General features: G+C 67.9%; 101 protein-coding genes and 2 tRNA genes (1 of these 103 cut by a window edge). 66 read left to right on the top strand and 37 right to left on the bottom strand.

Going from position 1 to position 111533, the window contains the following annotated elements:
- The 10 genes from aceA to DACI_RS23190 form a co-directional block, all read left to right on the top strand.
- A protein-coding gene (aceA, locus tag DACI_RS23235; RefSeq protein WP_013801675.1) for an isocitrate lyase crosses the window boundary here: on the top strand, nucleotides 1-444 show its end. The gene continues 888 nt to the left of window position 1, outside the view; the window shows 444 of its 1332 coding nt (coding positions 889-1332); its start codon lies off the left edge, out of view; its stop codon occupies nucleotides 442-444.
- Nucleotides 445-752: 308 nt separating this feature from the next.
- Nucleotides 753-2684 (top strand): threonine--tRNA ligase, encoded by a 1932-nt coding sequence (gene thrS, locus DACI_RS23230; protein WP_012206415.1) that lies wholly within the window; start codon nucleotides 753-755, stop codon nucleotides 2682-2684.
- Between the two features lie 80 nt (nucleotides 2685-2764).
- The gene (gene infC, locus DACI_RS23225) at nucleotides 2765-3382 is read left to right on the top strand and encodes a translation initiation factor IF-3 (RefSeq protein WP_012206414.1); all 618 of its coding nucleotides are present in this window, start codon (nucleotides 2765-2767) and stop codon (nucleotides 3380-3382) included.
- Nucleotides 3383-3585: 203 nt separating this feature from the next.
- Nucleotides 3586-3789 carry a 50S ribosomal protein L35 gene (gene rpmI, locus DACI_RS23220; RefSeq protein ID WP_012206413.1) on the top strand — a complete coding sequence of 68 codons (204 nt, stop codon included), beginning with the start codon at nucleotides 3586-3588 and terminating at the stop codon, nucleotides 3787-3789.
- 26 nt (nucleotides 3790-3815) lie between these two features.
- On the top strand, nucleotides 3816-4175 hold the full coding sequence (gene rplT / locus DACI_RS23215; protein ID WP_012206412.1) for a 50S ribosomal protein L20: 360 nt from the start codon (nucleotides 3816-3818) through the stop codon (nucleotides 4173-4175).
- A 110-nt stretch (nucleotides 4176-4285) separates the two neighbouring features.
- Nucleotides 4286-5338 (top strand): phenylalanine--tRNA ligase subunit alpha, encoded by a 1053-nt coding sequence (pheS, locus tag DACI_RS23210; protein ID WP_012206411.1) that lies wholly within the window; start codon nucleotides 4286-4288, stop codon nucleotides 5336-5338.
- 75 nt (nucleotides 5339-5413) lie between these two features.
- On the top strand, nucleotides 5414-7861 hold the full coding sequence (gene pheT, locus DACI_RS23205; protein ID WP_012206410.1) for a phenylalanine--tRNA ligase subunit beta: 2448 nt from the start codon (nucleotides 5414-5416) through the stop codon (nucleotides 7859-7861).
- 33 nt (nucleotides 7862-7894) lie between these two features.
- Nucleotides 7895-8227: an integration host factor subunit alpha gene (locus DACI_RS23200; RefSeq protein WP_012206409.1), complete on the top strand. Its 333-nt coding sequence runs from the start codon at nucleotides 7895-7897 to the stop codon at nucleotides 8225-8227.
- Between the two features lie 188 nt (nucleotides 8228-8415).
- The gene (locus DACI_RS23195) at nucleotides 8416-8826 is read left to right on the top strand and encodes a MerR family transcriptional regulator (protein WP_012206408.1); all 411 of its coding nucleotides are present in this window, start codon (nucleotides 8416-8418) and stop codon (nucleotides 8824-8826) included.
- 30 nt (nucleotides 8827-8856) lie between these two features.
- Nucleotides 8857-8933, top strand: a tRNA-Pro gene (locus DACI_RS23190).
- A 110-nt stretch (nucleotides 8934-9043) separates the two neighbouring features.
- On the opposite strand, the gene DACI_RS23185 is transcribed toward DACI_RS23190, so the two are convergent.
- Nucleotides 9044-10042 (bottom strand): LysR substrate-binding domain-containing protein, encoded by a 999-nt coding sequence (locus tag DACI_RS23185; RefSeq protein WP_012206407.1) that lies wholly within the window; start codon nucleotides 10040-10042, stop codon nucleotides 9044-9046.
- Nucleotides 10043-10095: 53 nt separating this feature from the next.
- Between DACI_RS23185 and ydiJ the strand changes: the two genes are divergently transcribed.
- The 4 genes from ydiJ to DACI_RS23165 all read left to right on the top strand — a co-directional run bounded on the left by ydiJ (nucleotide 10096) and on the right by DACI_RS23165 (nucleotide 14881).
- On the top strand, nucleotides 10096-13149 hold the full coding sequence (gene ydiJ, locus DACI_RS23180; protein WP_012206406.1) for a D-2-hydroxyglutarate dehydrogenase YdiJ: 3054 nt from the start codon (nucleotides 10096-10098) through the stop codon (nucleotides 13147-13149).
- Nucleotides 13150-13256: 107 nt separating this feature from the next.
- Nucleotides 13257-13333, top strand: a tRNA-Pro gene (locus DACI_RS23175).
- Between the two features lie 244 nt (nucleotides 13334-13577).
- Entirely contained in the window at nucleotides 13578-13928 is a 351-nt protein-coding gene (locus DACI_RS23170; RefSeq protein ID WP_012206405.1) for a single-stranded DNA-binding protein, read from the top strand.
- 134 nt (nucleotides 13929-14062) lie between these two features.
- Nucleotides 14063-14881: a MetQ/NlpA family ABC transporter substrate-binding protein gene (locus DACI_RS23165; RefSeq protein ID WP_012206404.1), complete on the top strand. Its 819-nt coding sequence runs from the start codon at nucleotides 14063-14065 to the stop codon at nucleotides 14879-14881.
- Between the two features lie 184 nt (nucleotides 14882-15065).
- On the opposite strand, the gene DACI_RS23160 is transcribed toward DACI_RS23165, so the two are convergent.
- From DACI_RS23160 to DACI_RS23135, 6 genes are all read right to left on the bottom strand, one after another.
- Complete coding sequence (locus DACI_RS23160; protein ID WP_012206403.1) at nucleotides 15066-15791, bottom strand: nitroreductase; 726 nt, start codon at nucleotides 15789-15791, stop codon at nucleotides 15066-15068.
- A gap of 4 nt (nucleotides 15792-15795) precedes the next feature.
- Nucleotides 15796-16995: a thiolase family protein gene (locus tag DACI_RS23155; protein WP_012206402.1), complete on the bottom strand. Its 1200-nt coding sequence runs from the start codon at nucleotides 16993-16995 to the stop codon at nucleotides 15796-15798.
- Nucleotides 16992-18512 (bottom strand): AMP-binding protein, encoded by a 1521-nt coding sequence (locus tag DACI_RS23150; protein ID WP_012206401.1) that lies wholly within the window; start codon nucleotides 18510-18512, stop codon nucleotides 16992-16994. Before DACI_RS23150 ends, DACI_RS23155 begins: the two co-directional genes overlap by 4 nt.
- Complete coding sequence (locus tag DACI_RS23145; protein WP_012206400.1) at nucleotides 18505-19098, bottom strand: biotin transporter BioY; 594 nt, start codon at nucleotides 19096-19098, stop codon at nucleotides 18505-18507. The genes DACI_RS23150 and DACI_RS23145 overlap by 8 nt, the downstream gene beginning before the upstream one ends.
- A gap of 70 nt (nucleotides 19099-19168) precedes the next feature.
- The gene (locus DACI_RS23140; RefSeq protein WP_012206399.1) at nucleotides 19169-19762 is read right to left on the bottom strand and encodes an energy-coupling factor transporter transmembrane component T family protein; all 594 of its coding nucleotides are present in this window, start codon (nucleotides 19760-19762) and stop codon (nucleotides 19169-19171) included.
- Between the two features lie 17 nt (nucleotides 19763-19779).
- The gene (locus DACI_RS23135) at nucleotides 19780-20520 is read right to left on the bottom strand and encodes an energy-coupling factor ABC transporter ATP-binding protein (protein WP_043782343.1); all 741 of its coding nucleotides are present in this window, start codon (nucleotides 20518-20520) and stop codon (nucleotides 19780-19782) included.
- 386 nt (nucleotides 20521-20906) lie between these two features.
- Between DACI_RS23135 and DACI_RS23130 the strand changes: the two genes are divergently transcribed.
- The 4 genes from DACI_RS23130 (at nucleotide 20907) to DACI_RS23115 (ending at nucleotide 24058) form a co-directional block, all read left to right on the top strand.
- Entirely contained in the window at nucleotides 20907-21788 is an 882-nt protein-coding gene (locus tag DACI_RS23130) for a methionine ABC transporter ATP-binding protein (protein WP_012206397.1), read from the top strand.
- 67 nt (nucleotides 21789-21855) lie between these two features.
- Nucleotides 21856-22521, top strand: coding sequence for a methionine ABC transporter permease (locus DACI_RS23125; protein WP_012206396.1), 666 nt, complete (start codon nucleotides 21856-21858; stop codon nucleotides 22519-22521).
- Between the two features lie 62 nt (nucleotides 22522-22583).
- Nucleotides 22584-23414, top strand: a complete 831-nt coding sequence (locus DACI_RS23120) for a MetQ/NlpA family ABC transporter substrate-binding protein (RefSeq protein ID WP_012206395.1) — start codon at nucleotides 22584-22586, stop codon at nucleotides 23412-23414.
- 95 nt (nucleotides 23415-23509) lie between these two features.
- The gene (locus tag DACI_RS23115) at nucleotides 23510-24058 is read left to right on the top strand and encodes an NADPH-dependent FMN reductase (protein ID WP_012206394.1); all 549 of its coding nucleotides are present in this window, start codon (nucleotides 23510-23512) and stop codon (nucleotides 24056-24058) included.
- Nucleotides 24059-24159: 101 nt separating this feature from the next.
- On the opposite strand, the gene DACI_RS23110 is transcribed toward DACI_RS23115, so the two are convergent.
- Nucleotides 24160-24648, bottom strand: a complete 489-nt coding sequence (locus tag DACI_RS23110) for a hypothetical protein (RefSeq protein WP_012206393.1) — start codon at nucleotides 24646-24648, stop codon at nucleotides 24160-24162.
- Nucleotides 24649-24983: 335 nt separating this feature from the next.
- The gene (locus DACI_RS23105) at nucleotides 24984-25622 is read right to left on the bottom strand and encodes an FMN-dependent NADH-azoreductase (RefSeq protein ID WP_012206392.1); all 639 of its coding nucleotides are present in this window, start codon (nucleotides 25620-25622) and stop codon (nucleotides 24984-24986) included.
- Between the two features lie 176 nt (nucleotides 25623-25798).
- Between DACI_RS23105 and DACI_RS23100 the strand changes: the two genes are divergently transcribed.
- The 7 genes from DACI_RS23100 (at nucleotide 25799) to DACI_RS23070 (ending at nucleotide 32414) form a co-directional block, all read left to right on the top strand.
- Entirely contained in the window at nucleotides 25799-26728 is a 930-nt protein-coding gene (locus tag DACI_RS23100; RefSeq protein WP_012206391.1) for a LysR family transcriptional regulator, read from the top strand.
- Between the two features lie 115 nt (nucleotides 26729-26843).
- Nucleotides 26844-27494 (top strand): RBBP9/YdeN family alpha/beta hydrolase, encoded by a 651-nt coding sequence (locus DACI_RS23095; RefSeq protein ID WP_012206390.1) that lies wholly within the window; start codon nucleotides 26844-26846, stop codon nucleotides 27492-27494.
- A 158-nt stretch (nucleotides 27495-27652) separates the two neighbouring features.
- A complete protein-coding gene (locus tag DACI_RS23090) occupies nucleotides 27653-28654 on the top strand; it encodes a sulfate ABC transporter substrate-binding protein (RefSeq protein WP_013801695.1) in 1002 nt (333 codons plus the stop codon).
- A 75-nt stretch (nucleotides 28655-28729) separates the two neighbouring features.
- Nucleotides 28730-29635: a sulfate ABC transporter permease subunit CysT gene (gene cysT / locus DACI_RS23085; protein WP_013801696.1), complete on the top strand. Its 906-nt coding sequence runs from the start codon at nucleotides 28730-28732 to the stop codon at nucleotides 29633-29635.
- Between the two features lies 1 nt (nucleotide 29636).
- Entirely contained in the window at nucleotides 29637-30644 is a 1008-nt protein-coding gene (gene cysW, locus DACI_RS23080) for a sulfate ABC transporter permease subunit CysW (protein WP_012206387.1), read from the top strand.
- A 37-nt stretch (nucleotides 30645-30681) separates the two neighbouring features.
- Entirely contained in the window at nucleotides 30682-31809 is a 1128-nt protein-coding gene (locus tag DACI_RS23075; RefSeq protein WP_012206386.1) for a sulfate/molybdate ABC transporter ATP-binding protein, read from the top strand.
- A 98-nt stretch (nucleotides 31810-31907) separates the two neighbouring features.
- Nucleotides 31908-32414: a disulfide bond formation protein B gene (locus DACI_RS23070; RefSeq protein WP_012206385.1), complete on the top strand. Its 507-nt coding sequence runs from the start codon at nucleotides 31908-31910 to the stop codon at nucleotides 32412-32414.
- Nucleotides 32415-32417: 3 nt separating this feature from the next.
- Here DACI_RS23070 and dhaL read toward each other — a convergent pair whose 3' ends face one another.
- The gene (gene dhaL / locus DACI_RS23065) at nucleotides 32418-34214 is read right to left on the bottom strand and encodes a dihydroxyacetone kinase subunit DhaL (RefSeq protein WP_012206384.1); all 1797 of its coding nucleotides are present in this window, start codon (nucleotides 34212-34214) and stop codon (nucleotides 32418-32420) included.
- A gap of 293 nt (nucleotides 34215-34507) precedes the next feature.
- Here dhaL and rpiB point away from each other — a divergent pair, with 293 nt between their 5' ends.
- The 7 genes from rpiB (at nucleotide 34508) to DACI_RS23030 (ending at nucleotide 41573) form a co-directional block, all read left to right on the top strand.
- Nucleotides 34508-34981 (top strand): ribose 5-phosphate isomerase B, encoded by a 474-nt coding sequence (gene rpiB / locus DACI_RS23060; protein WP_012206383.1) that lies wholly within the window; start codon nucleotides 34508-34510, stop codon nucleotides 34979-34981.
- Nucleotides 34982-34983: 2 nt separating this feature from the next.
- Nucleotides 34984-36486 (top strand): sugar ABC transporter ATP-binding protein, encoded by a 1503-nt coding sequence (locus DACI_RS23055; RefSeq protein WP_012206382.1) that lies wholly within the window; start codon nucleotides 34984-34986, stop codon nucleotides 36484-36486.
- A gap of 63 nt (nucleotides 36487-36549) precedes the next feature.
- Nucleotides 36550-37611, top strand: a complete 1062-nt coding sequence (locus DACI_RS23050; protein WP_012206381.1) for a substrate-binding domain-containing protein — start codon at nucleotides 36550-36552, stop codon at nucleotides 37609-37611.
- On the top strand, nucleotides 37608-38372 hold the full coding sequence (locus DACI_RS23045; protein ID WP_012206380.1) for a GolD/DthD family dehydrogenase: 765 nt from the start codon (nucleotides 37608-37610) through the stop codon (nucleotides 38370-38372). Before DACI_RS23050 ends, DACI_RS23045 begins: the two co-directional genes overlap by 4 nt.
- Nucleotides 38373-38420: 48 nt before the next feature.
- The gene (locus DACI_RS23040) at nucleotides 38421-39401 is read left to right on the top strand and encodes an ABC transporter permease (RefSeq protein ID WP_012206379.1); all 981 of its coding nucleotides are present in this window, start codon (nucleotides 38421-38423) and stop codon (nucleotides 39399-39401) included.
- A 48-nt stretch (nucleotides 39402-39449) separates the two neighbouring features.
- Nucleotides 39450-40571, top strand: a complete 1122-nt coding sequence (locus DACI_RS23035) for an erythritol/L-threitol dehydrogenase (protein ID WP_012206378.1) — start codon at nucleotides 39450-39452, stop codon at nucleotides 40569-40571.
- A gap of 45 nt (nucleotides 40572-40616) precedes the next feature.
- Nucleotides 40617-41573 (top strand): sugar-binding transcriptional regulator, encoded by a 957-nt coding sequence (locus tag DACI_RS23030; RefSeq protein ID WP_012206377.1) that lies wholly within the window; start codon nucleotides 40617-40619, stop codon nucleotides 41571-41573.
- Nucleotides 41574-41608: 35 nt separating this feature from the next.
- On the opposite strand, the gene DACI_RS23025 is transcribed toward DACI_RS23030, so the two are convergent.
- The 3 genes from DACI_RS23025 to DACI_RS23015 form a co-directional block, all read right to left on the bottom strand.
- Nucleotides 41609-42256 (bottom strand): LysE family translocator, encoded by a 648-nt coding sequence (locus DACI_RS23025; protein ID WP_012206376.1) that lies wholly within the window; start codon nucleotides 42254-42256, stop codon nucleotides 41609-41611.
- 106 nt (nucleotides 42257-42362) lie between these two features.
- A complete protein-coding gene (locus DACI_RS23020; RefSeq protein ID WP_012206375.1) occupies nucleotides 42363-43028 on the bottom strand; it encodes a glutathione S-transferase in 666 nt (221 codons plus the stop codon).
- A gap of 93 nt (nucleotides 43029-43121) precedes the next feature.
- Nucleotides 43122-43979, bottom strand: coding sequence for a LysR family transcriptional regulator (locus DACI_RS23015; protein WP_012206374.1), 858 nt, complete (start codon nucleotides 43977-43979; stop codon nucleotides 43122-43124).
- A 109-nt stretch (nucleotides 43980-44088) separates the two neighbouring features.
- Here DACI_RS23015 and bla point away from each other — a divergent pair, with 109 nt between their 5' ends.
- Nucleotides 44089-45000 (top strand): class A beta-lactamase, encoded by a 912-nt coding sequence (gene bla, locus DACI_RS23010; protein ID WP_012206373.1) that lies wholly within the window; start codon nucleotides 44089-44091, stop codon nucleotides 44998-45000.
- A gap of 170 nt (nucleotides 45001-45170) precedes the next feature.
- Here the strand turns inward: bla and argA are convergent, their stop codons facing one another.
- On the bottom strand, nucleotides 45171-46517 hold the full coding sequence (gene argA, locus DACI_RS23005) for an amino-acid N-acetyltransferase (protein WP_012206372.1): 1347 nt from the start codon (nucleotides 46515-46517) through the stop codon (nucleotides 45171-45173).
- Between the two features lie 283 nt (nucleotides 46518-46800).
- Between argA and DACI_RS23000 the strand changes: the two genes are divergently transcribed.
- Genes DACI_RS23000 through DACI_RS22985 form a run of 4 tightly spaced genes read left to right on the top strand, consistent with a single transcriptional unit; the run spans nucleotide 46801 to nucleotide 51661 of the window.
- Nucleotides 46801-48252 carry a TolC family protein gene (locus DACI_RS23000; protein WP_012206371.1) on the top strand — a complete coding sequence of 484 codons (1452 nt, stop codon included), beginning with the start codon at nucleotides 46801-46803 and terminating at the stop codon, nucleotides 48250-48252.
- On the top strand, nucleotides 48249-49298 hold the full coding sequence (locus DACI_RS22995; protein WP_012206370.1) for an HlyD family secretion protein: 1050 nt from the start codon (nucleotides 48249-48251) through the stop codon (nucleotides 49296-49298). The genes DACI_RS23000 and DACI_RS22995 overlap by 4 nt, the downstream gene beginning before the upstream one ends.
- A gap of 13 nt (nucleotides 49299-49311) precedes the next feature.
- Nucleotides 49312-50526, top strand: coding sequence for an ABC transporter permease (locus DACI_RS22990; RefSeq protein ID WP_043782338.1), 1215 nt, complete (start codon nucleotides 49312-49314; stop codon nucleotides 50524-50526).
- 1 nt (nucleotide 50527) lies between these two features.
- A complete protein-coding gene (locus tag DACI_RS22985; protein WP_012206368.1) occupies nucleotides 50528-51661 on the top strand; it encodes an ABC transporter permease in 1134 nt (377 codons plus the stop codon).
- Nucleotides 51662-51673: 12 nt separating this feature from the next.
- On the opposite strand, the gene DACI_RS22980 is transcribed toward DACI_RS22985, so the two are convergent.
- Both DACI_RS22980 and DACI_RS22975 read right to left on the bottom strand, forming a co-directional pair.
- On the bottom strand, nucleotides 51674-52879 hold the full coding sequence (locus DACI_RS22980) for an MFS transporter (RefSeq protein ID WP_012206367.1): 1206 nt from the start codon (nucleotides 52877-52879) through the stop codon (nucleotides 51674-51676).
- Nucleotides 52880-52930: 51 nt separating this feature from the next.
- A complete protein-coding gene (locus DACI_RS22975) occupies nucleotides 52931-53929 on the bottom strand; it encodes a LysR family transcriptional regulator (protein WP_012206366.1) in 999 nt (332 codons plus the stop codon).
- A gap of 70 nt (nucleotides 53930-53999) precedes the next feature.
- Between DACI_RS22975 and DACI_RS22970 the strand changes: the two genes are divergently transcribed.
- On the top strand, nucleotides 54000-54890 hold the full coding sequence (locus DACI_RS22970; protein ID WP_012206365.1) for an amidohydrolase family protein: 891 nt from the start codon (nucleotides 54000-54002) through the stop codon (nucleotides 54888-54890).
- Nucleotides 54891-54916: 26 nt separating this feature from the next.
- The gene (locus DACI_RS22965; RefSeq protein WP_012206364.1) at nucleotides 54917-55912 is read left to right on the top strand and encodes a tripartite tricarboxylate transporter substrate binding protein; all 996 of its coding nucleotides are present in this window, start codon (nucleotides 54917-54919) and stop codon (nucleotides 55910-55912) included.
- A gap of 15 nt (nucleotides 55913-55927) precedes the next feature.
- Here the strand turns inward: DACI_RS22965 and DACI_RS22960 are convergent, their stop codons facing one another.
- Together DACI_RS22960 and DACI_RS22955 are read right to left on the bottom strand one after the other, a co-directional pair.
- Nucleotides 55928-57559, bottom strand: coding sequence for a gamma-glutamyltransferase family protein (locus DACI_RS22960; protein ID WP_012206363.1), 1632 nt, complete (start codon nucleotides 57557-57559; stop codon nucleotides 55928-55930).
- Between the two features lie 13 nt (nucleotides 57560-57572).
- Nucleotides 57573-58562, bottom strand: a complete 990-nt coding sequence (locus tag DACI_RS22955) for a Bug family tripartite tricarboxylate transporter substrate binding protein (protein ID WP_012206362.1) — start codon at nucleotides 58560-58562, stop codon at nucleotides 57573-57575.
- A 132-nt stretch (nucleotides 58563-58694) separates the two neighbouring features.
- Here DACI_RS22955 and DACI_RS22950 point away from each other — a divergent pair, with 132 nt between their 5' ends.
- Nucleotides 58695-59579, top strand: coding sequence for a LysR family transcriptional regulator (locus DACI_RS22950; RefSeq protein WP_012206361.1), 885 nt, complete (start codon nucleotides 58695-58697; stop codon nucleotides 59577-59579).
- A 50-nt stretch (nucleotides 59580-59629) separates the two neighbouring features.
- Here the strand turns inward: DACI_RS22950 and DACI_RS22945 are convergent, their stop codons facing one another.
- Nucleotides 59630-60013, bottom strand: a complete 384-nt coding sequence (locus tag DACI_RS22945) for a tautomerase family protein (RefSeq protein ID WP_012206360.1) — start codon at nucleotides 60011-60013, stop codon at nucleotides 59630-59632.
- 130 nt (nucleotides 60014-60143) lie between these two features.
- On the opposite strand from DACI_RS22945, the gene DACI_RS22940 reads away from it, so the two are divergent.
- From DACI_RS22940 to DACI_RS22930, 3 genes are all read left to right on the top strand, one after another.
- Nucleotides 60144-61001, top strand: coding sequence for a LysR family transcriptional regulator (locus tag DACI_RS22940; protein ID WP_012206359.1), 858 nt, complete (start codon nucleotides 60144-60146; stop codon nucleotides 60999-61001).
- Nucleotides 61002-61412: 411 nt separating this feature from the next.
- On the top strand, nucleotides 61413-62267 hold the full coding sequence (locus DACI_RS22935) for an RNA ligase family protein (protein ID WP_012206358.1): 855 nt from the start codon (nucleotides 61413-61415) through the stop codon (nucleotides 62265-62267).
- Nucleotides 62268-62302: 35 nt separating this feature from the next.
- Entirely contained in the window at nucleotides 62303-63448 is a 1146-nt protein-coding gene (locus tag DACI_RS22930; RefSeq protein ID WP_012206357.1) for an AAA family ATPase, read from the top strand.
- A 30-nt stretch (nucleotides 63449-63478) separates the two neighbouring features.
- On the opposite strand, the gene DACI_RS22925 is transcribed toward DACI_RS22930, so the two are convergent.
- Nucleotides 63479-64462: a Bug family tripartite tricarboxylate transporter substrate binding protein gene (locus tag DACI_RS22925; RefSeq protein WP_012206356.1), complete on the bottom strand. Its 984-nt coding sequence runs from the start codon at nucleotides 64460-64462 to the stop codon at nucleotides 63479-63481.
- 55 nt (nucleotides 64463-64517) lie between these two features.
- Nucleotides 64518-65531, bottom strand: a complete 1014-nt coding sequence (locus DACI_RS22920) for a Bug family tripartite tricarboxylate transporter substrate binding protein (RefSeq protein ID WP_012206355.1) — start codon at nucleotides 65529-65531, stop codon at nucleotides 64518-64520.
- Between the two features lie 97 nt (nucleotides 65532-65628).
- Here DACI_RS22920 and DACI_RS22915 point away from each other — a divergent pair, with 97 nt between their 5' ends.
- Genes DACI_RS22915 through DACI_RS22900 form a run of 4 tightly spaced genes read left to right on the top strand, consistent with a single transcriptional unit; the run spans nucleotide 65629 to nucleotide 71116 of the window.
- Nucleotides 65629-68244 (top strand): aconitate hydratase AcnA, encoded by a 2616-nt coding sequence (locus tag DACI_RS22915; protein ID WP_012206354.1) that lies wholly within the window; start codon nucleotides 65629-65631, stop codon nucleotides 68242-68244.
- A 25-nt stretch (nucleotides 68245-68269) separates the two neighbouring features.
- A complete protein-coding gene (locus tag DACI_RS22910; protein WP_012206353.1) occupies nucleotides 68270-69247 on the top strand; it encodes a GntR family transcriptional regulator in 978 nt (325 codons plus the stop codon).
- 19 nt (nucleotides 69248-69266) lie between these two features.
- Entirely contained in the window at nucleotides 69267-70010 is a 744-nt protein-coding gene (locus tag DACI_RS22905; protein WP_012206352.1) for an ABC transporter substrate-binding protein, read from the top strand.
- Nucleotides 70007-71116, top strand: a complete 1110-nt coding sequence (locus DACI_RS22900) for a lactonase family protein (protein WP_012206351.1) — start codon at nucleotides 70007-70009, stop codon at nucleotides 71114-71116. The genes DACI_RS22905 and DACI_RS22900 overlap by 4 nt, the downstream gene beginning before the upstream one ends.
- A gap of 27 nt (nucleotides 71117-71143) precedes the next feature.
- Here the strand turns inward: DACI_RS22900 and DACI_RS22895 are convergent, their stop codons facing one another.
- On the bottom strand, nucleotides 71144-72310 hold the full coding sequence (locus DACI_RS22895; protein ID WP_012206350.1) for a metallophosphoesterase: 1167 nt from the start codon (nucleotides 72308-72310) through the stop codon (nucleotides 71144-71146).
- 210 nt (nucleotides 72311-72520) lie between these two features.
- On the opposite strand from DACI_RS22895, the gene hrpA reads away from it, so the two are divergent.
- From hrpA to DACI_RS22875, 4 genes are all read left to right on the top strand, one after another.
- Nucleotides 72521-76600, top strand: a complete 4080-nt coding sequence (gene hrpA / locus DACI_RS22890; protein WP_043782328.1) for an ATP-dependent RNA helicase HrpA — start codon at nucleotides 72521-72523, stop codon at nucleotides 76598-76600.
- Nucleotides 76601-76866: 266 nt separating this feature from the next.
- Nucleotides 76867-77517, top strand: a complete 651-nt coding sequence (locus DACI_RS22885; RefSeq protein ID WP_043782327.1) for a cysteine hydrolase family protein — start codon at nucleotides 76867-76869, stop codon at nucleotides 77515-77517.
- A gap of 61 nt (nucleotides 77518-77578) precedes the next feature.
- Nucleotides 77579-78481 (top strand): LysR family transcriptional regulator, encoded by a 903-nt coding sequence (locus DACI_RS22880; RefSeq protein WP_012206347.1) that lies wholly within the window; start codon nucleotides 77579-77581, stop codon nucleotides 78479-78481.
- Between the two features lie 2 nt (nucleotides 78482-78483).
- Nucleotides 78484-78987, top strand: a complete 504-nt coding sequence (locus tag DACI_RS22875; RefSeq protein WP_012206346.1) for a hypothetical protein — start codon at nucleotides 78484-78486, stop codon at nucleotides 78985-78987.
- A gap of 1 nt (nucleotide 78988) precedes the next feature.
- Here the strand turns inward: DACI_RS22875 and DACI_RS22870 are convergent, their stop codons facing one another.
- Nucleotides 78989-79537, bottom strand: a complete 549-nt coding sequence (locus tag DACI_RS22870) for a pyridoxamine 5'-phosphate oxidase family protein (protein ID WP_043783630.1) — start codon at nucleotides 79535-79537, stop codon at nucleotides 78989-78991.
- Nucleotides 79538-79742: 205 nt separating this feature from the next.
- Between DACI_RS22870 and DACI_RS22865 the strand changes: the two genes are divergently transcribed.
- The 3 genes from DACI_RS22865 to DACI_RS22855 all read left to right on the top strand — a co-directional run bounded on the left by DACI_RS22865 (nucleotide 79743) and on the right by DACI_RS22855 (nucleotide 82755).
- Entirely contained in the window at nucleotides 79743-81437 is a 1695-nt protein-coding gene (locus DACI_RS22865) for a long-chain fatty acid--CoA ligase (RefSeq protein ID WP_012206344.1), read from the top strand.
- Nucleotides 81438-81608: 171 nt separating this feature from the next.
- Nucleotides 81609-82409: a class D beta-lactamase gene (gene blaOXA, locus DACI_RS22860; protein ID WP_012206343.1), complete on the top strand. Its 801-nt coding sequence runs from the start codon at nucleotides 81609-81611 to the stop codon at nucleotides 82407-82409.
- A gap of 127 nt (nucleotides 82410-82536) precedes the next feature.
- Nucleotides 82537-82755, top strand: a complete 219-nt coding sequence (locus tag DACI_RS22855; RefSeq protein WP_012206342.1) for a hypothetical protein — start codon at nucleotides 82537-82539, stop codon at nucleotides 82753-82755.
- A gap of 15 nt (nucleotides 82756-82770) precedes the next feature.
- Here the strand turns inward: DACI_RS22855 and DACI_RS22850 are convergent, their stop codons facing one another.
- The 5 genes from DACI_RS22850 to DACI_RS22830 form a co-directional block, all read right to left on the bottom strand.
- A complete protein-coding gene (locus DACI_RS22850) occupies nucleotides 82771-83670 on the bottom strand; it encodes an NAD(P)/FAD-dependent oxidoreductase (protein WP_012206341.1) in 900 nt (299 codons plus the stop codon).
- Nucleotides 83657-84142 carry an Rrf2 family transcriptional regulator gene (locus DACI_RS22845; RefSeq protein WP_012206340.1) on the bottom strand — a complete coding sequence of 162 codons (486 nt, stop codon included), beginning with the start codon at nucleotides 84140-84142 and terminating at the stop codon, nucleotides 83657-83659. The genes DACI_RS22850 and DACI_RS22845 overlap by 14 nt, the downstream gene beginning before the upstream one ends.
- Nucleotides 84143-84208: 66 nt before the next feature.
- A complete protein-coding gene (locus DACI_RS22840) occupies nucleotides 84209-85201 on the bottom strand; it encodes a tripartite tricarboxylate transporter substrate-binding protein (RefSeq protein ID WP_012206339.1) in 993 nt (330 codons plus the stop codon).
- A 49-nt stretch (nucleotides 85202-85250) separates the two neighbouring features.
- A complete protein-coding gene (locus DACI_RS22835; RefSeq protein WP_012206338.1) occupies nucleotides 85251-86399 on the bottom strand; it encodes a porin in 1149 nt (382 codons plus the stop codon).
- Nucleotides 86400-86581: 182 nt separating this feature from the next.
- Nucleotides 86582-88291 carry a tannase/feruloyl esterase family alpha/beta hydrolase gene (locus DACI_RS22830; protein WP_012206337.1) on the bottom strand — a complete coding sequence of 570 codons (1710 nt, stop codon included), beginning with the start codon at nucleotides 88289-88291 and terminating at the stop codon, nucleotides 86582-86584.
- 195 nt (nucleotides 88292-88486) lie between these two features.
- On the opposite strand from DACI_RS22830, the gene DACI_RS22825 reads away from it, so the two are divergent.
- Nucleotides 88487-89374 carry a 4-hydroxyphenyl-beta-ketoacyl-CoA hydrolase gene (locus tag DACI_RS22825; protein WP_012206336.1) on the top strand — a complete coding sequence of 296 codons (888 nt, stop codon included), beginning with the start codon at nucleotides 88487-88489 and terminating at the stop codon, nucleotides 89372-89374.
- A 6-nt stretch (nucleotides 89375-89380) separates the two neighbouring features.
- On the opposite strand, the gene DACI_RS22820 is transcribed toward DACI_RS22825, so the two are convergent.
- Together DACI_RS22820 and DACI_RS22815 are read right to left on the bottom strand one after the other, a co-directional pair.
- The gene (locus tag DACI_RS22820; RefSeq protein WP_012206335.1) at nucleotides 89381-89881 is read right to left on the bottom strand and encodes a MarR family winged helix-turn-helix transcriptional regulator; all 501 of its coding nucleotides are present in this window, start codon (nucleotides 89879-89881) and stop codon (nucleotides 89381-89383) included.
- 81 nt (nucleotides 89882-89962) lie between these two features.
- Complete coding sequence (locus DACI_RS22815) at nucleotides 89963-90250, bottom strand: TFIIB-type zinc ribbon-containing protein (RefSeq protein ID WP_012206334.1); 288 nt, start codon at nucleotides 90248-90250, stop codon at nucleotides 89963-89965.
- Between the two features lie 366 nt (nucleotides 90251-90616).
- Here DACI_RS22815 and DACI_RS22810 point away from each other — a divergent pair, with 366 nt between their 5' ends.
- From DACI_RS22810 to DACI_RS22765, 10 genes are all read left to right on the top strand, one after another.
- Nucleotides 90617-92446, top strand: a complete 1830-nt coding sequence (locus tag DACI_RS22810; RefSeq protein WP_012206333.1) for a CocE/NonD family hydrolase — start codon at nucleotides 90617-90619, stop codon at nucleotides 92444-92446.
- A gap of 51 nt (nucleotides 92447-92497) precedes the next feature.
- Complete coding sequence (locus DACI_RS22805; protein ID WP_043782324.1) at nucleotides 92498-93124, top strand: TetR/AcrR family transcriptional regulator; 627 nt, start codon at nucleotides 92498-92500, stop codon at nucleotides 93122-93124.
- On the top strand, nucleotides 93121-94170 hold the full coding sequence (locus DACI_RS22800) for a DUF418 domain-containing protein (protein ID WP_043782322.1): 1050 nt from the start codon (nucleotides 93121-93123) through the stop codon (nucleotides 94168-94170). The genes DACI_RS22805 and DACI_RS22800 overlap by 4 nt, the downstream gene beginning before the upstream one ends.
- Before the next feature lie 100 nt (nucleotides 94171-94270).
- Nucleotides 94271-96019 (top strand): YncE family protein, encoded by a 1749-nt coding sequence (locus DACI_RS22795; RefSeq protein WP_012206330.1) that lies wholly within the window; start codon nucleotides 94271-94273, stop codon nucleotides 96017-96019.
- Between the two features lie 187 nt (nucleotides 96020-96206).
- Nucleotides 96207-97325 (top strand): LuxE/PaaK family acyltransferase, encoded by a 1119-nt coding sequence (locus DACI_RS22790; RefSeq protein WP_012206329.1) that lies wholly within the window; start codon nucleotides 96207-96209, stop codon nucleotides 97323-97325.
- Nucleotides 97322-98818 carry an acyl-CoA reductase gene (locus DACI_RS22785; protein WP_012206328.1) on the top strand — a complete coding sequence of 499 codons (1497 nt, stop codon included), beginning with the start codon at nucleotides 97322-97324 and terminating at the stop codon, nucleotides 98816-98818. The genes DACI_RS22790 and DACI_RS22785 overlap by 4 nt, the downstream gene beginning before the upstream one ends.
- Nucleotides 98819-98853: 35 nt before the next feature.
- Nucleotides 98854-99630: an ABC transporter ATP-binding protein gene (locus DACI_RS22780; RefSeq protein ID WP_043783628.1), complete on the top strand. Its 777-nt coding sequence runs from the start codon at nucleotides 98854-98856 to the stop codon at nucleotides 99628-99630.
- Nucleotides 99627-100388: an ABC transporter permease gene (locus DACI_RS22775; RefSeq protein ID WP_012206326.1), complete on the top strand. Its 762-nt coding sequence runs from the start codon at nucleotides 99627-99629 to the stop codon at nucleotides 100386-100388. Before DACI_RS22780 ends, DACI_RS22775 begins: the two co-directional genes overlap by 4 nt.
- Before the next feature lie 38 nt (nucleotides 100389-100426).
- Nucleotides 100427-101437, top strand: coding sequence for an ABC transporter substrate-binding protein (locus DACI_RS22770; protein WP_012206325.1), 1011 nt, complete (start codon nucleotides 100427-100429; stop codon nucleotides 101435-101437).
- Nucleotide 101438: 1 nt separating this feature from the next.
- Nucleotides 101439-102236 carry an SDR family oxidoreductase gene (locus DACI_RS22765; RefSeq protein WP_012206324.1) on the top strand — a complete coding sequence of 266 codons (798 nt, stop codon included), beginning with the start codon at nucleotides 101439-101441 and terminating at the stop codon, nucleotides 102234-102236.
- Between the two features lie 7 nt (nucleotides 102237-102243).
- On the opposite strand, the gene DACI_RS22760 is transcribed toward DACI_RS22765, so the two are convergent.
- The 6 genes from DACI_RS22760 to DACI_RS22735 all read right to left on the bottom strand — a co-directional run bounded on the left by DACI_RS22760 (nucleotide 102244) and on the right by DACI_RS22735 (nucleotide 110005).
- Entirely contained in the window at nucleotides 102244-104043 is a 1800-nt protein-coding gene (locus DACI_RS22760; RefSeq protein WP_012206323.1) for a methyl-accepting chemotaxis protein, read from the bottom strand.
- 69 nt (nucleotides 104044-104112) lie between these two features.
- Nucleotides 104113-105519 carry a helix-turn-helix domain-containing protein gene (locus tag DACI_RS22755; RefSeq protein ID WP_225970987.1) on the bottom strand — a complete coding sequence of 469 codons (1407 nt, stop codon included), beginning with the start codon at nucleotides 105517-105519 and terminating at the stop codon, nucleotides 104113-104115.
- 387 nt (nucleotides 105520-105906) lie between these two features.
- A complete protein-coding gene (locus DACI_RS22750) occupies nucleotides 105907-106986 on the bottom strand; it encodes a porin (protein WP_012206321.1) in 1080 nt (359 codons plus the stop codon).
- 112 nt (nucleotides 106987-107098) lie between these two features.
- A complete protein-coding gene (locus tag DACI_RS22745) occupies nucleotides 107099-108115 on the bottom strand; it encodes a Bug family tripartite tricarboxylate transporter substrate binding protein (protein ID WP_012206320.1) in 1017 nt (338 codons plus the stop codon).
- Nucleotides 108116-108152: 37 nt separating this feature from the next.
- Nucleotides 108153-108953: a hypothetical protein gene (locus tag DACI_RS22740; RefSeq protein WP_012206319.1), complete on the bottom strand. Its 801-nt coding sequence runs from the start codon at nucleotides 108951-108953 to the stop codon at nucleotides 108153-108155.
- On the bottom strand, nucleotides 108950-110005 hold the full coding sequence (locus DACI_RS22735) for a zinc-dependent alcohol dehydrogenase (protein ID WP_012206318.1): 1056 nt from the start codon (nucleotides 110003-110005) through the stop codon (nucleotides 108950-108952). The genes DACI_RS22740 and DACI_RS22735 overlap by 4 nt, the downstream gene beginning before the upstream one ends.
- 129 nt (nucleotides 110006-110134) lie before the next feature.
- On the opposite strand from DACI_RS22735, the gene DACI_RS22730 reads away from it, so the two are divergent.
- Entirely contained in the window at nucleotides 110135-111055 is a 921-nt protein-coding gene (locus DACI_RS22730; RefSeq protein WP_012206317.1) for a LysR substrate-binding domain-containing protein, read from the top strand.
- A 36-nt stretch (nucleotides 111056-111091) separates the two neighbouring features.
- On the opposite strand, the gene DACI_RS32245 is transcribed toward DACI_RS22730, so the two are convergent.
- Nucleotides 111092-111412: a hypothetical protein gene (locus tag DACI_RS32245; RefSeq protein WP_157059698.1), complete on the bottom strand. Its 321-nt coding sequence runs from the start codon at nucleotides 111410-111412 to the stop codon at nucleotides 111092-111094.
- Nucleotides 111413-111533: the final 121 nt, after the last annotated feature.

Genomic DNA, 111533 nt, shown 5'->3' with positions numbered 1-111533 from the left:
GAAACCGGCGTGCCCGACATCGGCTTTGCCCGCGAGTTCGCCCAGGCCGTGCATGCCGCCTGCCCAGGCAAGCTGCTGAGCTACAACTGCTCGCCTTCGTTCAACTGGAAGAAGAACCTCAACGACAGCCAGATCGCCTCCTTCCAGGAAGACCTGTCTGCTCTGGGCTACAAGTTCCAGTTCATCACGCTGGCCGGCATTCACATCAACTGGTTCAACACGTTCAAGTTTGCCCACGCCTACGCCAACGGCGAAGGCATGAAGCACTACGTGAACATGGTGCAGGAGCCCGAATTCGCAGCCCGCGAACAAGGCTACACCTTCGTGTCGCACCAGCAGGAAGTGGGTGCAGGCTACTTCGACGACGTGACCACGGTGATCCAGGGCGGCTCGTCCAGCGTCAAGGCACTGACCGGCTCCACGGAAGAGGAGCAATTCCACTGAAGCGCGGCTTCGGTGAGTGCAACTTCAGGTAGATAGGGGTGAGAAAGCGTCCGGGGCCTTGTGCTTCGGGCGCTTTTTCTTTGCTGGGGTTAAAATGGCTGAAGTTTTCAATTGACAACAACTGACAAGGGCGAGAAAGGCATCATGGTTATGACACCGCGAACTACATCGGAGATGTACACCGGCCGCTAGCGGCTGGCGGTTCGCGCCTGCACGAGATTCACTCGACCCCAAGAAAGCGCGGACCTGGCTCCGCGCTTTTTGCTTTTGGGGGATGCGCGCCCCCTGAGAAATATTTTAGGAATCCCATGATCCACATTACGCTTCCCGATGGTTCGCAACGTGAGTACCCCGGCCCGGTCACCGTGGCTGAAGTGGCTGCATCGATAGGTACGGGCCTTGCCAAGGCTGCGCTGGCTGGCAAGGTTGGCACGGGCGACGACGCCAAGGTGGTGGACACCAGCTTTGTGATCAACAAGGACATGCCCCTGTCCATCGTGACGGCCAAGGATGCAGATGGCCTGGACGTGATCCGCCATTCGACGGCCCACTTGCTGGCCTATGCCGTCAAGGATCTGTTTCCTGACGCCCAGGTCACCATCGGTCCCGTGATCGAGAACGGCTTCTACTACGACTTCTCGTACAAGCGCCCCTTCACGCCCGAGGACCTGGTCGCCATCGAAAAGCGCATGGCCGAACTGGCCGCCAAGGACGAGCCCGTGGTGCGCCGCGTGCTGCCGCGCGACGAGGCCGTTGCGTACTTCAAGGGCATCGGCGAGAACTACAAGGCCGAGATCATCGCCAGCATCCCCTCCAATGAGGATGTGAGCCTGTACCGCGAAGGCAGCTTCGAGGATCTGTGCCGCGGCCCGCACGTGCCCAGCACCGGCAAGCTCAAGTTCTTCAAGCTGATGAAGGTGGCTGGCGCCTACTGGCGTGGCGACCATCGCAACGAGATGCTGCAGCGCGTGTACGGCACGGCCTGGGCATCTAAGGACGACCTGCAGCAGTACCTGCACATGCTGGAGGAGGCTGAGAAGCGCGACCACCGCAAGCTGGGCCGCGAACTGGACCTGTTCCACATCGACGAGCATTCGCCGGGCACCGTGTTCTGGCACCCGAAGGGCTGGTCCCTGTGGCAAGAGGTCGAGCAGTACATGCGCCGCGTGTACCGCGACAACGGCTACCAGGAGGTCAAGGGTCCGCAGATCCTGGACAAGACCCTGTGGGAGAAGACCGGCCACTGGGACAAGTACCGCGAGAACATGTTCACGACCGAGTCGGAAAAGCGCGACTATGCGCTCAAGCCGATGAACTGCCCCGGCCACATCCTGATCTTCAAGCAGGGCATCAAGAGCTACCGCGACCTGCCGCTGCGCTACGGCGAATTCGGCCAGTGCCACCGCAACGAGCCCACGGGCGGCCTGCACGGCATCATGCGCGTGCGCGGCTTCACGCAGGATGATGGCCACGTCTTCTGTACCGAAGACCAGATCCAGCCCGAAGTGCTGGCCTTCACCACGCTGCTGCAAAAGGTCTACGCGGACTTCGGCTTCAGCGACATCATCTACAAGGTCGCCACGCGCCCCGAAGCGCGCATCGGCTCCGATGAAAGCTGGGACAAGGCAGAAGCTGCGCTGATCAACAGCCTGGAGGCTTCGGGCTGCGAGTACGTGATCTCGCCCGGCGATGGCGCTTTCTACGGCCCCAAGATCGAGTACACGCTCAAGGACGCCATCGGCCGCCAGTGGCAGTGCGGAACCATCCAGGTGGATTTCTCCATGCCCGAGCGCCTGGATGCGGAGTACGTGGGCGAGGATGGCGACCGCCATCGCCCCGTGATGCTGCACCGTGCCATCGTTGGCAGCCTGGAGCGTTTCATCGGCATTCTCATCGAGCAGCACGCTGGCGCCATGCCGACCTGGCTGGCTCCCGTGCAGGCCGCTGTTCTCAATATCACCGACGCGCAGGCGGACTATGTGCGGGAAGTCGCACAAAAGCTGCAAAAAGCATTTCCGAATCAAGGCCTTAGGGTGGCGACAGATCTGCGCAACGAAAAGATTACGTATAAAATACGGGAGCATTCGTTGCAAAAGCTGCCTTACATCCTTGTTGCTGGCGACAAGGAGAAGGCCGCTGGTGCAGTGGCAGTGCGCGCACGGGGCAACAAGGACCTCGGTGTGATGTCGGTCGATGCGTTCATTGAACTCGTGGCCAAGGACATCGCGGCGAAGGCCTGATGGAGCATCTCCAAAGGCGGTAGCCGCTTGCGTGTACTGCACACAAGCGGCTACGCTGTTGTAGCAACTTAAATCCAAGGGTGAGAACCATAGCTACTGAATTTCGTGATCGGCGCCACCGTGAAGAGCGCAAGCATCGTCTCAACCGTGAAATCATGGCGCCTGAAGTGCGTCTGTCCGGCCCGGAGAACGAGCCGCTGGGCATCGTGCCTCTGCAGGAAGCGCTGCGCATGGCGGGCGAGCTGGACGTGGACCTGGTGGAAATTGCCGCCACTGCCACTCCACCTGTCTGCCGGTTGATGGACTATGGCAAGTTCAAGTACCTTGAACAGAAGAAGGCTGCCGAAGCCAAGGCCAAGCAGACCGTCATTGAAATCAAGGAAGTGAAATTCCGCCCTGGTACCGACGACGGCGACTACAACATCAAGCTGCGCAACATCCGCCGTTTCCTGGCCGATGGTGACAAGTGCAAGATCACGCTGCGGTTCCGCGGCCGTGAAATCACGCACCAGCAGATTGGTCTGGATCTGCTGAACCGTCTGCGTGACGATCTGGCGGATTCCATCCAGGTGGAGCAGTTCCCCAAGCTGGAAGGCCGCCAGATGGTGATGATGATCGCCCCTGCGCGCAAGAAGCCCACAGCTGGCGGCAAGCCGGCAGAAGTTTCTGCTGCACCTGCGGTGGCTGATAAGGCATAATCGCGGTTTCGCCCTTCGTTGAAGGGCGACAGAATTTGCAGGCCTTGCGCGAGTCGATTGCGCGGGGCGTGCGATGCAAGGGACATGGTTTCCATGTCCCTTGTTCTTGCCGGCCTCCGGGCTGGCACAGAAGTGTCTCGGGGCCAGCAAGTGCGCGCAGTGTTGCGAGCCGCCTCACGAGCACAAACAACAGGAGCATTCAAATGCCCAAAATGAAGACCAAGAGCAGCGCGAAGAAGCGTTTTCGCGTTCGTCCCGGTGGCACCGTCAAGCGCGGTCAAGCCTTCAAGCGTCACATCTTGACCAAGAAGACCACCAAGAACAAGCGTCACCTGCGTGGTGCAGTGTCTGTGCATGAGACCAACATGGGCTCTATCGCACAAATGCTGCCGATGGCTGGCCTGTAATTCACTGACGAACAAGGAGAAAACACATGCCTCGCGTCAAACGTGGTGTAACGGCCCGCGCCCGTCACAAAAAAGTTCTGGCCCTTTCCAAGGGTTTCCGCGGCCGCCGCGGCAATGTCTTCCGCATCGCCAAGCAGGCGGTGATGAAGGCTGGGCAATATGCCTACCGTGACCGCCGTGCCAAGAAGCGCGTGTTCCGCCGTCTGTGGATCGCCCGTATCAACGCCGCTGCACGTGAACTGGGCCTGACCTACAGCCAGTTCGCCAACGGCCTGAAGAAGGCAGCCATCGAGATCGACCGCAAGATGCTGGCCGATATCGCGGTGCACGACAAGGCTGCGTTTAGCAGCATCGTTGATCAAGTCAAGGCCAAGCTGGCTGCTTGAGATAACGGTCTGCGGCCATCCTCGTGATGGTCTGCAGCGCAAACAGCAAGGGCTAGGGCTTGAAAAGGCTGCTAGCCCTTGTTTCTTTTCACAGTCGATAAAGAGTCGATATGAACGAGTTGGATTCTCTGGTCGAGAGCGCGCAGCAGCTGTTCGCGCAGGCACAAACCCCCGCTGATCTGGAAAACGCCAAGGCGCAGTTTCTGGGCAAGTCGGGCAAGGTGACCGAGCTCATGAAGGGCATGGCGCAGCTTTCCGTCGAAGAGAAGAAGTCGCGCGGAGCCGCCATCAATGTGGCCAAGCAAGGCATCGAGGCCGCGCTGACCGCGCGCCGCAAGGCCCTGGCCGATGCCGAACTGCAGGCCCACCTGAAGGCCGAGGTGCTGGATGTGACCTTGCCGGGCCGCCGCCGTGGCCAGGGTGGCCTGCACCCCGTGTCGCTGACGCTGGAGCGCATCGAGGGCATCTTCGGCTCCATGGGCTTCGATGTGGCCGAGGGCCCCGAGATCGAGTCCGACTGGTTCAACTTCACGGCGCTGAACACGCCGGAAGACCATCCCGCCCGTTCCATGCACGACACCTTCTACGTGGAAGGCGGCACGGAGCAGGCCCCCAATCTGCTGCGCACGCACACCAGCCCCATGCAGGTGCGCCACGCTGTGCAGCACGTCAAGAAATACCGTGAGCGGCTCGACGCCGGCCAGGGCATGCCCGAGATCCGCGTGATCGCGCCGGGCCGCACCTACCGCGTGGACAGCGATGCCACGCACTCGCCCATGTTCCACCAGTGCGAAGGCCTGTGGATCGGTGAGAACGTCAGCTTCAAGGACCTGAAGGTGGTCTTCACCGACTTCTGCAAGACCTTCTTCGAGAGCGACGACCTGGTGCTGCGCTTCCGTCCCAGCTTCTTCCCCTTCACCGAGCCCAGCGCCGAGATCGACATCCAGTTCCAGAGCGGCCCCTTGGCCGGCCGCTGGCTGGAAGTGGCCGGCTCCGGCCAGGTGCACCCCAACGTGGTGCGCAACATGGGGCTGGACCCCGAAAAGTACATCGGCTTTGCCTTTGGCATGGGGCCTGACCGCCTGACCATGCTGCGCTATGGCGTCAACGATCTGCGACTGTTTTTTGACGGCGATATCCGCTTCCTGTCGCAATTCCGTTGATCCGGCTGCAAGCCTTCGCCAAAGAGTCCGCCAGCGCCACGGCGCGCGGACTGAACCAACGCCAAAGAGTCTGATATGCAATTTCCCGAATCCTGGCTGCGCGAGTTCTGCAATCCGCCGCTGACCACCCAAGAACTGGCCGACACCCTGACCATGGCCGGCCTGGAGGTGGAGGAGCTGGAGCCCGTGGCGCCGCCGTTCACCAAGATCGTCGTCGGTGAGATCAAGGCTGCCGAGCAGCATCCCAATGCCGATCGCCTGCGCGTGTGCCAGGTCGATGTGGGCGGACCCGAGCTGCTGACCATCGTCTGCGGCGCGCCCAATGCGCGCGTGGGCATCCGCGTGCCCTGCGCCACGGTGGGCGCCGAGCTGCCGCCCGGTGAAGATGGCAAGCCTTTCCTGATCAAGATCGGCAAGCTGCGCGGTGTGGAGAGCTTCGGCATGCTGTGCTCGGCACGCGAGCTCAAGCTGTCCGAGGACCATGGCGGCCTGATGGAGCTGCCGCTGGACGCGCCCCTGGGCCAGAACATCCGCGAGTACCTGAACCTGGATGACACGCTGCTCACGCTCAAGCTCACGCCCAATCTGGCGCATTGCCTGAGCGTCTACGGCGTGGCGCGCGAAGTGGCTGCGCTGACCGGCGCGCCGCTCAAGCCCCAGTCGTTCACGCCTGCCGCCGTGGGCGTGCAGGACAGGCTGGCCGTGAAGATCGAGGCGCCCGACCTGTGCGGCCGCTTCTCGGGCCGCGTGGTGCGCAATGTCAACACCCAGGCGAAGACGCCGCAGTGGATGGTCGATCGCCTGGCGCGCTGCGGCCAGCGCAGCGTGGCGCCGCTGGTGGACATCTCCAACTATGTGATGTTCGAGCTGGGCCGTCCTTCGCACATCTTCGACCTGGACAAGATCCACGGCGGCCTGCAGGTGCGCTGGGGCAAGGAAGGCGAGCAGCTCAAGCTGCTCAACGGCAACACCGTCACCGTGGATGGCCAGGTGGGCGTGATCGCCGATGAGCGCGAAGTCGAGTCGCTGGCCGGCATCATGGGCGGCGACGCCACGGCCGTGTCCGACGACACGCGTCACATCTACATCGAGGCCGCATTCTGGTGGCCCAAGTCGATTGCCGGCCGTTCGCGCCGCTACAACTTCTCCACCGATGCGGGCCACCGCTTCGAGCGGGGTGTCGATCCCGAACTGACGGTCGAGCACATCGAGCGCATCACCGAGCTGGTGCTGCAGATCTGCGGCACGCCCGAGACCGTCTGCGGCCCCATCGACGACCAGCAGGCCAACATGCCCCAGCCCAAGCCCGTCACGCTGCGCGTGGCGCGTGCGGCCAAGGTCATCGGCATGCCGCTCACGCAGCAGCAGTGCCACGATGCGCTGGCCGGCCTGGGCCTGCCGGTGGAGCAGGGCGATGGCGTGCTCACCGTCACGCCGCCCAGCTTCCGCTTCGACATCAACATCGAGGAAGACCTGATCGAGGAAGTGGCGCGCATGGTGGGTTACGAGAACCTGCCCACGACCAAGCCGCTGGCGCCCATTGCTCCCAAGCTGCGCGCCGAAAACCGCCGCAGCCAGTTCGCCGTGCGCCGCGCGCTGGCCGATCTGGGCTACCAGGAAACCATCAACTTCAGCTTTGTGGAAGCCGCATGGGAGAAGGATCTGGCCGGCAACGCCAATCCCATCCAGCTGCTCAACCCCATCGCAAGCCAGCTCAGCGTGATGCGCTCCAGCCTCATCGGCTCGCTCATGCAGGTGCTCAAGTTCAATGCCGACCGCAAGGCCGAGCGCGTGCGCGTGTTCGAGCTGGGCCGTGTCTTCCTCAAGGATGACAGCGTTGTTGACAGCGACACCACGGTCAAGGGCTTCTACCAGCCCATGCGCGTGGCGGGCCTGGCCTGGGGTGCTGGAGAGCAGCTGCAATGGGGCCGCGCCGAAGCCAAGGTGGACTTCTACGACGTCAAGGGCGATGTCGAGGCGCTGCTGGCGCCGCGCAAGCCCGTGTTCGAGCCGGCCGAGCATCCGGCCATGCACCCAGGCCGCTGCGCGCGCGTGCTGCTCGATGGCCAGTCCATCGGCTTCATCGGCGAGCTGCATCCCCAGTGGCGCCAGCAATGGGATCTGGCCCAGGCGCCCGTGCTGTTCGAGCTGGAGCTCGATGCCGTGCTGGCGCGCGAGGTGCCGGTGTTCAAGCCCGTGGCCAAGCACCAGGCCGTGGAGCGCGACATTGCCGTGGTCGTGAACGAAAAGGCCACGCATGCCCAGCTGATGCAGGCAGTGGAAGCTGCCCAGACCGGCGGCCTGCTGCGCTCTGTCGTGCTGTTCGATGTGTTCCGTCCCAAGGCGCTCAAGGCCGGCGAGACAGCGGCACCGGGCGCGCTGGCGCAGGACGAAAAGAGCCTGGCCGTGCGCCTGACTCTGGGCAATGACGACAGCTCGCTGACCGATGTGCAGATCGAGAAGGCCGTGCAGGCCGTGCTCGAGCAGCTGCAGCAACGCCTGGGCGCGCGCCTGCGCGCCTGATGGAAGGCCCATGCCGTGAAAGGAGATCCCGTGATGGAACTGACGGTGGAAAGTCTTGATTCGCCCGCGCTGACCAAGGCGCAGCTGGCGGACCTGCTGTTCGACGAGATCGGCCTGAACAAGCGCGAATCCAAGGAAATGGTGGATGCGTTCTTCGAGCTGATCTCGCAAAGCCTGGTGACGGGCGAGGATGTGAAGCTGTCGGGCTTCGGCAACTTCCAGATCCGCACCAAGGCGCCGCGTCCGGGGCGCAACCCGCGCACTGGCGAGGCCATTCCGATCGAGGCACGCCGCGTCGTGACCTTCCATGCGAGCAGCAAGCTCAAGGAGCAGATCCAGGAAGGCACGACGGGTTCCGCGTCCTGAAGGGTCGTCCCCGGGGCCCGGCTTGCCGTGGCCCAGCTGTCGTCAGCCTGTCTGCCTTGCGGTGGATGGGCTGTTTTTACGACAGGGTGCTGGCCTGCAAGCGAGCTGTGCAGTAGGCTCGGCCTTCTTCCCGGATCGGCGTCCGCGCACCAGCGGCATTGCACATCCTGACCTCATCCACATTTGCCATGGCTTCACTTCTGCCCCAGATTCCCGCCAAGCGCTACTTCACCATCGGTGAGGTAGCGGATCTGTGCGACGTCAAGCCGCATGTGCTGCGCTATTGGGAGCAGGAGTTCACGCAGCTGCGTCCCATGAAGCGGCGCGGCAACCGCCGCTACTACCAGCACCACGAAGTGCTGATGATCCGGCGCATCCGTGAGCTGCTCTACGAGCAGGGCTTCACCATCAACGGCGCGCGCAACCGCCTGCGCGAAGCCTCGGGGTCTGCCGTGGTTCCCGCGCTGCAGGCCGGTGCCGTGGTGTCGGCGCCGGCTGCCGCGCCGCTGCTCGGCGGCGATGCCGCGGCCAGCGTTCCGCTGGAGCCGGAGGCTGTGCGCGAGGAGCTTTTGCAGATTCGTGCGCTGCTTTCTATTTGAGAGCAAAAAGCTGTATATAATTGAATTCTTCGGCGTGTAGCGCAGCCTGGTAGCGCACTTGCATGGGGTGCAAGGGGTCGCGAGTTCGAATCCCGCCACGCCGACCATAAATGAATACGGACCACAGCTTCTGGCTGTGGTCCGTTTTTCTTTGTGCCATCGCCAACCGCTACCAACCGCTACCAACCGCTGAAGGGGAGCGGCCGTTGCGCAGGAATCAACCCTGGGCGCAGGTTGCAAGCAGCCATTGCCGGAAGGCTGCCAGCGCCGGCAGTGTCGCGTTCCTCTCGGGATAGACCAGGTAGTAGCTGCGCTGGCTGGGGATGGCGTCTCCCACCACGTGCAGCTCACCGCGCGCCATCTCCTCTTCCACCAGCACCCGTGGCACCAGGCCCACGCCCATGCCTGCCAGCACGGCCTGTATCAGGTGCGAGGTCAGCTCGAAGCTCGGCCCTATCCGCATCTGCCGGTGATCGAGCCGATAGTGCGTGAACCACTCGCTCCAGGCCTGCCGGTTGCTGGCCACCGTGAGCAGCACCTGTTGGCCCGCCCAGTCCGGCGAGGCTGCTGCCTGCCCGGCCTGCTGCAGCGCCTGCGGGCTGGCCACCGCCACCAGAAACTCGTGATACAGGCGATGCGCGGTCAGCCCGGGCCGGTCTCCCGTGCCGACGGTGATGGCGGCGTCTATCTCTGCGCTGTCGAAATCGATATCGCCGATGCGCGAGTGGATGTGCATCGTCACCCCGGGCTGCGCCTGGTAGAAGCCATGCAGATGCGGCAGCAGCCATTTGGAGCCGAAGGTGGGCAGGGTGGCCAGATTGAGCGTGCCACCGCCGGACTGGCGTGACATGGCCTGCAGGGTGGCGCTGCGTATGCGGCCCAGCGCGGCGCCCAGGTCGATGAAGTAGCGGCGCCCCACGTCGGTCAGGCGCACCGTGCGGCCCTCGCGGCGGAACAGGCTGATGCCCAGCTGCGCCTCCAGTGTCTGCACCTGCCGGCTGATGGCGCTCTGGCTGAGCGACAGCTCCTCGGCCGCACGCGCATAGCTTTCGTGGCGCGCGGCCGCCTCGAAGACCAGCAGCAGGGACATGGAGGGCGTCAGACGTCGGTAATTCATGAGTTTTATGCAGTGTTTGCGGCAGCAATTTTCGTTTGTTCCAGAGGAAGAGTGTAGAGATACTTGCGGCCATGGTCGGCCTGAAATCGTGTATTGCATGCATGGGTTTCCTGGGCTGATCGCCTGCAACAAATCTCCCCACCTTGCCTTCCATGTCGATTGCCCCACTGCCCCACGCCAGCGCCCCCGTGCCTGCCCAATACCTTGAGTTTCTTGAAGCGTTGAAGGCCACCGGCTTCGAGGGCGACGTGGACACGGACCATGCCAGCCGCACCGTGCTGGCCACGGACAACTCCATCTACCAGCGCATGCCGCAGGCGGCCATCTACCCGCGTCACTCCGAGGATGTGGCCAGGGCGGCGCAGGTGCTGGCGCGGCCTGAGTTCCGCGATGTGGTGCTGACACCGCGCGGCGGCGGCACGGGCACGAACGGGCAGTCGCTCACGCATGGCGTGACCATGGACTTGTCGCGGCACATGAACGGCATCCTCGAAATCAATGCCGAGCAGCGCTGGGTGCGCGTGCAGGCCGGCGTGGTCAAGGACCAGCTCAACGCCGCGCTCAAGCCATACGGGCTGTTCTTTGCCCCCGAGCTGTCCACCTCCAACCGCGCCACCATCGGCGGCATGATCAACACCGATGCCAGCGGGCAGGGCAGCTGCACCTATGGCAAGACGCGCGACCACGTGCTGGCGCTGGACTTCGTGCTGCTCGGCGGCGAGCGCCTGCACAGCGCGCCGCTGGATGCCGAGGCGCTGGAGCGCATGTGCGCCGATTCGGGCCGCATCGGCAAGGTGCACCGCACGGCGCGGCGCATCAGCGAGGATCAGGCGGAGTTGATCGAGGCCAGATTCCCCAAACTCAACCGCTGCCTCACTGGCTATGACCTGGCCCATCTGCGCGAAGGTGACGGGCGCTTCAACCTCAACAGCGTGCTGTGCGGCGCCGAAGGCTCGCTGGGCTTCGTTGTGGAGGCGCGGCTCAACGTGCTGCCCATTCCCCGCTATTCGGTGCTGGTCAACGTGCGCTATGCGGGCTTTATGGATGCGCTGCGCGATGCGCGCGCGCTGATGGCGCACCGGCCGCTGTCCATTGAGACGGTGGATTCCAAGGTACTGCTGCTGGCCATGAAGGACTTCGTCTGGAGCAGCGTGGCCGAGTACTTTCCGCAGGACGGCCAGCGCCCTACGCTGGGCATCAACCTGGTGGAATTCAGCGGCGACGATCCGCAGGAGGTCGATGGCCGCGTGCAGGCCTTCCTCGGCCACCTGGGCGCCGACGCCTCGGTGGAGCGGCTGGGCCACACGCTGGCGGCAGGCAATGCTGCGGTCCACCGCGTCTATGCCATGCGCAAGCGCGCCGTGGGCCTGCTGGGCAACGTGGCGGGCGAGGCGCGGCCCCAGCCCTTTGTCGAAGACACGGCCGTGCCGCCCGAGAACCTGCCCGAGTTCATTGCCGAGTTCCGCGCGCTGCTGGACAGCCATGGCCTGCAATACGGCATGTTCGGCCACGTCGATGCCGGCGTGCTGCATGTGCGCCCCATCCTGGACATGAAGAACCCCGTGGACGCCGCCCTGGTGCGCCCCATCTCCGACGCGGTGGCCGAACTCACGCAGCGCCATGGCGGCCTGCTGTGGGGCGAGCACGGCAAGGGCCTGCGCTCCGAATATGTGCCGGCCTTCTTCGGCGAGCTGTATCCCTCGCTGCAGCAGCTCAAGGCCGCCTTCGACCCGCACAACCAGCTCAACCCCGGCAAGATCGCCACGCCGCCGGCCAGCAAGACCTTGCTGCTCAAGGTGGACGGCGTCACCACGCGCGGCGAGCTGGACCGGCAGATCGACGAGCGCGTATGGCAAAGCTATGGCGCGGCCATGCACTGCAACGGCAATGGCGCCTGCTACAACTTCGACCCGGACGACGCCATGTGCCCTTCCTGGAAGGCCACGCGCCAGCGCGTGCATTCGCCCAAGGGCCGGGCCTCGCTGATGCGCGAATGGCTGCGCCTGCAGGGGCAGGCCGGCGTGAACGTGCTGGAGGTCGCGCAGCGGCCCCAGCCCTTCCTGTCCAGCCTGGCCGCGCGCTGGCGCAACAGCCGCGCGGCGCGCCGCGGCGAGGCCGATTTCTCGCACGAGGTCTATGACGCCATGGCCGGCTGCCTGGCCTGCAAGTCCTGCGCCGGGCAGTGTCCCGTCAAGGTCAACGTGCCCGAATTCCGCTCGCGCTTTCTGGAGCTGTACCACCGCCGCTACCTGCGGCCCGTGCGCGACTACCTGATCGGCTCGCTGGAGTTCACCATGCCGTGGCTGGCGCGCATGCCCGCGCTCTACAACGGGGTGATGGGCTCGCCATGGATGCGCGATGTGCTCAGCCGTCGCATCGGCATGGTCGATGGCCCGCTGCTGAGCCGGCTGGACCTGGCAGCCACCTTGCGGCAATGGAAGGTGCGCGCGGCCGATGCCCAGGCGCTGGCTGCGCTCACGCCCGAGCAGCGCGCACGCAGCGTGGTCATCGTGCAGGACAGCTTTACCCGCTACTTCGAGACCGGCCAGCTGCAGGTGCTGATCGAGCTGGCGGCGCGCCTGGGATTCCAGGTCTGGCTGGCGCCGCTGCTGCCCAATGGCAAGCCGCTGCATGTGCAGGGATTCATGGGCGCCTTTGCCAGGGCCGCCATCCGCAATGCCGCGCAGCTGGCGCAACTGGCGCAGTCCGGCGTTGCGCTGGTGGGGCTGGATCCGGCCATGACGCTGGCCTATCGGCAGGAATACCTCAAGGTGCCGGGCATGGGCGAGGTGCCAAAGGTCGCGCTGCCCCAGGAGTGGCTGCTTCAGGTGCTGCCCGAGGCAGTGACCAGCGTGGCCAGCGTGGCCTACCGGCTGCTGCCGCACTGCACTGAAAAGACCAACGCGCCTGACAGCGGCAAGCAGTGGACGCAGCTTTTCGAGCGGCGGGGGCTGCGCCTGAGCGTGGAGGCCACGGGCTGCTGCGGCATGTCGGGCACCTACGGGCATGAGGCGCGCAACCTCGAAACCTCCAAGACCATCTATGCCCAGTCATGGGAGAAACAGATCGAGAGCAAGCAGAACCTGGGCGAGCCGCTGGCCACCGGCTACTCCTGCCGCAGCCAGGTCAAGCGACTGTCTGCACGCCAGGTGCGCCATCCGTTGGAGGCCTTGCTGGACCACGTGCGCGCCACGCATCAGGGGTGAGAAGATGCGGGGGCTGATCGTCGCCATTTCAGGAATTTGCAGACATTTTTGAAAAATCTCTGCGTTTTCCCTGAAGGCCTGTTTTTAGTCCCTATAATTCAATGCTTCGGCGTGTAGCGCAGCCTGGTAGCGCACTTGCATGGGGTGCAAGGGGTCGCGAGTTCGAATCCCGCCACGCCGACCAAAACGCAAAGCTCCTGACGGAAACGTCAGGAGCTTTTTGCTTTGTACGTTCGTTTTTTTTCGCGCTTTCGATTTTGCGCGCGATGGCGCCTTGCCGCGAAGAGCAAGTGCAAGTGCAAGTGCAAGTGCAAGTTCAGCTTCGCCAGGCAGGTCCATCACGGATGGCGAGGGCAGCCAGCGCATGAAAAGTCCATGCACCGCGAAGATGCGCGTCCCGGTCTGGGCACGTAAAACCTGCACCTACAATGGCGTCTTTTGTAACTGACGATTTCTTCCTGGTCTCGCACATGATGGATGGACTGATTACCGGCAGACTCACCGGTACGCCCGAACACCGCAGCGACCGCAATCGGCGCCCCTTCATGGTGGCCCGCGTGCGTTCCGAGGCATCCGATGGCACCTCCATCCCGGTCAACGTGGTTGCATTCGATGCCCAGGCCTGCGAGGTGCTGCGCAATCTGATCGAAGGCGATGCCGTGGCGCTGCGTGGCAGCTTCACGCCCAAGGTCTGGATAGACCGCCAGGAGCAACCCCATCCCGTACTGGATGTCGTGGCCCACCAGGTCATGGCAACGCCCGAGTTCCAGGACCGCTGACGTCCGCGCTGCGGCGCCGGTTGTGAGCTACTGAAAAAACTGTCTAGCCGCAGTGTGCCGGTACGGCCGCCGCGCGCTGTGTTGGCGCTACAGTGTGCGCCTGTGTTTTTGACAGGTTACAAGGAACCGCATCCATGCCCACCAAGCGCCATTTCCTCCGCCGCACGCTCACGGCCGCCGCGATTGCCAGCACCGCCGCCATGACCCTGCTGGCCATGCCCGCGCAGGCGCAGGACAAGCCCATCAAGGTCGGCGTCACGGCCGGCCCGCACGCCCAGATCATGGAGCAGGTCAAGAAGGTCGCCGAGAAGAACGGCCTGAAGATCCAGATCGTGGAATTCGGCGACTACGTGCAGCCCAATGCCGCGCTGTCTGCCGGTGACCTGGACGCCAACAGCTACCAGCACCGCCCCTACCTCGACGCCCAGGTGCGCGACCGCGGCTACAAGATCGGCTGGGTGGCCGACACGGTGAATTTCCCCATCGGCATCTATTCCAAGAAGATCAAGCAGCTGGCCGACCTGCCCCAGGGCGCCAAGTTCGGCATCCCCAACGACCCCACCAACGGTGGCCGCGTGCTGCTGCTGCTGCAGGCTCAGGGCCTGATCAAGCTCAAGGAAAGCGCGGGCCTGAAGGCCACGCCGCTGGACGTGGTCTCCAACCCCAAGAAGCTGCGCTTCGTGGAGCTGGACGCAGCCCAGCTGCCACGCTCGCTGGATGACCTGGACGCCTCGGCCATCAACACCAACTTCGCGATCTCGGCAGGCCTGAACCCCAAGACCGATGCCATTGCGCAGGAAAACGCCAAGAACCCCTATGTGAACATCCTGGTCGCGCGCGATGCTGACAAGGGCAAGCCCTGGGTGGCGCAGCTGATCAAGGCCTACCACTCCGATGAAGTGCGCCAGTTCATCGATGTGCAGTTCAAGGGATCGGTGATTCCTGCATTTTGATAGGAAGCACCCCCTGAGCGGCTGACGCCGCTTCCCCCTCTCTCGCTTCGCGGGAGGGGGACGACACCGTCACTTCGGGGCGGCCCTTGCTCGGTGTCCCTCGCTTTGGGTTGCGCCGGTTTCGGTCGCCGTGTTCAGTGCGAGCGAGGGCTGAATTGCAAAAGCTGCCATTGGCAGCTTTTTTTCATTCCCCCAGCACTTTGAAATATTCGCCCAGCGGTGCGCGGGTGGTCTGGGTGCGGTTGACGGGGGCGGCCTCGTCGGGCCAGCCCAGGGCCAGGCCGCAGACGATGTGCTCGCCGGGCGGCAGGTCGAGCACGCGGCGCACGGTGTCGGGGTAGGAGGCCAGGGCGCCGATGGCGCAGCTGCCCAGGCCCTGGGCGGCTGCGGCCATTTGCAGGCCATACAGGGTCATGCCCAGGTCCATGTAGCCGCCTGCGCCGAAGCGGGCGTCAATGCTCACGACCAGGGCCACGGGCGCATCGAAGAAGCGGTAGTTGCGGCCGAATTGGGCGTCGCGCCCGGCGCGGTCCTCGCGGGCCACGCCCAGGGCGCTGTACAGGGCCTGGGCCGACGCCACCTGGCGCTTGCGCAGCGCCATGGGCATGGGGCGGGGGAAGTAGCCGTAGTCCTCGCGCTCAGGTGCTCCGCCTTGCCAGTCGGCCAGCAGCGCCTGTGTGAGTGCGTCGCGCAGGCTGCCACGCACCTGGGTGAACTGGCCGGGCTGCAGGTTGCCGCCGCTGGGCGCGCGGCGGGCCGATTGCAGCAACTGGTGCAGCAGCGCGTCCGGCACGGGATCGGGCCGGTAGGCGCGCACGGAGCGGCGCGCGTGCACCAGGGCCTCATGCGCATCGCCAAAGGGAAGGGTGTCGGACGGTGGATTGGCGGACATGGGAAATGCGGAGTCCATGGATTCAAAGCGCCTGCACCAGGCAGGCCGCGCCTATGCCGCCCGCCCCTGCAATGGCGGCCAGGCCCAGAGCCGGTCTGTGGGCTGCTGGCGTGCGGTGCAGGTCTGAGAGCATGCGCACCAGCGCAACCGCGCCCGATGCGCCTATGGGATGGCCGCGCGCCAGGCCACCGCCGCCGGTGTTGAGCTGCTGCAGCGGCAGGCCCAGGGTTTCGGCAAAGGCCAGGGCCTGCACGGCGAAGGCATCGTGCAGCTCCACAGCCTGGAGCTCTGGCGCAGTCAGGCAAGGCCGCTGCAGCGCTGCGGCTGCACGCTCCAGCACCTGCTGGGCCGCCAGTGCGGCGGCGACCAGTGGTGTTTCAGGCGCATGGCCCAGCGAGGCACTGGCAATCCATCGGGCGCGTGGCTGCAGGCCCAGGCGTGCGCAAGCCTGCGGCGTGGCCAGCAGCACCAGGGCGGCACCATCGGCCTTGGGCGAGATGGCGGGTGTGCTCAGTGCATGGCGCTGGCGTGCATGGGCGTCAACGGCGCCAGCCGCTTCGGCCACCACGGGCATGCGGGCAACGCGGGCCGGGTTCAAGGCGCGCGGATAGGCGTCGTGGTCCAGCCCCGCCATGGGCACGATCTCTTGGGCCAGCCGGTCGCGGTGCGCGAGCGCCAGCGCGTGGCTGTGGATGGCATGGGCCTCCTGAACGGCGCGGGTGATGCCATGGGCCAGCGCGTGGTCGGCGGCCGATTGCAGCAGGTCCGGGTCGCGTGCGGGGTCGGGAGCGAAGGCGGGGCGGTCATAGGTGACGGGCAACTCGTCTGCATGGCGCGGGCGTGTCTGGCGGATGGGGGCACGGCTCCAGGCCTCGGCACCACCGGCCACCACAATGCTGGCCTGGCCCGACATCAGCAGGCCTGCAGCCAGGGCCACGCTGTCCAGGCCCGAGCAGCATTGGGTGTCCACGCTGTGGGCCGCGCAGCGCTCGGGCAAGCCTGCCGCCAGGGCCAGCATGCGGGCCGGGTTGCCGCCTGCGCCCAGGGCGTTGCCTAAGACCACGGCATCCACGGCCCGGGCAGGCAGGCCGGCCCGGGCCAGCAGGGCCTGGAGCACGGGCGCGCCCAGTTCGTGCGCCGCAAGCTCGCGCAGCGCACCGCCCACGGGGGCGACGGGGCTGCGCGCCCAGGCCAGGATGACGGGGGCGTCTTGCGGGTTCATGGCAGGGTCAGCAGCGCGGGTTCGCCGGGCAGTGGCTGGCCAGTGTCCGTGTCCGTGTCCGTGGCGGTGGCAGTGGCCGCCAGCGCGCGCGCCAGCCGGCCATGGTCGGTCTTGCCGCTGGCGGTCTGCGGCCAGTCGGTGCAGCTCCACCATTGGCGCGGCAGCTTGTAGCTTTCCAGCCGCTCGCGCAGCCAGGCCGCCAGCGCCTGTGCGGAGCCTGCGGGCGCGGCGCCGTGCCATTGCACGACGGCGTGCACCTGCATGCCGCGCAGCGCGTCGGGCAGGCCCTGGATGGAGACCTGGGCCACGCCCGGGTGCGCGGCCAGCAGGGTCTCGACTTCCTCGGGGAACAGGTTCTTGCCTTGGGTGACGAGCATGCGGCTCTGGCGTCCGGCCAGGCACAGCTGGCCGCCGGCATCGATATGGCCCATGTCGCGCACGGACAGCCATTCGCCATCGCGCAGCGCGGCCGTGCCATCGCGCGCCTCGCCCACATAGTCCATGAACAGCATGGGGCTGCGCATGTAGATCAGGCCGTCCTCGCCCGGCTGCAGGGGCTGGTCGCCGGGCTGCTGCGTGGCGGGGCGGATCTGCAACTGCACATTGCTGAAGGGCCGGCCCACGGCCTGGGGCGGGGCCTGTTCGTCGGCCTCCATCCAGGCGATGAAGCTCGCTTCCGAGGCGCCGTAGAACTCGATGATGCGTGCGCGCGGAAACAGCGCGCGCAGGGCCAGGGTCTGGGCGCGCATCCAGCGCGCGCCGCTGATCATGATCAGCTCCACCTCGGGGATGGGCGCCAGTGCGCGGTGTGCGGCCCACTGCAGCATCAGCAGCAATTGGCTGGGCACGGCGACCAGGCAGGGGGCTTCGCCGCGCGCCAGCGAGGCCAGGCAGCGCGCCGCCGAGAACCGCTCCTGCACCACGGCGCCTTCGCCGCACCACAGGCCCTGCATCACGCCGAACAGGAACAGCGAATGCGAGATGCGCCCGGGCGCCATGGTGCGCTGCGCGGCCACGGCGCCGAAGTCCTCGAGGCAGACGCGAAAGCTCTCTGTCCACGAACGGTGGTGGCGCATGAAGCCCTTGGGCAGCCCGGTGCTGCCCGAGGTGAAGCCGGTGTAGAAGGCGCCGGTGGCGGTGGCCTCGGCCAGCGGGCTGGGCGCGGTGGGAAGCCAGCCTTCGATGCGCTGGCGCACGGCCTCGGGCCAATCAGGGTCGGCCACGGCGGCGCAGCGGCCGCTGTGCAGGATGGCGAGGAATTCGACGATGGCATCCACGGTGCTGGCGCTGCCGCCCGTGTCCAGCAGCAGCATCTCTGGCGCCTGGCCGGCCACCAGCGCGGCCGAGCGCTGCAGCACGGCGGCATGCAGCGCGGCAAAGCTCCATTGGCCCGCCTCGCTTTGCAGCGCCAGCGCATCGGGGCGCTGCCGGGCCCAATGCTCCAGCGGGCCATGGACCAGGGTCCACGGGTGCTGCAGCGGCGCGGCCAGCGGGTGGGGCGCGAGTGGCTCAACCATGCTGGCGGCCTCCGAACGGCCAGTCCGGCATGCCGCGCGCCACCGTGTGCACCACCAGGGCGCACAGCACGCACTTGATCAGATCGCCGGGCACGAACAGCAAGGTGGCCATGAAGGCCTGCGACAGGCTGAGCTTGGCCATCAGCATGAGGCCCAGCACGCCAAAGGCATGCAGGGCCACCAGCCCGCCCAGCGCCGAGGCTGCAAAGGCGCTGAACGCCGCGCGCCGGGGCGCGCCCTGGGGCAGCGCACGCATGACCAGGCCGGCAATGCAGGCCGCCAGCGGGTAGCCCAGCAGGTAGCCGGCCGAGGGCGCCATGAAGACAGCAATGCCGCCGCGCCCGCCCGACAGCAGGGGCAGGCCCACGGCCACGGCCGCGAGGAACAGCAGCATGGACTGCATGCCGCGCCAGGGGCCGAGCATCACGCCAGCCAGCATCACGCCCAGCGACTGGATGGTGATGGGCACGCCCAGCGGCAGGTCGATCTTGGGAATCAGGCCCATGACCGCCATCAGCGCCGCAAACAGCGAGACCTGGGCCATGGAGCGCGCGGAGGCGCGTGAGACGGTGGAGGGGGCGGTCATGGACGGTTCTCGGAAGGTTCTCGCGAGGCTCTTGCGTATGGATCGGTCGGGAAATGGGGCAGGGCAGGCCTCAGCGGCCCAGGCGCGCCCACAGCGCATCGGACACGCGGCGAGTGGCCTGCAGCATGTGGATGGTCAGCGGCGCAATCAGGCGCAGGCCGCCGGCGCGGCCCGTGCGCAGCCGGTGGGCATCGTCCATGCGCTTCCACTGCACAAAGAAATGCTCTGTGAAACGCAGCATCAATGCCAGTTGCAGGGCCACCTGTTCGGGGGAGATGCCGATGCGCTCCAGCGGCACCAGCAGCCGCTCCAGCACATCGACCAGATCGCTGGGGCGTGTGCTCACGGTCAGCGCCATGCCCAGCGTGGAGGCGCAGACCAGGCGCAGCGCGCTGGCGGCGGCCAGGGCGTAGTGCTGCATCCACACATGGAAGGCGGCGACCAGCAGGGCGGCCACGGTGACCGACAGCATGAGCCGCCGTGCGCCCTCGGTGGCGCGGCCCAGCGACAGCCACAGCAGCCCGCAGGCGGCGCCGGCCAGGGCCAGCAGCCACGGTGAATCGATGAGGAACAGGCCCGTTCCCAGCAGCGCCATGAGCAGCAGCTTGCGGCCCGCGCTCCAGGCATGGAGCCAGCTTGTGTATTCGCTGTAGAGGCTTCCCATGGCGGCCGGCTCCTGCGTCAGTCCTGCGCTTGCAGCCGGCGTGCCACGTCGGCTTCATAGGCTGCGCAGACCCCGTGGCCGGGGCCGTCTGCGCGCACTTTGCCGCGCTCCAGCCAGAGCACGCGGCCAAAGCTGCGCACGTGGTCCAGCACATGGGTGGAGACCAGCACCTGCTGCTCGGCAGCCGCGATGTCCCGGGCCAGCCGCGCCTGGCCCGGCAGGTCCAGGCTGGCGAAGGGCTCGTCCAGCAGCAGCACGCGCGGCGCGGCAATGAGCAGGGCCAGCCAGCACACCTGCTGGCGCTGGCCCTGGCTGAGCCCGGCCACGGCGCGCGGTGCCCAGTCGGCCAGGCCGCGGCTGGCCAGCAGGGCACGGGCGCGTTCCGTGGCCTCGCGCCGCGAGATGCCCGAAGGGCGCAGACCCAGGGCCAGCTCTTCCTCCACGGTGGGGAAGATGATCTGGTCGTCGGGGTTCTGGAACATCAGCCCGACCTGGCCCGGGCGCTGTGCACGGGCCTCGTGCAGTTCGGTGCCGTCCAGCAGCACGCGCCCGGCCTCGGGCGCATCCAGTCCGCACAGCAGACGGAACAGGCTGGTCTTGCCGGCGCCGTTGTCGCCGATGAGGCCCACGCGCGGCTCGTCCAGCCGCAGGTCGAGGCCGTCAAAGACTGTTGTGATGCCGCGCCGCAGGCGCACGGCTTCCACGCGCAGGCTGGCGGTGCTGGCAGGACGGTCGGCAGTTCGGGAGGATTCGGGCATGGCAAAGGAAAGCGGGCACTTACCTGTAATGCACGCAACCGCAAGGGATCTTGCCGTTGTACAGGCCTGTCGGGGGCGGATTCTAGCAATGCCGTCCAGGCCGTACATCAAGGCTTGAAAGACGGCAATCGATATAAGCACCGTATTTTTTATTCTTTTGTTTGAACAACGTTTTGCAACACACTCGTTAGAACACTAATGACGGCAGATCCTGGGGATTCGCCTGTGCTTGGCGACGACGCAAGACAACGCATGCCCATCGGCTTGCAACTGCGTCCAACTCCTCAGCACAGGGCCCGGAAATTGCGCGCCATTGCCTGGAGATGGCGGTGCAAAGGCTGCCGTTGCCGATCCCAGGACCGTTTTCACTGCCGAACCGAGACTCCATGACCGTCCAGACCGCCCATTTGGCCCCGGAAAACGCGCTGATCCGCCTGCGCGACCTGCAAAAGAAATTTGTAACAGCCGATGGCAAGCACTTCGATGCCGTGCGTTCGGTATCACTGGACATTGGCCAGGGCACGGTCTTCGGCCTGATCGGCAAGAGTGGTGCGGGCAAGTCCACGCTGCTGCGCCTGATCAACCTTCTGGAGCGTCCCGACAGCGGCGAGGTGGTGGTGGCAGGCCAGCGCCTGACCGACCTGGGCCGCCGCGCGCTGCGCGAGGCGCGCCAGAACATCGGCATGATCTTTCAGCAGTTCAACCTGCTGCAGAACGCCACCGTGTTCGAGAACGTGGCCTTTCCGCTGCGCATCCACGGTGGCCATTCGCGTGCCCAGATCGAGCAGCGCGTGCGCGAGTGCCTGGACATCGTGGGCCTGACCGACAAGGCGGCCAGCCATCCTGCCCAGCTGTCGGGCGGCCAGAAGCAGCGCGTGGCGATTGCGCGCGCCCTGGCGCCGCGCCCGCAGGTGCTGCTGTGCGACGAGCCCACCTCGGCGCTGGACAGCGAGACCACGCGCTCCATCCTGGCCACGCTGGCCGACATCAACAGCCGCCTGGGCGTGACCATCGTCATCGTCACGCACGAGCTGGCCGTGGTCGATGCGCTGTGCAGCGAGGTGGCCATCATCGAGCAGGGCCAGGTGGCCGAACGCTTCACGCTGCCCGCCCTGCCGCAGGGCCGTGCCTACGAGGCGCCGCAGCGCGCCACGCTGCTGGGCAGCGAACTCGAGGCCCTGCGCGTGGAGCGTGCCGACAAGGCCCTGCGCGAGCGCGGCGCCACCCGCCCCGTGGTGCTGCGCGCCGTGGGTGGCTTCGAGCACTGACGGGCCTTCGCCCGTTCCCGCTTTTCGCCCGGTCCCGTTTTCCTCTTCTTTTCGATTCCGCATTCCCATGTCTGAAAACATCGTCGAAATCCTGCCCGAGCTGTGGCTGGCCATGGGCCAGACCCTTTTGATGCTGGGCATCGGCCTGTCGGCCGCCGTGCTCATTGGCGGCCCGCTGGGCGTGCTGCTGTTCCTGCTGGGCCCCGGCCAGTCGCTGGACAACCGCCCGGCCTTCGCCGTGCTGAACTGGACGGTCAACACCGTGCGGTCCTTCCCCTTCATCATCTTGCTGGTCGCGCTGGTGCCCTTCACGCGCTGGCTGGCTGGCACCTCCATCGGCCCGCTGGCTGCGGCCGTGCCGCTGTCCGTGGCGGCCATCCCGTACCTGGCACGCCTGGTGGACCAGTGCCTGCGCGATGTGCCGCGCGGCGTGATCGAGGCCGCGCACGCCATGGGCGCCTCGGAACTGCAGATCGTCTGGCGCGTGCTCATCGTCGAGGCGCGCTCGGGCCTGGTGCTGGCGCTGACTGTGCTGGCCGTGAGCTTTCTGTCGTACTCGGCCATTGCCGGCGTGGTGGGCGGCGGCGGCATTGGCGATCTGGCCATCCGCTACGGCTACTACCGCTTCCAGACCGATGTGATGGTGCTCACCGTGACCATCCTCGTGGCCATGGTCCAGGTCATCCAGTTCGTGGGCAACACGGCGGCCCGCCGCCTGGACAAGCGCGGCTGAGCGCGCTGTCCGGACCCGCTTTCTTCTTTCTTCCCGCTCCCTCCCAAAAAAAGGATTCCGACATGACCGCATCCCTTTCCTTCGTGCGCCGCCATCTGCTGGCCTCGGCCGCCGCCCTTGCCGCCGTCAGCGTGCTGGCGCTGCCCGCCCACGCCCAGGCCGACAAGAAGCAGCTGGTGATCGGCGGCACGGCAGGCTCCAACATCGACCAGCTCAAGCAGGGCATCGTGCCGCTGCTGCAAAAGAAGGGCTACCAGGTCAAGCTGGTCGAGTTCAACGACTACGTGCAGCCCAACCTGGCGCTGGCCCAGGGCTCGCTGGATGCCAACTTCTTCCAGCACCGTGTCTACCTGCAGAAGTTCGCGGCCGACCAGAAGCTGGATCTGGTGGAGCTGGTGCAAGGCCCCATTGCCCCCCTGGGCGTGTATTCCAAGACCCGCAAGACCCTGGCCGAGGCCAAGGAAGGCGACCGCGTGACCCTGCCCAACGACCCGAGCAACCTGGCGCGTGCGCTGGTGCTGCTGGAGCAGGCCGGGCTGATCAAGGCCAAGCCCGGCATCGATCCGCTGCGCGTGTCCGAAAAGGACCTGGCCGAGAACCCGCGCAAGCTCAAGTTCATCCCGCTGGAAGCCGCACAGCTGCCGCGTTCGCTGGGCGACACCGAGTACGCCATCATCAACGGCAACTTCGCCATCTCCTCGGGCCTGAAGCTGACCGAGGCCGTCTCGCTGGAAAAGACCCCCGACCACTACCTGAACGTGGTGGCCATCAAGAAGAAGGACCAGGGCACGGCATGGGCCAAGGACCTGGCCGAGGTCTACCGCTCCGCCGAATTCAAGGCCGTGGTGGACAGCAAGTTCCAGGGCTACGCCAAGCCCTCTTTCCTACAGTGAGCCCGCTGAAGGCGGCCACATAATGGCTGCTTGCGGGAGGTGCCCCTCCCGCCTCTTTCCCGCCCGTTTTTCGCCACTTCCTCCAGGAGCAATGCATGAGCCAGATCAAGGTCGCTGTCATCGTGGGCAGCCTGCGCAAGGATTCCTTCAACCGCAAATTCGCCGACGCCATTGCGCGCCTGGCGCCCGAAGGCCTGGTCTTCGAGCAGGTCGCCATCGACAACCTGCCCCTGTACAACCAGGACCATGACGGCAACGAGGTGGACGTGGTCAAGCAGTTCCGCGCCCAGATCCAGTCGGCCCAGGCCGTGCTGTTCCTGACGCCCGAGTACAACCGCTCGATTCCCGGCGTGCTCAAGAATGCGCTGGACCAGGGCTCGCGCCCCTACGGCAAGAGTGTCTGGGCCGGCAAGCCCGCTGCCGTGGCCGGCGTCTCCGTGGGGGCCATCGGCACGGCGCTCGCACAGCAGCATCTGCGCAATGTGCTGGCCTACCTCGACATGCCGACGCTGGCCCAGCCCGAAATCTTCATCCAGGCCAAGGACGGCCTGTTTGCCGAAGACGGCTCCATCGGCGCCGGCAGCCGCGATTTCGTGAACGGCTTTGTGCAGAAGTTCGCTGCCTGGGCGCGCAAGCACCAGTGAGCGGTGCGGCAAGGCCGCTCAAGAGACAAAAAAGGCCCGGCAATGCCGGGCTTTTGCGTTGCAGCTCCTGTGAGCGCAGAGGTCAGGAAGCGTCAGAAGCGTCAGGAAGCGGGAGACGGGTTGGCAATCGCCGCGGCAGGGCGCGCGGCGGACGATGCCTTCTCGCGCGCCTGGGCCTGGTCGATGGCGTCGATGATCACCACGCCGGTCGACTTGACACCGGGCGCCGAAAAGCCGGCACCGGGCGTCACGCCGGGATGGGCCAGCAGCTTGCGCGTCATTTCCTGGTTCAGCTGCTGCTGGCTGGGCTTGGCAGGGGTGGGCGTGGCGGCGGGCTGCTCGGGCTCCTCGGGCGCAGGTGCCTCGTCGGTGTTGCGCACATAGCTGCGGTACACGCGCGAATTGAGCTGCTCCTGGTCCTGCTCGCGCTGGTACTGCATGAACTGGTAGACGCCGATGCCCAGCACGGTAATGGCCAGCAGGGACACGGCAATCACCGTGATCACCAGGTTTTCATCGGACGGCGGGCGGACATGGACATGGACAGGGCCGCGGGGCCGGGCATGGGGACGGTGGCTTGTGGCTGGCATGGATGGAAGGCAGTGAATGCAATAAGGCTGCCTGGATATCGGCAGGTCCGCCGTCTTTCTGAAATACAGACGGTTCGTGTCGGACAAAGCCGCGAATAGGGCGGTGATGGTTCAGCCTACCAGCTTCGTGTGTCTGCGAAAGCCCATCGCGCATTGCTTTTTTCAAAGGAGGTCCAGAGGCGGATACCTCTTTTATTCGCCACAGTCCATTGGGAGCATTCCGGACGGCCCGGCACGGCCGCTGTCGTGCCTCTCCAAAAGCAAAAGCGCCTGGGCCGAAACCCAGGCGCTTGTCCATTCATTGAGCATGCAGCCCCTGCGGGCTGCAATGGCCATCAGGCGGCGATGGCCGCTTCCTGATTGGCGGCAGCCGCTGCACGCACGATGTCGCTGCGGGCCGATTCCAGGGCCTTGGCCTTGGACTCATCGCCCATGGCCACGCCTTCTGCGCGCACGATGCTCACATCGGTGATGCCCAGGAAGCCGAACACCGTCTTCAGATAGCTTTCCTGGTGCTCCAGGGCCTGGCCCATTTCGCTGGTGGAGTACACACCGCCGCGCGTAGAGGCCACGATGACCTTCTTGCCCTTGGCCAGGCCTTCGGGGCCGGCTGCGGTGTAGCGGAAGGTGCGGCCGCCCTGGGCGATGCGGTCGATCCAGGCCTTGAGCTGGCTGGAGATGGTGAAGTTGTAGAACGGAGCGCCAACCACGACCACATCGGCCGCCAGGAACTGGCTCACCAGGGCTTCGGAGATGGCGTTCTGTGCGCGCTCGGCTTCCGTCGTGGCGGCCTGGCCGGTGCGAAAGCCCATGGACACCGCGTTCAGATGGTCGGGGGCGTTCACGGCCAGATCCAGGTATTCGACCTTGGCGCCGGGGTTGGCGGCCACCAGGGCAGCCACGGTCTGGGCGGTCAGCTGGCGGGACACCGAAGCGGCGCCGGTGATGGAAGAGTCGATGTGCAGAACTTGCATGAAAAAGCTCCTGAGATGTCGGTTGGGATCGCGGTTGGGATCGGCCACTCGGGAAAGCTTGTAGGGCCGACGATGGGATCAATTGTGAATTTGGACAGAGTCTTTGATAAGCCGCCGAAATTGCGATAGATTGTCCTGAATTTGCGGTCAATGAGCACAGGGGAGGGACGCGCGACATGATGGATCTCAACGACATGCTGTACTTCGCCGAGGTGGTGGAGCGCGGCGGCTTTGCCTCTGCCGGGCGGGCGCTGGGCATACCCAAGTCGCGGCTGTCGCGGCGCGTGGCGGAGCTGGAGGCCCGGCTGGGCGTGCGCCTGCTGCAGCGCACCACGCGCAAGCTCTCGCTGACCCAGGTGGGCGAGGCCTATCTGCGCCATTGCCAGGCCATGCGCGATGCGGCCCTGGCCGCCGCCGACACCGTGGCCGAGGTGCAGACCGAGCCGCGCGGCACCATCCGCGTGAGCTGCCCCGTGACCCTGGCCCAGACCGTGCTGGGCGAACTCATGCCCCAGTTCCTGCAGCGCTGCCCGCTGGTGCATGTGGAGATGCAGGTGACCAACCGGCCCGTGAACCTGGTGGAGGAGGGCATCGACGTGGCGCTGCGCGTGCGCCCCAGTCTGGAGGACAGCGGCTCCATGGTCGTCAAGCGGCTGGATGTGGCGCGCCAGATCCTCGTGGCCAGCCCGGAGCTGCTGGAGCGCCAGGGCACGCCGCGTGCACTGGCCGACCTGCAGCACCTGGACAGCATGTCCATGTCGGCGGTGGATGGCCAGTCCAGCCTGCTGCTGGTCGGCCCCGAAGGCCGCGAGCAACGCCTGCAGCTGCAGCCGCGCTATGTGGTGGATGACCTGCTGACGCTGAAATTCGCAGCGCTGGCCGGCAGCGGCATGTGCTGGCTGCCCGACTACATGTGCCACGAGGAACTGGCCGAAGGCCGGCTCGTGCACCTGCTGCCGGGCTGGGAGCCGCCCCAGGGCATCGTGCACGCGGTCTTCCCCTCGCGGCGCGGCCTGGCGCCGGCCGTGCGGCATTTCCTTGATTTCCTCGGCGAGACCGTGCCGGGGCGCAACAGCCATGCCACGCGCGAGCCGGCGGCACGCTAGGGTTGGGTTGCACCTCGCCAAGCCATAAGAAAACAACAAAACGTTCGTTGGGATAGTTGGCGGTGTTCTCCACAATCGGGGCCCATGTCCAGCAATGGACAGTCCAGGAGAACCCATGAATCCCCACCGCATCATCATCGTGCCCGGCTGGCGCAACTCCGGTCCTGACCACTGGCAAAGCCTGTGGGCGCAGCAGCTGCCGCATGCCGAGCGCGTGGAGCAGGACGACTGGCTGGTGCCCCACCGCGATCCCTGGGTGGCCGCGCTGGAGCAACTGGTGCTGTCCCGGCCCGAGCCGGTGGTGCTGGCCGCCCACAGCCTGGGCTGCATCACGGCCGCGCACCTGGGTCCCGAGGCCAGTGCGCGCGTGCGCGGTGCGCTGCTGGTGGCGCCGGCCGATCCCGAGCGCCGTGCCCAACTGGCCGACTTTGCGCCCGTGCCCTATGCGCCGCTGCCGTACCGCAGCGTGCTGGTGGCCAGCAGCAACGACCCCTACTGTCCGATCCGCCGGGCGGGTGCCTATGCGCGGGCCTGGGGAAGCGAGTTCGTGCGGCTGCAGAACGCGGGGCACATCAATGTCGAATCAGGCTTTGGCGACTGGCCCCTGGGCCTGGCGCTGCTGCAGTCGCTGATGCAGGGCGACAGCTGGCAGCCGGCGCAGCCCCGGCCTGCCGTGCGTTCGCCGCGCTCGCCACGTGTGGCGGCTGCGCATGCCTCCGTCTCTGCGGGCACTGGCGCTGGCGCGCCATGGGCTGCCGGCCTGTGATGGGCCGGCGGGGGATTCGCGGGCAGGGCGGTTCTTTATATGGTGACAAGCCATTAACAAACAAAAATATATTCTTTTGAGTTTTAAGTCAGCGTTCGCACAATGTGACTGTCTGTGAATACACCGCAGAGATGTCCACTAATAAAAGGCAGCGAACCATGCATTCTTTGAAGCTCAAGACTTTGTTGGCCACCCTGGCGCTGGCCGCCGCGGGAACGGTATCGGCGCAGAACCAGCTGCTCAACGTTTCCTACGACGTGGCACGCGAGTTCTACAAGGACTACAACGCCGCCTTCGTCGCCCACTACAAGAAGACCAAGGGCGTGGACATCAAGGTGGACCAGTCGCACGGTGGCTCCAGCGCCCAGGCGCGTGCCGTCAACGACGGCCTGGCCGCCGACGTGGTGACCTTCAACACCACCACCGACGTGCAGTTCCTGGCCGACAGCGGCGTGGTCGCCAAGGACTGGGCCAAGAAATTCCCCAATGACGCCTCGCCCACCACATCGACCATGCTGTTCCTGGTGCGCAACGGCAATCCCAAGAACATCAAGGACTGGAGCGACCTGATCCGTCCCGACGTGAAGGTCGTGGTGGTCAATCCCAAGACCGGCGGCAATGGCCGCTACGCCTACCTGGCGGCCTGGGGTTCGGTGCGCGAGAAGGGCGGCACCGACGCGCAGGCGGCCGAGTTCGTGCAGCAGCTCTACAAGAACGTGCCCGTGCTGGGCAAGGGCGGCCGCGACGCGACCAGCATCTTCCTGCAGCGCAATATCGGCGACGTGCTGATCACGTTCGAATCCGAAGTGGTCTCCGTGGACCGCGAATTCGGCAAGGGCAAGGTCGATGCCGTCCATCCCTCGGTGTCCATCGTGGCCGAGAACCCCGTGGCCGTGGTCGAGCGCACCGTGGCCAAGAAGGGTACGGGCCAGCTGGCGCACGACTACCTGGCCTGGCTGTACTCCGACGAAGCCCAGGAAATCGCCGCACAGCACGCGCTGCGCCCCCGCTCCGAGGCCGTGCTCAAGAAGCATGCCGATGTGTTCAAGCCCATCAAGCAGTTCACCGTGGCCAAGTATTTCGGCTCGCTGTCCGAAGCCCAGAAGGTGCACTTCAACGACGGCGGACAGTTCGACAAGATCTACGTCCCCGGCAAGTAAGCACGCAAACAGGCATGAAGGCGGCGCAGTCCGCCTGAGGCCCCCCTCCCCACATTGGCTGATTTGGAATCCAACATGGTGTCTGCCGTTCCGACCAGCCCAAGGCCTGGCGCCGACGCTCCTGTGCCCGCACCGTCCGGTGCGGCGCGCAAAGGGCGCGGCGCCAAGCGCGTTTTGCCCGGCTTCGGGCTGACCTTGGGCTATACGCTGTTTTATCTGAGCCTGATCGTGCTGATCCCGTTGTCGGCACTGCTGTTCAAGACCTTCTCGCTCACCTGGCCCCAGTTCTGGGAGGCCGTGGCCTCGCCGCGCGTGCTGGCCTCGTACCGGCTGACGTTTGGCGCCTCGTTTGCGGCGGCCTGCGTGAACCTGGTGTTCGGCCTGCTGATCGCCTGGGTGCTGGTGCGCTACAAGTTTCCGGGCAAGAAGATCGTCGATGCCCTGGTGGACCTGCCCTTTGCCCTGCCCACGGCCGTGGCCGGCATTTCGCTGACCGCCTTGCTGGCCGGCAATGGCTGGGTGGGCCAGTACCTGGAGCCCTACGGCATCCAGCTGGCCTTCAACCCGAACGGCGTGGTCATTGCGCTGATCTTCATCGGCCTGCCCTTTGTCGTGCGCACGGTGCAGCCGGTGCTGGAAGACTCCGAAAAGGAGCTGGAAGAGGCGGCCACCAGCCTGGGCGCCTCGCGCTGGCAGATCTTCTACAAGGTGATCCTGCCGGCCATCACGCCCGCGCTGCTCACGGGCTTTGCCATGGCGTTTGCACGCGCCATCGGCGAGTACGGATCGGTCATCTTCATCGCGGGCAACATGCCCATGATTTCCGAGATCACACCGCTGATCATCATCGGCAAGCTGGAGCAATACGACTACGCAGGCGCCACGGCCGTGGCCGTGGTGATGCTGCTGTTCTCCTTCGTGATGCTGCTGGTCATCAACGCGCTGCAGGCATGGCAGCGCAAGCATTCGGGAGGGGCTTGAGATGGCGTTGTCTCCACAGGAAGCATTGCTTCTCAAGATCATTGGCGCGGTGCTGGTCGCCGTGCTGGTGCTGTACAGGCTCACCGCGCCCCCGAAGGGCCGGCGCGAAAAGCTCACCACCACCGAGCCGCGCGCCGTGCGCTGGATTCTCACGGGCATTGCGCTGATCTTCATCGGCCTGTTCCTCGTGCTGCCACTGGCGGCCGTGTTCACCGAGGCGCTGCGCAAGGGCTGGGACGCCTATGTCGCCGGCCTGCAGGAGCCCGATGCCTGGTCGGCCATCAAGCTGACCCTGATCACGGCGCTGATCGCCGTGCCGGTGAACCTGGTGTTCGGCGTGGCGGCGGCCTGGTGCATCGCCAAGTTCGAGTTCCGGGGCAAGGCCTTTCTGATCACCCTGATCGACCTGCCGTTCTCGATCTCGCCCGTGGTGGCGGGCCTGATGTACGTGCTGGTGTTCGGTGCCCATGGCTGGTTCGGCCCCTGGCTGGCCGAGCATGACATCAAGATCATCTTCGCCGTGCCCGGCATCGTGCTGGCCACCATCTTCGTGACCTTCCCCTTCATCGCCCGCGAGCTGATCCCGCTGATGCAGGCGCAGGGCAGCGACGAGGAGCAGGCCGCCATCGTGCTGGGTGCCACGGGCTGGCAGACCTTCTGGAAGGTCACCTTGCCCAACATCAAGTGGGGCCTGCTGTACGGCGTGATTTTGTGCAATGCGCGTGCCATGGGCGAGTTCGGCGCGGTGTCGGTGGTCTCGGGCCACATCCGCGGCCAGACCAACACCATTCCGCTGCATGTGGAGATCCTCTACAACGAGTACCAGTCCGTTGCCGCCTTCGCTGCCGCCTCGCTGCTGGCCCTGCTGGCGCTGGTGACCCTGGTCATCAAGTCGGTGGCCGAGTGGCGTGCCGAGCAGCAGGCCAAGGCCGCTGCCGACCTGCCTCCCGAGCGCCCCACGGCGGCATCCCTGGCTTCCCAGGCATCCCAGGTGCCGCAGGTGTCCTGAACCTCGGCCCCGACCAGACAAAAGCAAGAGCAAGACCATGAGCATTGAAATACGCAACGTCAGCAAGCAGTTCGGCGATTTCCAGGCCCTTCGCGATGTGAGCCTGGACATCCAGTCCGGCGAACTCATCGCACTGCTCGGCCCCTCGGGCTGCGGCAAGACCACGCTGCTGCGCATCATCGCGGGCCTGGAGACGCCCGACGTCGGCAGCATCCACTTCAGCGGCGAAGACACCACCGATGTCCATGTGCGCGAGCGCAACGTGGGCTTCGTGTTCCAGCACTACGCGCTGTTCCGCCACATGACCGTGTTCGAGAACGTGGCCTTCGGCCTGCGCGTGAAGCCGCGCAGCCAGCGCCCCAGCGAGGCCCAGATCCGCGAGAAGGTCATGAGCCTGCTCAAGCTGGTGCAGCTGGACTGGATTGCCGAACGCTTCCCGTCCCAGCTGTCGGGCGGCCAGCGCCAGCGCATTGCCCTGGCCCGCGCCCTGGCGGTGGAGCCCAAGGTGCTGCTGCTCGACGAGCCCTTCGGCGCGCTGGATGCCAAGGTGCGCAAGGAGTTGCGCCGCTGGCTGCGCCGCCTGCATGACGAGCTGCATGTGACCTCCATCTTCGTGACCCACGACCAGGAGGAGGCACTGGAAGTGGCCGACCGCGTGGTCGTCATCAACCAGGGCCGCATCGAGCAGGAGGGCACGCCCCAGCAGGTCTGGGACAACCCGGCCACGCCCTTCGTCTACGGCTTCCTGGGCGATGTCAACCTGTTCAAGGGCCGCGCCAGCGATGGCCGTGTCTACCTGGACGACGGCACTCAGCTGGACAGCCACGACGCCAAGGGCGCCAGCGACAGCAAGGCCTTCGCCTATGTGCGCCCGCACGATCTGGAGGTGGAGCGCTACTCGCCCGGCCAGAACCTGGACGTCCAGGGACGGCCCACGGGCATCGTCGTGCAGCTGTCCCGCGCCATCGTCGTGGGGCCCATTGCGCGCCTGGAACTTATTCCATCGGAGAGCACCGAAAGCACGGACAATGCCGAAGAGGGTGGCCTGATCGAGGCGCAGATTCCTGCGCAGCAGTTCAGGGACATGGCCCTGCGCGAGGGGGAAACCCTGGTGGTGACACCGCGCCGTGCCAAGGTGTTTCTGGACGAGGCGGCTGGCATCTGACGGCGCGGCAACGGCTTCCTGCACCCGCTGAACAGGGCTGCAGCGCCGGGCCGGCGCCGCAGCCCTGATTTCATTCAACCGGGTGACGAAAGACAAGAATGCTTCAATGGTTTGACAACGCTCCGCGCCGCATCCTGGCGCTCATCAGCCTGGCCTGCGTGGCCATGCTGGCCTTCGGCATGTATCTGCAGCATGTGGTCGGGCTGGAGCCCTGCCCGATGTGCATCGTGCAGCGCTATGCATTGATCGGCGTGGCCCTCTTCACGGGCCTGGGCAGTGTGCGCGGCGGTCGCGGCTGGCTGATCAGCTGGGGCGTGCTGGCGCTGGTGGCTGCAGGCTTTGGCGCCTTCGTCGCCGCGCGCCAGAGCTGGCTGCAGTGGTATCCGCCCGAGTTCGCCACCTGCGGGCGCGACTTCTACGGAATGATCGAGAACTACTCCATCAGCCGTGCCGTGCCCATGATCTTCCGTGGCTCGGGCGACTGCGCCGCCGTGGACTGGAGCTTCCTGGGCGGCTCCATCGCCAACTGGTCCTTCATCTGCTTCGCCATCATGAGCGTGGCAGTGCTGGTGTTGCTGGTGCGCGGCGCTGCCCGCAGGCGCTGAGCCCTAGGCTGAGGCTTGCGCCAGTCGCCGCTGCAGCGACTGGGACATGGTGCTCAGAATCAGCCAGCAGGACGTGGCGCCCGCGTCCAGCACGCCAATGGAGCGCGGCCCCAGCCGGGCCGAGCGCCCGATGCGGGCCTGCAGGTGGCGCGTGGATTCCTTGCCCGCCTCGGCCGCGGCCTCCATGGCCTGCAGCGCCTCGCGGAAACCGGCGCCGGCCTGCAGCGATTGCCGGTAGGCCTGCAGGGCCGGGGCCAGCGTGTCGATGAGGGTCTTGTCGCCCACCTGGGCCTTGCCCATCTCCTGCACATCGGCGACGGCCCGCGCCAGGGCCTGGCCGAACAGGGCGGCATCCATCTCCTGCTCCGGCCCAAGAACATCGGCGAAGCCTTGGAAGAAGCTGCCGTACAGCGGGCCCATGGAGCCGCCGATATCGTCCATCAACGCCTGGGACAGCTGCTGAAGCGCCGCAGGCAGCTGCGCTGCCTGGCTGGCGTCCATGGCATCGAGCCGTGCGCCGCAGCCGGAAAAGCCCTTGGCCATGTTGATGCCGTGATCGCCATCGCCGATCAGGCCGTCGATCTCGCTCAGGAACTCCCGGTGGCCGACGATGGCCGTGATCAGCTCGCGCACGATGCTGCCCGCGCCATCAAGTGCGAGGGCCGGCCCTTGGCTGGTGCGCCTTGCGGCTTTGGGGCGGGCGGTTTGTGCCTGTTCCTGCGCCTGTGCCGGCGTCCTTGCCGGAACAGAGGGCGGTGTTGGAATGGCATCCTGCGGCTGGGGCGGCAGCCCGCCGGCCAGGGTCAGGGCGACTGACTGGCAGGGTGCCTTGAGGCAGGCCAGCAGCTCGTCGTCCAGCTGCATCAGCGTGAGCGTGATGCCCATCATCTCCAGCGAGGTGAAGAGATTGCCCACCAGCCGGAAGGCCACCTGAATGCCGCGTTCTTGCAGGCGCCGGGCGACCTCGCCATAGAGGATGTACTGCTCCATCAGCGGCGTGGCGCCCAGGCCGGACAGCAGCACGGCCACGCGGTCGCCCGGGGCGAAGGGCAGGTCGGGCAGCAGGGTGTCCAGCATGCGCTCGGCCATATCGGCCGCCGTGGCCGTGCGGTGCACGGACATGCCGGGCTCGCCATGGTGGCCTATGCCCACCTCCATGCTGCCGCGCTCGATATGGAAGTTGGCCTTGCCCACGGCGGGAATGGTGCATGCCGACAGGCCGATGCCGATGCTGCGCGTGCGGGCCATGGCGTGCCGGGCGAGGGCGATGACTTCGTCGAGGCTGGCGCCCATGGCCGCCCGGGCGCCCGCCACCTTCCACATCAGGATCTCGCCGGCCACGCCGCGGCGGCTGGCCTCGTCGCCCCGCGCGGCTGAAGGGACGTCGTCGTTGGCCACCACGGTCCTGACCGCCATGCCTTCGGCCGCGGCCATCTGCACGGCCATGGCCACGTTCATGTTGTCGCCCGCGTAGTTGCCATACAGACAGGCCACGCCGGCGCCGCCATCGGCCGCGCGCATGGCGTCGTAGAAGCTTCTGGCCGTGGGGGAAGAGAAGACCTCGCCCACGGCGGCGGCGTCGCACAGGCCTGCGCCCACATAGCCCAGAAAGGCCGGTTCGTGGCCCGACCCGCCGCCCGTCACGATGCCCACCTTGCCCCTGCGTGGCGCGCCATGCAGGCGCACGACGCGGGCATTGCCGGCGTCGATGCGCAGGGTGTCGCCATGGGCGGCGATCCATCCCTGGAGCATGTCCTCCACCACCCGGTCGGGGTCGTTGATCACGCGGTTGGTCGTCATGCCGTTGTCTCCTCCAGGTGCGGTCCCGGCGGGTGTGCCGAAACTGTTCATATGATCATTAAGTGGTCATTTTTGATTTGTTGAAATTGGCGTGTCAATGCCTCTTGGCTATTCAATAGCCAAGGGAAAACGATAGGATTTGATGAATTTTGTAGAAAATTCAACAGGTTACGCATTCATCTTGCCGATCCGCATAGCTATCGTTATTTGACAACCGCTCTCCGATTGAGAAGACTCTCAAAAAACATTGATCAAATGATCATGTGATGGTCTTTTGTAATGAAGGGGATGCCATGAAGCTGGCCATCGGCTGCGACGAAGCCGCCTGCGACCTCAAGAACGCCGTGAAGCAGCATCTGCTGGCCCAGGGCCACGAAGTGGCCGACTTCGGCACGCACGACGGCGAGCCGGTGCTCTACCCCGACATCGGCATCGCGGTGGCGCAGGCCATCGTCCAGGGCCGCCATGAGCGCGGCGTTCTCCTGTGCGGCACGGGCATAGGCATGGCCATTGCCGCCAACAAGGTGGCGGGCATCCGCGCCGCGCAGGCCCATGACACCTATTCGGCCGAGCGCGCCAGCCGCAGCAACGACGCGCAGATCATCACGCTGGGCTCGCGCGTGATCGGGGTGGAGCTGGCCAAGGCCATCGTGGACCGCTTCCTCGCATCGCGCTTCGATGGCGGCAGCTCGGCCCTGAAGGTGGATGCCATCACCGGCTTTGAACGCTCGCAGGCCGCCGCGGCCGGGCGCGGGCAGGGCGCGTGACCATGGGCACCCGTACCGATACCGGCACCGCACTGCTGCAGGCGCGCGGCGTGGCCAAGAGCTTCGGCGGCGTGCCTGCGCTGCGCAACGGCTGCCTTGAGCTGCAGGCGGGCAGCGTGCACGCGCTGTGCGGCGGCAATGGCGCAGGCAAGTCCACCTTCCTGAACATCGTGATGGGCCTGTTGCGGCGCGATGCCGGCGAGATACTGCTCAAGGGCCGGCCGGTGGATTTCGCCACGCCGCACGAGGCGCTGGCGCACCGCCTGTCCATCATCACGCAGGAGCTGTCGCCCATCCCGGGCATGAGCGTGGCCGAGAACATCTTCCTGGGCCGCGAGCCCCGGCGCGCCGGCGTGGTGGTCCGCCATGCCGCGCTGCTGGAGCAGGCGGATGCGCTGCTCAGGCAGCTGGGCTTCGATATCGATCCGCGTGCGCAGATGGGCCGCCTGAGCCTGGCGCAGACCCAGCTGGTGGAGATTGCCAAGGCCCTGAGCCGGCAAAGCGAGCTGATCATCATGGACGAGCCCACCTCGGCCATCGGCGAAAGCGAGACCGCCATCCTCTTCGACGCGATACGCCGCGTGACCGCGCAGGGCGCCGGCATCCTCTATGTGTCGCACCGCCTGACGGAGATCTTCACCATTGCCGACAGCTACACGGTGTTGCGCGATGGCGGCTTCGTGCAGACCGGCGCGCTGGCCGATATCGACCGGCGCCAGCTCGTGAAGCTCATCGTGGGCCGGGAAGTCCGCGCTGCCGCCAGCGAGCGCAGGGCTGCGGCGCCGGGCGAGCCGCTGCTGTCGGTGCAGGGGCTCACGCGCCGGGGCGAGTTCGAGGACATCAGTCTGGACGTCGCCCCCGGCGAGGTGCTGGGCATCTACGGACTGATGGGATCGGGCCGTAGCGAATTCCTCAACTGCCTGTACGGCCTCACGCGCGCCGACCAGGGGCAGGCGAGCCTGGGCGGACGGCCCCTGCCGCGCGGCAATCCGGCGGCGTCGATCAAGGCGGGCCTGGCCCTGGTGACCGAGGACCGCAAGGCCACGGGGCTGGTGATGAGCTCCTCGGTGCGCTTCAACACCAGCTTGCCCGCACTGCCGGGCCTGCAGCGCGCCGGGGTGGTGGATGGCGCGGCAGAGCGCGTGCTGGTGGGCGGCCTGCTGCAGCGCCTGCGCGTGAAGCTGGCCAGCCCGGCCATGCCGGTCTCGGGCCTGAGCGGCGGCAACCAGCAGAAGGTGGTGCTGGCCCGCTGCATGGCCACCAACCCCGTCTGCCTGCTGTGCGACGAGCCCACGCGCGGCATCGACGAAGGCGCCAAGCGCGAGGTGTACGCCTTCCTGGCCTCGCTGGCCGCGCAGGGCCATGCCGTGGTGGTGGTGTCCTCCGAGGCGCCGGAACTGCTGGAGCTGAGCGACCGCATTGCCATCTTCCGCAAAGGCCGGCTTGACCGCGTGGTGGCCGGCCACGGCATCACGCAGGAGGCGCTGATGCACCTCGCGTCCTGAGCCCGGACGATGCCCGTGCTGCGTTTTTCCCCTTGCCTTTCACAACACACAGGAGACATGACCATGCCGTTTTTTCGTTTCACCACCGTGCTTGCAGCCGCGCTTGCCGGTGGGCTTTTCCTGGCCGCAGCGCAGGTCCGGGCCCAGGCTCCGGCCCCGCTGTCGGCACCAGCACCAGTACCAGTACCAGCACCGGCCAAGCCCTACCGCATAGGCGCGGCCGTTTATGGGCTCAAGGGCGAGTTCATGCAGATGTGGACCAAGGAGCTGAAGGCGCATCCGGCCGTGAAGGACGGCACGGTGCAGATCACCGTGTTCGACGGCAACTACGACGCGCTGACGCAGAGCAACCAGTTCGACACCATGATCACGCAGAAGTACGACGGCATCCTCTTCGTGCCCATCGACCTGAAGGCGGGCGCGGCGCCCGTGCACAAGGCGGTGAAGGCCGGCATTCCCGTGGTGGGCTCCAACACGCGCGTGCAGGGCGAGGTGCTGACCTCCTACGTGGGCAATGACGATGTGGTGGCCGGCCGCATGCAGGCCGAGGCGCTGATGAAGGCCATCGGCGGCAAGGGCAATATCGTCGTCATCGAGGGGCCCATAGGCCAGTCGGCACAGATCGAGCGGGCGCGCGGCAATGACGAGGTGCTGGCCCGCCACAAGGACGTGAAGGTGCTGGCGCGCAAGACCGCCAACTGGTCGCGCGCCGAGTCCATGGGCCTGATGGAGAACTGGCTGACCGCATTCCCGGGCCAGATCCAGGGCGTGATCGCCCAGAACGACGACGAGGCCCTGGGCGCGGTGCAGGCCATCAAGACCAAGGGCATCGATATCAAGACCATCCCGGTGGTGGGCGTGGACGGCGTGGCCGCCGCCATCACGGCCGTCAAGCGCGGCGAGATGACCACCAATTTCCAGGACGCCCAGGCCCAGGCGCAGGGCGCGCTGGATGTGCTGCTGCGCCAGCTAGTCGGCCCGTCCTACCGGCCGCGCTCGGTGGTATGGAGCGAGTATGCCCAGGCCATGCCCTGGGGCGATGGCACGGCCAAATCCTACGAGGTGCCCTGGACAGCCATCGTGCCCGCCAATGCCGACGCCTTCTTGCAGAAGGTGCGCAAATGAGCGCCGCCGGCCTGGAGCGGGACTTCGACGGCCGCACGGCCCTGGTCACCGGCGGCGCGGGCGGCATCGGCCTGGCGATTGCCCGGCAGCTCGCCGAAGGAGGTGCGCGTGTCGTCCTGCTGGACCTGGAGCGGCAGGCACTGGACGTGGCCGCTGCCAGCCTGGCGGAGCCCCGGCACCACCTGGCGCTGGAGGTGGATGTGACCAGGCCCGAGGGCGTGGAGCAGGCGGTGGCCACGGTGCTGGAGGCCACGGGCCGCATCGACATCCTGGTCAACAGCGCCGGCGTGGCGCTGCTGGAGCCGGCCGGCGAAGTCAGCGAGGCGGCGTGGGATCGCACGCTGGCCGTCAACCTCACGGCGCCGCTGCTGCTGGCCCAGGCGGTGGCACCGGCCATGCGCCGCCAGCGCCACGGACGCATCATCAACCTGGCCTCGCAGGCCAGCGTGGTCGCGCTCCGGCGCCATGCCGCCTATTGCGCCAGCAAGGCGGGCCTGGTGGGGCTGACGCGCGTGCTGGCGCTGGAGTGGGCGTCCGACGGCATCACCGTCAACGCCATCTCGCCGACCGTGGTGGACACGCCGCTGGGCCGCAAGGCCTGGGCCGGGCAGGTGGGGGAGGCCATGCGGGCACTCATCCCCACGGGCCGCTTTGCGCAGCCCGAGGAGGTGGCGCGGCTGGCCGTGTTCCTGGCCGGTACGCACGCCGGCATGCTGACGGGCGAGAACATCGTCATCGACGGGGGCTACTCCATCCAGTGAGCGGCCTGCCGGCCCCACGCCTTTCTTCCATCAACGCGGGAGTCCTCCATGACGAATCTTCAAGCTGCATCTTCGCCGCCGCTCTTGGGGCGGCGCGCGCTGGACCTGCGCAGCCTGCGCGAGCGCTACGGCGTGGTCATCGCGCTGATTGCACTGTGCGCGGCGCTGGCGCTGGCCAACCCCCATTTCATGACCTGGGGCAACTGGGCCGACATCCTGCGCCAGACCTCCATCAACGGCATTCTGGCCATCGGCATGACGTGCGTGGTGCTGACGGCGGGCATCGACCTGTCGGTGGGCGCCATCCTGGCGCTGGCCGGCATGGTCGGCGCCTGGCTGGCGGCCGATGGCCAGGGGCTGGCGGTGAGCGTGGGCGCCGGGCTGGGCGTGGGCATGCTGCTGGGCGGCGTCAACGGCCTGCTGGTGGCCTGGTTCGCGGTGCCGCCCTTCGTTGCCACGCTGGGCATGCTGAGTGCGGCGCGCGGCCTGACCTACATCTACAACGACGGCATGCCGGTGTCCGAGCTGCCCGACGGCTTTCTTGCCATCGGCGCCGGCCAGCTGGGACCCGTGCCCATGCCCATCGTGATCTTTGCCGTTGCCGTCGCGGTGTTCGCCTTCGTGCTGCGCTACACCGTGTATGGCCGCTATATCTACGCCGTGGGCGGCAACCTGCGCAGCGCCAAGACCAGCGGCATCAACACCCGGGCCATCGTGCTGCTGGTCTATGTGGTCAGCGGCCTGCTCGCGGGGCTGGCCGGCATTTTGCTGGCATCGCGCACCACGGCGGCGCTGCCGCAGGCCGGCGTGTCCTACGAGCTGGACGCCATTGCGGCCGTGGTGATTGGCGGCACCAGCCTGTCGGGCGGCACGGGCAGCCTGGGCGGCACGGTCGTCGGCGCCCTGCTCATCGGCGTGATCAACAACGGGCTGAACCTGCTGGGCGTGTCCTCGTACTACCAGCAGCTGATCAAGGGCGTGATCATCGTCGGCGCCGTGCTGCTTGACAGTTCACGCCGCAGGGCATGAAGCGCTGCGCCCACCTCCTGTCCACCATCTGCAACCCGGGAGAGTTCCATGCAAAACACCCTGCCTGACGCCGCCGATACGAACATGCTGGCCGTGGTCTGCCACGGGCCCAGGGATTACCGGCTCGAACGCGTCGCGCGTCCGCAGGCCGGGCCGCGCGAGCTGGTCATCCGCGTGGCTTCCTGCGGCATTTGCGCGGGCGACTGCAAATGCTGGGCTGGCGCGCCGCGCTTTTGGGGAGATCCGGAAAAAGGCCGCCCCGCCTATGTGCGCCCGCCGGTGATCGCGGGCCACGAGTTCTGGGGCCATGTGGTGCAGGTGGGCGAGGGTGCCCAGGAGCACCACGGCGTGCAGCTGGGTGACCGGGTGATCGCCGAGCAGATCGTGCCCTGCCATGCCTGCCGCTATTGCAGGACCGGCTTTCGCTGGATGTGCGAGGTGCACGATGTCTACGGCTTCCAGGGCCAGGTGGCCGATGGCGGCATGGCCGAGTACATGCGCCTGTCCGCCCGCGCCGTGGTGCACCGGATTCCCGAGAGCGTGGCCTTCGAGGATGCGGCCATCACCGAGCCGCTGTCCTGCGCCATCCATGCCGTCAACCGCGGCGACATCCAGCTCGATGATGTGGTGGTCATCGCCGGCGCGGGCACGCTGGGCCTGCTCATGGCCCAGGTCGCGCGCCTGAAGACGCCGCGCCGGCTGGTGGTCATGGACCTGTCGGACCAGCGCCTGGCGCTGGCACGCCGCTGCGGCGCCGACGTGACCATCAACCCCGCGCGCGAGGATGCCCGCGCCATCGTGCATGCGCTGACCGACGGCTATGGCTGCGATGTGTACATAGAGACCACGGGCGCGCCCTCGGGCGTGACGCAGGGGCTGGACCTGGTGCGCAAGCTCGGCCGCTTCGTGGAGTTCAGCGTCTTCGGGCGCGAGACCACGGTGGACTGGTCCATCATCGGCGAGGAAAAGGAGCTGGACCTGCGTGGCGCCCACCTGAGCGCCCATTGCTACCCCATCGCCATCGACCTGCTGGCGCGCGGCTTGGTCACCTCCGAGGGCATCGTCACCCACCGCTATGCGCTGTCGGAGTGGGAGAGCGCCATCCGGGTGGCCGATTCCATGGACTCGGTCAAGGTCCTGCTGCTGCCCCACGCTGGCGAGGCCCGGTGAGCGGCGCTACACTGCGCGCCTTTCCCGGCACCCTTGGAGGCACCCTTGACTGAAAGCGACCTGACGCGACTGGCAACCCTGTACTACGTCGATGGATGTACGCAGGACCAACTGTCCAAGGAGTTCGGCATCTCGCGCGCCACCGTCGGACGGCTGCTGCGCCGCGCGCAGGAAGAGGGCATTGTCGAGATCCGCGTGCGGCCGCATTCGCTGGTGTCCGCTGACCTGGAGCGGCAGCTGACCGAGCGCTTTCACATCAAGCGCGCGCTGATCGCGGTGGACCACAAGGATGCCGACCGGCAGCGCGAACTGCTGGCAGGCCTGGTGGCCAGCGAGCTGGAGCGCATCCTGGTCGATGGCTCCATCGTGGCCGTGGGCATGGGGCGCAACGTGTCCTCGGTCTCCGAGCACGCCCTGTCCGCCACACGGCGGGAATGCCACTTCGTCAGCGCCATCGGCGGCTCCTACCGTGGCGGGGAGGCGATGAACGCCGACCACATCGCGCGCCGCCTGGCCGCGCGCTTTGGCGGCAAGTCCGAATCGCTCTATGCGCCGGCCCTGGTGGGCGATCCGCAACTGCGCAAGGCGCTGCTGGACAACGACACCGTCAGGCACACCCTGGACAAGGCGCGCCGTGCCGACATCGCCCTCATCGGCGTGGGCGATGTCAGCGTGGACAGCAACATGGCCCGCATGGGCTGGTTTTCCGCGCAGGAGATCTCGGACGCCCGCCGCGCGGGCACGGTGGGCGACATGATGGGCTACGACTTCATCGACATCCACGGCCAGCCGGCCGCAACCCCCATGCAGGACCGCGTCATCGGCCTGAGCCGCGAGGACCTGCTGCGCATACCCAACGTCATCGCCGTGGCGGCCGAATCCAGCAAGGTCACGGCCATCCTGGGCGCCCTGCGCACCGGCGCCATCGACACGCTGGCCACCACCACCGCCAACGCGGCGGCCGTGCTGCAGCTGGACGATGTCATGGGGACGACGCGCTGACGCAGTGGGGGAGGCGAGGCTCTTGCGCGGCGCGCCTAGTTCGACGCGCGGCGGTAGAAGGCCAGCGAGCCTGCCAGCGCCAGCAGCATGCCGCCGCACAGGCGGTCCAGCCACATCACGGCCCGCCCGCGCAGCAGCCGCGCGGCGCGTGATCCTGCGAAGGCATAGGCCAGCATCACCAGGAAATCGATGAGCGCGAACACCAGCGCAATGGCGATGTACTGCGGCGCCTGGGCGGCCGCCGGGTCGATGAACTGGGGCAGCAGGGCCGAGCAGAACAGGTAGCCCTTGGGATTGGTCACGGCGACCAGGAACGATTTGAACAGCACGGTGCGGGCGCTGTAGCCGTCGGCGCCTGCCTCCGCCTTGCCGTCGCCCTGGGGTGCCGACAGCGATCCGCCCCGGCTGCGCAGCATGCGCAGGCCCAGCCAGGCCAGGTAGGCCGCTCCCGCCCACTTGACCACCGAGAACCAGAACTCCGAGGCCGCCAGCAGCGCGCCCAGGCCCAGCGCGACCGCGCCGACCAGCACGAAGTCCGACAGCACGGCGCCCAGCATGCCCGGCAGGGCGCGGCGCACGCCGTGGCGCGAGCCATTGGCCAGGGCCAGCAGCACGGTGGGACCGGGGGTGATGATCGCGATCAGCGCGACCAGGGAGAAGACGAGCAGGGTGGCGAGGGTCATGTCGGCGAAGGCTCATGCGGTTGGCAACAGCCTGCCACTGTGCCAGCTTTGCCTGCCGTGCGCAGCCCCTGCCGACCCGGGGCAGGGCAAACGGGGCGGGCAGGCGTCAGTCGCTGCCCACGCCGCCGGCGGCAAAGACCGGGCCGCGCGTGCCGGGCACCCAGCCCGGGTAGGTTTCCATCACTTCGGCGAACAGGGCCGAGTCGATCCAGCGCTGCAGCCAGGCCTGCAGGTGCGGCCAGGGCTGCTCGTTCCATTGCGACTCGTCGATGCGTGCGTACTGGCGCACGAAGGGGCGCAGGGCCATGTCGGCCAGGCTGGGGTTCTGGCCGAACAGGTAGCCGGTGGCCTCCAGCTGGTCGTCCAGCTCGGCCAGCCAGGTCAGGGCATCGGCCTGGGCGTGGTTGACCTCTTCGGCCGTATAGCGCTCGGGGTACTTGCAGCGGTCCAGGGCGTGCTTGAAAAAGCCGTCGTTGCGCTCGATCAGCGCCAGCATGTCCTGCAGCGAGCCGCTGGTCGGTGCCAGCCAGCCGTCCGGGTCATTGGCGCGCAGCGCGTGCAGCATGACATCCAGGCTCTGCTCGATCACGCGGCCGTCCTCCAGCACGGGCACCGTGCCCTTGGGCGAGGCGTCGAGCAGCGCCTGCGGCTTGTTGCGCAGGTTGATTTCGCGCAGCTCGCAGGCCAGGCCGGCATGGGCCAGCGCCAGGCGGGCGCGGATGGCGTAGGGGCAGCGGCGAAACGAGTAGAGAACCGGCAGGGTCTGGGTCATGGAGCGGGGACGGGGCTAGGGGCCAAAAGCGGCAGATGATAGCGCCGGGGCCAAAGTCAGGCGGCCTGCGGGTCTTGCCGCGGGCGTCCGTGGCTATTGCAGCTGCGCCAGCAGCCATTGCCTGAAGGTCTTGAGCGCCGCGCTGGGTGCGCGCGAGCGCAGGTGGGTCAGCCAGTAGGCGCCCGTGTCCACCTCCTGCTCGAAGGGGCGCACCAGCCGGCCCTGCTGCAGCAGGTGCTGGAACATGCGCGCCGGCAGCAGGGCCACGCCCGCGCCCTGGGCCGCCGCCTCGGCCAGCGTCAGCGAGGAGTCGAACATGGCCCCGCGCGCCAGCGGCGCGCTCTGGTCCAGGGTGGCAAACCAGCTCTCCCACTCCTGCAGGCGGTACGAGCGCAGCAGCGTCTGCCCTGCCAGGTCGGCCGGCTGGCGCAGGCGCTGGGCCAGGGCCGGGGTGCACATGGGCGTCAGCGGCGCGCGCAGCAGCAGCTCGGCGCGCGTGCCCTGCCAGGCGCCGTCGCCAAAGCGCACGGCCGCATCCAGCCCTTCGCCGGCCAGGTCCACGCGGTTGTTGTGCGTGAGCAGTCGCAGGTCGATGTAGGGGTGCTGCTGCTGGAACTGTCCCAGCCTGGGAATCAGCCAGCCGATGGCGAAGGTGCCGACCACGCCCACGGTGAGGACCTCGCGCGGGCGCGGCTCGGCCACCTGCTGCAGCGAATGCTCTATGCGCGCAAAGCTCTCGGCCACGGCAGGCCACAGCGCATGGCCTTCGTCGGTCAGCGCCAGGCCGCGCGGCAGGCGCCGGAACAGCGGCTTGCCCAGGCGCTCCTCCAGGTTGCGGATGTGCTGGCTGACGGCGGCCTGGGTCACGCACAGCTCGTCGGCCGCCCGCGTCAGGTTGAGATGGCGCGCGGCTGCATCGAACATGCGCAGGGCATTGAGGGGCAATTGCATGGTGAGCCAATAGTTTTTCTAAGGGATGCTGCCAATTATTCACGCTGGTCGCAGCTTGGGCGCGGCGCTATCGTTGCGTTTGTCGATCTGCAACTGAAAAGGAAAAACAATGCAAAGACGCGATTTTCTGATGACGGGCGGTGCTGCGGCCTGGATGGCGGCCGGGCTGGCCGGCTGCGCCCTGCCATCAAAAAAACAGGGGGCTGCCGACCAGGCCTTCAGGACCGAGCTGGCGCGCATCGAGAAAAGTGTGGGCGGCCGGCTCGGCGTGGCCGTGCTGGAGGCGGAGTCGGGCGCCAGCGTGGACCACCGCGGCGACGAGCGCTTTGTCATGTGCAGCACCTTCAAGCTGCTGCTGGCTGCCCAGGTGCTGGACCGCGTGCAGCAGGGCGATGAGCGCCTGTCGCGCCGCGTGCACTACGCCAGCTCCCGGCTGGTTCCCTACTCGCCGGCCAGCGGCCCGCGTGCCGGCGATGGCGGCGGCATGACCATCTCCGAGCTGTGCGAGGCCGCCGTGGTGCTCAGCGACAACACCGCCGCCAACCTGCTGCTGGACGCCAGCGGCGGACCGCAGGCGCTGACGCAGTGGCTGCGCGCCAGCGGCGACGAGACCACGCGCCTGGACCGCATGGAGCCCGAGCTCAACGAAGGCCTGCCCGGTGACGAGCGCGACACCACCACGCCGCTGGCCATGGTGCAAAGCATGCAGCGCCTGCTGCTGGGATCGGTGCTGGACGGCCATGGCCGCGCCCTGCTGCAGCAATGGCTGGTGGCCAGCCGCACCGGCGACAAGCGCCTGCGCGCGGGTATGCCGGCCGGCTGGCGCGTGGGTGGCAAGACGGGCACCGGCGATCGCGGCACGGCCAACGATGCCGTCATCGCCTGGCCCACGCCGCAAAGCGCACCGCTGCTGGTGACCGGCTACCTCACCGAATGCCCGGCCGATGCGCCGCAGCGCGATGCGGCGCTGGCAGCGGCCGGCAAGGCGGCCGCACGCTGGCAGGCAGCGGTGCAAGGCTAAGTTGCGCCACCACGTCGCTTGATTTGGGCGATTTCAAAAAATTGGCGCGGCCTGAAGACGAGAGACACCGAGGAAGGGCCTGGGCCGGCCGCGCCGCCCCCGCACCGAGGGTGTCGCCGGCCGCCCGTATGCCCCCTCGTGAGGGGGAAGGCGCACAGCGCCTCAGGGGGTTACAACTTCTTGACCAGGACCTGACTTTTGCGGTCCCAGTTGTACTTGGCCTTGCGCGCCTCGGGCAGCCAGTCGGGGTCCACGGGCTGGAAGCCGCGCTTGATGAACCAGTGCATGGTGCGCGTGGTCAGCACGAACAGGCTGTCCAGGCCCTGGGCCTTGGCGCGCTGCTCTATGCGCTTGAGCAGCTTCTCGCCATCGCCCGTGCCCTGGCTCTTGGGCGAGACGGTGACGGCCGCCATCTCGGCGGTCCGGGCGCTGGGGTAGGGGTAGAGCGCGGCGCAGCCGAAGATCACGCCATCGTGTTCGATGATGGTGTAGTGGGCGATGTCGCGCTCGATCTCGGTGCGGCTGCGCTTGACCAGGGTGCCGTCCTTCTCGAAGGGCTCGATCAGCTGGATGATGCCGGCCACGTCGTCGGGCGTGGCCTCGCGCAGCTCTTCCAGCTTCTCGTCGATGATCATGGTGCCGATGCCGTCGTGCACATAGATCTCCAGCAGCAGGGCGCCGTCGATGGCGAAGGGCAGGATGTGGCTGCGCTCCACGCCGTGCTCGCAGGCATGCACGCAGTGCTGCAGGTAAAAGCCCGTGTCCGTGGGCTGCTCGGGCGTGGGCAGCTCGGCCAGCATGCGGCGGGCCGTGGCCAGGGGCAGCTCGGTGTCGATGGGGTTGGTCTCGTCGGCCGGGCCCGTGGGGTCCATGCGGATGCCCGGCACCTCGGTCATGAAGATCAGCTTGTCGGCCTTCAGCTCGATGGCCACGCGCGTGGCCACCTCTTCCATGCTCAGGTTGAAGGCCTCGCCGGTGGGCGAGAAGCCGAAGGGCGACATCAGCACCATGGCATCCATGTCCAGTGCGCTGCGGATGCCGCTGACATCGACCTTGCGCACCAGGCCCGAATGCTTGAAATCCACGCCGTCCACGATGCCCACGGGCCGCGCCGTGAGGAAGTTGCCCGAGATCACCCGCACCCGCGCGCCGGCCATGGGCGTGTTGGGCAGGCCCTGGCTGAAGGCGGCCTCGATCTCGTAGCGCAGCTGGCCAGCGGCTTCCTGGGCGCAGTCCAGCGCCACGGAGTCGGTGATGCGCACGCCGCGCGAGTACTGGGCCTCGTGGCCCTTGGCGGCAAGCTGTTCGTTGACCTGGGGACGGAAGCCATGGACCAGCACGATCTTCACGCCCATGGCCTGGATCATGGCCAGGTCCTGGACGATGGAGCTGAGCTTGCCCGATGCGATGGCCTCGCCCGTCAGTCCCACCACAAAGGTCTGGTGTCGGAACTTGTGGATATAGGGAGCCACGGACCGGAACCAGGGGACGAAGGTGAAGTTGAAGACGGTGGACATGGTGGTCAGTCGGGGCATCGGGCCGATGCCGGGCAGAAAAAAAAGGCCTGCGGACAGGTCCGCCAGGACATGCTCGCGCAGGCAGGCGCCAGTGTAGCGGCATGGCGCGGCACCTGCGCACAGAAATGGGATGGAACGCCACGCAAATCGGCCCTGCTGCACAGTGCCGGGGGCACAAGGCACAGGACCTTGTCCGACGGGGGCCCGCCTGCAAGCCCGTGTAAGCTTCGCCACCATCGGTGAACCACGCAAGGCGCCCCCATTCATGCCATTGAGCGCTTCCATGTTTTTTCCGTTGCTTGCGCGGCCCGCGCGCCTTGTGCCGTGGCTGGCGGCGCTGGGCATGGTCGCAGGGGCAGCCCAGGCTGCAGGGGAGGCTCCGGCCTCCCAGGCTGCCGCCGCGATGAGCTTCGTGCAGGCCCGCCAGGCGCTGCTGCAGGGCTCCGACCAACTGGCCGCCTCGGCCAAGGCCGTTGAAAGCGCGCGCCTCAGACGCCAGGGTACGCAGGGGCTGGGCGGGCCTTCCGTGGCCATCACGGGCCTGGGCTACCGCTACTCGGCCAATGCCGACATCGATCTCGATCCTGCGCGGCGCACCCTGGACGGCGTCCTCGGCCAGCTGCCGCCCTCGGTGGGGCCGGCCATTCCCTCGCTGCCGCAACTGCCCACCTCCTATGCCTTGCAGCGCAAGAGCACGAATGCCTCGGCCAGCCTGTCCCTGGTCTGGCCGCTGTACCTGGGCGGCCTGTCCGATGCGGTGCGCAGTGGCCTGGACGCTGCCACCGACGAAGCCCTGGCCGATGCCGCCAGCAGCAGCCACGCCCTGCATTCGCTGCTGGTGCAGCGGTACTTCGGTGCCCAGCTGGCCGAGCGGGCCGCACGGCTGCGCGAGCGTGCGCTTGAAGGCGTGCGCATGCATGACGCGGCGGCGCAAAGCATGCTCAAGGCGGGCGTGATCTCCCGGCTGGAGCGCCTGCAGGCCCGTGCCGCGCTGGCCGACGCCGAGCAGCAGGCGCGCAAATCGCGCGACGACGCAGACCTGGCCGCAGCGGCGCTGGCGCGCACGGTCAAGGCGCAGCGGCAGGTGCTGCCCAGCACGCCGCTGTTCGTCAGCAGCCGGCCCTTGCCGCCGCTGGACGGCTTCGTCGCCGCGGCCCAGTCGCACCATCCGGGTCTGGACAAGGTGCAGGCCAAGAAGCGCCAAGCCGAGTCGCTGCACGATGCCCAGGAGGCGCTGCGCCGGCCGCAGCTGCTGGCCTTCGGTTCGCGCGAGGTCAACACCAGCGGCAAGCCCAACTGGGTGGCTGGCGTGGCCGTGCGCTGGACGCTGTGGGACAGCATCGACCGCGATGCGCTGGCCGCCTCCTCGCAGCGCAAGATCGAGCAGGCCGAGCTGACCCAAGCCCAGGCGCTCAGCGACATCGCGCTGCTGGTCGAAAAGAACTGGCTGGGCGTGGAGCAGGCACGCCGCCAGTACCAGGCCCAGCAGGCCCAGGAGGATCTTGCGCGCGAGCTGCTGCGGCTGCGCGAGGCCGGCCTGCGGGAAGGCACCAGCACCACGCTGGACCTGATCGATGCCAGCCTCAATCTCGCCAAGGTCCAGACCCAGCGTGCCGAACTGGCCAACCAGTATGTGCAGGCCCTGGCCGCACTGCTGGAGAGCACGGGCCAGAGCGAGGAATTCGACCGATTCATGGCCCAGGCCGACATACAGATCCCACCCGACGCACCATGAGCACAGCCACGCCCGACCATCCCCGCAGCGCCACCGAAGCACCCGGCCCCGCGCCCGTGCCGCCGGGGCACAGGCGCCCCTGGCTGGCCCTGGCCATCGTGCTGGCCGTGCTGCTGCTCGTGGCCTGGGGCTTTTGGCGTGCGGCGCAGCCCGCCCCCCTGTATTTCCAGGGCCAGATGGAAGCGCGCGAGACCGACATCGCGCCCAAGGTCACGGCGCGCATCGCCAAGGTGCGGGTCACCGAAGGCCAGAAGATCCAGCCCGGCGATCTGCTGGTGGAGATGGACAGCCCCGAGGTGCGCGCCAAGCTGGCCCAGGCCGAGGCCGCGCGCGATGCCGCCCAGGCCCAGGCCGACAAGGCGCAGGCCGGCGCCCGCCCGCAGGAAGTGCAGATGGCGCGCCTGAACTGGCAGCGCGCCCAGACGGCCGCCGACCTGGCCCAGACCTCGCTGCGCCGTGTGCAAAGCCTGTTCGACCAGGGACTGGTTGCGGCCCAGAAACGTGATGAAGCCGATGCCAACTGGCGCGCCTCGCGCGACCAGGCGCTGGCTGCGCGTGCGCAGTATGAAATGGCGGCTTCGGGCGCGCGCCAGGAGGATCGCAGCGCTGCCCAGGCCCAGGCACGCCAGGTGCAGGGCGTGGTCGCCGAGGTGGAGGCCGCGCGTGCCGAGACCGAGCTGCGCAGCCCCGTGGGCGGCGAGGTGGTCCAGGTGCTGGCCCGCCAGGGCGAGCTGTCCCCGCAGGGCGTGGCCGTGGTCACCGTGGTGGATCTGGCCGACCAGTGGGTGGTGCTCAATGTGCGCGAGGACCAGCTTGCACGCTTTGCCCAGGGCAGCCGCTTCACCGGCCGTCTGCCGGGCCTTGACAACCGCGAGGCCGGCTTCGAGGTCTACTACCTGGGTGTGCTGCCCGACTTCGCCACCTGGCGCGCCACGCGCGCGGGCCAGGGCTTCGATGCGCGCACCTTCGAGGTCCGCGCGCGGCCACAGCAGCCCATTGCGGGCGCGCGGCCCGGCATGAGTGTGGTCGTGGAAGGCGGCCGTTGAGCGGCCGGCGGCAGTGAGCGCGAACCCGCCCACGGCCTTTGCCGCCAGCCTGCGGCGCGAATGGCGTCTGCTGCGCGGGCGGCCCTGGGACCTGGCCATGGTCAGCTGGGTGCCGCTGCTGGCGCTGCTGCTCATGGTCTGGATCTTCTCGGCAGGCCTGGTCCAGCGCCTGCCCGTCGCCGTCTGGGACCAGGACCACAGCGCCCTGTCGCGCCAGCTGGTGCGCATGCTGGATGCCACGCCGGGCCTGGCCGTGCAGTCGCAGGTGCTCAATGCCTCGGAGGCGCAATGGGCGCTGCAGTCCATGAATGCCTACGCCGTGGTGCAGATCCCGCCAGACTTTGCGCGCGACATCAAGCGGGGCCAGGGGGCCGACGTGGTGCTCATGCACAACGCCCAGCTGGCCACGCATTCCAGCCTGATCCAGCGCGACCTGCGCCAGGTGGTGGGAACGCTGTCGGCCGGCGTGGAAATGCAGGCCCGTGCCAAGCGCGGCGACCCGGCCCAGGCGCTGCGCGTGCGCATGGAGCCCATACGCACCAACCTGGTGTCGCTGTTCAACATCTCCACCAATTACGAGCAGTTCCTGGCGGCGGCGCTGATTCCCGCGCTGCTGCACATCCTGGGCATGACGGCCGGCGCCTGGTCCGTGGGGCGCGAGCTGCGCGACCGCACGCTGGGCCAGTGGATGGCCGAGGCTGCGGGCCCGGGAAAGCCCGGCTGGAGCGCCATCGCGGGCGCCTTGGCGGGCAAGCTGGCGCTGTCCTGGGCCAGCCTGGGCCTGGGCGGTACGCTGGCCATGCTGTGGCTCACGGCCGGACGGGGCTGGCATCCGGGGCAGGGCGCTGCCAGCCTGGCCTGGGTGGCGCTGGCCCTGCTGCTGCTGATCGCCGTGAGCCTGGCGGCCGGGGCGCTGCTGGCGGCGCTCACGCTGTCACTGCGCACGGCGCTGTCGGGCGCGGGCCTGCTGTCGGCGCCGGCCTTTGCGTTCAGCGGCGTGGGCTTTCCGCTGCTGGCCATGCCGGATTCGGCGCGTGCCTGGGCCCTGTCCATGCCCTATACCCACTATGCGCGGCTGCAGATAGAGCAGTTGCAGATGGGCGCGCCCATCGTGCAGAGCCTGCCCGTGGTGGCCGGGCTATTGCTGGCCGCGCTGGTGTTGCTGCTGCTGGCCACGGCAGGCCTGGCGCGCGGCCTTTCCCGCCCCGACAAATGGGGAGGGCGTTGAGATGGCCAGGGGCTTTGCGCATGACTTCATCAGCGCCCTGCGTGCCGTGTTCGGCGACGTGGGCGTGCTCATGCTGCTGGTGGGCGCGCCCGTGCTCTACGGCTTCTTCTATCCCTGGTTCTATGGGCAGGAGGTCGTGCAGCGCGTGCCCGTGGCCGTGGTGCAGCACGACGGCAGCGGCCTGGCACGCCAGATGCTGCGCTTTGCCCAGGCCAGCCCGCGCATCGAGGTGGCCCTGGTCACGGGCGACGAGGCCCAGGCGCAGCAGGCCCTGCTGGATGGCCGCGTCATGGGCTACGCGCTGCTGCCGCGCGACCTCAAGCGCCGCGTGGTGCGCAGCGAAGAGGCCGTGGTCCCCGTCTATGCCAACGGTGCCTACCCGCTGGCCGCCAAGCAGGTGCAGTACGGCTTTGCCGAGGCCTTCGGCACGGTCTCGGCAGGCGTGGAGCTGCGGCGGCTGACGGCCGGCGGACAGAGCGCACTGCAGGCCCAGGCCAGCCGCTCGCCCGTCAACCTGCAGATGCAGGCTTTGTTCAATCCGACGGAAGGCTACGGCAGCTTCGTCGTCGCCGCCGTGGCCATCATCATCCTGCAGCAGACACTGCTCATGGGCGGCGCGCTGCTGGTGGGAACCTGGCGCGAGCAGGGATTGGACAGGGCGCCGGCACGCACCTGGCTGGCGCGGCTGCTGGCGCTGTGCACGCTGGGCTGGCTCTCGGGCCTGTACTACTTCGGCTGGATCTTCGTCTGGCACGACTATCCGCGCGGCGGCAATCCCTGGGGTGCGCTGGCGCTGCTGGCCGTCTTCGTCCCGGCCGTGGCGGGAGCGGCGGCGCTGCTGGGCTGGTGGCTGGCCAACCGCGAGCGCGCCATGCAGGTGGTGCTGTTCACCTCCATCCCGCTGGCCTTCGTCGGCGGCTTCAGCTGGCCGGCCGAGGCCCTGCCGCAACTGCTGCAGGCGCTGCGCTGGCTGTCGCCCAGCACGGCGGCCATCCAGGCCTCGCTGCGCCTGAACCAGGCCGGCGCCCCGCTGGAGGCGGCGCTATGGCATCTGTCCGTGCTGCTGGCCCTGGCGCTGCTGGGCTGGGTGGCCGTGCTCTGGCTGGGAAGCCGCCGCGTGGACCCTGGCGATTGACCGGTCGGGGCTTCAGGCCGGCGCGCCCGCGCCGCGACCCCGTCCCTGCACGGCCAGCATCAGCAGCACCACGCCCACGATGGGCAGCAGCCAGGTGTTGATGCCGTCCCAGCCGGCCGTGTGCAGCAGCTGGCCCGAGCCGAACGAGGCCACGGCCACGGTGCCGAAGACCAGGAAGTCATTGAGGGCCTGCACCTTGGCGCGCTCGGCAGGGCGGTAGCACTCGGTCACCATGGCCGTGGCGCCGATGAAGCCGAAGTTCCAGCCCACGCCCAGCAGCACCAGGGAGCCCCAGAAGTGCAGCAGCTCCAGCCCCATCAGCGCCATCAGGGCCGAGGCCGCGATCATCACCAGCCCCAGCGCCGTGATGCGGCGCTTGCCAAAGCGCGCGATCAGCCGGCCCGTGAAGAAGCTGGGCGCGAACATGGCCAGCACATGCCACTGGATGCCCAGCGCCGCCTCGCCCACCGTGTGGCCGCAGCCCACCATGGCCATGGGCGCGGCCGTCATCAGAAAGGCCATGAGACCGTAGCTGACCACGCCGGCCGAAGCCGCCACGATGAACTGCGGCGTGCGCGCAATCTCGGCCAGCGGCCGGGCCTCGCCCGCCACGGCGCGGGCCTGGGGCGGCGGCAGCTTCAGGCCCAGCAGCAACGGCAGGGCCAGCAGGGCGAGCACGGCCTGGCTGTAGAAGCTGCCGGCGAACGGCGTCATGGGCAGGGCGTCGCGCGTCCAGATCACCACCTGCGGGCCGATGATGGCCGCGATCAGCCCGCCGATCATCACGCGCGAGATGGCGCGCGCCTGCTCGGCGGGGTCGGTCATGGCGTCGGTGGCCGCAAAGCGGTAGCTCTGCACGCAGGCCGCGTAAAAGCCCGCCAGCGCCGTGCCGATGCAGAAGGTCACGAAGTCCGATTGCGCAATGCCCTGGGCCGCGATCACGCCCGAGACCACGCCCAGGATGGCTCCCAGCACATAGGCCGTGCGCCGCCCCATGCGCTGCATCAGCCAGGCCGCGGGCAGCGTGGACAGCGCCAGGCCCAGCTGGTAGATGCTGACCGGCAGCGTGGTGGCCGTGGGATTGGTGGACAGCTGCTGGCCGACCAGGCCGCCCAGCGAAATGATGATGGGCGGCGACGCGCCCCCCAGCGATTGCGCGGCCACGAGCAGGCCGAGGTTGCGGCGCTGCAGCGCTGGAGTGTGTTGTTCTGGTGTCATGGCTTGTGCGGCGGAAAGACCGCATCTTCACCGAAAAGCATGAGGGCTGGGTTAAGCGTTGTTCCGTGTGCCTGCCCTGTCCAGGCGCTGCTGGAGCAGGGATTTGCTGTACGCCTCCTGGAAGATCTGGTGGATCAGCTCCCTGAACCATTTGTGCCCCGCGTCATGGTCGTTGCGCGGATGCCAGACGGCGTCGATGGACAGGGCAAGCTCGGGCAGGGGCATGGGGCGCGCCACGCAGTTGGAGCCGGACAGCACGCTGTGCATCCAGTGCGCGGGCATGGCGGCCACCAGGTCGGTGGATTCGATGACGGGCACCATGCCCAGCCAGGTGGGCACCTGGAACATCACGCGCCGCGCCAGCCCGCGCTCGGCCAGGAGTTCATCCACGATGCTGCTGCCCACGCCCGTGACCTTCAGGTGGCCCTGCTCCAGGTATTTCTCCAGCGTGAGCGGGGAGGCAGCGGCCGGATGGTCCTTGCGCATCAGCACCATCCACTGGTCGTCCAGCAGGCGGCGTGACGCCGACAGCACCGAGCGACCGCGCGAGACGGAAAGGCGGATTTCCACGCCTTCGTACTCGACCCGGTCCGAGGGCTGGCGGCCGTCGAAGGACTGCACCGACAGGCTGATGCCCGGCGCCACCGCACGCAGATGGATGCACAGCTGCGGGAGCAGCAGTACGCCCACGTAGTCGGACAGGCGCAGGTGGAAATTGCGCCGCGCCGTGGCCGGATCGAAGCCCTTGCTGACCTCGATGGCGCTTTCGATCTCGCTGAAGGCCTTGCGGAAGCTGCGCGCCAGGCGCACGGCCTCGGGCGTGGGCGACATGCCTTCGGCCGTGCGCAGCAGCAGCGGGTCGTTGAACTGGGTGCGCAGCCGGCGCAGCGCATGGCTGACGGCCGAGGAGGTGATGCCCAGCCGCGCTGCGGCCTTGCCCACGCTGCGTTCTTCCACCAGGGCCTCGAAGATCACCAGCAGGTTGAGGTCGATGCTGCGCAGGTTGACCGGAGCCCGGGGCGCGCCGTCTGCATGTTGAATGCTGTTCATTTTGATGATGACAAAGATGAGCTTGACTGAATTTTACGTGCGTCACGACAATGCACCAGCTTTGAAATGAATGCCCATGAATTCACCCAGTTTCAACCGCTGTGCCGGTAATTGCGACGCAGTAGAAAATCCAGCGGAACAATATCTGTTTCCAGAAAATTCCTGCGATACCCATTTCCATGTATTTGGTCGTTCCGATGATTTTCCGTTGATTGCGGAACGCGCCTATACACCGGCCGTCGCGTCCATGGACGATTATTGGAAAGCCTTTCGCCCATTGGGTGTGGACCGTTGCGTTCTGGTCCAGCCCAGCGTGTATGGCCGCGATCACGGCCTGCTCAAGCAGACGCTGCGCCATGCCGAAGCAGGCCGCATGCGGGGCGTGGCCGTGATCTACGAGGACACGCCGGATACAGAGATCGAAGCGCTGCACGCCCTGGGCGTGCGCGGCGCGCGGTGCAATGCGCTGTTTTCGGGCGGAGTCTCCGTCTCCAGCCTGCGGGCCGTGGCCGACCGCATCCGGGGCCTGGGCTGGCATGTGCAATTGCTGGTGAACGTGGATGAAGACCCTGGCCTGGCGCAGCGCGTGGCCGACATGGGCGTGGCCGTGGTGGTGGATCACTTCGGCCACCCGTCGCGCCAGCTGGGCGCCGGCGGGCCGGGCAGCCGCAACCTGCAGGCGCTGATGAAGGAAGGGCGGGCCTGGGTGAAGTTCTCGGGCGCCTACCGGATATCGGCAACGGCATCGGCCGTGGACCCGGCCGTGGTTCCCATTGCACATGCCCTGGTGCAGGCCAATCCGCACCGGATCGTATGGGGGTCGGACTGGCCGCATCCCGGAATAAAGGCCCGTTCGAATTCCGCTGGCGAATTGGCACAGGCATTGGTGGATTGGGTTCCGGAGGAATACAGGCACACGGTATTGGTCGATAACCCCGCGCGCCTGTATTGGAGTCATTGATTTTCAAATAGCAGGAGACATAGAAAATGAATCGAATCACATCGGGCCGCAGAGGCTTTATCCGCACGGCGGTATCTTTCGCGGCGCTGGCTGCGGCATCGGCTGCATCGGCAGTGCAGGCGCGCGCATTTCCCGCCAAGCCGCTCACGCTGGTCGTGCCCTTTGCTCCGGGCGGCAACGTGGACATCGTGGCCCGCACGCTGGGCATACCGCTGTCCCGGCATGCGGGCCAGTCCGTGATCGTGGACAACCGTGCGGGCGGCGGTGGTGCCGTGGGCTCGGGCTGGGTGGCGCGTGCCGAGCCGGACGGGCATACGCTGCTGGTGGCCACGCCGGGCCAGTTGGGCACCTTGCCCGAGATGATCAAACTGCCCTACCGCGCCGACAGCTTTGCGCCCATTGCCGTGGTCAGCCGCACGCCCGTGGTCGTGGTGGTGCGCGCCAACGACGCGCGCTTCAAGACCGCTGCCGATTTCATCAAGGCGATGAAGGCCAAGGATGGCAGCGTGACCGTGGGCCATGCCGGCCCGGGCTCGCCCAATCACCTGGCCGTGCTGCAGCTGGAAGATGCGGTGAAGGTGCGCGTCAATCCCGTGCCCTACAAGGGATCGGGGCCGGCCCTGGTCGATCTGATCGGCGGGCAGATCGATGCCGTGGTGGACCAGATCACCAGCTCCACGCCGCATATCAAGAGCGGCGCCCTGCGCGCGCTGTTCGTGCTGGGGCCGCGCGCCGGGGGCGGGCTGGCCGATGTGCCCGACCTGGCCCAGATGGGCCTGCCGGTGTTCGATGCCACCACCTTCGTGGGCGTGTTCGCGCCCAAGGGTGCGCCCACGGCCAGCGTGGACAGCCTGTATGGCTGGATCTCCCAGTCTGTGGCCGACCCGGAGTTCAGCCGCCTGATCCGCGAACTGGGCAGCGAGCCCTTCCCGGCCAGCGCGGCCGTGCTGCAGCGCCTGGTCAGCGAAGAGGCCGCGCTGGCGGCGCGGCTGACCCGGCAGGGGCGTCTGCGCGCGGAGTAGCCGCCGCGCGCACTTCTAGTACCCGGCCGCCAGCCCGTCGCGGCGCGGGTCGCTGGCGATCTGGTAGCCCTCCACGGCGGGATCGCCCATGCGCCAGATGAACTGGCCGGCGCCGAAGTCCTGGTAGGGGTCGTGGATGACCTCCACCTGGTGGCCCAGCGCCTGCAGGCCGGCGATGGTGGTCGGGTCCATGCCGCCTTCCACGTTGATGGCCAAGCCTTCGTTGACGCGCCAGCGCGGCGCATCGCAGGCCGCCTGGGGCGACTGGCGGTAGTCCAGCATGCGCACCACAGTCTGCATGTGGCCCTGGGGCTGCATGTTGCCGCCCATGACGCCGAAGCTCATCACGGGCTGGCCGTCGCGGGTCAGGAAGGCCGGAATGATGGTGTGGAAGGGGCGCTTGCCCGGGCCCACCAGGTTGGCGCGGTTGGGATGCTGGGGGTCCGTGCCGAAGCCGTGGCCGCGGTTTTGCAGGCTGATGCCGAAGGTCGGCTCCACCACGCCCGAGCCAAAGCCCGAGAAGTTGCTCTGGATGAAGCTGACCATCATGCCGTTCTCGTCGGCTGCCGTCAGGTAGATGGTGCCGCCGCGCACGGGGTTGCCGGCCTTGAAGTCCTGCGCACGGCGCGGATCGATCAGCCTGGCGCGCGAGGCCAGGTAGGCGTCGTCGAGCATCTGCGCGGGCGTCACCTCCATGTCCGCGTCGGCCACGTAGCGGTAGATGTCGGCAAAGGCCAGCTTCATGGCCTCGATCTGCAGATGCTGGGAGGCCACGCCATCCACCGGCAGGCTGGCCAGGTCGAAATTGGACAGAATGCCCAGCGCAATCTGCGCGGCAATGCCTTGCCCGCCCGGCGGGATCTCGTGCAGCGTGTGGCCGCGGTAGTCCTTGGCCAGCGGCTGCACCCATTGCACCTCGTGCGCGGCCATGTCGGCCATGCCCAGGCAGCCGCCGTGCTGCTGCACGAATGAGGTCACGGCCCGTGCAATCTCGCCTTCATAAAAGGCCTTGCCGCGCGTGGCACCAATGGCGCGCAGGGCGCGCGCTGCAGCGGGAAAGCAAAACAGCTCGCCCACTTCCGGCGCGCGGCCCCGGGGCAGGAAGCTTTCCCTGAACCCCGGCTGCGATTGCAGCTCGGGCGCGCCTGCGGCCCATTTCTGCTGGACCACGGGCGGAACCAGGTAGCCGCGCTCGGCGATCTCGGCGGCCGGCTCCATCAGCGCGTCAAAGGGCAGCTTGCCGAAGCGCTCGTTCAGGGCCACCCAGGCGCTGACGGCGCCCGGCACCGTGATGGAGTCCACGCCCCGGCGCGGCGGCTTGTCCTGGCGGCCGTAGCGCTGGTGGAAGTACTCGGGCGCCCAGCCCTGCGGTGCGCGGCCGCTGGCGTTGAGCCCGTGCAGCTCCTTGCCATCCCAGAGGATGCAGAAGGCGTCCGAGCCCAGGCCGTTGCTCACCGGCTCGACGATGGTCATGGCCGCCGCCGCCGCAATGGCCGCGTCCACCGCGTTGCCGCCTGCCCACAGCATGCGCAGGCCGGCCTGCGCCGCCAGCGGGTGGGAAGTGGACACGGCATTGCGCGCGAACACGGGCACCCGCCTGGAGTCGTAGGGGTTGCCGGGAGTGAAGGGAGAGGAAGATGCGTGCATGAAAGAACCTGCCTCAGTCGGCGGTGATGCCCATGGTCTTCACGTCGCGGCTCCAGCGCGTCAGCTCGCGGTCGATCTGCTGCTTGAAGGACTTGGGGTCGCTGGTCTCGGGGTCCAGGCCCTGGGCCTCGAACTGGGCCTGCACTTCGGGGCGCTCCATGATCTTGCGCACTTCCTGGGCCAGCCGCTCGACGATGGCCGGGTCCGTGCCGCCCGTGGTGAACAGGCCGTACCAGGACGTGAAGGCATAGCCGGGCAGACCGGCCTCGGCGACGGTGGGCACGTTGGGCAGGTTCTTGACGCGCTGCTTCGTGGTCACGGCCAGGATGCGGGTCTGGCCGGTCTTGGCCGAGGTGATGGCGGGCGGAATGCCCGAGAAGATGGCCTGCACCTGGCCGCCCGACACATCGGTGATGGCCGGGCCGTTGCCGCGGTAGGGCACGTGCACGAGGTTCACGCCGGCCTGCTGCGCGAACAGCGCGCCTGCCAGGTGCAGCGTGGAGCCGTTGCCCGACGATGCGTAGTTGATGCTGCCCGGCGCCTTGCGCGCGGCCTCGATCATTTCCTGCACCGTCTTGTAGGGCAGGGCGGCGTTCACCAGCAGCGCGTTGCCGGACTCGGCCACCAGGGTGATGGGCTCCAGGTCCTTGCGCGGGTCGAACGACAGCTTCTTGGCCAGCACGGGCGCCACGGTGTTGCTGCCGATGGAGCCCAGCAGCAGCGTGCAGCCGTTCTTGGGCGCCTTGGCCACCACTTCGCTGGCGATCAGGCCGCCCGCGCCGCCGCGATTCTCCACCACCACGCTCTGGCCCAGGCGCTGCTGCAGCTCCTTGGCCAGGATGCGGGCCACGATGTCGTTGGCGCCGCCGGCGGCAAAGCCCACCATGATCTTCAGCGGCTGCGAGGGCCAGGCATCGGCGGCGGGCGCGGCCCAGCCGGGCGTGGCGCAGGTCAACAGGGCGGCGCAGCAGACGAGCAGGCGGCGGGACACGGGTGCAGGCATGGAGATCTCCAGAAATCCGGGAAGTGGGAGGGTGCGATCAGGACGATCGGCTATCGGTTGCCAGCGATTTTGATGATAGAAACTGTTTGGTGAAAGCTGTAATTTCTTACGAATCTTGAAAGTAAAACTTTTATGCCAAGCCTGCGCATTCTTCGCACTTTTCTGGCCGTGGCGGCCGAGGGCTCCTTCACCGCCGCCGGACAGCGCGTGGCGCTGACCCAGGTGGCCGTGGGGCTGCAGATGCGCACGCTGGAAAACGACCTCAAGCGCAAGCTGTTCGCGCGCCAGGGCAAGCTGGTCACGCTCAACGAGCAGGGCCGGGCGCTGGTGCCCATTGCCACCCAGCTGGTGGCGCTGTACGAGCAGGCCAAGCACGGCACGCGGGCCGACGCACCGCTGGCCGGCACCGTGCAGTTCGGCTCCATCGTCTCGGCGCTGAGCCAGCTGGTGCGCGCCACGCTGGAGCTCAAGCGCCACCATCCGGCGGTGGACCTGCATGTGGTCTCGGGCAAGTCCAACCGGCTGATCGCCCAGGTGGAGAACCATGAGCTGGATGCGGCCGTGGTGGTCTACAACCCGGCCATCAAGCGCCCCTCGCTGGTCTGGACACCGCTGTACGCCGAGCCCATGGTGCTGCTGGCGCCGCGCGCTGCCCGGCCCGCGGCGCCCGCCGACATGGTGGAGCGCTATCCCTTCATCCGCTTCGACCGCACCGAGCACACGGGCGAGCTGGTGGAGCGCACGCTGCGCCGCCTGCGCGCCAAGCCCCAGGAGTTCCTGGAGCTCAACTCCATCGAGACCATCGTGGAGCTGGTGCGCGACGGCATGGGCGTGGCCATGCTGCCCAATCTGGCGCGGCATGGCTGGGAGGGCGACCCGCGCCTGCGCGTGCTGCCCATTGCCCAGACCGCCGAGAGCCGGCAGATCGCCCTGGTGCAGCTGCGCACGGCGGCGCGCGCCGAGATCATTACCGCCGTGGGCCAGCAATTCGTGGCGGCGCTGGCTGTGCCGGACTGAGTGTGCCGGCCTGAGCGCGGCGCTGTGGGTGTTGCGCTGATCCGCGTGTCTTAAGTTGCGTATTGCGCGAGCCCGTGGCCCATGGACCAGTTCTCCTTGTCCACCTCGACCAGGTTGACGAACACGTCCTCGGGCCGCAGGCCGGGGCTTTCGACCAGCAGCTCGGCGATGCGGCTGAACAGCGCCTTCTTCTGCTCCAGGCTGCGGGTGTTGCTGACCGTGAGCTGCACCAGCACCAGATCGTCGCTGCGCGCCACGCCCAGGTAGGAGGCGCTGTAGCGGAAGTTGTCGCCGTCATGCTCGGTGATGGTCATGAACTGGTCGTCCTCCGGCACGTTGAAGGTCTCGCGCATGGCGCGGTAGAGGCTGTCGCAGATGGCTTGGCGGTAGGCGGGGGACTTGCCGGCGCGCATGTTGATCCGGGTCATGGGCATGGTGTGGCTCCTTTGCGTTGAGTTGAGTTGCGTTGCTTTGCGTTGCTTTGCGTTGTGGGAGCCTCGAAGGTAGGCCGTGCCAGATATTTTGAAAAGCCATGATTGCTGATATCAGTAATAATGAATTGCAATGATTCAACGACCCCTTGACCTGGATGCCGTGCAGAGCTTCGTGCACATCGCGGAGCTGGGCAGCTTCACGCGCGCGGCCGAAGCCATGCAGACCACGCAGGCCGCCGTCAGCCTCAAGCTCAAGCGGCTGGAGCAGCGGCTGGGCTGCAGGCTGGTCGAGCGCACGCCGCGCCATGTGCAGCTGTCGGCGCTGGGCGCCGACTTCCTGCCCCATGCGCGCGAACTGCTGCAGGCCCATGAGCGCGCACTGGCGCTGGCCGTCAGCACGCGCCAGCGGCTGACCATCGGCATCAGCGACCACGTGGCCGGGCCTGAGCTGCCGGCCCTGATCGCCCGCATGAATGCGCAGGACCCGCAGCTGCTGATCGACATCCGCATCGCATCGTCCGGCCCGCTGCTGCAGGGGTTTGACCGGCGCGAGTACGACACGGTGATCGTGCGCACGCATGCCGGGCGTGACGACGGCGAGCTGCTGGCCGAGGAGCCCTTCGGCTGGTTTGCCGCGCCCGGCTGGCAGCACCGCGCGGGCGAGCCCCTGCCGCTGGCCACGCTGGCCGAGCCCTGCGGCGTGCGCGCCATGGCCGGGCAGCTGCTGGATACGGCGCGCATGCCGTGGACCGAGGTGTTCGTGGGCGGCGGCGTGGCAGCTGTCTCGGCCGCCGTCATGGCGGGTCTGGGCGTGGCCGCGCTGGCGCCGCGCATGCTGGCCCTGGGCGCCGTGGACGTGGGCCCGCGCCTGGGCCTGCCCACGCTGCCGCGCCTGCCCGTGCTGCTGCACACCCGCGTGCGCGAAGGTCGGCCGCGCGCGGCGCTGGATGCGCTGGGCGCCGCCTTCAAGTCCGCCGTGCGTGGCTAGCAGCCAACAATCGGCCCGGCATGGCACGCAGCCGCTTGTGCCTGCGGGCCAACGGGCGATAGACTCGCTCCCCTCCCATCCACCCTCACCCTTTCGAGGTGCACCATGCCCCGCCGCACAGCTTCCTGCTGAACGACTTCGTCACACGCTGATCCTGGCCTTGCCCCGGATGTCTTTTGCGTGTGCGCTGCGGTGCGTGGCCTTTTGAGGGCTTGCGGCTGACCGTCCGGTTTGCGGACGGTGCCGACAGTCCTGCCATCTTCCCCTTCGACAGCCTGCCGGCCCGGCCACCACGGGCCAGGCCGCGCTGTCGCTGCATCCCCTGCATTGCGGCGCCTGGCGTCGTCGTCGGCTTTTCCCGCCCCATGGCATGTCGCCGTGGGGTGCTGCATCGTTTTCGGAAAGCACGACATGACCCCATCCATTGCCCAAGGCGCTCACTTTCTTTCGAGCGTCGAGATCCTCAAATACCCCCGCACGCCGCACCTGCGCGGTTCGCGCCTGCAGTCCGGTGACCAGGACGACGCCGTGCCCTATGAGCGGCTGGCCGGCCGGCACATCGTCGTCGAGGAAAAACTCGACGGCGCCAACGCCGCGCTGAGCTTTGCCGGCGACGGCCAGTTGCTGCTGCAGTCGCGCGGCCACTACCTGGACAGCGAGCGGCCCGGCGGGCGCGAGCGCCAGTTCAACCTCTTCAAGCAATGGGCCCAGGCCCATGAGGGCGCGCTGCTGTCCCTGCTGGACGACCGCTACCAGGTGTTCGGCGAGTGGATGTATGCCAAGCACTCGCTGTTCTACGACGCGCTGCCGCACTGGTTCTGCGAGTTCGACATCTGGGACCGCTCGGCGCAGTGCTTCCTGGACACGCCGCGCCGCCATGCCCTGCTGGCCGGCGTGCCCGTGGTCTCGGTGCCTGTGCTCTACAGCGGGGCGGCGCCCCGGCGCATGCAGGACCTGCTGGCGCTGCTGGCCCCCTCGCTGGGCCGCAGCGCGCGCTGGCGCCAGGCCTTCGAGCAGGTGGTGGCCCGCCAGAAGCTGGACCTGCCTCTGTGCTGGCGGCAGACCGACGGCTCCGAGCTGGCCGAGGGCCTGTACCTCAAGGTGGAGGAGGACGGCCAGACCGTGGCGCGCTACAAGTTCGTGCGGCCGGACTTCGTGCAGGTCATCCTTGACTCGGGCTCGCACCACAGCGAGCGGCCCATCGTCCCCAACGGGCTGCGCGAGGGCGCAGACATCTTTGCGGCAGATATTTCAAAAAGCTGGTGAGGCCTGCAGCGCAGACCCATCGCAAGGAGATTTCCATGACGAACTGGAAACAGATCCAGTCCCTGGTGCCGCAGCCCGGCGCCGACCCCGACTTCGCGGCCTGCCTGGCCGCCTTCCCCCAGCTGGAGCAGGCCAAAACCACGCCGCAGGACCCGGTCTACCACGCCGAAGGCGATGTCTGGACGCACACGCAGATGGTGGTGCGCGAACTGCTGGCCGATCCCGGCCATGCGGCGCTCACCGCCACCGAGCGCGAGACGGTCTTCCTGGCCGCGCTGCTGCACGACGTGGCCAAGTGCTCGACCACCGTGGTAGGCGAGGACGGCCGCATCGGCCAGCCCGGCCATTCGCGCCGGGGTGCGCTGGATGCGCGGCTCATGCTCTGGGAAGCCGGTGCGCCCGTGGACCAGCGCGAAGCCATCTGCCGCCTGATCGCCGTGCACCAGGTGCCGTTCTTCGCCTTTGCCGACTCGCGGCGCGGCCTCTCGCCCGAGTTCATCGTGCGCGAGCTGTCCTGGCAGGTGGACCTGCACCTGCTCACCCTGCTGGCGCGGGCCGACATGCGCGGGCGCATCTGCCCGGACATTGCGTCCGTGCTGGTCAACATCGAACTGGTGCGCGAGTTCGCGCTGGAGGAGGGCTGCCTGCGCACGCCACGCCGCTTTGCCTCGGCCGAGACGGCGGTGCGCTACTTCCGGGGCGCGCAGCTGCATCCCGACTATGCGCTGCACGAGCAGGCCGGCTCGCGCGCCATCGTCATGTGCGGCCTGCCGGCCAGCGGCAAGAACACCTGGGTGGCCGCCCACCATGGCGACCTGCCCGTGGTCTCCTTCGACGATGCGCGTACGGAGCTGGGCCTGCGCCACGGCCAGAACGAGGGCGCGGCCGCCCACCACGCCGTGGACAAGGCCAAGGCCCTGCTGCGCGCGGGCCAGCCCTTCGTTTGGAACGCCACCCACCTGTCGCGCCAGATGCGCGGCAAGACCGTGGACCTGTGCCTGGCCTACGGCGCCCGCGTGGAGCTCGTGCACCTCGAAGCCAGCCGCCCAACCCTGCTGGCCCGCAACCGCGCGCGCGACACCACGCTGACCAACGCGGCCCTGCTCACTTTGCTGCAGCGCTGGGACGTGCCTTTGCCTACCGAGGCGCATGCGCTGTCGTTGGTGGTCAATGAGGGGTAGGTCGGGGGTGGGGGTAGGCCCGCCTTTCGCTCAGTCCCTTCGGATTCCGCGCTCCTTCACCAGCCGGCCCCACTTGGCGGCTTCGCTGTCGATGAAGGCGGCGAACTCCTGGCTGCTGCCGCCGCCGAACTCGTTGCCCTGGGAGACGATGCGTTCCCGGACTTCCGGGTGCTCCATGGCCTTGGCGAACGCCTTGTTGAGCCGGGTCACGATCTCGGGCGGCGTGCCTTTGGGCGCCACATAGCCCATCCAGTTGGAGACGGTGACCTGGGGGAAGCCGGACTCGGCGAAGGTGGGCACGTCAGGCAGCATGGCCAGGCGCTGTGCCGAGGTCACACCCAGCGCGCGGATCTTGCGCGCCTGTATGGAGGGCGCGGCCGCACCGGTCTGCTCGAACATCAGGTCCACCTGTCCCGACAGCAGGGCGGTGGCGGCTGGACCACCGCCCTTGAAGGGCACGCCGATCATGTCCAGGCCTGCCGCCGCCTCGAAAAGCTCGGCCGAGAGATGGTGCGCGCCGCCCGGCCCTGCATTGGCGATGTTCAGCTGCCCCGGCCTGTCCTTGGCGGCCGTCACCACATCGGCCACGCTGCGATAGGGCTTGTCGGCGGGCGTGACCAGCACCAGCGGGCTTTTCTCCAGCAGGATGATGGGGACAAAGGTCTTGGGATCGAAGTTGAGCTTGGGATAGATCCAGGGATTGACGGCCAGCGGCCCGAAGCTGCCCATGGCGATGGTGTAGCCGTCGGCTGCGGCGCGGCTCACGAACTCCATTCCGATGTTGCCGCTGGCGCCGGGCTTGTTGTCCACGATCACGGGCTGGCCCAGTATCTGCGCCAGCTGCCTGGCCACGAGCCGGGTCTTGACGTCGGTGTTTCCGCCGGCCGCGAAGGGCACGACGATGGTGACGGCGCGGACGGGGTAGCCGTCGGGGGCGGTCTGGGACCGGGCCGTGGCCGAAGCCAGGACCAGGATGGCGGCGGCCGTGGCGGCCAGCGCGGGATGAAGCTGCATGTCGTCTCCTGTGGTTTTCTGAAGGGAAAGGCAAATGCCGGGAAAGGGCGCGCCCTCACTCGGCCACGATGCGGGCCGAAGTCACGATGGCGGCGTACCTGGCGGTCTCGGCGGCGATGAAATCCTTGAACTCCTGCTGGGACATGGGGGCGGGCTCGCCGCCCAGTTCGCGCAGGCGCTGCGCCAGCGCGGGATCCTTGAGCGCATTGACCACCGCCGCATGCAGCCGCGCCTGGACGGCCGGCGGCGTGGAGGCGGGCGCGAAGAGGCCGAACCAGTTGTCCAGGTCGTAGGAGGCCAGGCCCGTGGACTCGGCAATGGCGGCAATGCCGGGGGCGAAGCTGGCGCGCTGCGCTGAAGTCACCGCCAGCGCCTTGACACGGCCGCTCTTGATGAAGGGCGCGGCCCCCGCGTAGCTGACGAAGGCCAGTTCGACCACGCCCGAGGACACGTCCACTAGCTGGTTGGCCGCGCCCCGGTAGGGCACGTGGTTCAGCCGGATGCCGGCCAGCGACTGCAGCAGCTCGCCATTGAGGTGCTGGGGATTGCCCACGCCGCTGGTGGCGTAGCCGAGCTTGCCGGGGCTGGCCTTGGCCAGGCGCACCAGTTCATCGATGTTGCTGGCCGGCAGGCCGGGCGAGGCCACCAGCACGTTGGGCACGCGCGTGACCAGGGTCAGGGGGGCCAGGTCGCGGGACGGCTGGTAGGGCATGCGGCCCTGGTGCACCAGCGGGGCGATGGCGGTTTCGCCGGCCGAGCCCAGCAGCAGCGTGTGGCCGTCGCCCGCCGCGCGTGCCACGGCGCCTGCGCCCAGCATGCCGCTGGCGCCGGGCCTGTTGTCCACCACCACCGGCTGCTTGAGCGTCACGCGCAGCCGCTCGGCCAGCAGCCGGGCCATGGCGTCGACGCCGCCGCCTGCCGTGAAGGGAACCACGAGAGTGATGCTGCGCTGCGGCGCGTCCTGGGCCGCAGCGGGCAGGTTGCCGATGAGGCTGATGAGGCCAATGAGGCCGGCGAGCAGCGCGTTGCCCAGGTTGCGCAGCAAGCTGCGGCGGGAGGGAGCGGACATGTCAAAACTCCTTGGCGGCCTTTTAGCCGGGGTTTCAGGGAAAGCGAGATGAGGCGTTTGATTGCATTTTAGAAATTCAAAATGCAAAATATCAGCTATGGAAAACACCGAGAACCCCTTTTCCCGCATCCTTGAACTGGACGGAGTCCGCTACCACGCTGCCGATGTGCCGGGCGTGCTGGGCGAGTGCCTGCCGCGCCTGCCCGTGGTGCTCAGGTTGTTGCTGGAGAACGTGCTGCGCCACATGGAGGGGCAGGAAAGGGACGCTGCCGTGGCTGCCCTGCGGGCCTGGCTGGATCACGGCAGCAGCGAGGCCGAGATCGCCTTCCAGCCGGGCCGCGTGCTCATGCACGACACCACCAGCACGCCGGCGCTGGTCGACATCGCAGCCATGCGTGATGCCCTGCACGAAGAGGGCGTGGATCCGGCCGTGCTCAATCCGGTGCTGCCCGTCGACGTGTCGGTGGACCACTCGCTGGCCGTGGAGGCCTATGCAGCGCCGGGCGCCGCCCAGGCCAACCTGGAGCACGAGATACGGCGCAATGCCGAGCGCTACCGCTTCCTGCGCTGGGCCTCCAGGGCCCTGGCCCATGTGACCATCCACCCGCCGGGCACGGGGATCATGCACACCATCAACCTGGAGCAGTTGGCCACCGTGGTGACCACCGAGGAGCGCGGCGGCAGGCTCTGGGCCGTGCCCGACATGATGCTGGGCACGGACAGCCACACACCCATGGTCAACGGCATCGGCGTGCTGGGCTGGGGCGTTGGCGGGCTGGAGGCGCAGACCGTGATGTTCGGCATGCCCACCATGCTGCGCATCCCCGATGTCATCGGCGTGCGGCTGACCGGCGCGCTGCACCCCGGCGTGCAGGCCAGCGACCTGGCCCTGGTCGCCACCCAGCGGCTGCGCGCCCTGGGCGTGGCCGGCGAGTTCGTCGAGTACTTCGGCCCCGGCGTGTCCACGCTGACGGCGGGCCAGCGCAGCGTGGTGGCCAACATGGCGCCCGAGTACGGCGCCACCACGGGCTACTTCGCGGTCGATGGCCAGACGCTTGACTACCTGCGCGCCACGGGCCGCAGCCCGCAGCGCGTCGCCCTGGTCGAGGCCTATATGCGTGCCCAGGGCCTGTGGTTCGATCCGCAGGCCCAGCCGCGCTACACACGCCAGATCGAGATCGACCTGGACGCCGTGGGCTGGCACATTGCCGGTCCGCGCCGCCCGCAGGACCTGCTCGACTATGGCGACAGCGCCCGCGCGCTGCAGGCCGTGGGCTTTGTTGCGTCCGGCGCGCAGGCCGGGCTGCCGCGCCATGCCGTGGCGCTGGCCGCCATCACCAGCTGCACCAATACCTCGGACCCCGCGCTGCTGGTCGCCGCCGGGCTGGTGGCGCGCAAGGCGCGGGCGCTGGGGCTGAAGGTCCCCGCATGGGTCAAGACATCGCTGGCACCGGGCTCGCCGGCGGCTGCCTCCTATCTGGCGCGCGCCGGGCTGCTGCAGGACCTGGAGGCCGTGGGCTTCGGCATCGTGGGCTACGGCTGCACCACCTGCATCGGCAACCCTGGCCCGCTGACGGAGCCGGTGCGCCAGGCCCAGCGCGCCGGCCAGGCCAAGGCCGTGGCCATTTTGTCGGGCAACCGGAATTTCCCGGGCCGCGTGCATCCGGACATCGAGCTGAGCTTCATCATGTCGCCGTCCCTGGTCATCGCCTTCGGCCTGGCCGGCGACGCGGCCCGCAACCTGCGCCTCGAGCCCGTGCAGCACCTGGCCGATGGTCGGCCCGTGTTCCTGGTCGACCTCATGCCCACCCGCGAGGAAGTCCAGGCGGCGCTGGCGCTGGGCCTGCACCCGCAGGACTTCGGCCGCGACTTCGCGCGGGCCACGCTCAACCCGGCCTGGCATGCGCTGAAGGCGCCCGAGGGGCCGTTGTTTCCCTGGGACGCGCGGTCCACCGCGCTGCGCCGCCCGCCCTTTGCGGCGATGTCCGAGGGCAGCCAGCTGGGCCGCTACCAGGCCCACCCGCTGCTGGTGGTGGGCGACGACATCACCACGGACCATATCTCGCCGGCCAGCGCCATCCCGCCCGACAGCCTGGTGGCCGATTTCCTGGTGGAGCGCGGCGACGACCGGGGTGATCTCAACGTCTTCGCGTCGCGGCGCGGCAACTGGGAGGTGATGGTGCGGGCGGCCTTTCACAGCAAGACGCTGAAGAACCTGCTGGCGCCCGGTGCCCCCGTGGCCCATGGCCTGCATGCGCCGTCGGGCGAGATCGCGCCGCTGTGGGACATCGCGCAGCGCTACCGCAAGGCGGGCCAGTCCGTGGTGCTGGTGGCCGGCGAGCGCTACGGCACGGGCTCCTCGCGCGACTGGGCCGCCAAGGGCCAGCGCCTGCTGGGCATACGTGCCGTGCTGGCCCTGAGCTTCGAGCGCATCCACCGCTCCAACCTCATCGGCATGGGCATCGTGCCGCTGCGCTTGCCTGCGGGCATGGGCCCGCAGGAACTGGCGCTGCAGCCGGGCGACCGTATCGAGATCGATGCACCGTCCGACGCCCTGGCGCCGCGCTGCGCCGTGCCCGTGCGCATACTGCGCGGCGATGGCAGCGTGCAGGCGCTGCAGGCCACGGCCGCCGTGGAGACGCAGCTGGAGGCCGGGCTGCTGCGCAGCGGCGGCGTGATTCCTTCCATCCTGCGGCAGGCGGCCGGGCGCTGATGTGGCATGGCATGACAATGGGGGCATGAAGACCTCCACCCAGCTGTGCTCGCAAATCCTGGCACTGGCCCGTTCCGAGCAATGGGACAGCGGAACCCACCTGGCCGCCCAGGGTCTGGCCGACCGGCTGCGCGTCTCCCGCCAGCCCGTCAACGAGGCCTTGCAGCAGCTGGAAGAGCAGGGTGTGGTGCGGCGCGAGCGCAACCGGGGGTTTTTCCTGGCCCTGCCGCATGACCGGATTCCGGCCGAACTGCTGGCCGAGGCGGCGGCCGGCGACCAGGACCTGACCGAAGCCATCTACTTTCGCATCGCCGAGGACCGGCTGCGCGCCAGCCTGCCCGAATCCGTCACCGAGGCCGCGCTGCGCACGCGCTACGGCCTGAGCAAGGCCCAACTGGCGGCCGTGCTCAACCGCATCTCGCAGGAGGGCTGGATCGAGCGCAAGCCCGGCTACGGCTGGACCTTTGCGGCCATGCTGACCACGCCCGACAGCCTGCTGCAGTCCTACCGCCTGCGTATGGCGCTAGAGCCGGCCGCGCTGCTGGAGCCCGGCTACCGGCTGGACCGCGCCGTGCTGCAACGCTGCCGCGCGGCCGAAATCCACTTGCTCGAAGGCGGCATCGCCACCGACCCGGCCGACCGCATCCACGACCGGGGGGTGAACTTCCACGAGTCCCTGGTCGAGGCCTCGGGCAACGTGTTCTTCATCGACACCATCCGCCGCGTCAACCGCGTGCGGCGCCTGCTGTCCTACCGCTCCATGCAGGACCGGGCGCGCTACCGCGAGCACTGCGAGCAGCATCTGAACATCCTGGAACTGCTGGGGCGCGAGCGCAACGAAGAAGCCTCCCTCGCCATGCGCGAGCACCTGGCGAGCACCTTGCGCAACCTGGCCAGCATCAGCGATCTCCTCGGTCCCGGCGCAGCGTCCCCAGAACCTTCGCGTACCTCTTCGCGTATCCCTTCGCGTACCTCTTCCACGCCCCGGCGGGCATCCCGTTGACCCTTGAAGCGAGCCATCCATGAACCTTTCCTCCCAGCTGCTGTCCACCCTCGCGCCGCTTGGCCGCATCCGCGCATCCATCAACACCGGCAATCCCATCCTTGCGCGGCTGCAGGCCGATGGCCAGCCCGCAGGCGTGTCCATCGACCTGGCCCGGCGCCTTGCGCAGCAGCTGGGGCTGGAGCTGGAACTGGTGGTCTTCGATACGGCCGCCAAGTCGGTGGATGCCGTCACGCGCGAGGAGGCCGACTTCGGCTTCTTTGCCGTGGACCCCGTGCGCGGCGCGGGCATCGGCTTCACGGCGCCCTATGTGCTGATCGAGGGCAGCTACCTGGTGCGCCAGGATTCGCCGCTGACCGACAACGCCCAGGTGGACCGGGCCGGGCACACCGTGGTGGTCGGCAAGGGCAGCGCCTATGACCTGTACCTGAGCCGCGAGCTCAAGCATGCGCAGATAGAGCGCGCCGTGTCCTCGCCCGCCGTGGTGCAGACCTTTGTGGAATCGACGGCCGACGTGGCCGCCGGCGTCAAGCAGCAATTGGAGGCTGATGCCGCCCGCCTGCCCGGCCTGCGCCTGCTGCCGGGCCGCTTCATGGTGATCCAGCAGGCCATGGGCCTGCCCAAGGGGCGGGGCGATGAGGCCCTGCGCGTGCTGGCGGCCTTTGTGGAGGAGGCCAAGGCTTGCGGCTTTGTGGCCGAGGCGCTGCAGCGCCATGGCATTCAGGGCGCGGCCGTCGCACCGCTGGCGGGCGCATCGGCATGAGCACCTCAGCGTCGCGCCCCCTGTACGCCTACGTGGGTTCGCGCACCACGCGCGAGCGCGACGCACGTGGCGAGGGCATCACCGTCTATCGCGTGGACGAAGCCACGGGCGGCCTGCAGCATCTGCAGACCGTGGACGGGCTTTCCAACCCCTCGTTCCTGGCGCTCGATGCAGCCGGCACCCGGCTCTACACCGTGCATGGCGATGGCCATGAGGTCAGCGTCTTCGCACGCGATGCCGCAACGGGCCGCCTGGCGTTGCTGCAGACCCGGGACTGCGGCGGGCGCAACCCGGTGCACCTGGCCATCGCCCCGGGTGGACGGCAGCTGGTGGTCTCCGACCATCTGGGCGAGCCGGCTGCCAGCGATGGCCACCAGGGGTATGGCGGGCCAGGCGGTACGCTGGCCGTGATGTCGATCGCACCGGACGGGCGCCTGGGCTCCGTGCAGCAGCGGCTTGCGCTACCGGGCCAACCCGGGCCGCATCGCAAGGAGCAGCCGTTTGCCAAGCCGCACTTCAACCCCTTCTCGCCGGACGGGCGCTTCGTGCTGGTGCCTGACAAGGGGCAGGATCGGATCTTCATCTTCGCCTTCGAGCACGGGCGGCTGGCGCCTGCGCCCCAGCCCTGGCTGGACTGCCGCGAAGGCTCGGGCCCGCGGCATATGGCCTTCCATCCTGCGCTGGCCTGCGCCTATGTGGTCAACGAACTGGACAACACCGTGCTCACCTGCCGCTTCGATGCGGCCACGGGGGCGCTGCAGGGCTTGCAGATCCTGTCCACCCTGCCGGAGCGCTTTGTGGGCAACAGCCGGGCGGCGGGCATCGAGGTCTTGCGCGACGGCCGGCAGGTGCTGGTGTCCAATCGCGGCGCTGACGGCATTGCGGTCTTCGATGTCGATCCTTTGACGGGGCTGCTGCACGCCAGTGGCGGCTTCGCCTCGGGCGGGCGCACGCCGCGCTTTTTCACGTCCTCGCCCGACGGGCGCCTGCTCTATGTGCTCAACGAGGACAGCGACAGCATCGTCTGCCATGCCCCGGATGACGCCTGGCGCCCGCTGGCCAGCACCCACTGCGCCAGCCCGGTGTGCATGGTGTTCGCGCGGTAGCCGTCCACGCTGCCCTCCGGGGCAGGGTCAGGCGCCGCGCAGCACCAGCAGGTCGATGCTGGCCGGCACGCCCAGGCGCACGGCAAAGCCGGCCCACAGGCCTGCGCCGGCGCTGACGAAGAGCTTCATGGCGCCGACCTCGTACTCGCCGCGCACAAAGCCGTCATTGGCGGGCGCCACCAGCCATTGGTCCATGCCCAGGATCAGTCCGCCGTGCGTATGGCCCGACAGCTGCAGGCCCACGCCGTGGGCCGCATTGTCGCGGGCGGTCTTGGGCTGGTGGGCCAGCAGCAGGTGGTATTGCGCACCGGCCTCTTTGGCCTGGCGGGCCACGGTCTCGATGTCGGGCGGCACGCCTTCGGCCACGGAGGGGTCGGTGTTCTGGCGCGACAGGCGGCCGTAGGCCGGATCGCCGATGCCCGACAGCGCCAGGCGCGCGCCCTGCACATCGATCAGCTGCATGCGGTTTTCCAGCAGGTTCAGGCCCAGGCGGCGGAATTCGGCCATCCAGGCGTCGTAGCCGCTGTAGTACTCATGGTTGCCGGGCGCGGCCCAGACGCCGTAGCGTGCCTTGAGCTGCGCCAGCGGCGCGACGTTGGCGCGGCCGCTGCCCACGTCGCCGTCCACCATGTCGCCGGGCAGCACGATGAGGTCGGGCCGCGCCTCCAGCGTGCGCTCCACGATGGTCTGCACATAGCGCGCGTTGTTGATGGGGCTGGCGTGGATGTCGGCCAGCACGGCCACGCGCAGGCCTTCCAGGCCGGTGGGCAGGCCGGGCAGGCGCAGCGTGCGTTCGTGCACCTCGGGCGGGCGCAGCGCATTGGCCACGCCCCAGGCCGACAGCAGGCCCGCCAGGGCCAGTGCGCCGGCCGTGAGCAGCGGGGCGTGCAGGCGCTGCTTCCAGTCCTCGCGCCGGGCCACGGCGGCCAGCGCCCAGAGGCCGTCGCGCAGCACGATGAAGACGGCCAGCATCAGCAGCAGGGCCAGCACCCAGCCGCCCGGCACCTGCAGATAGGCCAGCGTGCGGTACTCGACCGTGCCCTCGCGCAGCAGCACCAGCAGCAGGGCGGGCGTGCAGCCCAGGGCCGCCGTGGCGACGGCCGCCATCAGGCGTGCGCGGCGCGGCATCAGGCGGACGGGCCACCACAGCCACAGGGCCAATAGCGGGATGACGAGGGCGGCAAGAGTAACCATGGGGAGCTGATCGAGGAAGACGGGTGAGGCGGCCAGCGCCGGGAGCGGCAAGGCGAGCGCCGATTGTGCGCAATGCCATGCATGCCGCTGGCCTGACTTGGCGAAGGCCCTGGCATGCGGGGGTTTTCATGCGGGCGGCACAGGGCAGGCGTATGGAAATCTGCAGCCGCGTGGCGCCGCCGGCATGGCGCGGGGATAATCCAGCCCCTTATGCCTTTGAAGATCAGCTTCCCTGAATCCCTGCCCGTATCCGCCCGCCGTGAGGAAATCATGGAGGCCATGGACCGGCACCAGGTCATCATCGTGTGCGGCGAAACGGGCTCGGGCAAGACCACGCAGCTGCCCAAGATCGCGCTGGCGCTGGGCCGGGGCAAGGTCAACGCCACGCCCGACGACAAGGGCCAGGTGCGCGGCCACCTGATCGGCCACACGCAGCCGCGCCGCATTGCCGCCAGCTCGGTGGCCAAGCGCATTGCCGAGGAGCTGAACACGCCGCTGGGCGATGTGGTGGGCTACAAGGTGCGTTTCCAGGACCGGCTTTCCAAGGACGCCTCGGTCAAGCTGATGACGGACGGCATCCTGCTGGCCGAGACGCAGACCGATCCGCTGCTCAAGGCCTACGACACCCTGATCATCGACGAGGCCCACGAGCGCAGCCTCAACATCGACTTCCTGCTGGGCTACATCAAGCAGATCCTGCCCCGGCGCCCCGACCTCAAGGTGGTGGTGACATCGGCCACCATCGATGCCGAGCGGTTCTCCAGGCATTTCGAAGGCCCCAAGGGGCCTGCGCCGGTGATCATGGTCTCGGGCCGCACCTACCCCGTGGAGATGCGCTGGCGCCCCTTCGAGGAAAAGCGCGACCACGACCTCAACGACGCCATCGCCGAAGGCGTGGACGAGCTGTGGGCCGGCGGCGTCAGCGGCGACATCCTGGTGTTCCTGCCCGGCGAGCGCGAGATCCGCGAGGCGGCCGACCACCTGCGCAAGCACCTGGCACAGCAGCCCGTGCTGCGCCATGCCGAGGTGCTGCCGCTGTTCTCGCGCCTGTCGCAGGCCGAGCAGGACCGCATCTTCGACAGCCACACAGGCCGGCGCATCGTGCTGGCCACCAACGTGGCCGAGACCTCGCTGACCGTGCCCGGCATCCGCTATGTGATCGATGCGGGCACGGCGCGCGTCAAGCGCTATTCCTTCCGCAGCAAGGTCGAGCAGCTGCTGGTCGAGCCCATCAGCCAGGCGGCGGCCAACCAGCGCGCCGGCCGTTGCGGCCGCGTGGCCAACGGCATCTGCATCCGCCTCTACGACGAGGCCGACTTCGGCACGCGCGCGCGCTTCACCGACCCTGAAATCCTGCGCTCCTCGCTGGCCGGCGTCATCCTGCGCATGAAGTCGCTGGGCCTGGGCGACGTGGTGAATTTCCCCTTCCTCGAAGCGCCCTCGGGCCGCGCCATTGCCGACGGCTACCAATTGCTGGGCGAGCTGGGCGCCGTGGACGAGCGCGGCGAGCTGCTGCCCATGGGCCGCGAGCTGTCGCGCCTGCCGCTGGACCCGCGCGTGGGCCGCATGATCCTGGAGGCGCGCACGCGCGGCGCCGTGGCCGAGGTGCTGGTCATCGCCTCCGCCCTGTCCGTGCAGGACGTGCGCGACCGGCCGCTGGAGGCCCAGCAGCAGGCCGACCAGCAGCACGCCAAGTTCGACGACGAGAAAAGCGAATTCAGCGGCTACCTGCGCCTGTGGAAATGGCTGCAGGATGCGCGCGGCGGCAAGGTGGTGGCCAAGAGCCGCAAGGAAATGGCCACGGCCCAGGCGCCTGCCGCCAAGCCATCGGCGCGCAATGCCGCCTTCCTGCCCGTGGCCCAGCGCAGCGGCGGGCAGAGCGTGGCCGCCCCGGCGGCCGAGGCGCTGGCGGCCTTCCATCCGCAGGACACCGGTCCCGGCACGGATGACGAGCCCTCGCACAAGCTCAGCAACCGCCAGTGGGAGCAGCTGCTGCGCCAGAACTTCATCAACATCCGCCGCGTGCGGGAATGGCGCGACATCCACTCGCAGCTGCTGACCGTGGTCAACGAGCACAAGTGGAAGATCAACACCGAGCCTGCGGGCTACGACGCCGTGCACCTGTCCATGCTGTCCGGCCTGCTGGGCAACCTGGGCTACAAGGGCGATGAAAGCGACGCCTACCTGGGCGCGCGCGGCATCCGCTTCTACCCGCACCCGGGCGCCCACCTGTCCAAGAAGCCGGGGCGCTGGATCGTTGCGGCCGAGCTGGTGGAAACCTCGCGCCTGTACGGCCGGGGCATCGCCGCCATCGATCCGCAGTGGCTGGAGGAAGTCGGCGCCCACCTGCTCAAGAAGCAGCTGCTCGATCCGCACTGGTCCAAGAACCAGGCCGATGTGGTGGCGCTGGAGCGCGCCACGCTCTACGGCCTGGTGGTCTACAACGGCCGGCGCATGAGCTATGGCCGAATCGACCCGCAGTCCGCGCGCGAGATCTTCATCCGCCAGGCCCTGGTGGAGGGGCAGTGGGATACGCGCTGGCACTTCCTGCCCGCCAACCTCAAGCTGGTGCGCAAGGTCGAGGAGCTGGAGCACAAGAGCCGCCGCCAGGACGTGCTGGTCGATGACGAGCTGATCTACGCCTTCTACGACCAGCAGATCCCCAAGGACGTGTTCAGCGGCGCCACCTTCGACCATTGGTTCCGCGAGGCGGCCAAGGAAAACGCCGACCTGCTGCGCCTGTCGCGCGACGAGCTGATGCGCCACGAGGCGGCCGGCATCACCACCCAGGCCTTTCCCAAGGTGGTCAAGCTCGGCGGCGTGGACTGCACGGCCAGCTACCTGCACAGCCCCGGCGACGCGCGCGACGGCATCACCGTCACCGTGCCGCTGTTCGTGCTCAACCAGGTCAGCGACGAGCGCGTGGAATGGCTGGTGCCCGGCATGCTCAAGGACAAGCTCCAGGCCCTGCTCAAGAGCCTGCCGCAGCGCCCGCGCAGCCGCTTCGTGCCCCTGCCCGAAAGCGCCCAGCGCCTGGCCGAACTCTTCACCACGCCCGAGCGCTGGGGCCAGGGATCGCTGATCGATGCCCTGCTCAAGCAGGTGCGCGACGAGACCTCGCTGGACGTCAAGCGCGCCGACTTCAAGCTGGACATGCTCAGCCCGCACCTGTTCATGAACTTCCGAATCACGGACGAGCATGGACGCCAGCTGGGCCAGGGCCGCAACCTGGGCGCGCTCAAGGCCGAACTGGGCGCCAAGGCGCGCGGCGCCTTCCAGGCGCTGGCCGCGTTGAAGGTGGCGTCGGTCACGGAGGCCCCTGCACCCGCTGCCAACGCTGCCACCGCGCCCGAAACTGGGAGGAAGCCAGCGCCCGCTGCCAAGGCGGAAAAGCCCGACCAGGCCACGCCTGCCAGGAATGCCAAGCCCAGCCAGCCCGCCGACAGCCGCTACAAGGAATGGAGCTTTGGCGAGCTGCCCGAGCTGATGGAGATCGGCCGGGGCGGGCAGACGCTGATCGGCTTCCCTGCGCTCATCGACCATGGCGATGCCGTCGGCATCGAGGTCTTCGACGAGCCCGAGGTTGCGGCCGCACGCCACCGCGTGGGCCTGCGCCGCCTGTTCGCGCTGCAGATCCGCGACGCGCTCAAGTACCTGGAAAAGAACATTCCAGACCTGCAGAAGATGGCCGTCGCCTACATGCCGCTGGGCACGCAGGAGGAACTGCGCGAGCAGATCATCGACGTGGCCATAGACCGCGCCTTCCTGCAGGAGCCGCTGCCCACCAACGACGCGCAGTTCAAGCAGCGCGTGCAGGACGGACGCGGCCGGCTGACGCTGATCGCCAACGAGGTGGCTCGCATGGCCTCCACCATCCTGGTCGAGTACGCGGCGGCGCAGCGCAAGATCAAGGACACCAAGAACGCGCCTGACGCCACGGCCGACGCCGCCCAGCAATTGCAGCGCCTGGTGCCCAAGAACTTCATCGCGGCCGCGCCCTGGACCCAGTTGCAGCATTACGCGCGCTACCTCAAGGCCATCACCAGCCGCCTGGACAAGTACCGCGCCGACCCTGCGCGTGACGCCAGCCGCCTGACCGAGCTGCGCCCGCTGGAGCAGCGCTACTGGCGACTGGTGGCCGAGCGCAAGGGCCACATCGATGCGCGCATGCAGGAGTACCGCTGGATGCTGGAGGAGCTGCGCGTGAGCTTCTTCGCCCAGGAGCTGCGCACGCCGTACCCGGTCAGCATCAAGCGGCTGGACAAGGTCTGGCAGCAGCTGCAGAACTAGCGCCGCGCCGGCCTGCGGCCCTTTCTTGAGCGGGAGGGCCGCAGGCCATGTTTCAATGCGGCATCTCCACCTTCACCGGCACGCGGCCGGTTGGAGCGATGCAAGGCCCAAGGCCTTATGCGCCATCACTGAGATGGGGTATTTTTCAAAGCACGGGTGATCTGTGCAGAACCTGCACAGATGCTGGCCGCTCCGTGGCGTTGCGGCGGGCCCTGTGCGTTTCTAGACTGCAGGCATCAACCACTTCCCGTTTTCAGGAGCACTGCATGTCACTCGCAGAACAGGCCAGCCAGGCCACCCAATCCACCAGCCATCCCACCCTCCGCGCCCTGTCCGGCGCGCCGGGACGCAGCCAGTTGCCACGGGGTGCCACGGCGCTGCTGGTCATCGACTTCCAGAACGAGTACTTCAGCGGCCGCCTGCCCATCCCGCGCGGCCCGCAGGTCCTGGAGCAGGCCCGGCGCCTGCTGCAATGGGCCGATGCCGGCCAGGTTGCCGTGTTCCACATCCAGCACATTGCCCCTGAAGGTGCGCCCGTGTTCGCCGTCAATGGCAGCACCGTCCAGTTCCACCCCGGCCTGCAGCCGCGCGCGGGCGACACCGTGGTGCAAAAGCGCAGCGTCAGCGCCTTCGTCGGCACCGACCTGGCCGACCAGCTGCGCGCGCGTGGCATCACCACCGTGGTCATCTGCGGCCTCATGACCCACGCCTGCGTGGCCGGCGCCGCACGCGATGCCGCGCCGCTGGGCTTCGAGGTCGTCGTGGCCAGCGATGCCGTGGCCACACGTGCCATCACGCGCAGCAACGGCGAATCCGTGGACGCCGACAGCCTGCACCGTGCCGCGCTGGCCGAGATCGAGGATGTGTTCGGCGATGTGCTGTCCACGGACGGCATCCTGGAGCTGGCGCTGCGCTGAGCGGGCTGGGCGGCATCAGCGGTCCATGCTCCACAATTCCCGCCAAAGGAGTGCATGAGCAATGGACAGATGGCAAGCCATGCGGGTGTTCTGCGGCGTGGTGGACGCGCAGGGTTTCACGGCGGCCCAGGATCGGCTGGGCATGACGCATTCCACGGCGTCGCGCCATGTCAAATGGCTGGAGTCGGAGCTGGGCACGCAGTTGCTGCAGCGCAATTCGCGCGGGCTGAGCCTGACCGATGCGGGGCGCAGCTACTACCTCAGTTGTGTGCAGTTGCTGGAGCAGCTCGATGCGGCAGAGGCCGCTCTGGCGCAGCGCCGCGCACGCGTGGCAGGCGTGCTGCGCATCACGCTGCCGCTGGCCGTGGGCGCCATCGAGCTGGGCGACTGGCTGCCCGAGTTCGAGCAGCAATTCCCCGAGCTGGAGCTGCAGCTGCTGTGCACCGACCGGCTGGTGGACCTGGTGGCCGAGGGCGTGGATGCGGCCGTGCGCATCAGCCGCCAATTGCCGGACAGCGGGCTGCAGGCGCGGCTGCTCACGCATTCGCCGCTGGTGCTGGTGGCGTCGCCCGCCTACCTGATGCGCCAGGGCGTGGTGCAGGTGCCCGGGCAATTGGCCGAGCACCGCGCCCTGGCCTTTGCGGCGGGCCCGGCCCCATTGCGCTGGAGCGTGGTGTCCGGGCAGGGCGCCGTGACCGAGGTGCAGCCGCACACGGCGCTGCGCACCGATTCGGTGGCCACCATCTTCGAGGCTGCACGCGCAGGCCGGGGCATTGCGGCGCTGACCTGGCATACCGTGCGCTCGGCCGTGGAGCGCGGCCAGCTGGTGCGGGTGCTGCCCTGTTTTCATCTGGGGCAGTACAGCTACCACGCGCTGTATCCGCGCACGCGGCATCTGCGCCCGGCCGTGCGCGCGTTTGTGGATTTCATGGCGCGGCGCTATCGGCAGGGGCCAGGCGGCTGAGCATGGTCTTCTGGAGCCGGCCACTGGATGCGCAGGAGCAGGCCTTTGTGCGCACGCATTTCGGCGCCTCGCTCGATGCGCTGCTGCCGCGCCTGCGCCTGTACCAGCGGCGGCTGGGCGATACGCGCAGGGCGCTGTCCATGAATGGCGGGCGCATCTTCATGCCGCGCGCCTTCTTCACGCAGTCCGATCCGCGCCAGCCGCTGCGCCTGTCGCATCCGCAGATCGCAGGCATCTTTGCCCATGAGCTGCTGCACCAGTGGCAGCGCCTGCAGGGCATGCCCGTCACGCGGCAGGCCGCCTGGCTGCAGTTCAAGGCACTGTGCACGCGCGGCGATCCGTATGCCTATGAGCGCTGCGACGATCCCCGGCGCATGCTGCAGCGCTTTGTCCATGCCCAGGTAGAGCAGCAGGGCCAGATGTGGGAAGACCATGTACGCGCCTGCGTGGCGGGGCAGGGCGATGCGGCGGGCGCCCTGATCGCGGCCCACGTGCGGGGCGCGTGAGTCAGCTGGGCTGGATGCTCAGTGCTTCGATCAGGTCATGGGCCGACACATCGCGCGCCGCGCCAAAGCCCGCCACGTGCCGGGCGATGGATGGCGTGATGCAGACAAAGCGGAAGTCGCCCAGATCGGTCATGAACGCGGCTTCGGGGAAGCGCAGCACATAGCTGTCGCGCGCGCCATCGGCCAGCACGCTGCCGGGCGGCGGTGTGCTGGCCACGCCTTCTATGGCCACGCGCTCCAGTGCATGCACGCCCTCGCCGTCCACTTCGGCCGCGCACACCAGCAGGCTGACGGCCGGGTGCAGCTCCATGGCCCGCGTGTGCGCTGCCAGTGCGCTGACGTGCAGCACAAAGCAGCCAAACTGCGCATTCCAGGCCCAGGGCACCATGGACAGCCGGGGAGCGGGCAGTGCATCGCCAGCCCCGGGGGCAGGGGAGTCGGTGGGCTGGGTGGCCAGGGCCGCGCTGCGGCGGCGGGCCAGCAGATCGCGCAGCGACAGCTGCAGGCGGGACAGGTGGGGCGTGGAGGGCATGGCGGGCGTGGAGGGCATGGCGCCATCGTACCTGTGGCCGGCTTGCGAAAGCACAAGGCGAGTTGCGGTGGCAGCGGTATGCCATGGGCGCTCAAGCGTCACTTTGGCGACGATCTCCTGGGGCCTTCCCCAATGCCGGGAAGCGGGTGTGGGCCTAGCCTCGCTGGCAAGGCGGATTGCCGCCGTCCCTTCCACTCACCGACACTTCAAAGCCCATCCACCCATGCCCTCCCAGCCCGCGCACCACGCTTTCTGGCCCAGCCGCCTGCCCCATTCCATCACCGTGCCCGCCACCAGCGTCTGGGACAACCTGGCCGTCAATGCGCGACGCTACCCGGACAAGGCAGCCATCCGCTACTTCGGCAGCTCCATCAGCTACCGCGAGCTGTGCGAGGGCACGGAGCGCATGGCGGCCTACCTGCACAGCCTGGGCGTGCAGCGCGGCGACCGCGTGATCCTGCTGATGCAGAACACGCCCCAGCTCATCCTGGCGCACTACGCCATCTTCCGCGCCAATGCGGTGGTGGTGCCGGTCAATCCCATGAACATGGCCGAGGAGCTCAGGCACTACATCACCGACGCCGACGCCAAGGTCGCCATCACCACGGCCGACCTGGCCCCCGAACTGGCCAAGGCCAGCAATGCGCTGGCGCCCGGCCAGCGGCTGGAGCACCTGGTCGTCACCCAGTTCACGGACGCCTTCGATGCCGGGGTGCAGGGCGACGACGCCCCGCCCGTGCAGTGGCACGACTGGCTGCTCACCCGGCGTGAGCCGGCCGTGCTCGATGGCGGCAGCGTCCACACCTGGCAGCAGGCCCTGGCCTGCAACGACGCCGCGCCGCCCCATGTGGTGGGCCGCGACGACATGGCCGTGCTGCCCTACACCAGCGGCACCACGGGCCACCCCAAGGGCTGCATGCACCCGCACCGCTCCATCAACCACAACGCCGTGGCGGGCAGCTACTGGGGCAGCGGCACCAGCGAGACCGTGGTCCTGGCCGTCGTGCCCATGTTCCACATCACGGGCATGGTCTCGGTGCTGCACACGGCCATCTTCGTGGGCGCCACCCTGGTCGTCATGCCGCGCTGGGACCGCGAGCTGGCGGGGCGGCTGATCTCTCGCTACCAGGTCACCAGCTGGACCAACATCCCCACCATGGTCATCGACCTGCTGGGCAGCCCCAACTTTGCGCAGTTCGACCTCACCAGCCTCAAGTACATCGGCGGCGGTGGTGCGGCCATGCCACAGGCCGTGGCCCAGCGCCTGCTGGAGCAATACGGCCTGCGCTTCAGCGAGGGCTACGGCCTGACCGAGACGGCCGCGCCCACGCACAGCAACCCGTTCGAGCATCCCAAGCAGCAATGCCTGGGCATTCCCTTCATGAGCACCGAGGCGCGTGTCATCGACCCCGAAACCGGCGCCGATGTCCCGCAGGGCGAGCAGGGCGAAATCGTCGTCCACGGCCCCGAGGTCTTCGACGGCTACTGGAAGCGACCCGACGCCACGGCCCAGGTCTTCATGGAGATCGACGGCAAGCGGTTCTTTCGCACCGGCGACCTGGGCCACGTGGACGAGGACGGCTACTACTTCATCACCGACCGCCTCAAGCGCATGATCAACGCCAGCGGCTTCAAGGTCTGGCCGGCCGAGGTCGAATCGCTGATGTTCCGCCACCCCGCCATCCAGGAAGCCTGCGTGATCTCCACGCGCGACGCCTACCGCGGCGAGTCGGTCAAGGCCGTCGTCGTGCTGCGTGCCGGCAAGGAAGACACCACGGCCGAGGACATCATCCAGTGGTGCCGCGAGAACATGGCCGTCTACAAGGCGCCCAAGATCGTGCAGTTCGTCAAGGCCCTGCCCAAGAGCGGCAGCGGCAAGGTGATGTGGCGGCAACTGCAGGAGGCGGAGGCCGGCTGACCGGCCCCCAGGGCCTCAAAGCCTGAAGCCCTTGCCCTCGGCGCGTTCCTGACGCGGCCGCCGAGGACGCTGTGGGTGATGTTTGCTGCATGGGCGTTGCGAAGGCTGCGCGCGCATCTATGATCGCGCCAGACACTAACACTGCATCAGACAGCACACAGTACACAGCACATGCATGGATTTCCTGGGTCCGCTGCCACGGTCGTGGCAGCATTTTTTTGCCTTCCCGCTTGCGCGCACGAACTGTGCACCATCGTCGCCGACGCCGACACGGGCCAGTCCCTGGTGCACAGCGGCCCGGCCTGCGCCGAGCGGGTCACGCCGGCCTCCACCTTCAAGATCGCCATCAGCCTGATGGGCTATGACGCCGGCATCCTGCAGGACGAATCCCGGCCCGCGTGGCCGTACCAACCGGAGTATCCGGACTGGGGTGGGGATGCCTGGCGGCGCGAGATCACGCCCCAGGCGTGGATGAAGGACTCGGTGTTCTGGTACTCGCAGCAGGTGGCGCGGGAGCTGGGCCAGCAGCGGTTTGGCGCCTACGTGAGGGCCTTCCAGTACGGCAACGAGGATGTCTCCGCCGTTGCCGTGGCCCATCCCGGCCACAACGGCGCGTGGGTGGTGTCCTCGCTGCGCATCTCGGCGGCCGAGCAGGTGGCCTTCATGCGCAAGATCGTGCGCCGGGAACTGTCTGTGAGCAGTCAGGCCATCGACATGACTGCGCGCATCACCCGGTACCCCGTGCCTGTGGACGGCTGGACCGTGCATGGCAAGACCGGCACCGGGTCGCCCGGCAGCGACAACCGCTACGATGCCAGCCGGGCCTACGGCTGGTATGTGGGCTGGGCCACCAAGGACCAGCGCAGGCTGGTGTTCGCCACGCTGATCCAGGATGAGCAGGCCCAAAAGCCCAATGCCGGCCTGCGCGCACGCGATGCCCTGCTGCAGCGATTGCCTGCCGCGGACCGCTGACAATGCACGGGCGTCTTCCTTTCCGCACCTCGCCCACATACCTCCCACACATCTCCCGCACCTCTCCCGCATATCTCCCACATATCTCCCACATATCTCCCGCACAAGAGCGACAGACCGACACCCGATGAAGACCATTGACGAAATGCTGAACCTGGACCTGCTCACTCCCGAGCAGCACGTTGAGATCAGCGACTGGATTGCCCGCGCGAACTCCCCCGAGGAAATACTGCAGATGCCCGCCCCGCTGTGGCAGGCCGTGGAGCGGGCCAGCGAGGCCATGGGCGTCAATGCCGATCTTCTGCGGCCGCCCTCGCTGGATGCGGGCGGCGCAGTTTTCGGATAGGGTGGGCGCCGCAGCTCACCATCCCATCATCGACCGGTGCGCGCCAATGCCTGCCATGGCGCCATCGCTCACCGCCATGGCCGCGTTGCCGGCCGCGCGGGCCGCGTCGCCACAGGCGAACACGTTGGGGACGCTGGTCGCCTGGCCTTCCGCGACCTTGATGAAGGTGCCCATGGGGCCTTCTTCCAGGGCGCAGCCCAGCTGTTCGGCCACGGGACTGGCGATGCGGGTGCGCGGCTGGGTGAACAGGCCGTCCATCACCAGGCGGCGGCCATCCTGCAGCAGCACGTCGGCCCGGCCTTCCAGGCGGGCAATGGGGGTGGCCTCCACCTGCGTGCTGCGGCGTGCGAAGGCGGCCAGCTCATCGTCACTTGGCGTGTAGGCGCCGTTGAGCAGCAGCGTGGTCTGGCCCCAGTCGGGCAGCATGACGGCGTGGTGGTGGGCCAGGGCCGAGCTGGCGATGATGCCGATGCGCCCCGCATTCATCTCGTAGCCGTGGCAGTACGGGCAGTGAAAGACGCTGCGGCCCCAGCGCTCGGCCAGTCCCGGCACCGGCGGCAGGCTGTCATGCACGCCCAGTGCCAGGACGAGGCGGGCGGCGCTGATGGCAGTGCCCGCTGCACGGAACTCCAGCCGGCCATCAGGCGCCACGCGGGCGTCTTCGGCCGTGCCGTCCAGCCACTGCACGGTGGGGTAGGCCATCAGCTGCTGCCGGGCCTGGGCAGCGATCTGGGCGGGGGCGACGCCATCCTGGGTGAGAAAGCCGTGCGATGTCTCGCCGGCCTGGTCCACGAAGCGGTTGCGCCGCAGCCCGGCATCGACCACCAGCACCTGGCGGCGCGCACGCGCCAGTTGCAGCGCGGCGGACAGGCCGGCATAGCTGCCGCCGATGACGGCGAAATCAACGTGTTTCATGCGAGTGCTCCTGCAGTTGGTGCCAACCCTGGCCGCCTGCTGCGCGATGGCGGGCCAGGCGGGCGTGGAAGTCATGGGACAGGGCAGCCAGCGTCACCGTGCCCAGGCGTGCAAGCAGGGCGGCCTCGGCCTGCTGCACGGCGTCGCTCAGGGCTTCGTTCACGGCCTGGGCGACCAGGCATTCGGGCCGGTCTTCCCTGAAGCCCAGCGCCACCAGGCCGGGGGCGCCCAGGGCCTCATGCACGTCGCGCAGCGTGGTGCGGTCCAGTTCGCAAGAAAGCACCCAGCCCCCGCCGTGGCCCTTGGCGGAGGTGACAAGGCCTGCATCGCGCAGGCCCGACATCAACCGGCGCAGCACGACCGGGTTGGTTTGCAGCGCGGCGGCGAGCATGTCGGAGGTGGCAGGTCCATCGCCCTCGGCCATGTGCAGCAGCACATGGAGGACGTCCGAGAATTGGCTGTTCTGTTTCATGCAACATTATTTGTTGCATGAGTGTGGCCTTGTCCCGTGAAGGGGAATGGGCCTGCCGCCGACTGATCAGGACTCGCCCGTGAACCCGATCTGCTTGACCAGCGAACTCCAGCGCTCGAACTCGGCCTGCTGGTCGGCCGCCATTTCCTGCTGCGTGCTGCCGCGCGCCAGCAGGCCCAGGGCGGCCAGCCCGTCGATCACGGCCTTGTCCTTGAGCGCGGCCGTGATGGCCGCGTTGGCGTTGGCAATGGTGGTGGCCGGGGTCTTGGCGGGAGCGTAGAAGCCGAACCATTCCTCCACCGTGACATCGGGGAAGCCCAGTTCGGTGAAGGTGGGCACGTCGGGCAGGAAGGGCGAGCGCTGCTTGCCTGAGGTGGCCAGCACGCGCAGGCGGCCGGCCTTCAGGTATTGCAGGTAGTCGCCGCTGGGGTTCATGGTGGCCGCGACCTGGCCGCCCACCAGGTCGGTGATGCTGGGCACGGTGCCGCGATAGGGCGCGTGCTTGAGTTCTACCCCCGAGCGCAGGCTCAGCAGCGCGCCCAGCAGGTGCGGCATGGAGCCCGCGCCCGGCGAGCCGAAGTTGGCCCGGTCGGGGTGGGCCTTGGCCCAGGCCAGGAAGTCCTTGAGGGTCTTGACCTCGGCTGGCACGGCAGGCCCCACGGCCAGGCCGTGGTAGATGACGGCGCCGATGGAGACGGGGATCGCATCCTCGGGCTTGTAGGTCAGCTTGGGGTAGATGTGCGGGTAGACCGAGAAGGCCGACACGGGCGCCAGCGCCAGCACCGAGCCGTTGGGCGAGGCGTTCTTCAGGGCCTCCACCGCGATGCGGCCACCGGCGCCGGGCTTGTTTTCCACAAAGCCCGGCCCTTTGCTGTAGGGCGTGCCGCCCAGCCGCTCGGCCACGCGGCGGGCCACGCTGTCGCCCGAGCTGCCTGCCGGAAAGCCGTACATGATCTTGACCTGGTCCAGCGCCTGGGCCAGGGCCTGCAGTGGCGACAGCGACCCCAGGGCGGCGGCGCTGCCCAGGGCCTGGACGAAATGACGGCGATGCATCTGCATGGATGTCTCCTGGTGAAATCGAAAAAAGGAAAAGCTGGAAAGAACAGGCTCAGAACATGTGGCGGATGCCGACGTTGATGCCGGTCTGCGAGCGGCCGGGCGCGGTGTTGCTGCCCGGGGCGCCGCCGCTGACCGAGACGGTGGCCAGGCGGTCGTTGCGGATGTGGCCGAGCTGGGTGTAGACCGCCGTGCGCTTGGACAGGTTGTAGATGGCGCGTGCCACCAGCAGGTCGGAGTCGTAGCCCGAGACGCCGCGGTAGCGCAGCGTCAGCCACTGGGTTTCGAGCACCAGCGCCTCGGTGACCGGGTACGAGGCGCCCACGTACCAGAGGTTGCTGCGCGGCTTGACGGCGTCGCCATCGTTGTCGCGGCGCAGCAGGCCGCCGCCGACCTTCACGCCGGCCAGCTTGAAGTAGCCGCCCAGGTGCAGGCGCTCGTCATGCTTGGCGCTGGAGGTCATGCCGCCGAACACCGGGTCGGTGGACGAGGCCGGCGTGCGGCCATTTTGCTGCTCGTAGCCCAGCGCCAGGCCCCAGACGGGCGTGTCGTACTTGGCGTACAGCGACCACTGGCGGCAGGCCTGCGTGTCCGATCCGCTCTCGCCCGGGCAGTTGGTGCCCGCGGGGCTGGGGCCTGCGTTGACGGCATCGCGCCCGAAGCTGTAGCCCGCGCCCAGTGCCAGGCCGCCGAAGTTGCCGCGCCAGGCCAGCATGTTGTCGGCGCGCGAGTTGGGGATGTAGGCATCGAGCGAGCCCATGGCGAAGACGGCCGGGCCGATGATGTCCGAGTCCAGCAGTGACCAGAACAGCATGGAGTTCTGGCGGCCCATGGTCAGGCTGCCCCAGTTGCCGCCCAGTCCCACCCAGCTTTGGCGCCCAAAGCCGCGCCCGCCCTGGTTGAAGGTGCCCTGGTCGGGCGCAAAGCCCGACTCCAGCGTGTAGATGGCCTTGAGGCCGCCGCCCAGGTCCTCGCTGCCGCGCAGGCCCCAGCGCGAGGGCACCAGGCTGGTGGTCGATGGCATGCGGCTGAGACCGCCGCCCGCCGCCACGTTGTTCACGTGCTCCACGCCCACATCGACGATGCCGTAGAGCGTGACGCTGGAGGTGCCTTGCGCGAAGGCGCCGAAGCTGGCGCCGGAGCCGGCCAGGCCCAGCACGGCGGCGGCCGCCAGGGTCAGCGGGGAAGGGGTTTTTTGCATGGTGATGTCTCCTCTGGTTTGAAAAATCGTTGCCGTCTTGGCGTGGGTGTCCGCGCGCCTTTTCTCGGGCGCAGCGGTGCCCGGCCCCGCCGGGGGCGGGACTGCGGACAAGGGGTGGATGAGGGCGGAGGGGGCGGGCCGTTCAGGAGACCGTTCAGGCGCCGCCCGCCGTCACGGCACGGTCAGCGGCAGCTGAAGCTGGCAGCGCTTTCCATGTCGCCGCTGCCGTTGTAGCGGGCGGCCAGCGGATGGGGGCACAGCGGCCGGGTGCGCGTGGGCGACCAGGTGGCGGGCAGGTCGGTGTTGGCGCCGCCCGCATTGCCTGCGCCGCGCGCACTGGCGATCACGCGGTCTGGCGCCTGGCCTTTCTCCACCCAGGCCACGAGGGAGCTGAGCATGTCGAACTGATCGGTGGCCGGGCCGCCGCTGCAGTGGTTCATGCCGGGCACCAGGTACAGGCGGGCGAAGTCGGCTGCGTCGCCATGGTTGCGGCGCAGCGTGTCGTACCACTGCACGGTGTCGTCGCTGGAGAAGATGGGATCGGCCGTGCCGTGGTAGACCATGAGCTTGGCACCCCGGTTGCGCAGCACGGGCAGCTTGCCGTAGTCGGGCGGCATCATCAGCGACAGGCCGCTTTCCGTGAAGGTGCCGTTGGTTGCCTGCACCTTGGCCAGCATGCTGTCCACGCTGCCGTTCAGGGCGAACTGCGCGTCGTTGAAGCTGGCGGCGCTTTCCGGCGGCGTCTGCCAGATGAAGGCCACGGCACCGGAGTCGCGGCTGATGGGGTTGGAGAATTTCCAGCCGGCCCAGCCGGCCGTATCCAGGCCCGCGTCATACGGGAAGCTGCTGTAGATGCGGCTGCCGCCGCTGGTGGTGGCGCCCTTGAACAGGCCGGCAATGGTGCTCTTTTGCTCGGCGCTGAGGCAGCTGCCGTCGCGCGCGCCGCCGCAGGTGGGCACGTCGCGCGCCAGGTCGAAGCTTGCCTGGCAGGCTGCGCCGGCCTGCACCATGCCGTCGGTGGCGCCGTCCAGCGCATCGCACCGTGCCAGCACGGCCTGGCTGACCAGGCGGCGCTCGGCCTGGGTGAAGCCCGTGCCCAGATCCTGTGTCGTGGTGGCCAGCTTCGCATAGCCCTGGGCACCGGCAATGTTGGCAATGGCCGCCAGCGGCAGGCGCGTGCCGGGGTTGCCGGCAATGATGCCGTCGTACTGGTCGGCATAGCGAGAGGCCGCCACCATGGCGTGGCGCCCGCCGTTGGAGCAGCCGCCCAGGTAGGAGCGGTCAGGCCCCTTGCCATAGGCCGTCTGCAGCGCGCTGCGCGCCATGGGCGTGAGCTTGCCCACGGCCTGGTAGCCGTAGTCCAGCCGCGCCTGCGGATCCAGCCCGAAGAAGGGACCCAGGCTGCCTGCATGCCCGGCGTCGGAGCTGAGCACGGCAAAACCCATCTGCAGCGCATTGCCCAGCGGCCCGCCGCCCAAGGCTCCCACGGCCGTGCTCACGACGCCGTCCAGCCCGCCGTTGGCCTGGTAGAAAAAGCGCCCGTTCCAGTCGCGCGGCAGGCGCATCTCGAAGCCCACGGCGTAGTTCTGGCCATCGACGGTGCTGACGCGCTCGTGCATGCGGCCGGTCACTCGGCAGTGCTCGGCAATGGGCTTGCCTGCCACCGTCAGCGTGCCGGCTGCCACGGTCTCGGCGGCGGTGATGCGGGTGTTGGGGAAGGATATTTTCGCGGCCAGGTCCGTGCACGACAGCAGCGTGGCGGGGCGGGCTTCGGCCAGCTGCGCGATGCCGTCGCTCGAGCCGCCGCAGGCCGACAGCAGCAGGGCGGGAAGGGCGGCGGCCAGCGCGGCCGGCAAGGCGCGGGAACGGGTCTTGTGGATCTTTCTGTCCATGTCTGTCTCCTCGGAAGGTGGTGTGAAGCCTCAGCGCGAAACCGTTGCGTGGCAGCCGTTGCCCGCATCCGCATCGCTTTCTGATGGCCGCGATTTTGGTTATATTTAATAACCAATTCAAGCGGCCTTTGCGAATTTCTTATTGGGACTTCCCCTTGATGCCGGGGCAGGCAGCAGGCCGCACAGGAGACAGACATGGACCACGAAAAGCTCATTGCCATCGACATCCACACGCACGCCGAGGTGAGCTGCTGGAACCCGTTCGACAACTACGGCGAGGAGTACGACCGCGCCGCCGACAAGTACTTCGGCAACGGCCGGCGCCCGACCATCGCCGAGACCGTGGCCTACTACCGCGAGCGCAACCTGGGCCTGGTGATGTTCACGGTGGACAGCGAGTCGCAGCTGGGCCGGCGCCGCATTCCCAACGAGGAGATCGCCGAGGCTGCGCGGTCCAACAGCGACATGATGGTGGCCTTCGCCAGCATCGATCCGCACAAGGGCCGCATGGGTGCGCGCGAGGCGCGGCGGCTGATCGAGGAAGAGGGCGTCAGGGGCTTCAAGTTCCACCCCACGGTGCAGGGCTTCCATCCCTACGACCGCATGGCCTGGCCGATCTACGAGGTGGTGGCCGAGTACCAACTGCCGGCCATCTTCCACACGGGCCACAGCGGCATAGGCAGCGGCATGCGCTGCGGCGGCGGCCTGCGCCTGGCCTACAGCAATCCCATGCACCTGGACGACGTGGCCATCGACTTTCCCGACATGCAGATCGTGATGGCCCATCCCAGCTTTCCCTGGCAGGACGAGGCCCTGTCCGTGGCCCTGCACAAGCCCAATGTCTGGATCGATCTGTCGGGCTGGAGCCCCAAGTACTTTCCCCGGCAGCTGGTGCAGTACGCCAACACCCTGCTCAAGGATCGCGTGCTCTTCGGCAGCGACTATCCGCTGATCACGCCCGAGCGCTGGATGAAGGATTTCCAGGAGGCCGGCTTCAAGCCCGAGGTGATGCCCGGCATCCTCAAGGGCAACGCGGTGCGGCTGCTGGGGCTGGAGCAGCCGGCAGCGGAGAAGGCGGACTGAGCGCGCTCAGTTGTAGATCTTCTGCAGCAGCTGGATCAGCGTCCTGCGCTCGGCGTCGGTCAGGCGGTAGGTGGCATCCAGTTCCAATTCCGCCGCCGTTCTTTCCGCCCGGGCCGTGAGCTCGGCGCCGGCCGGCGTCAGGTGCACGCCCACGGCGCGGCGGTCGGTGGGGTGGGTGCGCCGCTCGATCAGCTTGCGGCGCTCCAGCGCTGCGATCAGGCCCACCAGGTTGGGCGGCATCACATCCAGCGCCGCGCACAGCTGGCGCGAGGTGATGCCGGGGTTGTGTGACACCAGGGAGAGCACGGAGAACTCCACCATCTTGAGATCGTGGGTGGCCATGCGCTCCACGAACACTTCGATGATGGACAGCGAGGCACGCCGGGCGTTGTAGCCCACCAGGGTGTGCAGGAAGGAGGCGTCGATGGACGGTCCCGGCGCTGCAGTGCTGGACGGGGCCGTGTTCTCTTCGGCAGGAGCGGGCTTGGGTGTGCGGGCGCGGGGCATGGGGACAAGGAGCTGAAAGCCGAATCATAGTGGGGCGCGGCTGCCATGTCCCGATGCCGGCGCAGCGCACTTGCCCTGGTGCTAAAAGTCGAAAAGATCGGAGAGAAAGCCTTCGCGCTTCTTGCGGCGGTAACCATCGTGGCTGGAGTGCTCGCGCCGGTCATGGGATCCGTCAGGGCCCGCGCGCCGTTCCTGCGGGCGTTCATAGGCTGCTGGCGCTGTGGGTGCCTGGGCGGCTGAGCGCTCGATGAGCTTGTCCAGCTCTCCGCGGTCCAGCCAGACTCCGCGGCATTGGGGGCAGTAGTCGATCTCTATGTTCTGGCGCTCGGAGATGATGAGCGTGGCATCTCGGCAGGCGGGACATTGCATGACAGTTTCACCTTTGCCTGTTCAGGCAGTGGCTCCATCGGCAACGATGGAGTGTGGGCCGGGCTGTTATGCGTTGAGGTCTCCAGCGAAGGCCGTTCGACTGCGGGGGCGATGGATAGTTCCCGTCGCTCCAAGCGCCATCACCATGTCGTGCCAGTTCATGCCGCCCCCGGGGCCGAAGGCCGTGGCGACTGGCCGCGTTCGCCTTCAGCCTGTCTTCAGGCGCGCTTCAGCGCCACTTCAGCGCCACTTCAGCGCCCCTTCAGCACCCCTTCAGCCTGTGCGTGCGCCATGTGGCCGGACGGTCCTACATTGCGGCCTGCCCCCTTGCGGGCATGACTGCATCAGCAACCAGGAGGACCATCCATGATGACTTTTCGCCATTCCCGCGCGTGGCTCGGCGCGGCCGGCATCGCCACCCTTGCCCTGGGCCTCGCGGCCTGCGGCGGGGGCTCTTCGGGCAGCACCAACCCCGGGCCGCGCATCTGGGGCTACATCCAGCTGCCTGACGGCAACAAGATGCGCTATTCGGTGGTCTTCCCCAAGGGGCCGGGGCCTTTTCCCGTGCTGATGGAGTACGACGGCTACGGATCGGGCTCGGTCACGGACCAGACCACCCAGGAATGGACCAAGGAAGGCTATGCCGTGATGGGCCTGAACGTGCCCGGCACGGGCTGCTCCACGGGCGAGAACCAGTGGGCCGACGCCTCCGTGGGCGCGGCCGGGGCGCATGCGGTGGAGTGGGCGGCGCGCCAGGCGTGGTCCACAGGCAAGGTGGGCATGGTGGGCTATTCGTACTCGGGCTACGACCAGCTGTGGGTGGCGGCCCAGCGTCCGCCCAGCCTCAAGGCGATTGCTCCTGGCAAGAACGTGGCCGATCCCTACCGGGACGTGGCCTATCCGGGCGGCATCCAGAACATCGGCTTTCCCGCCAACTGGTGGCGGCAGTTCCCCGCGATATGGCGCAAGGCCGCCGACGATGCCAGGGCGCTGGATGGCGATACCGGATGCGCCCAGGTCGTGGAGGACAACATCCGCAAGATCCAGCGCCCTGACCTGGACATGGCGCGCTGGCTGGACGAGGACCGCTTCTTCGGCGCCCGCTACGCGCTCAAGAGCGCCATGAACTCCACGCACCGCATCGACATCCCCACGCTGGGCACCCAGTCCTGGCAGGACGAGCAGGTGGGCACGCGCATGGGCTACTACGAGGACAGCATCGCCCCGGACAAGATGTGGCTGATCAGCTCCAACGGCGACCACCACACCGACAACGCCCCCTTTCTGCGCGAGACCATGAAGCGCTTTTATGCGCGCTTTCTCAAGGGCGAGAGCAATGGCTTCGAGCACACGCCGCGCGTGCTGCTGGCGCAGGAAATGCAGTGGATGAACGGTGGGGGCGACTATGGGCAGCTGCGTCCCTCGGCCGTGGCCAGCTTTGACCGGCTGCCCGTGCGCGTCACGCCCATGACGCTGTGGCTGCAGCCTGGCGGCGGGCTGGGCGATGCGCCGCCGCAGGCCGAGCGCCAGTCGGCCAGCTACCGCTACCCGCTGCCGGGCGCCGAGGCCAACCATCCCGACGCGGACACCGAGTCCGGCGCGGGCCAATGGACGGCCAGCCCCGCCGGGCAGGGCCTGCTGCGCTTCACCACGGCCCCGCTGCCGCGCGCGCTGAGCTTTTATGGCGAGGCCTCGCTGGACCTGTGGCTCAGCGCCACGGCCGGCGACACCGATGTGCAGGTCACCGTCTCGGAGGTGCGTCCCGACGGCCAGGAGATGTTCGTGCAGCGTGGCTGGCTGCGTGCCTCCATGCGCGCGCTGGACGGCCAGCGCTCCACCGCCTTGCGGCCCTGGGGCGATTTCACCGAGGCCGCCGTGCGCCCGCTGCGCCCCGGCGAGCCCACGCTGATGCGCGTGGAAATCCAGAAATTCGCCCATGTGTTCCGCGCGGGCTCCAGCCTGCGCGTGACCCTGGACACGCCTTCGCAGACCGGGTACTGGGCCTTCGACCATCTGTCCACGCCTTCGACCAACACCGTCTGGCTGGACCGCAGCCGGCCCTCGAAGATCGTGCTGGGCCACATCGCCTATGCCCATGAGCGGCAGCTGCCGGACTGCCGGCGCATGCTGCGCCAGCCCTGCAGGCCCAACGAGGAGGCCGTTCCTTCGGGCGTGGGCCCCCTGCCGCCGCTGTGATTTCATGCCCCGGTGTTGACCATGAATGAACGTTCGTTCATCATTCGGGGCATGAAAAAGAAAGAAGACATCAGCGAGCGCCGGGCTGTCATCGTGGAGGCCGCCCTGCAGTGTTTCGTGGAGCGCGGCTTTCACTGCACCAGCATGCGCGACATCGCGCAGGCTGCCTCGGTGAGCCTGGGCAACCTGTACAACCACTTCGACAGCAAGCAGGCCTTGATTGCCGAGGTTGCCACGCAGGAGCAGACCGAGCTGCTGCCCTTGCTGCAGGCGCTGGAGCGGGCCGCAGCCCCTTCGCTGCCTGTGGTGGCGCAATTCCTGGCCGCCTACCAGGCGCTGTGCCGCCAGCGGGAATGGGCCGTGCTCAGCGCCGAATGCCTGTCCGAGATCGCGCGTTCGCCCGGGCTGGCGCCGGCCTTCGAGGCCAACCGCAGGCGCATGCTCGACGGCCTGGCAGGCTTCATGGAGCGCGGGGCGCAGCAGGGCCTCTTGCGGCCCGCCGTGCCCGTGCGCCTGGCCGCGCAACTGCTGCTGGATGCCGTGGAAAGCGATGCGCTGCGCTTTGCGCTGGCGGTGACGCCGCAAGAAGACGCGGGGGCGGATGAAGGGGTCGATGTGCTGCATCCCGCCTTGCTGGCCTGCCTTCTTGGAGGCGAGGCATGGGGGGACGCGACATGAGGCACGCCACCGGCAGGGGCGCCCGCCTGGCGGGGCTGGACCTGGCGCGCTACCTGGCGCTGGCAGGCATGGTGTTCGTCAACTTCAAGCAGGCCATGCATCCTGCGCTGCAGGAGCCTGGCTGGCTGCTGTCGTTCTTCCATTTCCTGGAGGGCAAGGCCTCGGCCACCTTCGTGGTGCTGGCGGGCCTGGGCCTGGTGCTGGCCACGCGCTCGCTGGAGCCGGCCACGGCGCGCCTCTGGACGCTGCGCCGCGCGCTGTTCCTGCTGGTGGCCGGTGGCATGAACCTGCTGATCTTTCCGGCCGACATCATTCACTACTACGCGGTGTATTTCGTGCTGGCCATCGCCTGGCTGCAGGCCGGCGCACGGGCGCTGCTGGCCGGCATGGCGGCAGTGGCCGTGCTGTCCGCATGGGCCTTGCTGCAGCTGGACTACAGCCAGGGCTGGGACTGGGCGAGCCTGTCCTACCAGGGCCTGTGGGAGCCGGCCGGCTTTGCGCGCAACCTGCTGTTCAACGGCTTCCATCCGGTGCTGCCCTGGTTTGCGTTCTTCCTCTGCGGCATGCTGCTGGCACGCCTGCCGCTGGCCGAGCCGCGTGTGCAATGGGGTCTGGTGGCTTGCGGTGTTGCGATGGTGGGCTTGGCCTGCGCCGTCTCGGCAATTGCGGCACAGAGTGAATGGGCTGCCTGGCTGGCCACCGGCCCCATGCCGCCCGGCCCGGCCTACCTGCTGATGGGCCTGGGCTGCGCCAGCATTGCCATAGGCACCTGCCTGCGGCTGGCCGACCGCTGGCCCGCCGGACCGTGGCGCGGCCTGCTGCCGGCCGGGCGCATGACGCTGACCCTGTATCTGGCACACATCCTCATCGGCATGGGCCTGCTGGAAGCCATGGGCGCGCTGGACGGATCACGCAGCCTGCGCGAAGTGGCCGTGGCCGCCGCGCTGTACGTGATCATCGCCAGCCTGGCCGCCTGGGCCTGGAGCAAGAAGGTGGCGCAGGGGCCCGTGGAGTGGGTGATGCGGCGGCTGACGGCACTGGATTGATCCACAGTCTGGAAATTGCGCTCGAATGAAGTCATCGTTTTGATGGCCGCAATGCCTTGTTTGTCTACACTTGCCTCCATTCAAAAATGGGGGAGATTCAATGGCTGAGGCGGTTTGCAAGAAATGGCTCAGGGCTGTGATCGGGCTGCAATGCCTGCTGATCCTGGCCTTTGTCTTTCGGGGGTGGCTGTTGCCCGACCCATTGGGCCCCAGGCTTCCCTCAATCCAAGGCAATACAGTGTGGATTCAAAGCCATGGCGCTTTGCATCAGTTTGATCGGCAGGGCACACGCCTGCAGCGTCTGGAGTTGGCGCAATTGGGTTTGACCCCATCGGTCAGCAGCCTTCAGTTCATTGGAGAGAAGACGCTTTGGGCGCATGACCAGGGACGTGTGCATCGCTGCGATCTGGCAATGCAGCGCTGCGTGGCGCTGGATCTGCCCGATTTGTCCACACGCGGTGGCTATCGCTGGATGCGGGTAACGGCCGATGAAGCGCAGATTGTGGTCTCCGACGCATCCAATCACCGCGTTCTCGTTTACCAGCGCGACGCCGCTTCCAGTGCAGCGCAAGCCTATGTGCTGCTCAAGACCTACAGCGAAGGCCTGCGCTTTCCGAATCAGACGCTGCAGGTAGGCGAGCGCATGTGGGTGGCCAATACCAACCGCCATCAGATTGCGCAAATCGATACGGCACAGAGCACCCAGGCCGCGCCTGCCGTATTTCCCGTGGAATATGCGGGCCTGCGTTCCGGGCGCCGCTTCCCGTTCGCCATGCAGCTGGATGGCCAGCAGCGTCTATGGGTGCTGGTGGCAGACTCGAGCATGCGGGGAGCAGATCTGCTGTTGATGGATTCCCAGTTGAGGCCTGAACGGGTGCTGCCGCTTTCGCCCGACCAGGACCCGAACGCCATCGCCATGGTGGGTCAGGAGTTGTTGCTGCCGGACATGACCCAATTCACCGTCCATCGCGTGGATCTGGACGGCCGCGTGCTGGAGCCTTTCGGGGATGCTCCATTCCGCGGCGAGCTGGCGTCTGCCCGCTCGTCCTATGAATGGGGCAGGCGGTTGCCTTCGTTCCTGCTGGGCAGCATCGGGGTATTGATGGCTCTGGGACTGTGGCTTGCCTGGAAGGCGGGGGAATTGCGCCAATTGGGCGGCAAGCGCTGGCAGGAAGTGGGCGACACCGAAGCCTCCAGCGCGGCAGTGGCTCCCTCGCCGTCCCAGCACGCCGCGCAGGCTTCTCAAGCCTCGGAAGGAAAACCGCTGGTCACTTCGGTCACGGCGCTTGCGGGAAGCACCGTGAAGCGCAGGCGTGCGCTTGCCATGGTTGGCGTTCTGCATTGCCTGGTCGCTGGCGGGATGGTCTATTGGTTCTTGCCGCTTTTGCACCAGCGCGACTGCGGTCCGGACAAATCGTGCGATCCAACGGGCATGCTCGGTGTCCTGCTGGTGCTTTTGGCCGTGTTGCCGCTGTGTCTGTATGCATGGCTCTGGCGCAAGCTCAAGCAGCTGGAGACCATGCGCATAGCCACGGACGGGCATCGGATCGCGGTACGCATGGCACGCAGGACCCGCAAATTCGATGCCAGTCGCGTCACCTGCACGCGCCAGCATCTGTGGATGGGCCTTCGCGCCATTCCCCTGCGACTCAATGGCAGTCCCCTGTTCGACGAGGCCGCGTTCAGGCGCGAGATCCTGGCGCGGTTGCCGCAGCTGCAGGTGCGCGATGGCGCCTGGGACTTCGCCGTGGCACGCCACTTCTGGTCCAACAGCGGTGTGCTGGGCAAGGCCTTGGTGCTGCTGTACGTCGCGACCTTGCTGGGTTTTGTGGTTCGCCTGCTGGCCTGACGGGGTTGGCGACCCTGCTGTAAGATAGCCCTCCGCTCCGGGGTGCACGCCAGTGCTGAGATCCACACCCGAGAACTTGAACCGGGTCATTCCGGCGGAAGAAGAGCTTGCACCCCTGCGTGGCCGCCCATGCGCCACGGGCGGGGGAGCCTTCGGAGCATCACGTCCCAGCTCTCGAAGGAATTCCATGGACAAGGCCCGGCCCCAGGCGGCTTCTCTGGTCGCAGACCTGCTTGCATTCATCGCCATGGACGGCTGCACCGACGAGCAGTTCGATGCACTGGCCCTGCGGCTGTTTGCCTACCAATACGAATCGAATGCGCCGTTTCGCAGCTTCTGCCAGCGGCGCGGTGCCACGCTGCGCAATGTGAAGACCTGGAGCGACATTCCAGCCGTGCCCATTGACGCGTTCAAGGCCATGGAGCTGCGCAGCGAGCCGGCCTCGCCCGCGGAGCGCGTGTTCATGACCAGCGGCACCACGGGCCAGGCCAAGGGACTGTCCGCGCGCGGGCGCCACTTCCATCCCGCGCTCGATGTCTACGATGCGTCGATGACGCGCAACTTCGCGCAGCGCTTCATGGCCGGGCACGAGCGCCTGCCCATGGGCATCCTCTTTCCCGACGAGCAGGCCATGCCCAACTCTTCGCTGGCCCACTACCTGGCGCTGGCCAAGACGGAATTCGGCACTCCTGACAGCCGCTACTTCCTCACCCCCGACGGCCTGGACATGCCCGGCCTGTGCGCCGTGCTGGAGGAGTCCGAGCGCAGCGGCCGCCCCTATGCGCTGCTGGGCGCCAGCTTTAGCCTGGTGCATGTGATGGATGCGCTGCGCGAGCAGGGCCGCAGCTTCCGTCTGCCGCCGGGCAGCCGCATTCTGGACACGGGCGGCTACAAGGGCCAGTCGCGCGAGCTGCCGCTGGAGGATTTCTACGCCGACCTGGCCCGGCTGCTGGGCGTGCCGCGCAGCCACTGCATCAACATGTACGGCATGACCGAGTTGAGCACGCAGTTCTATGACGACGGCAATGCCACGCTGCCCTCGGTCAAGTCGGGGCCGCACTGGATACGCTCGCGCCTGGTCGAGCCCGTCACCGGCCGCAGCGTGGCGCCCGGCGAGCGCGGCATTCTCGTGCACTGCGACCTGGCCAACTACAACGCGGTCACCACCATCCTCACCGAGGACGTGGGCCTGTGGGCCGGCCATGGCGAGAACAGCGGTTTCCTGTTGCTGGGGCGTGCCGAGGGCGCAGCGGCCAAGGGCTGCTCGCTGGCGGTCGATGAATTCGTGAAGGCCGCTGCTGCATGAACATCGAGCGGATCACGGCCGGCTACCTGCCCGAACTGCCTGGTTTGCGCGAGGACGAGGTGCAGTGGCATGTGCTGCCCTTCGAACGCGGCGGCGTGCGGCTGGAAGTCTCCGTGCCCCTGCTGACCGGCCCGCAGATGCATGCGCTGGCAGCCCATGTGCGCCGTGCCGCCGACCGCCACCTCAGGGCCATGCCCGTGGCCGAGATCATCGACGCCATCGACCGCGCCATTGCCCGCCTGCTGGACCGCAGCGATCCCTATCGGCGCCAGGCCGAGGCCTGGCTGCCCGTGGTCAGCGGCTATGACGCCGACATGGTGCGCCTGGGGCTGACGGGCTTCTTCAAGACCTTTCGCGCCGCGCAGCTGCGGCGCTTCGTGGCCGAGGACTTTGCCAACCCGGCCGTGCTCGACGGCTTCCAGCCCGCGCCCAAGGGCGGCGCGGTGCGTGCCTTCGGGCCGGATCTGCTGATGCACAGCTGGGCCGGCAATGTGCCTGCGCTGTCGCTGTGGAGCCTGGTCTGCGGCCTGCTGGTCAAGGCGCCCGCCATTGGCAAGCTGGCCAGCGCCGAGCCGCTGTTCGCGGGCTGGTTCGCACGGCTGCTGGCCGAGGTGCATCCGCCGCTGGCCGATTGCCTGGCCGTGGTGTGGTGGAGCGGTGCGGGGGGTGTGGATGGGGCGGATGGCGCCGATGGCGTGGATGGCGGTGGAGCCGCCGCGCTCCACGCCGAGGCCGACACCGTGCTCGCCTACGGCGGCAACCAGACGCTGCAGGCACTGCGCCAGCGCCTGCCCGTGACCACGCGCTTTCTGCCGCACGGCCACAAGCTGGGCTTTGGCATGGTGGGCGCCCAGGCGCTGGACACGCTCAAGGCGCCCGCCGTGGCGCGGCTGGCGGCCTGGGACGTGATGCGCTACGACCAGCAGGGCTGCTACTCGCCCCATGTCTTCTACGTGGAGCGCGGCGCCCCCGTCTCTGCGCGTGCCTTTGCCGACTATCTGGCGGCCGAGCTGGCCAACCTGCAGCGGCGCTTTGCGCGCCGGCCGTTGGAGCTGGAGGAGGGCGCCGCCGTGGCCCGCTGGCAGCAGTCCGTGGAATGGTCGGGCGACGCGCAGCAGCTGCTGGGCCCGGTGGATGCACCCTGGAGCGTGGCGTACAGCGACAGCTTGCAGCCGTTGGCGCCCACGGCCCTGTACCGCACGATTGCCGTGGTGGGTGTGGACCGCCTGGATGACGCCGTGCCCGTGGTGGCCGAGCAGCGCGAATACCTGCAGACGGCCGGCATTGCCGCCTCGCCCGAGCAGCTGTACCGGCTGGCCGGCCTGCTGGGCGCGGCCGGCGTCACGCGCATCAGCGCCATCGGCTCCATGAGCATGCCCGAGGCCGGCTGGCACCATGACGGCCGCTTCAACCTGCTGGACCTGGTGCGCATGACCGAGATCGAGCAATCTGCCGAGGCGGCGGCGCAGCCGTTCGCCCCGTATGCGGATTGACATCCATGCACACCGGCACGACGGGCACAACGGGCATGACGGGCATCACAGACGGGGCTGACGGCATGGCGTTTCTCGATATCGAACAGGTGGTGTTCACCTACCCTGGCCGGCCGCCCGTGGTGGACGGCGTGGACTGGCGCGTGCAGGCCGGTGAGGTCCACTGCCTGCTGGGCCGCAGCGGCTGCGGCAAGACCACCTTGCTCAAGCTGGCGGCGGGGCTGCTCAGGCCGCAGTCGGGCCGCATTCTGCTGCGTGGCGCCGAGCTGGCCGAGCCCGGCCCGCAGCTGGGCTTCATGTTCCAGGCGCCCACGCTGCTGGAGTGGCATACGGCGCTGGGCAATGTGCTGCTGCCCGTGTCGCTGCAAAGGCGCCCCGCGCCGCAGGACGAGCAGCGCGCCCTGGCGCTGCTGGAGCAGCTGGGCCTGGCCAGCCACGCGCAGCGCCATCCGCGCCATCTCTCGGGCGGGCAGCAAAGCCGCGTGGCGCTGGCACGGGCGCTGGTGCTGGACCCGCCGCTGCTGCTGCTGGACGAGCCCTTTGCCGCGCTGGACGCCATCACGCGCGCCGAGCTGCAGGACGACCTGCTGCGCACCTGCCGCGAGCGCGGCACCACGGTGCTCTTCGTCACCCACGACATCAACGAGGCCGTCTACCTGGGCGACCGCATCGCCCTCATGCACGGCGGGCGCATCGTGGCCGATATGGCGGTCGATCTGCCCGCGCCGCGCACCCAGGCCATGCGCCACGGGCCGGCGTTCAACGAGCACTGCGCCCGCGTGCGCGCAGCCATGGACAGGACGGCGGCATGACGGTGTCCTTGTTCCATGCCCGCCTGCTGGCCGCCGCGCTGGCGCTGGTCCTGCTGGGCCTGTGGGAGCTGCTGGTGCGGCAATGGGGCCTGTCCGCCCTGGTGCTGCCGGCGCCCTCGGCCATTGCGGCATCGCTGTGGACGGGGCTGGCCACGGGCTATTTCTGGCCGCACATCCGGGCGACGCTCCAGGCCCTGCTGCTGGGGCTGGCGGCCGGCAGCGCGATCGGCCTGCTGGCAGGCATGGCCCTGGCTGAATCCGAGTTGCTCGAGCGTGTGCTCAAGCCCTATGTGGTGGTCAGCCAGGTCGTGCCCAAGCTGGCGCTGGCGCCGCTGTTCGTGCTGTGGTTCGGCTTCGGCATGCTGCCCACGGTGCTGATCACGGCGCTGATCTGCTTTTTCCCGCTGATGGAAAACACCCTGACCGGCCTGCGCCAGGTCGATGCCCAGCGGCTGCAGCTGTTTCGCATGCTGGGCGCCACGCGGCTGCAGACGCTGCTGCGCCTGAAGCTGCCCACGGGCCTGCCCGCCATTCTTGCGGGCCTGCGCGTGGCCGTGGTGCTGGCCCTGGTCGGCGCCGTGGTGGCCGAATTCATGGGCGCCAGCCGCGGCCTGGGCGCCGTGGTCATTGCCGCCCAGGGAATGATGGACACCACCCTCATGTTTGCGGCCCTGGTGCTGATCGCCGCCATGGGCCTGCTGCTGTACCAGGCCTGCCTGGTGCTGGAGCGCCGGCTGCTGCGCTCGCGCGCCGCCTGACCACCCTGAACACTTCCGAAACCTTTTCCCCAAGCGCCATGCACACTCCGCAATCCCCCTTCCTCACCCGCCGCAGCCTGCTGGGCGCCTCTGCCGGTTTTGCCGGCCTGGCGCTGGCCGGCAATTGCCTGGCCGCTCCTGTGCAAGGCAAGATCCGCCTGGCAGGCTGGAGCAAGCCCATCAGCGAGATCACCAACATCCTGGCCGAGCCCGACAAGGGCTTCTTCAAGGCCCAGGGCGTGGAGCTGGCCTACCTGCCCGGCGCGGGCGGCGGCGACGCCATCCGCAACATGCTCAGCGGCCAGGCCGACGTGGCCTTCACCGACCCCGGCTCCTTCTTCATGGCGCTGGACAAGGGCGAGAAGCTGGTCGCCATCTACGACATCTACCCGCAGAACGTGTTCAACGTGGTCTCGCTCAAGTCGGCGGGCATCCGCAAGCCGGCGGACCTCAAGGGCAAGAAGATCGGCGTCTACAGCCTGTCCAGCGGCACGCGCCAGAACCTGCTGGTGATGCTGCACCAGGCGGGCCTGAAGGAATCGGACGTGACCATCGTCGTCACCGGCCTGCTCAACTTCGCGCCGCTGATGCAGGACCAGGTCGATGCCACGGCCGCCACCGACACCGGCCTGGCCGTGGGCCTGCGCAAAGGCATTGGCGAGGTCGATGTGATGCAGGTGCGCGACCACCTGAACATCTCCAGCGACATGTTCGTGGTGCGCGAGGACACGCTGCGCGACAAAAAGGACCTGCTGCGCGCCTTCCTCAAGGGCTACCGCGACAGCGCCGCCTGGATGATGGCCAACCCCGATGAGGCCGCCACGCTGGCCGGCAAGCACGCCATCGACGGCACGCAGCGCGATATCAACCTGGATGTGATCCGCCTGCGCAATGCGTCTTCGCAGCCGCTGCAGGCCGGCAAGCCGCTGGGCAGCTTCGACCTGGCCGCCCTGCAAAAGGGCGCCGACGCCTACCGCGCGCTGGGCATGGTGCAAAGGCAGATCAAGGTGTCCGACGTGGTGGACACCAGCCTGCTGCCCGGGGCCTGAGATGGCACAGCCGTCTTCCCTGGGCCTGCAAGGCAAGGTGGTGCTGGTCACCGGCGCCGGCCGCGGCATAGGCGCGGCCATTGCCACCGCCTTTGCGCGCGAGGGCGCCACCGTGGTGGTCAACCACCTGTCCAACGACGAAGCCGCCGCCCGCACCGTGGCGGCCTGCCAGGCAGCGGGCAAGCAGGCCGGAGGCGATGCCTGGGCCATCAAGGCCGATGTGGGCTCGCAGCCCGCCGTCCAGGCCATGGCCGATGCCGTGGTGCGCGAGGCGGGCGCCATCGACATCGTGGTCAACAACGCCTTCAAACCCTACGCCTTCGACCCCGAGCGCCGCCGCCGCTTCGACGACCTGCAATGGAGCGACTACCAGGCCCAGTACGACGGTGCCTTGGGTGCGGCCTTCAACGTCTGCCGCGCGGTGCTGCCGCAGATGCGCCAGCGTGCGCGGGGCAGCATCGTCAACATCGCCAGCAACCTGGTGGAGCACCCCGTCGTGCCCTACCACGACTACACCACGGCCAAGGCCTCGCTGGTGGCCTTCAGCCGCAACCTGGCCAGCGAGCTGGGGCCCGTGGGCATACGCGTCAACTGCGTGGCGCCGGGCCTGGTCTATCCCACGCAGGGCACGCAGGACACGCGCGAGTCCTTCCGAGAATCTCTGATGGCCGCCACGCCGCTGCGCCGCCTGGCAAGCCCCGAAGACGTGGCGGGGCCGGTGCTGTTCCTGGCCTCGGAACTGAGCGGCTTCATGACGGGGCAGCTGCTGTTTGTCGATGGCGGCCTGGTGATGCGCTGAGCCTGTTCTAGAACTGCTCCCACTCCTCCGCCATCTCGGCTGCCGTGGTGCGGCGGGGTGCTGTGGTCCTGGCAGGCAGCGCCACAGGCGCGCTGGAGGCCGCCGCCGCTGCCGCACGCAGGTGCTTGGTACGGGGCGCGGCGGGGGCCAGCGCTGGAGACGGCCTGGCGGTCTGTGCGCGCGCCGGCACGGCCGCTGCCACCGGCGTGGACTTGGACAGGGCGGCCTGGGGGCGGGTCGTGTTCTCATCCAGGCGGAACACGCTGACCAGCTGCACCAGTTGCGCCGCCTGCTTGTTCAGGCTGTCGGCGGCAGCGGCGGACTCTTCCACCAGGGAGGCGTTTTGCTGCGTCACCTGGTCGAGCTGCTGCACGGCGTCGCTGACCTGGGTCACGCCCTGGGACTGCTCCTGCGTGGCGGCACCGATATCGGAGATCAGTTCGGCCACGCGGTGCGTCTGGGTGACGATGTCATTAATGGTGCTGCCGGCCTCGGCCACCTGGCGGGAGCCGGCGGCGACCTTGCCCACGCTCTCGCTGATCAGGCCCTTGATTTCCTTGGCCGCGTTGGCGCAGCGCTGGGCCAGCGAGCGCACCTCCGAGGCGACCACCGCAAAGCCCTTGCCCTGTTCCCCGGCACGCGCGGCCTCCACGGCGGCGTTGAGCGCGAGGATGTTGGTCTGGAACGCAATGGCGTCGATCACGCCGATGATTTCCTCGATCTTGCGCGAGCTGTGCGTGATGTCCTCCATGGTGCTGACCACGCCATGCACCACCTCGCCGCCGTGCACGGCCGTGGCGCTGGCCGACTGGGCCAGGCCCGAGGCACTGCGCACCGTGTCCACGTTCTGCTGAATGGTGGCGGTCATCTGCTCCATGGAGGCTGCCGTCTCCTCCAGGTTGGCGGCCTGCTCTTCCGTGCGAGCGCTCAGGTCGGCGTTGCCCGAGGCGATCTGGCTGGCGCCCGTGGCAATCGATTCGCTGCTGTGGCGCACCTGGCTGACGATATCTGCCAGGCTCGCGCGCATGGAGTTCAGCGCAGCCAGCAGGCTGGTGGTGTCACCGGGCCGCAGCGCCACGGCCACCGCCAGGTTGCCCCTGGCGACTTCCTGCGTGATCTGCGCCGCGTAGGCGGGCTCCCCGCCCAGCAGGCCCGTGATGCGCCGCGTGATGGCCCAGCCCACCAGCGCGCCTATGGCCAGTGCGGCCAGCGCCAGGGACAGCATCAGCCGCCCGGCAGCCAGGGATTTGTCCTCGGAGGCCTGCGCCGTTTCCGTGGCGCGCACCTGCTGGTGGGCCAGGATGTCATTGATGGAGTTGAAGAACGCGTCCTGGCGTTTGCGGAACTCCCCGCTTTCGCCAAGCATGGCCGAGACGGCCTGCAGGTCGTGGCGCGTGGCCGCCTCCATGAATTGGTCGAGCAGCGGCAGATAGGCAATGCGCGCGTTCTTCATGTTGTCGTACAGGGCAACGCCCTGCGGTGTGCTCAGGCCTTCGCGGAATTTCTCCATCAACTGGCTGATCTTCTGGCGCTGTGCATCCAGTGCGGCCTTGGCCAGCTTCTTTTCCCCGGCGTCCTCCATCAACGCCATGCTGCGCACGCCGCGAAAGATGAACTCCACCGAGCCCTTGATCTCCACCAGTCGGAGCAGGCTGGTGATCCGCTTGTCGGCCAGGTAGGCCACATCATCGGAGGCCTGTACCAGCTGGGCGCGGCCATACAGCGCAATCGACAGCGCGATGGCAATCAGAATCGAAAATCCCAGACCCAACATGGAGCCCGTCTTCATGTTTTTCAGGTATTTCATGCGTATTCCTTTCAGTATTCAATAGGGCTGCATGCCACGCAATCGGGCCGCATCGCATAAAAATCCGGATCAGGCCAATCGATGATGGCGTACCCAGACAGACGGCGGTATTCCATAATGTCCGGAGAAATCTCTGGAAAATGATGAGAGCGAGGAATAACCAAGCTGCGAGGAAATCTGTCCTATGCTCTGGTCGGTGGTCAGCAGCGATTCGGCCGCAAGATGGATACGGCTTTGCCTTATATACTCACCGATGCTGCACGACCGGCTGTTGCGAAAGGAAACCTCCAATGTGCGCCGGCTGACGCGGCAATGGTCGGCAATGGTCTGGATCGGTAGTTTCTTGTCCAGGTTTTCCTGTATGTATTGGAGAGCGCGCTTGACATAGGCGGGTTCCAGATCGTGCAGCCGTGCCTCGTCCATGGCCGTGAATCTGGATTTCTCCAGATAGGGGCTGATGGCCATGCTCTTGAGCCGCATGATGTTCAGCGCCTTCAGCGTGGACAGGGCGCCTGCAAAATCGCCCTGCGTTTCCTGTATGTGGTACTCGTAGACCAGGGCATTGCGGCACAGGCCTTCGAGCTGGTAGGTCCGGGCCGTGGACTTTGCCAGCATCACCGCCTGCAGGGCCTGGGCATATTGGCGCTTGCTGCAGTGCACCAGTGCGCTGCTCAGCCAGGCCCAGCCGGCAATCGGCGGGTTCTTGATCTGGTGGCGGACGCCGATGCGTTCAATGGCACGGATCACGCCAGCGGCTTCGCGGCGGCCCGCATCCAGCCCTTTGACCGAGAGCTGCAGCAAATCGCTGTAGGGCCAGGCCAGGCCCGTTGGCAGCTGACGGCCAACCCGCTCCAGCAGCGCCTGCAGGTCGGCGCTGTCGGGGGCGGCGGCACCGAGCTGGACCAGGCCTGAATCCGGGGGCGGACCGCACCACAGATTCTGGTGATTCTTGTAGAGATAGATCTTCCACAGAATCTGCGCCCTGGCCCAATTGATCAGGGCGGACAGCCAGGGCGTGATGCCCGGCGCCATCAATGCGAAATCATGGTCCTTGCCTTCGATCAATTGCAATGCGGTATCGAGCTCGCCCAGCCGGCTGTGCGCCAGCGCCCTCACATAGGTGGCACAGGCCATGGATTCCGGCTGCAGCAGCGCGGGATTGGCCATTGCCGCAGTGGCCAGTGCAATCGCATTGCGCTCTTCGCCCAGCTGGCAATGGATGAAGGCGGCTGCAATGCGGCATGAGACCACGCGGTCAGGCATGCGGTGCAGCTCGAAAATGGCCTGTGCTTCCTGCACATATCTGAGCACCAGCAGGGGATATATGGAAGGCTCTGGCCATTTGCAGGCCTGTAGCAATTCCTCGGCCCGGCTGATCTTGTTATATCCAGTATCGGCTTGCTGGTGATGGGCGGATATTATTCTCCATAATCTGGATGCGCTCTCATCTTGGTGGCCGTGGATGTGTTGCGTCAAAAGATTGAATGAGTAAGAATTCTTATATGAAAAAATCAATGGCCAGGCGGGTGCGATGCATTTTCCCGATGAATGCATCGGCAAGGTGCTTCACAACACCCTCCTGGGGAAACACTGATTGACTGGAAGAATCTTACAGGCCAGATAAACAATTGTTTACATTTGGATTTTATTTTTCTTGCCGGATCGCGCAGGCACTTGTCTTTTTGCGAAACTTTCTCTCTTGCGAATCGCCTAATTCGCTGATTGGACAGACTTTTTCTGATTGGAAAAATCCATTCAAATAGGCGAAATATTCCCTGGATTCCATGGGGTTGTTACAACGGCCAGACTCCAGCCAGGCCGCCCTGTCGGCATGGCAGGCGCTGGCCGCGCCTGCCCCGGCAATCAGAAGGCGTGCGATATGCCAAGCACCACCGAGCTGGGCCGGCTGCCTGCCTGGACCACCGGCCCCGCATTGCTGGCGGTGTTGATGGTGAAGGCGGCGCCCGCCTCGTTGTGGATGCGGCCCACGCCCGCATAGAGCTTGGTGCGCTTGGACAGCGAGTGGTCGTAGCGCACGCTCAGCGCACGCGCATCGCTCTGGGCGCGAGCCTGTCCGTGGTAGGCGCCATAGGACAGCAGCCACTGCCCCGCCATGCCCATGGGCACGGTCACGCTGGCCTCGTAGAAACGGCCCTGGCCGCTGGTGGCGGCAGGCAGGTCGTCGTGCCGCGTGGACAGCAGCAGCGCGGCACGCGCCACGCCGAAGTCATAGGCTGCGCCCAGCAGCGCATAGCGGTCGGTATTCACGGCCGTGGTGCGCCGCTGCATCCACGATGCACCCAGTGCCCAGGGCCCGGCCGCATAGTCCACGGAGCCTCCGTACAGGCTGGCCACGCTGGAGCCCGCCGCCTCGCCGAACGAATACATGCCGCGCACCGTGAAGCCGCCCATGTTCGGCGACTGGTAGCGCAGCGAATTGCTGGCGCGCAGCACCGTGCCGTCGCGGAAATAGTTGGCCGCGTTGCCCCAGATCAGGCCGGTGAGCGCATAGCTGGCCAGCGAGGTGTGCAGCGTGGTGTAGTGGCGCCCGGCCGTGAGCTGGCCCCAGCCGCCGCCCAGGCCCACGAAGACCTGGCGACCAAAGGCGAGGCCGCCCTGGCCGCTGGCCCCCGTGTCGCCGTTGAATCCGGCCTCCACCACATAGAGCGCGCGCTGGCCGCCGCCCAGGTCCTCCGTGCCGCGCAGGCCCCAGCGCGACCCGGCGATCACGCCGCTTTCCAGCCGCTGCAGGCCGCCATTGCCCGTGCGCGCCGACTCCACCGCCATGTCCACGACGCCGTACAGCGTCACGCTGCTGCTGGGGATCGCGGGCGGGGCCGATGTCTGCGCTTGTGCCTGTGCCTGTGCCTGCGCATGCACCTGGCTTGCCAGGGCCAGGGCTGCGGCGCCCACGGCCCAGCCTCCTCGTTGCAAGGTATTCATGATGTCTCCTCTATGGGGTATGGAAAAATGGGGCGCTGGCCGTTGCTTGCTGCCTGGTGTTGCCTGGTGCCGCCTGGCGCTGCCCCGTGCTGCCTCGATTGGCGTTGTCCGCTCAGTCGAGCCGGATGTTCTTCTTGGCGATCAGCGCGCCGTAGGTGCGGTTGTCCTGCGCCATGCGTGCGGACAGGGCGGCGGGGCCGACATCGTCCACGCGCCAGCCCTGGGCCAACAGCTTGTCGCGCACTTCGGGCGAATGCAGGATGCGCTCCAGCGCCTGCGACAGCCGGGCACGGTGGGCTGCGGGCATGGAGGCCGGCGCCATCACGGCATTCCACACCTCGATGTCCACCGCGCCCGCACCGATCTCGCGCATGGACGGCACGCCGGGCGCCAGCGGGCTGCGTTCGCTGGAGGTCACGGCCAGCGCCGCCAGCTTGCCCGACTGCACCAGCGGCATCACGGTGGAGGCCGGCAGCAGCGCCATCTGTACCTGGTCGCCCAGCAGGGCGTTCACCACGGCCGGGCCGCCGTTGTAGGGCACATGGGCCAGTCGCAGGCCCATGGATTCCTTGATCAGTTCGGCCCCCAGGTGCGTGCCCGAGCCCTTGCCGACCGAGCCGAAGTTGAACTGCCCGTTCTCGGAACGCAGGGACTGCAGGTAGGCCGCCGTATCGGTGGCGGCGGCGCGCGGCGCCACCCAGACCAGCGGCGCCGATCCGATCATGGCGATGGGCGCAAAGTCCCGCCCCGGGTCGTAGGGCAGCCGGGCGTAGAGGTATTTGGAGCTGGTCAGCGGGCCGTTGCCGATCACGCCCAGCGTATGGCCGTCGCCGGCCTTGGCCACGGCATCGGCGCCGATGTTGCCGCTGGCGCCGCCCTTGTTCTCCACCACTACGGGCTGGCCCAGGGCGCGGCCCAGCGGCTCGGCCAGCAGGCGCGCCTGCACGTCGGGCGAGGAGCCGCTGGCATAGCCCACGATCAAGCGCAGCGGGCGCGTGGGCCACGCATCCTTGTCGCCTGCGGCATGGGCGGGGAAGACCGGCGAGAGCGCGGCAGCGCACCACAGCAGGGCGGCGCGGCGCGTTGACGGCTGCAGCAGCGGCTGCCTGCTTGTCTGGGGCTTGTTCATGTTCTTGTCTCCTGGAATGTTCATCTGCAATCTGGCTTCAGCGCGAAAAATACCGGTTCATGGGCCCCAGGCGCGGCGGCAATCGGGAGTGCGGGCGCTGTGACACATCCGCAGGCAGGTCGCCGCGCACCGCCTGGCTTTGCAGCACAAAGGATTCGGCCTGCGCGCCCGGCAGGCTCCAGGGCGCAAGCCGCTCCAGCAGCCACTGCGCACCCTGGCGCGCGCCCTCGGCCGTGCAATGCTCGGCCAGCAGCACCACCGTGGTCTGGCCGGCCACGGCCTGGGCAATGCGTTCGCCGCCCACGGGGTAGGCCAGGTCCAGCGCGGGCGGCACGGCGCCCGCGCTGGCGCGCACCAGCAGGGCGCTGTCCTCGGCCTCGGCCAGCGCCTGCGTGGCTGCGGCGGACCAGCCGGGCAGGTCGGCGGTGGTGGCGCGCACCGCCACCAGGTGCGCGGCGGTGGAGGCGCCTGCCGTGGCCACCAGCGCGCAGGGCCGGCGTACAAAGGCGCTCAGCCGGGGCCGCATGCGGGCGGACCAGGGCGTGGGATGGGCGATCACATCGGCATACTGCGCCGTCTGCAGCGCATCCAGCCCCTGCAATCCATAGACCGTGAAGTAGCTGCTGCCTGCGGCAGATGGCTCACCGCCTGCATCCGAGCGGCCTGTATCCGAGCCGCCTGTATTCGAACCGCGTACATAGCGGCGCGCCCACAGAAATCCCGGCAGGCCCACGCGCTCGGGCACATGTTCCATGGCGTGCCAGGCCTCGTATTCCTCACGCGCATCGCTGCGGTCCAGTCCGTTCCACAGCGCAAGAAAGGCGTTGCTGCCACTCATGCCTGGTGCTCCGGCTGCACCAGCACCTTGCTGGCATGGCGCGCGCGCGCCAGCGCAAAGCCTTCCTCGGCACGCGACAGCGGCACGCGGTGCGTGATCATCTGGCGCAGCAGGGGCTGATGTTCCTGCATGAAGCGCACGACCTCGGGCCAGGCGCTCTCGGGCGCGCGGTAGGAGCCGCGCAGCTCCTGGTGGTTGCGCACCAGCGCCGTCAGGTCGATGGGCACGGGCGCTGCATGGATTCCCGTGATCACCAGCACGCCATGCACCTTGAGTGCGCGCAGCGCCGGCGCAATCACGGCGGCCGCGCCCGTGGCCTCGATCACGGCATCGAACCGGCCCCGGGCCAGATAGGGGGCAAGGGCCGCATCCATATCGCTGCCCTCGAAGTCCAGCACATCGTCAAAGCCCATGGCGCGCAACACCGCCAGCCGCGGCGCATCGCCATGCCCGGCCACCACCACCTGGGCGGCGCCTGCGGCCCGCGCGAACAGCGCAATGCCCTGGCCGATGTTGCCCGGCCCCAGCACCAGCACGCGGTGGCCGGGGCGCACGCCGGCCGTGCGCACGGCCTCATGGCTCACGGTCAGCGGCTCGGCCAGCGCGGCCACATCGCCCTGCACACCGGCCGGGACCGGCACGCAGTTGCGCAGCGGCACGGCGGCCCAAGGGGCAAAGCCGCCATTGCGCAGCACGCCAATGCCGCGCCGCGTGGTGCAGCCATCGAAGTTGCCGCTGGTGCAGGCCGCGCAGCGGCCGCAGGTGACCGAAGGCCGCACGGCCACCATCTGGCCCACGGTCAGGCCCGGGGCCAGGTTCTCGGCACCTTCGCCCAGCGCGGCAATCTCGCCGCTGAACTCATGACCGATCGTCACAGGCAGGGCGGGGGTCAGGAAGTGGTAGCTGCGGGTCCATTCGGCAATGTGCAGATCGGTGCCGCACACACCGGCCGAATGCACGCGCAGCAGCACTTCGCCAGGGCCGGGCGCGGGCATGTCCGCTTGGGTCAGTGTCAGGCCGTGGCTCGGCTCGGTCTTGCGCAGTGCTTGCATGGCGTGGGGGCCGCTGGCCCGTTGGAAATTGGCGATGGCGGCAGTGTCTCCATACGCCAGAGGTATGTCCAAGACTGAATTAGTATCTGAAGCATACGAAGCAAGTATGTTTTCAAAGGGTGAACACCTATGGAATTGCGCCATCTGCGCTATTTCGTCGCCGTGGCCGAGCAGGGCAACGTCAGCCGCGCCGCTCGCAAGCTTTTCATTGCCCAGCCGCCGCTGTCGGCCCAGCTCAAGCAGTTGGAGGAAGAGGTGGGCGCAGCCCTGTTCACACGCCTGCCGCGCGGCGTGCGGCTCACGCCTGCGGGCGAGTCCCTGCTGGAAGACGCGCGCGCCATTCTTGCGCGCGCCCAGCAGGCCCCGCTGCGCGCCCGCGAACGCCAGCAAAGCCGCCAGGGCGTGGTTCGCCTGGGCCTGGTTCCGTCGGCCATGCACTCGGTGTTGCCCGGCCTGCTGCGCCGCATTGCCGACGCCGGCTGGAACCTGCGCGTGGAAGCCCGCGAGATGATCACCTCGCAGCAACTGCGCGCCCTGCGCGCCGGAGAGCTGGACCTGGGCTTCGGGCGCCCCGGCAAGGGCGAGCCCCTGGCCGAGGAAGTGGCCGGCATGGACGATCCCTACTGCCTGGCCATGGCGCCATCCCATCCGCTGGCGGCTGGCGAAGGCGCGCTACCGCTGCAATCTGCTGCGCATGAGCCCTTCGTGGGCTTTGCACGCTACGAGGACGCCGACTACTTCGACCGCACCGTGGCCCTGTGCCTGGATGCGGGCTTCACCCCTTCCATACGCCACGAGGCCGGCCAGTTCGTCAACGTGCTCGCCCTGGTGGCCTGCGGCCTGGGCGTGGCCATCGTCCCCTCGTCCTTTGCCTCGCTGTACCGGGGCAAGCTGGTGTTCAGGCCGCTGCAGCAATCGCGCTACCAGAGCCGGCTGGCGGTGCTGGCCGTGGCCGGGTCGACTGACGGCGAAAGCGATGCAGGACGCGTGGCGCAGGCTGCCGCGCTGGAGTTGAAGCAGTTCGGGCGGAGATTGGCGCGGCTGCGATAGCAGGGTGCAGATGTGTTGATGGGCAGCCTGATGCTTTCACTGCGAAGACAGGGCGGGGCGGTAAAAAGCGGCACGGTGGCTCTGTTCGACCTTGCTGCAATAAAGATAGCTGTCGGGCCCGTTCGGCAAACCCCAGCGAGTCCATTGCACTGGATAAACAATCAATGAGCCACCGGATTTTTGATGAATGTCGTCACTTCGCCTGAGCTGCTCAAGCCAATGGCCTGAAGATTGTTCTGGTGGAATTGCATAACTCGATGGTATGCTTGCATACAAAGCGTTACGAAAGACGCGCTTTGTGCTTCCAATACAAGATTTTCGTAAACCCATGGATTGAGCCCTTGAGGCGATTTCCATGGGTTTGCGCGTTTCAGACTTATGTACATCGCCACAAGCATGCCAGGGATGGGGGCTTGCCGATCTTGGCGGATGGCCTGATGTGAGCGTCCTTTTGACGTGTATGCGCCTCCGGTGAGAG

Origin of the sequence: Delftia acidovorans SPH-1 (assembly GCF_000018665.1) — a bacterium.
Classification (GTDB): domain Bacteria; phylum Pseudomonadota; class Gammaproteobacteria; order Burkholderiales; family Burkholderiaceae_C; genus Comamonas; species Comamonas acidovorans.
The sequence above is the reverse complement of the archived record's forward strand: the minus strand, read 5'-3'. Positions and strand labels throughout refer to the sequence as shown.

Excerpts from the sequence above, each read along its gene's own strand:
- DACI_RS22870 (WP_043783630.1), bottom strand. The coding sequence starts at position 79,537 with ATGCCCTCCACGCCCGCCATGCCCTCCACGCCCCACCTGTCCCGCCTG.
- rpiB (WP_012206383.1), top strand. The coding sequence starts at position 34,508 with ATGAAGCTGGCCATCGGCTGCGACGAAGCCGCCTGCGACCTCAAGAAC.
- DACI_RS22750 (WP_012206321.1), bottom strand. The coding sequence starts at position 106,986 with ATGAATACCTTGCAACGAGGAGGCTGGGCCGTGGGCGCCGCAGCCCTG.
- DACI_RS23125 (WP_012206396.1), top strand. The coding sequence starts at position 21,856 with ATGTCTGAAAACATCGTCGAAATCCTGCCCGAGCTGTGGCTGGCCATG.
- DACI_RS22820 (WP_012206335.1), bottom strand. The coding sequence starts at position 89,881 with ATGCCCCGCGCCCGCACACCCAAGCCCGCTCCTGCCGAAGAGAACACG.
- pheT (WP_012206410.1), top strand. The coding sequence starts at position 5,414 with ATGCAATTTCCCGAATCCTGGCTGCGCGAGTTCTGCAATCCGCCGCTG.
- DACI_RS22805 (WP_043782324.1), top strand. The coding sequence starts at position 92,498 with ATGAAAAAGAAAGAAGACATCAGCGAGCGCCGGGCTGTCATCGTGGAG.
- DACI_RS23145 (WP_012206400.1), bottom strand. The coding sequence starts at position 19,098 with ATGACCGCCCCCTCCACCGTCTCACGCGCCTCCGCGCGCTCCATGGCC.
- DACI_RS23170 (WP_012206405.1), top strand. The coding sequence starts at position 13,578 with ATGGCGTCTTTTGTAACTGACGATTTCTTCCTGGTCTCGCACATGATG.
- DACI_RS23035 (WP_012206378.1), top strand. The coding sequence starts at position 39,450 with ATGCAAAACACCCTGCCTGACGCCGCCGATACGAACATGCTGGCCGTG.
- DACI_RS23055 (WP_012206382.1), top strand. The coding sequence starts at position 34,984 with ATGGGCACCCGTACCGATACCGGCACCGCACTGCTGCAGGCGCGCGGC.
- DACI_RS22965 (WP_012206364.1), top strand. The coding sequence starts at position 54,917 with ATGAATCGAATCACATCGGGCCGCAGAGGCTTTATCCGCACGGCGGTA.
- DACI_RS23050 (WP_012206381.1), top strand. The coding sequence starts at position 36,550 with ATGCCGTTTTTTCGTTTCACCACCGTGCTTGCAGCCGCGCTTGCCGGT.
- DACI_RS22940 (WP_012206359.1), top strand. The coding sequence starts at position 60,144 with ATGATTCAACGACCCCTTGACCTGGATGCCGTGCAGAGCTTCGTGCAC.
- DACI_RS22880 (WP_012206347.1), top strand. The coding sequence starts at position 77,579 with ATGGACAGATGGCAAGCCATGCGGGTGTTCTGCGGCGTGGTGGACGCG.
- DACI_RS23140 (WP_012206399.1), bottom strand. The coding sequence starts at position 19,762 with ATGGGAAGCCTCTACAGCGAATACACAAGCTGGCTCCATGCCTGGAGC.
- DACI_RS22960 (WP_012206363.1), bottom strand. The coding sequence starts at position 57,559 with ATGCACGCATCTTCCTCTCCCTTCACTCCCGGCAACCCCTACGACTCC.
- rplT (WP_012206412.1), top strand. The coding sequence starts at position 3,816 with ATGCCTCGCGTCAAACGTGGTGTAACGGCCCGCGCCCGTCACAAAAAA.
- DACI_RS22925 (WP_012206356.1), bottom strand. The coding sequence starts at position 64,462 with ATGCAGCTTCATCCCGCGCTGGCCGCCACGGCCGCCGCCATCCTGGTC.
- argA (WP_012206372.1), bottom strand. The coding sequence starts at position 46,517 with ATGTCCACCGTCTTCAACTTCACCTTCGTCCCCTGGTTCCGGTCCGTG.
- DACI_RS22745 (WP_012206320.1), bottom strand. The coding sequence starts at position 108,115 with ATGAACAAGCCCCAGACAAGCAGGCAGCCGCTGCTGCAGCCGTCAACG.
- cysW (WP_012206387.1), top strand. The coding sequence starts at position 29,637 with ATGGCGTTGTCTCCACAGGAAGCATTGCTTCTCAAGATCATTGGCGCG.
- DACI_RS23070 (WP_012206385.1), top strand. The coding sequence starts at position 31,908 with ATGCTTCAATGGTTTGACAACGCTCCGCGCCGCATCCTGGCGCTCATC.
- DACI_RS22900 (WP_012206351.1), top strand. The coding sequence starts at position 70,007 with ATGAGCACCTCAGCGTCGCGCCCCCTGTACGCCTACGTGGGTTCGCGC.
- DACI_RS22875 (WP_012206346.1), top strand. The coding sequence starts at position 78,484 with ATGGTCTTCTGGAGCCGGCCACTGGATGCGCAGGAGCAGGCCTTTGTG.
- cysT (WP_013801696.1), top strand. The coding sequence starts at position 28,730 with ATGGTGTCTGCCGTTCCGACCAGCCCAAGGCCTGGCGCCGACGCTCCT.
- DACI_RS22930 (WP_012206357.1), top strand. The coding sequence starts at position 62,303 with ATGACGAACTGGAAACAGATCCAGTCCCTGGTGCCGCAGCCCGGCGCC.
- hrpA (WP_043782328.1), top strand. The coding sequence starts at position 72,521 with ATGCCTTTGAAGATCAGCTTCCCTGAATCCCTGCCCGTATCCGCCCGC.
- DACI_RS23100 (WP_012206391.1), top strand. The coding sequence starts at position 25,799 with ATGATGGATCTCAACGACATGCTGTACTTCGCCGAGGTGGTGGAGCGC.
- DACI_RS22905 (WP_012206352.1), top strand. The coding sequence starts at position 69,267 with ATGAACCTTTCCTCCCAGCTGCTGTCCACCCTCGCGCCGCTTGGCCGC.
- dhaL (WP_012206384.1), bottom strand. The coding sequence starts at position 34,214 with ATGACGACCAACCGCGTGATCAACGACCCCGACCGGGTGGTGGAGGAC.
- DACI_RS23135 (WP_043782343.1), bottom strand. The coding sequence starts at position 20,520 with ATGCCCGAATCCTCCCGAACTGCCGACCGTCCTGCCAGCACCGCCAGC.
- DACI_RS22730 (WP_012206317.1), top strand. The coding sequence starts at position 110,135 with ATGGAATTGCGCCATCTGCGCTATTTCGTCGCCGTGGCCGAGCAGGGC.
- rpmI (WP_012206413.1), top strand. The coding sequence starts at position 3,586 with ATGCCCAAAATGAAGACCAAGAGCAGCGCGAAGAAGCGTTTTCGCGTT.
- DACI_RS22935 (WP_012206358.1), top strand. The coding sequence starts at position 61,413 with ATGACCCCATCCATTGCCCAAGGCGCTCACTTTCTTTCGAGCGTCGAG.
- DACI_RS23105 (WP_012206392.1), bottom strand. The coding sequence starts at position 25,622 with ATGCAAGTTCTGCACATCGACTCTTCCATCACCGGCGCCGCTTCGGTG.
- DACI_RS23110 (WP_012206393.1), bottom strand. The coding sequence starts at position 24,648 with ATGCCAGCCACAAGCCACCGTCCCCATGCCCGGCCCCGCGGCCCTGTC.
- DACI_RS22800 (WP_043782322.1), top strand. The coding sequence starts at position 93,121 with ATGAGGCACGCCACCGGCAGGGGCGCCCGCCTGGCGGGGCTGGACCTG.
- DACI_RS32245 (WP_157059698.1), bottom strand. The coding sequence starts at position 111,412 with ATGGAAATCGCCTCAAGGGCTCAATCCATGGGTTTACGAAAATCTTGT.
- DACI_RS22780 (WP_043783628.1), top strand. The coding sequence starts at position 98,854 with ATGACGGGCATCACAGACGGGGCTGACGGCATGGCGTTTCTCGATATC.
- DACI_RS23075 (WP_012206386.1), top strand. The coding sequence starts at position 30,682 with ATGAGCATTGAAATACGCAACGTCAGCAAGCAGTTCGGCGATTTCCAG.
- DACI_RS23120 (WP_012206395.1), top strand. The coding sequence starts at position 22,584 with ATGACCGCATCCCTTTCCTTCGTGCGCCGCCATCTGCTGGCCTCGGCC.
- DACI_RS22770 (WP_012206325.1), top strand. The coding sequence starts at position 100,427 with ATGCACACTCCGCAATCCCCCTTCCTCACCCGCCGCAGCCTGCTGGGC.
- DACI_RS22845 (WP_012206340.1), bottom strand. The coding sequence starts at position 84,142 with ATGAAACAGAACAGCCAATTCTCGGACGTCCTCCATGTGCTGCTGCAC.
- DACI_RS22855 (WP_012206342.1), top strand. The coding sequence starts at position 82,537 with ATGAAGACCATTGACGAAATGCTGAACCTGGACCTGCTCACTCCCGAG.
- DACI_RS22815 (WP_012206334.1), bottom strand. The coding sequence starts at position 90,250 with ATGCAATGTCCCGCCTGCCGAGATGCCACGCTCATCATCTCCGAGCGC.
- DACI_RS22985 (WP_012206368.1), top strand. The coding sequence starts at position 50,528 with ATGGCCAGGGGCTTTGCGCATGACTTCATCAGCGCCCTGCGTGCCGTG.
- DACI_RS23020 (WP_012206375.1), bottom strand. The coding sequence starts at position 43,028 with ATGACCCAGACCCTGCCGGTTCTCTACTCGTTTCGCCGCTGCCCCTAC.
- DACI_RS22835 (WP_012206338.1), bottom strand. The coding sequence starts at position 86,399 with ATGCAAAAAACCCCTTCCCCGCTGACCCTGGCGGCCGCCGCCGTGCTG.
- DACI_RS22910 (WP_012206353.1), top strand. The coding sequence starts at position 68,270 with ATGAAGACCTCCACCCAGCTGTGCTCGCAAATCCTGGCACTGGCCCGT.
- DACI_RS22785 (WP_012206328.1), top strand. The coding sequence starts at position 97,322 with ATGAACATCGAGCGGATCACGGCCGGCTACCTGCCCGAACTGCCTGGT.
- DACI_RS23115 (WP_012206394.1), top strand. The coding sequence starts at position 23,510 with ATGAGCCAGATCAAGGTCGCTGTCATCGTGGGCAGCCTGCGCAAGGAT.
- DACI_RS23185 (WP_012206407.1), bottom strand. The coding sequence starts at position 10,042 with ATGCAATACACGATTTCAGGCCGACCATGGCCGCAAGTATCTCTACAC.
- DACI_RS22740 (WP_012206319.1), bottom strand. The coding sequence starts at position 108,953 with ATGAGTGGCAGCAACGCCTTTCTTGCGCTGTGGAACGGACTGGACCGC.
- blaOXA (WP_012206343.1), top strand. The coding sequence starts at position 81,609 with ATGCATGGATTTCCTGGGTCCGCTGCCACGGTCGTGGCAGCATTTTTT.
- pheS (WP_012206411.1), top strand. The coding sequence starts at position 4,286 with ATGAACGAGTTGGATTCTCTGGTCGAGAGCGCGCAGCAGCTGTTCGCG.
- DACI_RS23195 (WP_012206408.1), top strand. The coding sequence starts at position 8,416 with ATGGCTTCACTTCTGCCCCAGATTCCCGCCAAGCGCTACTTCACCATC.
- DACI_RS22760 (WP_012206323.1), bottom strand. The coding sequence starts at position 104,043 with ATGAAATACCTGAAAAACATGAAGACGGGCTCCATGTTGGGTCTGGGA.
- thrS (WP_012206415.1), top strand. The coding sequence starts at position 753 with ATGATCCACATTACGCTTCCCGATGGTTCGCAACGTGAGTACCCCGGC.
- DACI_RS22775 (WP_012206326.1), top strand. The coding sequence starts at position 99,627 with ATGACGGTGTCCTTGTTCCATGCCCGCCTGCTGGCCGCCGCGCTGGCG.
- DACI_RS23160 (WP_012206403.1), bottom strand. The coding sequence starts at position 15,791 with ATGGACTCCGCATTTCCCATGTCCGCCAATCCACCGTCCGACACCCTT.
- DACI_RS23045 (WP_012206380.1), top strand. The coding sequence starts at position 37,608 with ATGAGCGCCGCCGGCCTGGAGCGGGACTTCGACGGCCGCACGGCCCTG.
- DACI_RS22920 (WP_012206355.1), bottom strand. The coding sequence starts at position 65,531 with ATGTCCGCTCCCTCCCGCCGCAGCTTGCTGCGCAACCTGGGCAACGCG.
- bla (WP_012206373.1), top strand. The coding sequence starts at position 44,089 with ATGCAAAGACGCGATTTTCTGATGACGGGCGGTGCTGCGGCCTGGATG.
- DACI_RS23015 (WP_012206374.1), bottom strand. The coding sequence starts at position 43,979 with ATGCAATTGCCCCTCAATGCCCTGCGCATGTTCGATGCAGCCGCGCGC.
- DACI_RS23130 (WP_012206397.1), top strand. The coding sequence starts at position 20,907 with ATGACCGTCCAGACCGCCCATTTGGCCCCGGAAAACGCGCTGATCCGC.
- DACI_RS22995 (WP_012206370.1), top strand. The coding sequence starts at position 48,249 with ATGAGCACAGCCACGCCCGACCATCCCCGCAGCGCCACCGAAGCACCC.
- DACI_RS23165 (WP_012206404.1), top strand. The coding sequence starts at position 14,063 with ATGCCCACCAAGCGCCATTTCCTCCGCCGCACGCTCACGGCCGCCGCG.
- DACI_RS22980 (WP_012206367.1), bottom strand. The coding sequence starts at position 52,879 with ATGACACCAGAACAACACACTCCAGCGCTGCAGCGCCGCAACCTCGGC.
- DACI_RS22825 (WP_012206336.1), top strand. The coding sequence starts at position 88,487 with ATGGACCACGAAAAGCTCATTGCCATCGACATCCACACGCACGCCGAG.
- ydiJ (WP_012206406.1), top strand. The coding sequence starts at position 10,096 with ATGTCGATTGCCCCACTGCCCCACGCCAGCGCCCCCGTGCCTGCCCAA.
- DACI_RS22915 (WP_012206354.1), top strand. The coding sequence starts at position 65,629 with ATGGAAAACACCGAGAACCCCTTTTCCCGCATCCTTGAACTGGACGGA.
- DACI_RS22955 (WP_012206362.1), bottom strand. The coding sequence starts at position 58,562 with ATGCCTGCACCCGTGTCCCGCCGCCTGCTCGTCTGCTGCGCCGCCCTG.
- DACI_RS22975 (WP_012206366.1), bottom strand. The coding sequence starts at position 53,929 with ATGAACAGCATTCAACATGCAGACGGCGCGCCCCGGGCTCCGGTCAAC.
- DACI_RS23200 (WP_012206409.1), top strand. The coding sequence starts at position 7,895 with ATGGAACTGACGGTGGAAAGTCTTGATTCGCCCGCGCTGACCAAGGCG.
- DACI_RS23000 (WP_012206371.1), top strand. The coding sequence starts at position 46,801 with ATGTTTTTTCCGTTGCTTGCGCGGCCCGCGCGCCTTGTGCCGTGGCTG.
- DACI_RS22830 (WP_012206337.1), bottom strand. The coding sequence starts at position 88,291 with ATGGACAGAAAGATCCACAAGACCCGTTCCCGCGCCTTGCCGGCCGCG.
- DACI_RS22970 (WP_012206365.1), top strand. The coding sequence starts at position 54,000 with ATGCCCATGAATTCACCCAGTTTCAACCGCTGTGCCGGTAATTGCGAC.
- DACI_RS22795 (WP_012206330.1), top strand. The coding sequence starts at position 94,271 with ATGGCTGAGGCGGTTTGCAAGAAATGGCTCAGGGCTGTGATCGGGCTG.
- DACI_RS22885 (WP_043782327.1), top strand. The coding sequence starts at position 76,867 with ATGTCACTCGCAGAACAGGCCAGCCAGGCCACCCAATCCACCAGCCAT.
- DACI_RS22840 (WP_012206339.1), bottom strand. The coding sequence starts at position 85,201 with ATGCAGATGCATCGCCGTCATTTCGTCCAGGCCCTGGGCAGCGCCGCC.
- DACI_RS22895 (WP_012206350.1), bottom strand. The coding sequence starts at position 72,310 with ATGGTTACTCTTGCCGCCCTCGTCATCCCGCTATTGGCCCTGTGGCTG.
- DACI_RS23025 (WP_012206376.1), bottom strand. The coding sequence starts at position 42,256 with ATGACCCTCGCCACCCTGCTCGTCTTCTCCCTGGTCGCGCTGATCGCG.
- DACI_RS22790 (WP_012206329.1), top strand. The coding sequence starts at position 96,207 with ATGGACAAGGCCCGGCCCCAGGCGGCTTCTCTGGTCGCAGACCTGCTT.
- DACI_RS22765 (WP_012206324.1), top strand. The coding sequence starts at position 101,439 with ATGGCACAGCCGTCTTCCCTGGGCCTGCAAGGCAAGGTGGTGCTGGTC.
- DACI_RS22810 (WP_012206333.1), top strand. The coding sequence starts at position 90,617 with ATGATGACTTTTCGCCATTCCCGCGCGTGGCTCGGCGCGGCCGGCATC.
- DACI_RS22735 (WP_012206318.1), bottom strand. The coding sequence starts at position 110,005 with ATGCAAGCACTGCGCAAGACCGAGCCGAGCCACGGCCTGACACTGACC.
- DACI_RS22865 (WP_012206344.1), top strand. The coding sequence starts at position 79,743 with ATGCCCTCCCAGCCCGCGCACCACGCTTTCTGGCCCAGCCGCCTGCCC.
- DACI_RS22950 (WP_012206361.1), top strand. The coding sequence starts at position 58,695 with ATGCCAAGCCTGCGCATTCTTCGCACTTTTCTGGCCGTGGCGGCCGAG.
- DACI_RS23095 (WP_012206390.1), top strand. The coding sequence starts at position 26,844 with ATGAATCCCCACCGCATCATCATCGTGCCCGGCTGGCGCAACTCCGGT.
- DACI_RS22945 (WP_012206360.1), bottom strand. The coding sequence starts at position 60,013 with ATGCCCATGACCCGGATCAACATGCGCGCCGGCAAGTCCCCCGCCTAC.
- DACI_RS22850 (WP_012206341.1), bottom strand. The coding sequence starts at position 83,670 with ATGAAACACGTTGATTTCGCCGTCATCGGCGGCAGCTATGCCGGCCTG.
- DACI_RS23090 (WP_013801695.1), top strand. The coding sequence starts at position 27,653 with ATGCATTCTTTGAAGCTCAAGACTTTGTTGGCCACCCTGGCGCTGGCC.
- DACI_RS23155 (WP_012206402.1), bottom strand. The coding sequence starts at position 16,995 with ATGAACCCGCAAGACGCCCCCGTCATCCTGGCCTGGGCGCGCAGCCCC.
- DACI_RS23040 (WP_012206379.1), top strand. The coding sequence starts at position 38,421 with ATGACGAATCTTCAAGCTGCATCTTCGCCGCCGCTCTTGGGGCGGCGC.
- DACI_RS23150 (WP_012206401.1), bottom strand. The coding sequence starts at position 18,512 with ATGGTTGAGCCACTCGCGCCCCACCCGCTGGCCGCGCCGCTGCAGCAC.